The organism is Povalibacter uvarum, from assembly GCF_014202975.1.
Classification (GTDB): Bacteria; Pseudomonadota; Gammaproteobacteria; order Steroidobacterales; family Steroidobacteraceae; genus Steroidobacter; species Steroidobacter uvarum.
On sequence record NZ_JACHHZ010000002.1, the window covers coordinates 1,059,018 to 1,173,335 of the forward strand.

The 114,318-nt window shown below is 63.3% G+C and carries 103 protein-coding genes (1 of these 103 cut by a window edge); 56 read left to right on the forward strand and 47 right to left on the reverse strand.

Going from position 1 to position 114,318, the window contains the following annotated elements; genetic code table 11:
• Positions 1–104: 104 nt before the first annotated feature.
• The 9 genes from HNQ60_RS10850 to HNQ60_RS10890 all read left to right on the forward strand — a co-directional run bounded on the left by HNQ60_RS10850 (position 105) and on the right by HNQ60_RS10890 (position 7,967).
• Positions 105–593 (forward strand): GNAT family N-acetyltransferase, encoded by a 489-nt coding sequence (locus HNQ60_RS10850; RefSeq protein ID WP_184331527.1) that lies wholly within the window; start codon positions 105–107, stop codon positions 591–593.
• 122 nt (positions 594–715) lie between these two features.
• Positions 716–1,189 carry a GNAT family N-acetyltransferase gene (locus tag HNQ60_RS10855; protein WP_184331530.1) on the forward strand — a complete coding sequence of 158 codons (474 nt, stop codon included), beginning with the start codon at positions 716–718 and terminating at the stop codon, positions 1,187–1,189.
• Positions 1,190–1,278: 89 nt separating this feature from the next.
• Positions 1,279–1,608, forward strand: coding sequence for a LysR family transcriptional regulator (locus tag HNQ60_RS10860; RefSeq protein ID WP_184331532.1), 330 nt, complete (start codon positions 1,279–1,281; stop codon positions 1,606–1,608).
• A gap of 43 nt (positions 1,609–1,651) precedes the next feature.
• A complete protein-coding gene (locus tag HNQ60_RS10865) occupies positions 1,652–2,854 on the forward strand; it encodes a cytochrome-c peroxidase (RefSeq protein WP_184331534.1) in 1,203 nt (400 codons plus the stop codon).
• Positions 2,851–3,924, forward strand: coding sequence for a metallophosphoesterase family protein (locus HNQ60_RS10870; RefSeq protein WP_184331536.1), 1,074 nt, complete (start codon positions 2,851–2,853; stop codon positions 3,922–3,924). Before HNQ60_RS10865 ends, HNQ60_RS10870 begins: the two co-directional genes overlap by 4 nt.
• 99 nt (positions 3,925–4,023) lie before the next feature.
• On the forward strand, positions 4,024–4,425 hold the full coding sequence (locus tag HNQ60_RS10875; RefSeq protein ID WP_184331538.1) for a cytochrome C: 402 nt from the start codon (positions 4,024–4,026) through the stop codon (positions 4,423–4,425).
• Entirely contained in the window at positions 4,425–4,856 is a 432-nt protein-coding gene (locus tag HNQ60_RS10880) for a rhodanese-like domain-containing protein (protein WP_184331540.1), read from the forward strand. Before HNQ60_RS10875 ends, HNQ60_RS10880 begins: the two co-directional genes overlap by 1 nt.
• A gap of 81 nt (positions 4,857–4,937) precedes the next feature.
• Positions 4,938–5,228: a hypothetical protein gene (locus tag HNQ60_RS10885; protein ID WP_184331542.1), complete on the forward strand. Its 291-nt coding sequence runs from the start codon at positions 4,938–4,940 to the stop codon at positions 5,226–5,228.
• Positions 5,229–5,540: 312 nt separating this feature from the next.
• Positions 5,541–7,967 (forward strand): glycoside hydrolase family 3 N-terminal domain-containing protein, encoded by a 2,427-nt coding sequence (locus HNQ60_RS10890; protein WP_184331865.1) that lies wholly within the window; start codon positions 5,541–5,543, stop codon positions 7,965–7,967.
• Here HNQ60_RS10890 and HNQ60_RS10895 read toward each other — a convergent pair whose 3' ends face one another.
• The 6 genes from HNQ60_RS10895 to HNQ60_RS10920 all read right to left on the reverse strand — a co-directional run bounded on the left by HNQ60_RS10895 (position 7,968) and on the right by HNQ60_RS10920 (position 13,210).
• On the reverse strand, positions 7,968–9,089 hold the full coding sequence (locus tag HNQ60_RS10895) for a trans-sulfuration enzyme family protein (protein WP_184331544.1): 1,122 nt from the start codon (positions 9,087–9,089) through the stop codon (positions 7,968–7,970).
• Positions 9,090–9,168: 79 nt separating this feature from the next.
• A complete protein-coding gene (locus HNQ60_RS10900) occupies positions 9,169–10,704 on the reverse strand; it encodes a GTP-binding protein (RefSeq protein ID WP_184331546.1) in 1,536 nt (511 codons plus the stop codon).
• Between the two features lie 75 nt (positions 10,705–10,779).
• Positions 10,780–11,139 (reverse strand): hypothetical protein, encoded by a 360-nt coding sequence (locus HNQ60_RS10905; protein ID WP_184331549.1) that lies wholly within the window; start codon positions 11,137–11,139, stop codon positions 10,780–10,782.
• 79 nt (positions 11,140–11,218) lie between these two features.
• Positions 11,219–11,623, reverse strand: a complete 405-nt coding sequence (locus HNQ60_RS10910) for a roadblock/LC7 domain-containing protein (protein WP_184331551.1) — start codon at positions 11,621–11,623, stop codon at positions 11,219–11,221.
• Positions 11,610–12,173, reverse strand: coding sequence for a GTP-binding protein (locus HNQ60_RS10915; protein ID WP_184331553.1), 564 nt, complete (start codon positions 12,171–12,173; stop codon positions 11,610–11,612). Before HNQ60_RS10915 ends, HNQ60_RS10910 begins: the two co-directional genes overlap by 14 nt.
• Complete coding sequence (locus HNQ60_RS10920; protein ID WP_184331555.1) at positions 12,170–13,210, reverse strand: hypothetical protein; 1,041 nt, start codon at positions 13,208–13,210, stop codon at positions 12,170–12,172. The genes HNQ60_RS10915 and HNQ60_RS10920 overlap by 4 nt, the downstream gene beginning before the upstream one ends.
• 743 nt (positions 13,211–13,953) lie before the next feature.
• Here HNQ60_RS10920 and HNQ60_RS10925 point away from each other — a divergent pair.
• Positions 13,954–14,880, forward strand: a complete 927-nt coding sequence (locus HNQ60_RS10925; RefSeq protein ID WP_184331557.1) for an alpha/beta fold hydrolase — start codon at positions 13,954–13,956, stop codon at positions 14,878–14,880.
• A gap of 36 nt (positions 14,881–14,916) precedes the next feature.
• Here the strand turns inward: HNQ60_RS10925 and HNQ60_RS10930 are convergent, their stop codons facing one another.
• From HNQ60_RS10930 to HNQ60_RS10945, 4 genes are all read right to left on the reverse strand, one after another.
• Entirely contained in the window at positions 14,917–18,012 is a 3,096-nt protein-coding gene (locus HNQ60_RS10930) for an efflux RND transporter permease subunit (protein ID WP_184331559.1), read from the reverse strand.
• Positions 18,013–18,029: 17 nt separating this feature from the next.
• Positions 18,030–19,115 (reverse strand): efflux RND transporter periplasmic adaptor subunit, encoded by a 1,086-nt coding sequence (locus tag HNQ60_RS10935; protein WP_184331561.1) that lies wholly within the window; start codon positions 19,113–19,115, stop codon positions 18,030–18,032.
• Positions 19,116–19,146: 31 nt separating this feature from the next.
• Positions 19,147–20,544: a TolC family protein gene (locus tag HNQ60_RS10940; RefSeq protein WP_184331563.1), complete on the reverse strand. Its 1,398-nt coding sequence runs from the start codon at positions 20,542–20,544 to the stop codon at positions 19,147–19,149.
• Between the two features lie 63 nt (positions 20,545–20,607).
• Positions 20,608–21,258, reverse strand: coding sequence for a TetR/AcrR family transcriptional regulator (locus tag HNQ60_RS10945; RefSeq protein ID WP_184331565.1), 651 nt, complete (start codon positions 21,256–21,258; stop codon positions 20,608–20,610).
• A gap of 47 nt (positions 21,259–21,305) precedes the next feature.
• On the opposite strand from HNQ60_RS10945, the gene HNQ60_RS10950 reads away from it, so the two are divergent.
• The gene (locus tag HNQ60_RS10950) at positions 21,306–23,219 is read left to right on the forward strand and encodes a patatin-like phospholipase family protein (RefSeq protein ID WP_184331567.1); all 1,914 of its coding nucleotides are present in this window, start codon (positions 21,306–21,308) and stop codon (positions 23,217–23,219) included.
• On the opposite strand, the gene HNQ60_RS10955 is transcribed toward HNQ60_RS10950, so the two are convergent.
• The 4 genes from HNQ60_RS10955 to HNQ60_RS10970 all read right to left on the reverse strand — a co-directional run bounded on the left by HNQ60_RS10955 (position 23,111) and on the right by HNQ60_RS10970 (position 27,179).
• A complete protein-coding gene (locus HNQ60_RS10955; protein WP_184331568.1) occupies positions 23,111–24,682 on the reverse strand; it encodes an alpha/beta hydrolase in 1,572 nt (523 codons plus the stop codon). The genes HNQ60_RS10950 and HNQ60_RS10955 overlap by 109 nt on opposite strands.
• A gap of 39 nt (positions 24,683–24,721) precedes the next feature.
• Complete coding sequence (locus HNQ60_RS10960; protein ID WP_184331570.1) at positions 24,722–25,810, reverse strand: hypothetical protein; 1,089 nt, start codon at positions 25,808–25,810, stop codon at positions 24,722–24,724.
• A gap of 152 nt (positions 25,811–25,962) precedes the next feature.
• Positions 25,963–26,967: a DUF5924 family protein gene (locus HNQ60_RS10965; protein ID WP_184331572.1), complete on the reverse strand. Its 1,005-nt coding sequence runs from the start codon at positions 26,965–26,967 to the stop codon at positions 25,963–25,965.
• Positions 26,964–27,179 (reverse strand): hypothetical protein, encoded by a 216-nt coding sequence (locus HNQ60_RS10970; protein ID WP_184331574.1) that lies wholly within the window; start codon positions 27,177–27,179, stop codon positions 26,964–26,966. The genes HNQ60_RS10965 and HNQ60_RS10970 overlap by 4 nt, the downstream gene beginning before the upstream one ends.
• 200 nt (positions 27,180–27,379) lie before the next feature.
• Here HNQ60_RS10970 and HNQ60_RS10975 point away from each other — a divergent pair, with 200 nt between their 5' ends.
• From HNQ60_RS10975 to HNQ60_RS10985, 3 genes are all read left to right on the forward strand, one after another.
• Entirely contained in the window at positions 27,380–27,634 is a 255-nt protein-coding gene (locus tag HNQ60_RS10975; protein WP_184331576.1) for an EF-hand domain-containing protein, read from the forward strand.
• A 333-nt stretch (positions 27,635–27,967) separates the two neighbouring features.
• Complete coding sequence (locus HNQ60_RS10980; protein WP_221304130.1) at positions 27,968–30,823, forward strand: S8 family serine peptidase; 2,856 nt, start codon at positions 27,968–27,970, stop codon at positions 30,821–30,823.
• A 141-nt stretch (positions 30,824–30,964) separates the two neighbouring features.
• Positions 30,965–31,456: a YybH family protein gene (locus HNQ60_RS10985; protein WP_184331580.1), complete on the forward strand. Its 492-nt coding sequence runs from the start codon at positions 30,965–30,967 to the stop codon at positions 31,454–31,456.
• Positions 31,457–31,671: 215 nt separating this feature from the next.
• Here HNQ60_RS10985 and HNQ60_RS10990 read toward each other — a convergent pair whose 3' ends face one another.
• Positions 31,672–32,034, reverse strand: coding sequence for a VOC family protein (locus tag HNQ60_RS10990; protein ID WP_184331582.1), 363 nt, complete (start codon positions 32,032–32,034; stop codon positions 31,672–31,674).
• A 169-nt stretch (positions 32,035–32,203) separates the two neighbouring features.
• Between HNQ60_RS10990 and HNQ60_RS10995 the strand changes: the two genes are divergently transcribed.
• Positions 32,204–33,733: a phospholipase D family protein gene (locus HNQ60_RS10995; RefSeq protein WP_221304131.1), complete on the forward strand. Its 1,530-nt coding sequence runs from the start codon at positions 32,204–32,206 to the stop codon at positions 33,731–33,733.
• A 106-nt stretch (positions 33,734–33,839) separates the two neighbouring features.
• Here the strand turns inward: HNQ60_RS10995 and HNQ60_RS11000 are convergent, their stop codons facing one another.
• Complete coding sequence (locus HNQ60_RS11000; RefSeq protein ID WP_184331586.1) at positions 33,840–34,196, reverse strand: YciI family protein; 357 nt, start codon at positions 34,194–34,196, stop codon at positions 33,840–33,842.
• 722 nt (positions 34,197–34,918) lie between these two features.
• Here HNQ60_RS11000 and HNQ60_RS11005 point away from each other — a divergent pair.
• The gene (locus HNQ60_RS11005; protein ID WP_184331588.1) at positions 34,919–35,482 is read left to right on the forward strand and encodes a hypothetical protein; all 564 of its coding nucleotides are present in this window, start codon (positions 34,919–34,921) and stop codon (positions 35,480–35,482) included.
• Here HNQ60_RS11005 and HNQ60_RS11010 read toward each other — a convergent pair whose 3' ends face one another.
• The 3 genes from HNQ60_RS11010 to HNQ60_RS11020 all read right to left on the reverse strand — a co-directional run bounded on the left by HNQ60_RS11010 (position 35,483) and on the right by HNQ60_RS11020 (position 39,723).
• Positions 35,483–37,285, reverse strand: a complete 1,803-nt coding sequence (locus HNQ60_RS11010) for a DegV family protein (RefSeq protein ID WP_184331590.1) — start codon at positions 37,283–37,285, stop codon at positions 35,483–35,485.
• A gap of 70 nt (positions 37,286–37,355) precedes the next feature.
• Positions 37,356–38,120: a general secretion pathway protein GspB gene (locus HNQ60_RS11015; RefSeq protein ID WP_184331592.1), complete on the reverse strand. Its 765-nt coding sequence runs from the start codon at positions 38,118–38,120 to the stop codon at positions 37,356–37,358.
• A 31-nt stretch (positions 38,121–38,151) separates the two neighbouring features.
• Positions 38,152–39,723: an ExeA family protein gene (locus tag HNQ60_RS11020; protein ID WP_184331594.1), complete on the reverse strand. Its 1,572-nt coding sequence runs from the start codon at positions 39,721–39,723 to the stop codon at positions 38,152–38,154.
• A gap of 322 nt (positions 39,724–40,045) precedes the next feature.
• On the opposite strand from HNQ60_RS11020, the gene HNQ60_RS11025 reads away from it, so the two are divergent.
• The 4 genes from HNQ60_RS11025 to HNQ60_RS11040 all read left to right on the forward strand — a co-directional run bounded on the left by HNQ60_RS11025 (position 40,046) and on the right by HNQ60_RS11040 (position 43,983).
• Complete coding sequence (locus tag HNQ60_RS11025) at positions 40,046–40,972, forward strand: ABC transporter ATP-binding protein (protein ID WP_184331596.1); 927 nt, start codon at positions 40,046–40,048, stop codon at positions 40,970–40,972.
• 10 nt (positions 40,973–40,982) lie between these two features.
• Entirely contained in the window at positions 40,983–41,810 is an 828-nt protein-coding gene (locus tag HNQ60_RS11030) for an ABC transporter permease (RefSeq protein WP_246433500.1), read from the forward strand.
• A gap of 44 nt (positions 41,811–41,854) precedes the next feature.
• Positions 41,855–42,649: a putative signal transducing protein gene (locus HNQ60_RS11035; RefSeq protein ID WP_184331598.1), complete on the forward strand. Its 795-nt coding sequence runs from the start codon at positions 41,855–41,857 to the stop codon at positions 42,647–42,649.
• Between the two features lie 209 nt (positions 42,650–42,858).
• A complete protein-coding gene (locus tag HNQ60_RS11040) occupies positions 42,859–43,983 on the forward strand; it encodes a DUF1624 domain-containing protein (RefSeq protein ID WP_184331600.1) in 1,125 nt (374 codons plus the stop codon).
• Positions 43,984–44,134: 151 nt separating this feature from the next.
• On the opposite strand, the gene HNQ60_RS11045 is transcribed toward HNQ60_RS11040, so the two are convergent.
• The 3 genes from HNQ60_RS11045 to HNQ60_RS11055 form a co-directional block, all read right to left on the reverse strand.
• A complete protein-coding gene (locus HNQ60_RS11045; RefSeq protein ID WP_184331602.1) occupies positions 44,135–45,619 on the reverse strand; it encodes a glutamate synthase subunit beta in 1,485 nt (494 codons plus the stop codon).
• 134 nt (positions 45,620–45,753) lie between these two features.
• On the reverse strand, positions 45,754–50,382 hold the full coding sequence (gltB, locus tag HNQ60_RS11050) for a glutamate synthase large subunit (RefSeq protein ID WP_184331604.1): 4,629 nt from the start codon (positions 50,380–50,382) through the stop codon (positions 45,754–45,756).
• A gap of 512 nt (positions 50,383–50,894) precedes the next feature.
• A complete protein-coding gene (locus HNQ60_RS11055) occupies positions 50,895–51,335 on the reverse strand; it encodes a Cif family virulence factor (protein ID WP_184331606.1) in 441 nt (146 codons plus the stop codon).
• 246 nt (positions 51,336–51,581) lie between these two features.
• Here HNQ60_RS11055 and HNQ60_RS11060 point away from each other — a divergent pair, with 246 nt between their 5' ends.
• Positions 51,582–52,622 (forward strand): CsgG/HfaB family protein, encoded by a 1,041-nt coding sequence (locus HNQ60_RS11060; protein WP_184331608.1) that lies wholly within the window; start codon positions 51,582–51,584, stop codon positions 52,620–52,622.
• 221 nt (positions 52,623–52,843) lie between these two features.
• A complete protein-coding gene (locus HNQ60_RS11065) occupies positions 52,844–53,545 on the forward strand; it encodes a pirin family protein (protein WP_184331609.1) in 702 nt (233 codons plus the stop codon).
• A 90-nt stretch (positions 53,546–53,635) separates the two neighbouring features.
• Here the strand turns inward: HNQ60_RS11065 and HNQ60_RS11070 are convergent, their stop codons facing one another.
• Positions 53,636–55,657, reverse strand: a complete 2,022-nt coding sequence (locus HNQ60_RS11070; RefSeq protein WP_184331611.1) for a M3 family metallopeptidase — start codon at positions 55,655–55,657, stop codon at positions 53,636–53,638.
• 85 nt (positions 55,658–55,742) lie between these two features.
• On the opposite strand from HNQ60_RS11070, the gene HNQ60_RS11075 reads away from it, so the two are divergent.
• Positions 55,743–56,288: a gamma carbonic anhydrase family protein gene (locus HNQ60_RS11075; protein WP_184331612.1), complete on the forward strand. Its 546-nt coding sequence runs from the start codon at positions 55,743–55,745 to the stop codon at positions 56,286–56,288.
• Positions 56,289–56,298: 10 nt separating this feature from the next.
• Here the strand turns inward: HNQ60_RS11075 and aroE are convergent, their stop codons facing one another.
• Positions 56,299–57,141, reverse strand: coding sequence for a shikimate dehydrogenase (gene aroE / locus HNQ60_RS11080; RefSeq protein WP_184331614.1), 843 nt, complete (start codon positions 57,139–57,141; stop codon positions 56,299–56,301).
• Positions 57,141–58,148: a porphobilinogen synthase gene (gene hemB, locus HNQ60_RS11085; protein ID WP_184331616.1), complete on the reverse strand. Its 1,008-nt coding sequence runs from the start codon at positions 58,146–58,148 to the stop codon at positions 57,141–57,143. The genes aroE and hemB overlap by 1 nt, the downstream gene beginning before the upstream one ends.
• A gap of 94 nt (positions 58,149–58,242) precedes the next feature.
• On the opposite strand from hemB, the gene HNQ60_RS11090 reads away from it, so the two are divergent.
• Positions 58,243–58,836, forward strand: coding sequence for a DNA-3-methyladenine glycosylase I (locus HNQ60_RS11090; RefSeq protein ID WP_184331618.1), 594 nt, complete (start codon positions 58,243–58,245; stop codon positions 58,834–58,836).
• A 19-nt stretch (positions 58,837–58,855) separates the two neighbouring features.
• Here HNQ60_RS11090 and HNQ60_RS11095 read toward each other — a convergent pair whose 3' ends face one another.
• Positions 58,856–59,701 (reverse strand): 23S rRNA (adenine(2030)-N(6))-methyltransferase RlmJ, encoded by an 846-nt coding sequence (locus tag HNQ60_RS11095; RefSeq protein ID WP_184331620.1) that lies wholly within the window; start codon positions 59,699–59,701, stop codon positions 58,856–58,858.
• Positions 59,702–59,914: 213 nt separating this feature from the next.
• Here HNQ60_RS11095 and HNQ60_RS11100 point away from each other — a divergent pair, with 213 nt between their 5' ends.
• On the forward strand, positions 59,915–60,256 hold the full coding sequence (locus HNQ60_RS11100; protein ID WP_184331622.1) for a hypothetical protein: 342 nt from the start codon (positions 59,915–59,917) through the stop codon (positions 60,254–60,256).
• A gap of 155 nt (positions 60,257–60,411) precedes the next feature.
• Here HNQ60_RS11100 and HNQ60_RS27875 read toward each other — a convergent pair whose 3' ends face one another.
• The 6 genes from HNQ60_RS27875 to HNQ60_RS11130 form a co-directional block, all read right to left on the reverse strand.
• Positions 60,412–63,018 carry a S8 family serine peptidase gene (locus HNQ60_RS27875; protein WP_184331624.1) on the reverse strand — a complete coding sequence of 869 codons (2,607 nt, stop codon included), beginning with the start codon at positions 63,016–63,018 and terminating at the stop codon, positions 60,412–60,414.
• A gap of 419 nt (positions 63,019–63,437) precedes the next feature.
• Entirely contained in the window at positions 63,438–64,373 is a 936-nt protein-coding gene (gene hemF / locus HNQ60_RS11110; protein ID WP_184331626.1) for an oxygen-dependent coproporphyrinogen oxidase, read from the reverse strand.
• A 51-nt stretch (positions 64,374–64,424) separates the two neighbouring features.
• The gene (locus HNQ60_RS11115) at positions 64,425–66,971 is read right to left on the reverse strand and encodes a DNA topoisomerase I (protein ID WP_184331628.1); all 2,547 of its coding nucleotides are present in this window, start codon (positions 66,969–66,971) and stop codon (positions 64,425–64,427) included.
• Between the two features lie 59 nt (positions 66,972–67,030).
• The gene (locus HNQ60_RS11120) at positions 67,031–67,510 is read right to left on the reverse strand and encodes a DUF494 family protein (RefSeq protein WP_184331630.1); all 480 of its coding nucleotides are present in this window, start codon (positions 67,508–67,510) and stop codon (positions 67,031–67,033) included.
• 1 nt (position 67,511) lies between these two features.
• Complete coding sequence (gene dprA / locus HNQ60_RS11125; RefSeq protein ID WP_184331632.1) at positions 67,512–68,645, reverse strand: DNA-processing protein DprA; 1,134 nt, start codon at positions 68,643–68,645, stop codon at positions 67,512–67,514.
• 112 nt (positions 68,646–68,757) lie between these two features.
• On the reverse strand, positions 68,758–69,888 hold the full coding sequence (locus tag HNQ60_RS11130) for a LysM peptidoglycan-binding domain-containing protein (RefSeq protein ID WP_184331634.1): 1,131 nt from the start codon (positions 69,886–69,888) through the stop codon (positions 68,758–68,760).
• Positions 69,889–70,272: 384 nt separating this feature from the next.
• On the opposite strand from HNQ60_RS11130, the gene def reads away from it, so the two are divergent.
• The 6 genes from def (at position 70,273) to HNQ60_RS11160 (ending at position 77,380) form a co-directional block, all read left to right on the forward strand.
• Complete coding sequence (gene def, locus HNQ60_RS11135) at positions 70,273–70,803, forward strand: peptide deformylase (RefSeq protein ID WP_184331636.1); 531 nt, start codon at positions 70,273–70,275, stop codon at positions 70,801–70,803.
• Positions 70,804–70,905: 102 nt separating this feature from the next.
• The gene (gene fmt, locus HNQ60_RS11140) at positions 70,906–71,844 is read left to right on the forward strand and encodes a methionyl-tRNA formyltransferase (RefSeq protein ID WP_184331637.1); all 939 of its coding nucleotides are present in this window, start codon (positions 70,906–70,908) and stop codon (positions 71,842–71,844) included.
• Positions 71,841–73,169: a 16S rRNA (cytosine(967)-C(5))-methyltransferase RsmB gene (rsmB, locus tag HNQ60_RS11145; RefSeq protein ID WP_184331639.1), complete on the forward strand. Its 1,329-nt coding sequence runs from the start codon at positions 71,841–71,843 to the stop codon at positions 73,167–73,169. The genes fmt and rsmB overlap by 4 nt, the downstream gene beginning before the upstream one ends.
• Before the next feature lie 100 nt (positions 73,170–73,269).
• Positions 73,270–73,803, forward strand: a complete 534-nt coding sequence (locus HNQ60_RS11150; RefSeq protein WP_184331641.1) for a DUF4390 domain-containing protein — start codon at positions 73,270–73,272, stop codon at positions 73,801–73,803.
• Positions 73,785–76,022: a sensor histidine kinase gene (locus tag HNQ60_RS11155; protein WP_184331643.1), complete on the forward strand. Its 2,238-nt coding sequence runs from the start codon at positions 73,785–73,787 to the stop codon at positions 76,020–76,022. Before HNQ60_RS11150 ends, HNQ60_RS11155 begins: the two co-directional genes overlap by 19 nt.
• Entirely contained in the window at positions 76,019–77,380 is a 1,362-nt protein-coding gene (locus HNQ60_RS11160; protein ID WP_184331645.1) for a sigma-54-dependent transcriptional regulator, read from the forward strand. Before HNQ60_RS11155 ends, HNQ60_RS11160 begins: the two co-directional genes overlap by 4 nt.
• A gap of 92 nt (positions 77,381–77,472) precedes the next feature.
• Here HNQ60_RS11160 and HNQ60_RS11165 read toward each other — a convergent pair whose 3' ends face one another.
• The 11 genes from HNQ60_RS11165 to HNQ60_RS11215 form a co-directional block, all read right to left on the reverse strand.
• Positions 77,473–78,036 (reverse strand): SPOR domain-containing protein, encoded by a 564-nt coding sequence (locus HNQ60_RS11165; RefSeq protein ID WP_184331647.1) that lies wholly within the window; start codon positions 78,034–78,036, stop codon positions 77,473–77,475.
• 123 nt (positions 78,037–78,159) lie between these two features.
• Positions 78,160–79,845 carry an arginine--tRNA ligase gene (argS, locus tag HNQ60_RS11170; RefSeq protein ID WP_184331649.1) on the reverse strand — a complete coding sequence of 562 codons (1,686 nt, stop codon included), beginning with the start codon at positions 79,843–79,845 and terminating at the stop codon, positions 78,160–78,162.
• A gap of 147 nt (positions 79,846–79,992) precedes the next feature.
• The gene (locus HNQ60_RS11175) at positions 79,993–82,212 is read right to left on the reverse strand and encodes a primosomal protein N' (protein WP_184331651.1); all 2,220 of its coding nucleotides are present in this window, start codon (positions 82,210–82,212) and stop codon (positions 79,993–79,995) included.
• Between the two features lie 392 nt (positions 82,213–82,604).
• Entirely contained in the window at positions 82,605–83,036 is a 432-nt protein-coding gene (locus HNQ60_RS11180) for a hydroxymyristoyl-ACP dehydratase (RefSeq protein ID WP_184331653.1), read from the reverse strand.
• Positions 83,033–83,821, reverse strand: a complete 789-nt coding sequence (locus HNQ60_RS11185; protein WP_184331655.1) for a beta-ketoacyl synthase chain length factor — start codon at positions 83,819–83,821, stop codon at positions 83,033–83,035. The genes HNQ60_RS11180 and HNQ60_RS11185 overlap by 4 nt, the downstream gene beginning before the upstream one ends.
• Positions 83,818–84,996 (reverse strand): beta-ketoacyl-[acyl-carrier-protein] synthase family protein, encoded by a 1,179-nt coding sequence (locus tag HNQ60_RS11190; protein WP_184331657.1) that lies wholly within the window; start codon positions 84,994–84,996, stop codon positions 83,818–83,820. The genes HNQ60_RS11185 and HNQ60_RS11190 overlap by 4 nt, the downstream gene beginning before the upstream one ends.
• Positions 84,977–85,897, reverse strand: coding sequence for an LpxL/LpxP family acyltransferase (locus HNQ60_RS11195; RefSeq protein ID WP_184331659.1), 921 nt, complete (start codon positions 85,895–85,897; stop codon positions 84,977–84,979). The genes HNQ60_RS11190 and HNQ60_RS11195 overlap by 20 nt, the downstream gene beginning before the upstream one ends.
• On the reverse strand, positions 85,894–86,229 hold the full coding sequence (locus HNQ60_RS11200) for a 3-hydroxyacyl-ACP dehydratase FabZ family protein (protein ID WP_184331660.1): 336 nt from the start codon (positions 86,227–86,229) through the stop codon (positions 85,894–85,896). Before HNQ60_RS11200 ends, HNQ60_RS11195 begins: the two co-directional genes overlap by 4 nt.
• Positions 86,226–87,533 (reverse strand): AMP-binding protein, encoded by a 1,308-nt coding sequence (locus tag HNQ60_RS11205; RefSeq protein WP_184331662.1) that lies wholly within the window; start codon positions 87,531–87,533, stop codon positions 86,226–86,228. Before HNQ60_RS11205 ends, HNQ60_RS11200 begins: the two co-directional genes overlap by 4 nt.
• A gap of 15 nt (positions 87,534–87,548) precedes the next feature.
• On the reverse strand, positions 87,549–88,142 hold the full coding sequence (locus HNQ60_RS11210; RefSeq protein WP_184331664.1) for a COG4648 family protein: 594 nt from the start codon (positions 88,140–88,142) through the stop codon (positions 87,549–87,551).
• 25 nt (positions 88,143–88,167) lie between these two features.
• On the reverse strand, positions 88,168–88,446 hold the full coding sequence (locus HNQ60_RS11215; protein ID WP_184331666.1) for a phosphopantetheine-binding protein: 279 nt from the start codon (positions 88,444–88,446) through the stop codon (positions 88,168–88,170).
• 193 nt (positions 88,447–88,639) lie between these two features.
• On the opposite strand from HNQ60_RS11215, the gene HNQ60_RS11220 reads away from it, so the two are divergent.
• From HNQ60_RS11220 to HNQ60_RS11325, 22 genes are all read left to right on the forward strand, one after another.
• The gene (locus tag HNQ60_RS11220; RefSeq protein WP_184331668.1) at positions 88,640–89,515 is read left to right on the forward strand and encodes a lysophospholipid acyltransferase family protein; all 876 of its coding nucleotides are present in this window, start codon (positions 88,640–88,642) and stop codon (positions 89,513–89,515) included.
• Positions 89,516–89,579: 64 nt separating this feature from the next.
• Complete coding sequence (locus tag HNQ60_RS11225; RefSeq protein WP_184331670.1) at positions 89,580–89,849, forward strand: acyl carrier protein; 270 nt, start codon at positions 89,580–89,582, stop codon at positions 89,847–89,849.
• A 13-nt stretch (positions 89,850–89,862) separates the two neighbouring features.
• Positions 89,863–90,213 (forward strand): ApeI family dehydratase, encoded by a 351-nt coding sequence (locus HNQ60_RS11230; RefSeq protein ID WP_184331672.1) that lies wholly within the window; start codon positions 89,863–89,865, stop codon positions 90,211–90,213.
• Positions 90,210–90,965, forward strand: a complete 756-nt coding sequence (locus HNQ60_RS11235) for a glycosyltransferase family 2 protein (protein WP_184331674.1) — start codon at positions 90,210–90,212, stop codon at positions 90,963–90,965. The genes HNQ60_RS11230 and HNQ60_RS11235 overlap by 4 nt, the downstream gene beginning before the upstream one ends.
• Entirely contained in the window at positions 90,962–91,378 is a 417-nt protein-coding gene (locus HNQ60_RS11240; protein WP_184331676.1) for an acyl-CoA thioesterase, read from the forward strand. Before HNQ60_RS11235 ends, HNQ60_RS11240 begins: the two co-directional genes overlap by 4 nt.
• Before the next feature lie 12 nt (positions 91,379–91,390).
• Entirely contained in the window at positions 91,391–92,053 is a 663-nt protein-coding gene (locus tag HNQ60_RS11245) for an outer membrane lipoprotein carrier protein LolA (RefSeq protein WP_184331678.1), read from the forward strand.
• Positions 92,050–94,446, forward strand: coding sequence for an MMPL family transporter (locus HNQ60_RS11250; RefSeq protein WP_184331680.1), 2,397 nt, complete (start codon positions 92,050–92,052; stop codon positions 94,444–94,446). Before HNQ60_RS11245 ends, HNQ60_RS11250 begins: the two co-directional genes overlap by 4 nt.
• Positions 94,439–95,671, forward strand: coding sequence for an NAD(P)/FAD-dependent oxidoreductase (locus HNQ60_RS11255; protein ID WP_184331682.1), 1,233 nt, complete (start codon positions 94,439–94,441; stop codon positions 95,669–95,671). Before HNQ60_RS11250 ends, HNQ60_RS11255 begins: the two co-directional genes overlap by 8 nt.
• A complete protein-coding gene (locus tag HNQ60_RS11260) occupies positions 95,668–96,213 on the forward strand; it encodes a DUF3261 domain-containing protein (protein WP_184331684.1) in 546 nt (181 codons plus the stop codon). Before HNQ60_RS11255 ends, HNQ60_RS11260 begins: the two co-directional genes overlap by 4 nt.
• 5 nt (positions 96,214–96,218) lie before the next feature.
• Positions 96,219–96,692, forward strand: coding sequence for an ApeP family dehydratase (locus HNQ60_RS11265; RefSeq protein ID WP_184331686.1), 474 nt, complete (start codon positions 96,219–96,221; stop codon positions 96,690–96,692).
• Positions 96,693–96,840: 148 nt separating this feature from the next.
• A complete protein-coding gene (locus tag HNQ60_RS11270; protein WP_184331688.1) occupies positions 96,841–97,575 on the forward strand; it encodes a 3-ketoacyl-ACP reductase FabG2 in 735 nt (244 codons plus the stop codon).
• On the forward strand, positions 97,575–98,816 hold the full coding sequence (locus HNQ60_RS11275; protein ID WP_184331690.1) for a beta-ketoacyl-ACP synthase: 1,242 nt from the start codon (positions 97,575–97,577) through the stop codon (positions 98,814–98,816). The genes HNQ60_RS11270 and HNQ60_RS11275 overlap by 1 nt, the downstream gene beginning before the upstream one ends.
• On the forward strand, positions 98,816–99,346 hold the full coding sequence (locus HNQ60_RS11280; RefSeq protein ID WP_184331692.1) for a chorismate--pyruvate lyase family protein: 531 nt from the start codon (positions 98,816–98,818) through the stop codon (positions 99,344–99,346). Before HNQ60_RS11275 ends, HNQ60_RS11280 begins: the two co-directional genes overlap by 1 nt.
• 148 nt (positions 99,347–99,494) lie before the next feature.
• Positions 99,495–99,932 carry an excinuclease gene (locus HNQ60_RS11285; protein WP_184331694.1) on the forward strand — a complete coding sequence of 146 codons (438 nt, stop codon included), beginning with the start codon at positions 99,495–99,497 and terminating at the stop codon, positions 99,930–99,932.
• 124 nt (positions 99,933–100,056) lie between these two features.
• Positions 100,057–101,181: an NAD(P) transhydrogenase subunit alpha gene (locus tag HNQ60_RS11290; RefSeq protein WP_184331696.1), complete on the forward strand. Its 1,125-nt coding sequence runs from the start codon at positions 100,057–100,059 to the stop codon at positions 101,179–101,181.
• Between the two features lie 32 nt (positions 101,182–101,213).
• Positions 101,214–101,534, forward strand: coding sequence for an NAD(P) transhydrogenase subunit alpha (locus tag HNQ60_RS11295; RefSeq protein ID WP_184331698.1), 321 nt, complete (start codon positions 101,214–101,216; stop codon positions 101,532–101,534).
• 8 nt (positions 101,535–101,542) lie between these two features.
• The gene (locus HNQ60_RS11300; RefSeq protein WP_184331700.1) at positions 101,543–102,973 is read left to right on the forward strand and encodes an NAD(P)(+) transhydrogenase (Re/Si-specific) subunit beta; all 1,431 of its coding nucleotides are present in this window, start codon (positions 101,543–101,545) and stop codon (positions 102,971–102,973) included.
• A gap of 334 nt (positions 102,974–103,307) precedes the next feature.
• Positions 103,308–103,868, forward strand: coding sequence for an HNH endonuclease (locus HNQ60_RS11305; protein ID WP_184331868.1), 561 nt, complete (start codon positions 103,308–103,310; stop codon positions 103,866–103,868).
• A gap of 201 nt (positions 103,869–104,069) precedes the next feature.
• Positions 104,070–104,978 (forward strand): 5'-3' exonuclease, encoded by a 909-nt coding sequence (locus HNQ60_RS11310; protein ID WP_184331702.1) that lies wholly within the window; start codon positions 104,070–104,072, stop codon positions 104,976–104,978.
• Positions 104,979–105,054: 76 nt separating this feature from the next.
• Complete coding sequence (locus HNQ60_RS11315; RefSeq protein WP_184331704.1) at positions 105,055–105,471, forward strand: hypothetical protein; 417 nt, start codon at positions 105,055–105,057, stop codon at positions 105,469–105,471.
• Positions 105,472–105,614: 143 nt separating this feature from the next.
• A complete protein-coding gene (locus HNQ60_RS11320; RefSeq protein WP_184331886.1) occupies positions 105,615–106,136 on the forward strand; it encodes a tetratricopeptide repeat protein in 522 nt (173 codons plus the stop codon).
• Entirely contained in the window at positions 106,133–106,672 is a 540-nt protein-coding gene (locus HNQ60_RS11325; protein WP_184331706.1) for an NUDIX domain-containing protein, read from the forward strand. Before HNQ60_RS11320 ends, HNQ60_RS11325 begins: the two co-directional genes overlap by 4 nt.
• A gap of 64 nt (positions 106,673–106,736) precedes the next feature.
• Here HNQ60_RS11325 and HNQ60_RS11330 read toward each other — a convergent pair whose 3' ends face one another.
• The gene (locus tag HNQ60_RS11330; RefSeq protein ID WP_221304132.1) at positions 106,737–108,461 is read right to left on the reverse strand and encodes a M14 family metallopeptidase; all 1,725 of its coding nucleotides are present in this window, start codon (positions 108,459–108,461) and stop codon (positions 106,737–106,739) included.
• Between the two features lie 385 nt (positions 108,462–108,846).
• Between HNQ60_RS11330 and HNQ60_RS11335 the strand changes: the two genes are divergently transcribed.
• The 3 genes from HNQ60_RS11335 (at position 108,847) to HNQ60_RS11345 (ending at position 110,805) form a co-directional block, all read left to right on the forward strand.
• On the forward strand, positions 108,847–109,575 hold the full coding sequence (locus tag HNQ60_RS11335; RefSeq protein ID WP_221304133.1) for a 2OG-Fe dioxygenase family protein: 729 nt from the start codon (positions 108,847–108,849) through the stop codon (positions 109,573–109,575).
• A gap of 71 nt (positions 109,576–109,646) precedes the next feature.
• Positions 109,647–110,480 carry an orotidine-5'-phosphate decarboxylase gene (gene pyrF, locus HNQ60_RS11340; protein WP_184331709.1) on the forward strand — a complete coding sequence of 278 codons (834 nt, stop codon included), beginning with the start codon at positions 109,647–109,649 and terminating at the stop codon, positions 110,478–110,480.
• 28 nt (positions 110,481–110,508) lie between these two features.
• A complete protein-coding gene (locus tag HNQ60_RS11345) occupies positions 110,509–110,805 on the forward strand; it encodes a YciI-like protein (RefSeq protein ID WP_184331711.1) in 297 nt (98 codons plus the stop codon).
• A 127-nt stretch (positions 110,806–110,932) separates the two neighbouring features.
• Here HNQ60_RS11345 and HNQ60_RS11350 read toward each other — a convergent pair whose 3' ends face one another.
• From HNQ60_RS11350 to HNQ60_RS11360, 3 genes are all read right to left on the reverse strand, one after another.
• The gene (locus HNQ60_RS11350; protein WP_184331713.1) at positions 110,933–111,760 is read right to left on the reverse strand and encodes a DUF4097 family beta strand repeat-containing protein; all 828 of its coding nucleotides are present in this window, start codon (positions 111,758–111,760) and stop codon (positions 110,933–110,935) included.
• A gap of 210 nt (positions 111,761–111,970) precedes the next feature.
• The gene (locus HNQ60_RS11355) at positions 111,971–114,151 is read right to left on the reverse strand and encodes an acetyl-CoA hydrolase/transferase C-terminal domain-containing protein (protein ID WP_184331715.1); all 2,181 of its coding nucleotides are present in this window, start codon (positions 114,149–114,151) and stop codon (positions 111,971–111,973) included.
• Positions 114,152–114,244: 93 nt separating this feature from the next.
• Positions 114,245–114,318: the final stretch of a YceI family protein gene (locus HNQ60_RS11360; protein WP_184331717.1), read on the reverse strand. The gene runs 487 nt beyond the window's last position; the window shows 74 of its 561 coding nt (coding positions 488–561); its start codon lies beyond the right edge, outside the window — the gene reads right to left on this strand; it ends in the stop codon at positions 114,245–114,247.

The following is a 114,318-nucleotide window of genomic DNA, read 5'->3' on the forward strand; positions in this document are numbered from 1 at the left end:
CGGGTGACGGGTGACGGGTGACGGGTGACGGGTGACGGGTGACGGGTGACGGGTGACGGGTGACGGGTGACGGGTGACGGGTGACGGGTGACGGGGAAGAATGCATGACGACGCCAGAGTTCCAGATCCGCCGCGCGACCGTGGCCGATGTGCCGACGATCCTGTCGCTCATCCGCGAGCTCGCGGACTTTGAGCGCCTCTCGCATGAGTGCGTGGCGACGGAAGCGCTGCTGGAGGAATCGCTGTTCGGCCCGCGACCGGGAGCCGAAGTGGTCATAGGCCAGCTCGGTAGCGAAGTCGTCGGCTTCGCGTTGTTCTTCCCGAACTTCTCCACGTTCCTCGGCCGGCCCGGCCTGTATCTCGAAGACCTGTTCGTCCGGCCGAAGTATCGCGGCCAGGGCTATGGCGAACATCTGCTGCGCCACCTAGCCAGCATCTGCGTCGAACGCGACTACGGCCGCCTCGAATGGTCCGTGCTGGACTGGAATCAGCGTGCAATCGATTTCTACAAGTCGCTCGGCGCGCAGCCGATGGACGAGTGGACCGTGTTCCGGGTCACCGGCGATGCGCTGACCAAGCTAGGGTCTCAGTGAGAGACAGATTCAGAGGTTTCACACGGAGTTCACGCAGAGCACGGAGATTGGAAAGTAGTCGCTCCGAGCAGTTCTGACCTCCGTGCCCTCCGCGAAATCCGTGTGAAATTCCAGCTCTTCCTATGCAAATCCGCGCCGCCACGCCCGCTGATCTCGGTGTCCTGATCGAGCTGATGCGCGGCTACTACCGGGACGACGGGCTCGGGTTCGACGCTGAAGAATCGGGCGCGGTGATGGCCCGGCTGCTGAATGAGCCGCAATGGGGCCGGGTCTGGCTCGGCGAAGTGGACGGCGGGGCCGTTGGATACGTCGCGCTCTGCATCGGCTTCAGTCTCGAGCTCGGCGGCAACGACGCATTCGTCGATGAAGTCTTTGTCCTGCCCGATCACCGCGGCCGCGGGTATGGCCGCCAGCTCGTGGAATTCCTCATCGCGCGCGCCGGGGAACTCAACATCCGCGCTCTGCATCTCGAAGTCGACCAGGCCAACACTGCGGCGCAGCAGCTATACGAGTCGCTGGGGTTCAGGAAGAGGGATCGCTATTTCCTGATGACACACCTCCCTGATTCACATCCCCTATCGCCCCCCATCGGTTAGTTCTATTGGTCGGGGCCGGTGCCGCGTAGTAGCTTCGCGGCAAATTCACAACAACGCGACCGAGCCCTAGCTGTCGCCACGGGGGTTGCATGTCGATACGCGCGCTTCGCTATCTAATCGCATTGGCAGACTGTCTGAATTTCACGCGCGCTGCCGAGCGTTGCTCCGTCACTCAATCCACACTGAGTATTCAGTTGCGCAAGCTCGAGGAATATCTCGGCGTCGCATTGTTCGAGCGTGATCGCGCGCATGTCGCGCTGACCGCTGATGGTGAGCACATCCTGCGCTTTGCGCGCGTCGCGGTTCGTGCTGCCGATCGCATGGTGACCGTGAGTCGCGCGGCTCAGCGCCGCCAGCTCGCTGCCACCGAGGGTCGTCTTATTGAAGAGATCAATTGCGAAGTCGGGCCTCGAGGTTAGACTGATTCTAAGAGCCTTCAAAAGCCTTCGTGGGGACGCAAGCATGGGACCGCCGATTCATACCGTGCTGATGGGCACGTGCGCGAGCCTGTTTTGTGCGCTGAGTTTTGCTCAGCCGCTTGGACTGCCGCCTGTTCCCGTGCCAGCCAACAATCCGCAGACGCCGGAGAAAATCGCGCTCGGGGACAAGCTCTTCAACGACAAGCGCTTCAGCAGTACGGGCGATGTCAGTTGCGCCACTTGCCACGATCCGAAGAAGGCCTTCACCGACAGTCCACTCGTCACTTCCGAAGGCATCAACAAGCTGACGGGCACGCGCAACGCCCCAACGGTCATCAACTCGGCGTACTTCACGCTGTTCTTCTGGGACGGGCGCTCGCCCGACATGGAAGACCAGGCGCAACACCCGATCATCAACCCCGTGGAGATGGGCCTCGCGAACCACGACCCCGTGCTGAAGGTCGTGCGCAGCGATCCTGAGTACGTTGCCGCCTTCAAGAAAGTCTTCGGCAAGGAAGGCACGCAGGTCACGATGACGCAAGTGCAGCAGGCGATCGCGAGCTTCGAGCGCACGATCGTGAGCGGCGACTCACCCTTCGATCAGTGGTACTTCGGGAAGAGACAGGACGCGATCAGCGACCAGGCGAAGCGCGGTTTCGACGTGTTCATGAACAAGGGGCGCTGCGTTTCCTGTCACACGATCGAACAGGATCACGCGCTGTTCACCGACAACCGCTTCCACAACATCGGTGTGGGCGTGAATCGCATCCAGGCTGACATCGGGACGCTCGCACCAGCCTTCCTGAAGGCAAAAGCCGCGGGCACCGATGTCGACAAGGCTGTGCTGACGAATCCGAAGGCGTCGGAACTCGGCCGATTCGCGGTGACCGACACGCTCGATGAGATCGGGTCGTTCAAGACGTCCACGCTGCGCAACGTTTCCGTCACCGCGCCGTTCATGCATGACGGCAGCCTTGCGACGCTGCGCGATGTGGTCGAGCACTACAACAACGGCGGCATCACGAAGAAGACCGATGCGGTGAACGACTTCCTGAGCGGCGGCATCCGGCCGCTCGAGCTCAACGACGATGAGATCTCCGATCTCGTGGCGTTCCTCGAGACGCTCACGAGTCCGCAGTTCGCCGCCCAGAAGGCCGCATCGCTGAATCCCGCATCCTGCAACGTGAGCACCACGAAGCTCGCGGCAACCGCAATGCCGATGACGACAGAGGGCACGGCACCATGAGCCAGACATTCGATCGGCGCACGTTCCTTCGCAATGCCGCGCTCGGCGTGAGCGCCAGCACTTTGCCGTTCACGCTCGTCGAGCTGGCCTTCGCGAAGCCGGAAGACACGTTCACGTTCGCATACATCTCCGACTCGCACATCCAGCACATCAAGGGCACGCAATTCGTGCGCAACTGGGATCGCGGCCTGATTCGCGCGGTCGCGGAGACGAACCTGCTCACGCCGAAGCCGGACTTCGTCATGTTCGGTGGCGATCTCGCGCAGCTCGGCAACAAGCCCGAGCTCGATCATGGCGCCGAGATGCTCTCGAAGCTGAAGGGCAAGGTCTACCACGTGATGGGCGAGCACGACTACTACCTCGACCTCGGTGAGTACTGGTCGAAGCTCTTCGGTCCGCAGTACTACAGCTTCAATCACAAGGGCGTGCACTTCATCGTCCTGAACAGCATCCTCACGTACGACGACTGGACCTTCAATCGCTGGCCGTCGCCCGAGCAGCGCATGCTGGAGATGGCTGGCCTCGACAATCCGAACGGATCTCCGTTCATGGTCGGCGACAAGCAGCGCGAATGGCTGCGCAAGGATCTCGCGAAAGTGAAGAAGTCGACGCCGATCGTCGTGTTCTCGCATTCGCCGTTGCAGAAGATCTACAAGGGCTGGAATTTCTGGACCGAGGACGCCGAGCAGGTGCAGGCGCTGCTCGCACCGTTCGACAAAGTCACGGTGTTCTACGGACACGTGCACCAGATCCAGTACAACCAGATCGGCAACATCAGCTTCACCTCGGCGATGGCGACCGCCTGGCCGTGGCCATACCCGCAGAGTTACGCACAGGCTGAGCAACTATTGCCGAAGCTGACTGTGCAGATGAATCGCGCCGATCCGTTCTTCGAGCGTGATGCGACGGGTTGGCAACTGATCGATATCCACTCCGGCCGCTCGCGGGTGAACTTCAACCTGTACAACAACAAGGGCCGGACGGTGGCGTTCGATGAGAAGACGGGGACGCCGGTGGATAGCGCGTATCAGGCGCCGGAGAGTCGGACGCCGCCGCAGGCGCATTTCTGAGGGAGCTGTCGGGCGGCTGGCTGCCGGCAACTGGCCAGAGCAGAAGCGGAAAAAGGCGACGAGCTGTGAGCGATGAGCTGTGAGCCAGAGGAAGAAGACATGAAGATGATCCGGATTTTGGCGGTGGCGTTGATGGGGATGGCGTTCAGCTCGGTGGCGTTGGCCGACGAGTTCACCGAGTCGGATCTCAAGCGCTGGCAGGAGCAGTTCGATGGCGTGGTGAAGCAGGGACGTAGTCTCTGGACCGACGGCAAACTCGGCACGAATGGTGTCGCATGCGCGCAGTGCCACCCGAACGCGGCGAATACGCATCCGGAAACGTATCCCAAGTTTCAGAAGCAGCTCGGCAAGGTTGCGAATCTGTGGGAGATGGTGAACTGGTGCCTGCGCAACCCGTTGCAGGGGCAGCCGCTCGAGGCAGATGATGCGAAGATGACGGCGATGCTCGCGTACATTGCGTGGGAGCGTCGCGGTGTGAAGCTCGAGCCCGGTAAACATTGATGAAGAGAGCAGCGGATAGCGGATCGCGGATGGCGAATGGTGTCTGCAGCGCCGTACTCCCGCTGCTCGCGTTTGCCTCGCTTGGCCTCGCTCAATTCGCATCCGCCGATACGCCGCTCATCGATCAGGCAGCGCTGAACAAGCGCATCGCCGAGAAGGACAGCTCGCTCGTCATTCTCGATGTGCGCACGCCGGAAGAATTCGCGGCGGGTCATGTTCCTGGCGCGATCAACATTCCGTACACCTATCTCCCGGCCAGCATCTCCGCGCTCGGAGATGCTTCCGGCAAGGACATCGTTCTCTACTGCCAGACCGGAGTGCGTGCCGAACGGGCGGCGACGCGCCTGAAGGAGAACGGCTTCTCGAAGCTGCTGCATCTCGAAGGCGACATGAAGCAGTGGAAGGAGAAGGAACAGCCGATCGAGAAATAGCCCGTGCCCGGAAAGGCGGATTGATGTCGGGCTAGCCTGTGCAGTAGCCTCGCCGCAGAACAACAAGAATAAGGGTTGGCGGTGAGCGAAACTCCTTGCGGATCGGTCCGTGATCCACGCAGCCTCGTTCGCTGGCTTGTCAGCATCGTCGCCGTCCTGGGCGTCGCTGCGCTGGCCGCGTCGGCATGGGTCTACCTCGCCAGCGAAGCGCATCTGCGCTCCTTCGAGCGTCCGTCCGCATTTGCCTTCCGATTCCTTCCGACGCCGAGTCCATCGCGCGTGGTGCGCATCTCGCCAGGACTCGCGGTTGCGGCGGCTGTCACGGCGAAGATCTGTCGGGCGAAGTGCGATGGGGTGGCGGCGTTGCCGTGAATCTGACCGAATACGCGCGTTCCGAAACTCCGGCTACGCCACGGCATCGGCCGCGACGGTCGCGCGCTCTACTCGATGCCTTCGTTCAACTTCATGCGACTGCGCGATGCGGATGTTGCGGACCTGTACGCCAATAGCGCGTCCGGATCATCGCCTTTCTCGATGCCGATATCGCTGCAGGCGATCGGAGCATGCGTGCCAACCTGAATCGTGTGAGGTAGCCTCACCTCGTTCTTCGTCCTCAGGTGATGGCCAGTGTCCGCATTCAAGAACATTCTCTGCTCAGCGCTCTCGCTGGTCACCGGCCTCGCAATGTCGTCCGAGGGCCTCGCCGCGGACACCTCGAAATTCGTCCGGCAAAAGCGGTCGCCCGACATTTACCGCTCCGGCTGGATCGACCTGAACAAGAACGGGACTCGCGATCCCTACGAAGATCCCACGCTCGATCGTGAAGCACGCATCACCGATCTCCTGGGCCGAATGACGCTAGAGGAGAAGACGGCGCAGATGGTGACGCTCTACGGCTTTCCGCGTGTCGCGAGCGATGAGTTGCCGACGCCGGCCTGGAAGGCCGCGCTCTGGAAGGATGGCATCGGCAACATCGACGAGCACATGAACGGCAATACGGGCTGGACCAACAATCTCGCCGACCCGGTGCACGACCTGCCGTACTCACTGCACACGCGCGCCATCAACGAAGTGCAGCGCTGGTTCATCGAAGAGACGCGCCTGGGCATCCCCGTCGACTTCACGAACGAGGGCATTCGCGGTCTCCTGCATTCGAAGGCCACCAGCTTTCCCGCCCAACTCGCTGTCGCGAGTACCTGGAACAAGCAACTGGTGCGTGAGATCGGTCGCGTAACGGGACGCGAAGGCCGTGCACTCGGCTACACCAACATCTACTCGCCCGTGCTCGACTTGGCGCGCGATCCCCGCTGGGGCCGCGTGATCGAGAGCTATGGCGAAGATCCGTTCCTCGTCGGTGAACTAGGCGTTGAACAAGTGAAGGGCCTGCAGGAACAGCGGGTCGTTTCGACGCTGAAGCACTTCGCTGTGTACTCGGTGCCCAAAGGCGGGCGCGATGGCGAAGCGCGCACCGATCCGCAAGTGACATGGCGCGATGTGCAGACGATCTTCCTGCCGCCATTCCGTCGTGCCATCCAGGATGCAGGCGCGCTGGGCGTGATGTCCTCGTACAACGACTACGACGGCATTCCGGTGCAGGCGAGCCACCTGTTCCTGACGCAGATCCTGCGGCAGCAATGGGGCTTCCAGGGCTACGTCGTCTCCGATAGCGCGGCGGTCGAGTTCATTCACACGAAGCACCGCACGGCGGCCACTCCCGAAGAGGCGATCCGTCAGGCGGTGGAGGCCGGCCTGAACATCCGCACGAACTTCACACCTCCGGAAGCGTATGCGGAGCCGCTGCGAAACCTCGTTCGCGAGGGGCGCCTTCGGGTCGAAACTGTCGATGCGCGAGTCCGCGACATTCTGCGCGTGAAGTTCTGGCTCGGGCTGTTCGACACGCCGTACCAGGAGAAGCCTGCGTCCACAGATCAGGTCGTGCGCACGCCGGCCAACTTGTCGCTCGCCGCACAAGCCGGACGCCAGTCCATCATTCTTCTCAAGAACGACCGCGATCTGCTGCCGCTGAGCAGGCACGTGAAGCGCATCCTCGTCACCGGCCCACTCGCTGACGATGCGCACGGTTGGTGGTCGCGCTATGGCGCGCAACGGCTCGGCTTCATCACGCCGCTCGCGGGGTTGCGGGCCAAACTCGGCAGCGACGTCGAAGTCCGTTACGCGAAGGGCGTCGACGTGAAGGACGAGCGCTTCCCGGAGAGCGACGTGTTCAAGGAGCCGCCCTCCGATGCGGTTCGCGCAGGGATCGATGCGGCAGTCGCTGCAGCGAAAGACGTCGACGTCATCATTGCAACGCTCGGTGAAACCGACGAGCTGTGCCGCGAATCAGCGAGCCGGGTGAGTCTCGATCTACCGGGCTATCAGGAAGATCTGCTGCGCGCCCTGCACGCCACCGGCAAACCCGTCGTTCTCGTCCTCAGCAACGGTCGTCCACTCAGCGTCAACTGGGCCGCGCGCCACGTGCCCGCCATCGTCGAGATGTGGTTTCCAGGTGAAGACGGCGGTGCCGCGCTCGCGGATATTCTCTTTGGCGACGTGAATCCTTCGGGCCGCCTGCCGATCACCTTTCCGAAGAGCGTGGGTCAGATCCAGATGAATTTCCCGGCTCACCCCGGCTCACAGGCTCATGACGCGGGCCAGGTGCCAGGCGTGCTGTTCCCATTCGGTCATGGTCTGAGCTACACGAAATTCGGCTACAGGAATCTCAGGATCTCTCCGCGGAAGCTGCGTTCAGGCGGCCGTGTCGAGGTGAGCGTCGATGTCACCAATACCGGTCAGCGCGCCGGCGACGACGTCGTTCAGCTCTATCTTCGCGACGACTACAGCAGCGTAGTGACGTTCGAGAAATTGCTGCGTGGATTCGAGCGTGTCTCGCTGGCACCGGGAGAGACCAAGACCGTTCGCTTCATACTGACGCCAGAACATCTGGCGCTCTACGACCGCGGTCAGCAATGGACGGTCGAACCGGGCCGCTTCACCGTCCAGATCGGCGCATCGTCCGAAGACGTACGTGTCGAAGGCAGCTTCGACATCGTGGATGACGCAGTCGAGCTCGAGAAAGCGCCTGACGCGACAGATCGCACCGACCCTCGCTGATCAGGCCAACGCCTGATCCAGATCGCCGATGAGATCGTCGGCGTGCTCGAGTCCGATCGACAGTCGCAGCAGGCTCTCGGGCGTCACGCTGTGCGGTCCTTCGATCGATGCCCGGTGCTCGACGAGCGATTCGACGCCGCCGAGACTCGTCGCACGGGTGAAGTACTTCATGCGCGCCGCGATCGCAAAGGCTTCCGCGCGACCGCCGCGAACACAGAACGACAGCATCGCACCGAACCCGCCTTTCATCTGCTTGCGTGCGAGCGTATGGCCGGGATGCGAATCGAGCCCGGGATAGAAGGCACGTTCCACGTTCGGATGCCGGCTTAGGAACTCAGCGATGCGTGCTGCCGACTCCGATTGTGTGCGAACGCGACAGCTCAGTGTCGTGAGGCTGCGGCGGATGAGCCAGGCATCGAACGCGGACGGAACGCTGCCGGCTGTGCCCTGATAGTCACGTAGCTGCGCGGCTCGCTGACCGCCTTCGCGCGTGATGACCGCACCGCCCATGACGTCGCTGTGGCCGCCAAAAAACTTCGTGCTCGAGTGCATGACGAGATCGGCGCCGAACTCGAACGGACGCTGCCACACCGGTGTCGCGAACGTGTTGTCGCAACAGACAATGGCGCCGCGTTCATGCGCCAGAGCGGTGATCGCCCCAATGTCGCTGATGTTCAGCATCGGATTCGAAGGCGTTTCCGCCCAGACGAGCCGGGTCTGCGCTGTCAGCGCGGCGCGCACGGCATCGATCGAGGTCATGTTCGCGAACGTGTACCGGACGCCCATTGGACCGAGGATGTCGCGCAGTTGTTTGGCTGTCCCGTGATAGGACTCGACAGGCGCAACGACGTGATCGCCCGGGCGCAGGAGGCTGAAGACCGCGAGCGACGCAGCCGAGCCCGATGAATACGCCGTTGCATCCACGCCGCCCTCGAGTGCCGCGATGCATTGCTCCAATGCCTTGCGGGTCGGATTGTCCGCACGGGTGTACGAGTAGCCGCGCGAGAACTCGCCGTCGGCGTCGCGTTCGTATGTCGTGCTCAGGTGAATCGCCGGAGCGACGTCGCCGGCATCAGGCTCGACTTCGCGCCCGATCCGGATCGAGAGAGTTTCCAGTTTCATGTCGAAGCACCCCAGCGCGGACCAGCGAAGACGCTTCACTATAGCAGCGCGGGCCGCCTGATCTTCTGAAGGGGGATCTTCAGTCGGGGCGGGTCAGCGTGACGATCCGCTGCATGACCGGCCATTCCGGACGGTCGCGACCAATGACCGCATTGCGCGCCAGCAGCGCCAGCGCCGGGAGCAGATCGGAGCGGCGTCGTTGCAGATCCCGACGGATCGGATCGAGCTGAGCAATCAACGCATCCGCTGCATCGCCCGCTTTCCACTGGCGCGGACCGCCCATGCGATCGGGTTCGGGAACGATTCCGACATAGCTGCCGGTGCTGTCCGTCGTCGCGATGCAATCGAGCGACAGCGGCAGCTCGCAAGGTGCCGAAGAAAGGCTCTCGGCCATTGCAAGGAACGACCTGGTGGCGGTCACCAGCGTGGACGCCAGTGTCTCGCCATCCTTCTCCATCGCTTCATTGATCTGCTCACGCAGCGTCCTGCGAAGTTTCACGATCTGCCAGAGACGGAAGCGGTCATTGTCGCGTGCGAGCGTGATGCAGCGATCCGTCGACAAGGTGCCGTTGCAGGCCGTGTGTGTCCGGGCCCAATTCACGAGCGCGGTGCGGCCGGCTTCGAGCGAATCGAACGTACCGCTTTCATGGGAATGGAATCGCCATTGACGGGGCGTGACGCCGGCCCAGTCGCCGTTGTCCGCACGCTGAATCCGAGGCGGTTCGGCCGAGACTTCGTGCAGCATCATCCGACCATCAACAGGAGGCCACACCAGACCGCTGGCAACTGTGGCGTCGGGTGGCGCGGGCACGGGGTTGGGACTCGACCCCGACGCCAGCGCGATCACTGGCGCTTCCGCCTGCATCGCCTCACGCAATGCGATCGAGGCGATCGATTCCTCGGCGAGAGCATGAATGGCGGTTTGCCCGAGACTCTCGGCGATGGCCCGATCGAGCTCGGCATCGTTATCGCTGCGCATCTGCGCGAGCAATTCCAGACCACTGTCGGCGCTGGGCCGCATGGTCGGCAGCTCGTCCGTCCGGATGAGCTCGCGGATGCGATCGAGCGCGAGTCGAACAGCGAACACGAACGTTTCCCGGATGCCCGTGCCCTCGGTCGCCACGGACTCGAGGATGGCGACACGCAAGCCGAGACCATCGAGCATCTCCCGCAGGCGGTCGAGAGGCACGGCATCTTGCAGGTCGCGCTTGTTCGCCTGCATGACGATGCCGACCGGCGGACCGGTACGCTGTCGCAGCAGAGCCTGCAGTTGATCGAGGTACGTCGTATCCGCCGCGACGCCGTCGGGCGTACTGTCGCCGACGAAAACTACGACGTCGGCGCTCTCGAGCAGCAGGCGCCGGCGGGGAGCCAGCGTTGCCTGCCCGGGCACCGTGACGATCTGGCAACGAATGCGGCGGCCTTCGAACAGGCCGCCGGTGTAGTCGAGCCAGTCGAAATACAGCGTGCGGCCCTGGACGTCGGCCGGTGTGTAGACACCCGCACCCAGTCCACGGCCGAGCGTGCCCACACTCGTCGTCTTGCCGGCCATCGGGGCGCCGTCGTAGACGATGCGAATGACGATGCTGTCGTCCCGGGGATCGATGACCGCCATCGAGCCGCTACCTCAGGGATGGAAAAGCCGCGGGTGCAAGCCGGATCGACGATCCGGCTCGCTGCCTGCAAGGCATCAGAACGCGAGCGAAGCTTCGGCTTCCTGGCACGCACGGCGCGACAGGGCCAGGTTCGCCTTCGTCTTGTCGAGCACGAAGTACAGGAAGATGCCCGCCTTGGCCTGCAGCGGGCGAATGATGTGGTACTGCTTGCCGAGCGTGATCAGGATGTCTTCGATCGCATCGGCGAGGCCGAGGCTCTTCATCACCTTGAGCTTCGACCGGACCACCTCGGTGTTACCCGCGGCGGCGAGTTCGAGATCGAGGCCGGTGCCGGCGCTGCCGAGCATCATGCCGCTGTTGGAGTCGACCAGTGCCGCGCACATCGCGCCGTCGACTTTCAGAAGATCTTTCAGGGAATCGCTAACCGTAGCCATTTGTGAACTCCTCTTTGGAAATGGATGCACTTCGAAAATCACGGCCGCGGCGCCCACAGTGCAAGGGCGGCGGCGCGAACTATTGACCGAGCGTCTTCTCGAGCTGCTTGCACAGGTTGCGGCTCGCCCAGATGAGCTTGCCGAGCAGCTCGCGATTCGATGCGATCACCGCGAGCGATGTGCGCGGCAGAGTGTCGTCGAGATCCAGGACGATGGCGCTGCCCGTGTCCGTTTCGACGATGAGGCTGCGATTGCGGCCGAGACCGGCCTCGCGGGTCAGTGCCTGCGCAAGCGCTTGCATCGAGCTGCTCATGGCGGCGACGCGAGCCGTGACCGGGCCCTTCGCGGGATAGGCGGCGATCTCGAAGCCGTCGCCCGATGTGAGCACAGTCAGAGCAACGTCCGAGTTGCCGAGCGCGAATGCTTCGAGGTGTCGTTGAGCTGCTTCGACGGCCGCCGGTTTGAAGGGACTAGGCGTGGCCATGTTCGGGCTCCGGCATTCTCGCTTCGAGAATGGCCATGACGGTTGCGATGAGCAGTTGAGTGTCTTCGTGCTTGCGGACGTCCACGCTGAAGATCGGCACGACGATGCCGTGAGTCGCTAGCCGTTCCCTGAACGGGGCGAGAGCATCGTCAGCCGCATCATGCAACCGGCCGATGCCGACCACGAAAGGCTGCCCGGGCGAAATGCCGCGGAAGGTGCGGGTGTAGTGTTCGAGATCGTTCAGCGCGTTCGGGCTGTTCGCATCGATGAGCAGAATCACGCCCATCGCGCCGCGGCCGAGAATCTCCCACATGAACGCGAAACGTTCCTGGCCCGGTGTGCCGTACAGCCGCACGACCGTGCCGTCGCTCAATGCGAGCTGGCCGAAATCGAGCGCGACGGTCGTCGACGCCTTCGCGAACGCCTGCTGGTCGTTGTTGGCGACTTCCGTGGAAACTGGCGGCGTATCGCTGATCGCGGTAATCGCCGTTGTCTTGCCCGCGCCCATCGGGCCGGTGAAGACGATCTTGAGTTCGCCGGCCGCGTTCATCTCCCGCTCCGGCGCTGCAAGTGACGGCGCAGATTGCGAAATAGTTGTCGGAAGCCGCTTTGCGGCTTGGCCGCCTGAAACTGCGTGCGTTGCGCCGTCGGCGCTGCAGCTTCGACGACTTCGATGAAGCCGCACGCAGACAAGGCGTTCAGCGTCCTGATAGCGTGCTCTCGCGCAACTCGCGCACGCTTCAGCAACATGCGCGGCGAAGAGGGCAGGGCATCGAGCGCCGCGATGACGCGCAGCTGGCTCGTCGTCGTGAGATCGTCGCCGATGCGCAGCTGACCGAGGTCAGGCCAATAGCGAAGCCGATACGTCGTCGATTCATTGAGCCACGGTGCGTACGAATTGCTGGCGTGATACGCGCAGTGCCACAGCAGTTCGTCGCCGGGACCGTTCAGCAACCCGGCACGCGGAGTCGCGATCCTCTCCATCACGAGCGGAGAACCTGAGAGCTGTCCCAGTCGCAACGCGGCTTGAGTTGCGGCGCTGCATTGGTAGCGGGCGCCGTCGCCACGAACCCAGAGCACGGGCCCGTGTGAATCCTCGACACTTAGCCAGATACCGGGATTCCGCGCCGCACGCACGGTGCGCACTGCGTCCACGAAAGACCAGGTGTTCTGATTCGTCGCGATGGCCGCGGGAGAGGCAGTCGGCGCTTTCTCGACACGAACGCCGTCAAGGTGTTCGTCGAGTTGCTCGAGCAGGCTCATGACCTGCGTCGCCGGAAAGGGATACACGAGTGTGTGTTCGTCCGCCGCTTGCGCGGCTCGCTGCGTGCTCAGTACGACGATGAGCTTTCCCTGGCTGCGCAGTGCATTGACACGATCCGATGCTTCGGCCTGGTGTACTACGACGACGTCAGCGTCCGCCGGCGGCGACAGTGTCCAGTCCGATCGCGTCGTGCCCCGGAAGACCCACAGCATCGAATCGAACAGTTGCAACGCGTGCTCGACCAGATCTTCATTGTCGCGCGCAGGTTTGAGCAGCGCGATGTTGCGCGATGTTCGGGCTTGCGAAGCAGCGGGAGCGGTCATGAGCGCGTGCGCTAACGGCGCGACGCGGCAATAGCCGCAGCAATGGCACGCGCAGACCGCGCGGCCCAATGAAAGGTGGACATAGGCTCCTCGACAGAACTAGCAACGTGAGCGCTCGTTCCATCGAGAATTCACATTCGACGATGCGCACGATACTCAGTCGAAGCGCCCACTGAATGTGAACCGATTCGCGCTGTCGGTGAAATATTCATTGAGCAGTGAGGGAATGCGTCACGAATCGCAAACCCGTTGTCGATGCAATACATATGTAATGCGATCGCTACGAGTGGCAGTTCGTACAGTTCGCGATCCAAATCAATGCGTGCTCCACGAACGTGCAGCGCGACGAATGTGACAGGGACTGTGACTCGCATCTTGTTGTCCGCGCACCGGGCGGTGCGCGGGCTGCACCGATGGACGGGGCTGAGCGACGAGCTGCGAGCGACGAGCCAGAGGTGCCCTCCGACTCCGACTCACCGCCCACAGCTGACAACCCCGGGTCGAGATCCATGGCAATCATTGCCAGCATCTGCTTGGCCGCTCGTCCAGTCCACTCCGCCGGGCAGGCCACACGCCACGGTGCGGCAGGCGTGGCAATATGGGGGCGACAGAGAACAACGCGCGAGCCAGCAATGAGCTGCGAGCGACGAGCGATGAGCGCGAAAGCACCTTTCGACTCTGGCTCACCGCTCGCCGCTCGCAGCTCGCAGCTCGCAGCCGCTCGCGAAGAAGGGGGTTAGTACATGGGCATCTTTGGGATCGTCGTGCTCATCCTTGTCGGTGGCATCCTGCTCGCTGTCGCGTTCATCTATCTGGCGCCGCAGCGGGTAGCCCGATTCATGATCGAGGGCGGGCGCAAACGGGCCGGCCTGGCCCGCAAGCAGATCGACCTGCCCAACGGACTGCGCTATGTGTACCTGGAAGGGGGAACAGGAGAGCCTTTGTTGCTCCTTCATGGCTTCGGCGCCAACAAAGACAACTTCGCACTCGTCGCCGGCGAACTGGCGAAGCGCTATCGGCTCATCATTCCCGACCACATCGGTTTCGGCGAATCGTCCCACCCGCAGGACGCCGACTACGCGCCGCCAGCGCAAGTGGAGCGACTTCATGCGCTGATGCAAGCGCTGGGCATCGCTCGCATGCATATCGGTGGCAGCTCCATGGGTGGCCAGATTGCGATGAGCTATGCAGCGGCTCATCCGGACCAGGTCGCGAGTCTCTGGCTGCTGGATCCCGCTGGCGTATGGTCCGCGACGCCGAGCGAGCTGCTCATCGTCAAGCGCGAGACGGGCCGCAACCTCCTGATGGCAAGCAATCCCGAGGAGTTCGCGGCGGTCATCAAGTTCGTGACAGCGAAGCCGCCATTCATCCCGGGCCCCGTGATGAAGGTGCTGGCGCAGGAGCGGATCGCGAACTACGCCCTCGAAGGGCGCATCGGCGATCAATTGCTCGCGGATTCCGTCGAGGCACGCGTCGCCGGCATGCAGACGCCGGCACTCATCGTATGGGGCGACCAGGATCGCGCCATTCATGTGGACTCAGCTCAAGTCCTGCACCGGCTGCTGCCGAAGTCGCAGGTGATGATCATGGCAGGAGTCGGGCACCTGCCTCATTTCGAGCAACCTCAGCCTTGCGTTGCGGCGTATCTGCGCTTCCGCGACGGGGTCTGAGGGAGAGAGAGATCGGTTCCGGCTCCGCACCCGATCTCAAGTCACCGCGGACGGCACCGCAGCGCTCTCAGCCGGGACGCGCTTTGCTTCTGCCTCGATCGCTGGCGGGATCAACTTGTACATCACCGGCGTGACGACCCGCGCGACCAGCGTTGACGAGATCAGTCCGCCGATGATTACCCACGCGAGCGGCGAGTACATGCCTGCGTTCTGCAGCGCCAGCGGCAGGAGGCCGCCGATCGCTGTCGCGCTCGTGAGCAGGATCGGCAGGAAGCGGATCTCGCCTGCGTGTTCGATGGCTTCATCCAGCGGCATGCCCTGTTGTCGCAGCTGATTGGTGAAGTCGACCAGCAGGATCGAGTTCTTGGTCTCGATGCCGATCAGCGCGATGAAGCCGATCATCGCGGTGAACGAGATGTCGTAGCCCGTAAGCGCCAGCATCACGATGCCACCGGCGATGCCGAACGGGACGACGCTCAGCACGATGAGCGTGCTCTTGAAACTGCCGAACTCGAGCACGAGGATTGCGACGATGCCGAGCAGAGCGACGATGCTCGCCGCCTGCAGCCCGCCGAAGCTCTCGGCGCGACTCTCGAGTTCGCCGCCCGGCGCATAGTAATAGCCTCTCGGCCATTCCATCTGATCGAGGCGCCGCAGCACTTCCTGCGTGACACGGTCCGTGTTGTAGCCGGGTTGCACTTCCGAATTGATCGTCACGGCGCGATTGCGGTTGAACCGGTCGATCTTGGTCGGCGCGGTCGAGAACTCGACTTTCGCGAGCTGGCTGATCGGCAGCGTGTCCCCGGCGGGCGTCGAGACGCGCACCTGATCGAGCGTGCTGAAGTCAGCACGACCGGACATCGGCGTGCGCAGGACGATGTCGTACTGCTCGCCGTCGCTGTTCTTGAACTTGCCGGCCGGAATGCCCGATACGCTCAGTCGCACCGCGCGATCGAACTCGATCGTCGGCACTCCGAGCAGCGCGGCCTTCTGCGAATCGACATTCAGCTTGAGATTCGTGCGCACGAGGCGCGCGGGATTGTCCACATCCCGAGTCCCCGGCGTTTCGCTGATCACTTTCTCGACCCGGCGGGCAAGCTCGTGCAATGCATCGAGCTCCGGGCCGACGACCCGAATCGCGATCGGCGCCGTGATGGGCGGTCCGTTCTGGAATTCCTTCACGTGGATCTTCGCGTTCGGGTACTGCTTCAGCTCCTCGCGCAGCTTGTCGAACAGCAGCGGCGTGCGCCGGGTGTCGTAGCTGTGCAGCTTCACGAACACATCGCCGTAGTTGGCTTCGCTCTCCGGCGGGAACAGGTTGTAGTACATGCGGGGATTGCCATGACCGACGTTGCCGAAGTACCACTCGACCTCTTCCGGCATCGCCCTCAGCTTCTCTTCGACGAATCGGACGGCGCGATTTGTTTCCGCGAGACTGCTGCCATCGGGCGTTTCCACGGTGATGAGGAAGTTGGGCGTATCGGCTTTCGGGAACAGGCTGAAACCGATCAGGGCACCGATGCCGACGATGATGATGAGGCACGCAGCGATCGATCCCCACACAGTCAGGCGGGGGCGGGCGAGCGCACGATGCAGCAGCGGCTGATAGAAGCGGTGAATGTTGGTCGTCACCCACGTCAGCGCCCGATTGCCATGCGCATCCTCCTTGTCGTTGAGGATGCGGCTCGCGAGGAACGGAATGATCGTGAGCGCGACGAGCAGCGAGGCGCCGATGGTTACGAGGATCGCCGTCGGCAGCACGCGGATGAACTTGCCAGAGTCGCCGGAGAGCATCATCAGCGGAAGGAATGCGAAGGCCAATGTCGCGGTACAGCCGATGATGGCCTGGAAGATCTGCCTCGTTGCAAGCAGGGCGGCTTGCGAACGGGAATGACCCTCGCGCAGGAACCTTGCAATGTTCTCCACGACGACGATCGAGTCGTCGACGAGCAGGCCGAGCGCCACCACGAAGCCGGCAATCGAGATCTGATTCAGCGAGAAGCCCATGAAGTGCAGGGCTGACAGGCCGATCGCCAGCGACAGCGGGATCGAGATCATCACGATGCTGGCGGCTCGCCAGCCGAGCGGCAGGAGCGTGACGATGACCAGTGCGATTGCGATGCCGAAGTCGGTCGTCAGGCGATTGAGCCGATTGGCGACGTTCACGGATTGATCGAAGCCGCGCTCGAGCTTGATGCGCTTCGGCAGCTGCTGTTCGAAGCGGGAAGCGACTTCCGCGATGCGCTGCTGCACCTCGAAGATGTTGAAGCCGTCCTTCTGGTTCGCCGTCACGAAGACGGCGCGCTTGCCATTGAACCGGCCGAGGTACTCGTTCTGCTGGGCATCCCAGCTCACTTCGGCGATGTCGCGAACGCGGACGATACGGCCCTGGTTCGAGGCTACGACGGTGTCGCGAACCTGATCCAGCGAGGTATAGCTGCCCGAGGTCTGTACGCTGAAGCTGCGGCTGCCGATGTCGATCGCGCCGCCGGGGATGTTCGTGTTCTCGCTCTGCAAGGACTGCAGCACGCGCGAGGGAGAGATGTTCAGTTCGGCCATGCGCGGAATGTCGAGTGCGACTCGCAGCTCACGCTGCGGGTAGGCCCAAGTTTCGGAAGTACGCACGCCGCTCACAGCCTTGAGCGCATCCTTGAGATCACGAGCGTGGTCTTCGAGTTCTCGATACGGCGCATCTTCCGAGACCAGTGCGTACTGAACGATGTTGACCAGGCCGGGATTGAGCTTGCGGATCTCCATGCGCGTCAGTTCCTGCGGCAACGACGGCAGCAGGGCGTTGATCTCGCGGACGACTTCGTCGTACTTCGTGTCGGGATCGATATTGGAATGGAACTCGGCGCGGATGATGGCGACGCTGTCCTTGCTCGTCGACTCGATCTTCTTGACGTCATCGAGCTCGCTCAGCCGGTCTTCGATCGGCTTCACGACGAGTTGTTCGACGTCCTTCGGCTCAGCGCCCGGATAGACCGCCGAGACCGCGAAGATCGACAGCGGAAAGTAGGGATCCTCCTGCCGCGGGATGCTCATGAACGAGGTCACGCCGAGCGCGACCAGCATGGCGAACGCGATCAGCGTGAACTGATAGCGCTTGATCGGAAATTCGAGAAAGCTCATGGGCGTTCCCTGTGGGGTCAGGGGCTGACTTTGGCGGAGTCGTCCGCAGCCACCCGCGTCTCCGTGGAGGGCTGAACCTGGACCTGCTCGCCGTCTTCGAGGTAGAGCGCACCGTCCGTGATGACCTGTTCACCCGCGGCGACTCCGCTCCCGAGCGCGACCGTGTCGTTCTCGATGAATGCCACCTGCACGTCGCGACGTTTGACCTGGTTGCTCTCGAGCACGAACACGCTTGCGCGATTGCCATCGCCTTCGACGATGGACGCAATCGGCACGTACACGCGTGAGCCCGCGCTGGCGCTCGCCGGCGTGATTGCGACCTTCGCGACCAGACCGCTCTTGAGCGGCTGTTTGCCCGCGTCGAGTGCGATCTCGACATTGAACATGCCGCTGCCTGGATCAGCGGCGCTTGCGACTTCCGTCACCGTGCCCGCGAGCTTGGCATCGGGGAGCGCATCGAGTGTCACCTGAACTTTGTCGCCAAGCTTCACCTGCACGATCTCGCGATCGGCGAGCCCGGCGCGCACGACGAATCCCTGGTCGAGCGCGCCGAGGACGATGACAGGCGCGCCGGCCGCGACGAGCTCGCGTTCTTCAGCAAGCCGACGCAGCACCGTGCCGTCATTCGGCGCGATGATCGAAGCGTAATTCGAGTTGAATTGCGCGGACTTGAGGCCAGCGTCCGCAACAGCCATCTGGGTTCGCAGGTCCTGCAGCTGTTCGAGGCTGATGACCTTATCGGCATAGAGTCGTTCGCCGCGCTCGACGTCGCGACGTGCTTTCTCCTGCGCCTGCTGCGCCTGTTCGACCTGGGCGTTCACCTCTGCCAGTTCGATCTCGGCGAGGCGCTGTCCCTTGTGCACGCGTTCGCCTTCCCGCGCGTCGACGCGGCGGATGACGCCCCCGACCTTGAACGAAAGCCGGATCTCATCCTTGTTGACCAGCAATCCGTTCGTGCGAATCGCGGGTGCCGCGGGCCCATCCACCGCGGTTGCAACGCGAACCGGCGTTGCCGCAGGGGTCGCCGTTTCTGTCTGGCCCGAACCGCAGCCGGAGAGTGTCAACGCAGCAAGCGCCATCCATCCCAATGTCGTCGTACGCATGATCCTTCTCGTCGTCATCGATCGAAAGTCGTTACTGGATCTCGATGGGCAACGCGCCGCTCGAGGTGGCGTATTCGAGGTCGGCGCGCCGCGCCAGGACGTTGAACCGCGTGAGGTTGTAGTTGAGCTCGGCGCTCGTCAGCGTGCTGCGCGCGTCGATGAACTCGACCTGGTTGATCACGCCCTCGTCGCGCTTGCGACTGGCGATGCGGAAGGCGGCGCTGGCAGCTTCCGCACGCGCCTGAGCGGTCGCGAGCGAGTCGCGAGCGACTTGCAGCCGGTCGAAGGACTGCTGCACTTCGAGGCGGATCTGCTGTGCAATTACTTCCTGGCGCAGCACGAGCTGGCGTTCCGTTGCCTCTGCCTGGCGGACACGAGCAGTGTCACCGCCGCCATCGAACAGCTTCCATGTGAATACGAGCGAGGCCGTGCCGTAGTTGTAGCCCTCGCCGAAGCGATAATCCTCACCCTGGATGCCGCCGTCCACGGCGAAGGCGAGTGTGGGCCACTTCTGTTTACGCGCGAACGTGACCTGCTCGGCGCCGGCCTGCTTCAACTGTTCGGCCTGTGCGATTTCCGGCCGGCGATTCAGCGCCTCGCTCCAGAGCAGCTCGAGCGCATTTTCCTGTCCCGCCTGCGAATTGGGTGGCGCGCTGGGCTCGATGGCCGAGAGCAGGTTGCGATTGAGCAGGAAGTTGAAATAGCTCTGTGCCTGCGTCGTGAGGTTCTCGACCTCGCGCTTCTGCTGCTCGACTTCGAGCATTTCGGCGCGGGCGCGCAGCACCTGGTCTTCGGTGATTTTGCCGTTGTCGAAGAGCGACTGGTTCACGCGGACGTTCTCGCGCAGCAGCTCCTCGCTGGCAGCAACGATCTGCGTGGAGCTGCGGGCCTTCAGCCAGTCGAGATACGCATTCGTGATGTCGCGTCGCAGCGTCCGGGCGATCGCCATGCGCCGATAGTTGGATGCATCGAGCAGCGCGCTCTGCGCGCGCACGGCGGCGGAAATCGTCGGCGCATAGAGCGGCTGGCGAAGAACCAGTCGCGTGTCCTGTTCCTTCTCGCGCAGGAACGGAATCGATTCATTGGCAATCTGCGGGAACGACGCGGGCTGGCCTTGAGCAGCCAGCAGATCGTTCAGGGTCGAGTAAACCGGATTGAGTGCGTCACCGATGGGGATGTCGATCTCACGCCCGCCTTCGGCTCGCGTGTATCGGGCCTGGAATGACAGCTCCGGGAAGAATCGGGCACGTGCTTCCGCCAGCGCCTGCGTGGCCTTCTCGACTTCGAGCGTTTCGGACTGCAACCCCAGGTTGCTGCGCAGTCCCTCGATGACGTAGTCCTCGACGACAACGTCGAATTCGCGCGTCCCTTGGGCCGCGGCCAGACCGGGAAGGAGGAATCCGCAGGCCAGGAGCGGGAGTGATCGCATCGTCCGTTGCCTTCTCGGCTGTAAAAACGCTAGACACATGTCAAAAATCGGTCAAAAAAAGAGCTATCCCTTCGGGCCCGCGAGCATCTTCCGGATCATGCCGATGGCGTGCTGAGTCAGCTGGGGAACGCTGATGCCGACTTCCGCCAGCGGCCCGCCCTTGGTGAGCGCGATCTGGATCAGGCCGTGGGTGAAGCCCCAGAGAACACGCGATGTGACTGCCAGATCGCCGAGATCCGCGTTGACGGTCCCGTCGCGCTGCCCGATGGCAAGCGACTCCTCGACGATCTCATGCACGCGGTCGCTCGCCTCGAGCGACACGGACTCCTGGGGCCGGTCGTCGCCACCCTCGGGCACGTGCAGTTCGAGCCGGGCACAGGCATCGAAATAATGGGGAAATTCCTGGCCGTAAGCCATGTAGGCGCGGCCGAGTGCTTCGACTTTTTCCAGCCCAAGGCGGCTGCGCGCGGCGGCTTCTTCGAAGCGGATGCGCAGTGTCTCCATGGCACGCGTCGCAATCGCAAAGTGCAGGTCGCGCTTGTCCTTGAAGTACACGTAGACCAGCGCCCGGCTGAGGCGTGCCCGGCGCGCGACGCTGTCCATGGTGACAGCATCCCAGCCCAGTTCGCGATAAAGGTCCTCCGCGGCATCCACGATCTCGCCGCGGCGGCGATCCTTCTCTTCCTGGCGGCGTTCGGCAATGTATGACGACATGGCCGGACCGTACTCCGGTCGTTGACATAGTGTCAATGACTAAATTCATGTCTTGGCCCATTCATCCCGGCTGGCTGGATCAACGGGTAGGGGACACACTCACCGCTTCTCCGGCCATCTGCCCGCGGCGCATGGGACTCGACGTCGAACACAGTCACGCAGAAAACGAATGGGCGGACCTGGACGCCGTCGTCCGCGGCCTGCCGATCTTCGAGGGCCTGGACGCCCAGCTCCTGCGGGAGATCCGGGATGAGATCCGCTGGTTTGCGCTGCCGGGCGGCACCACGCTTTTCGAAGCCGGGGACGATCCCGACGAGTTGTATCTGGTCGTCAGCGGCAATCTCGGGGCTTACAGCCTCTCGGCCGAGGGGCATCGCCGTCTCGTGGGAACCATCGCCGCTGGGGAAACGGTCGGCGAGATGGCCCTGATCTCCGGAAAGCCCCGCAATGCGACTGTCGTTGCCCTGCGCGATACCGAGCTGGGCGGTCTTTCGCGCGAGGCGTTCGACAAGCTGATGCTGTCGCACCCGCAGGGATTGCGCCGCGTCGCCGAGCTCATGGCCCATCGACTCGATGCCTCGCAGCGACAGGTTCGCGGTCGGCGCTCCGTGCCGCGCACATTCGCCGTCGTGCCGCACGACAAGCATGCGCACGCGACGACGTTCGCCGCGCAGCTCGCAACCCATCTCGAGCACCTTGGCCGAACCGAGCTCGTATGGAGTCAGCGAGGCGCGGATCACACGAGCCAGTGGTTCCACACCGTCGAGCGCACGAACGATTTCGTTGTCTACGTCTGCGATCCGGGGCCGACGAGCTGGAGCAAGCTGTGTTTGCGACAGGCCGACGTCGTGCTGCTGCTGGCGCAGGCGGACGCGCCTGCCTCCGAATGGCATGCGAGCACGTCGCAGGCCGCGACGATATCCCAGCGCGTCGAGCTCGTGCTCCTTCACAAGGACCGCGTGATGCCAGGATGCGCGACCCGCTGGCTCGATCTGCGACCGAACGTTCCTCATCATCACATTCGCGGTACTTCCGACATTGCAAGGTTGGCGCGGCTGCTGACAGGTCGCGGGCTGGGTGTCGTTCTCTCTGGAGGAGGCGCTCGCGGATTCGCTCACATCGGCGTGCTCCGCGCGATTCGCGAAGCGGGCATCACGATCGACGCCGTCGGTGGAACGAGCATCGGCGCCATCATCGCCGCGGGCTGCGGCCTGGAATGGACGATCGATGAGATCACGTCGCGCGTGCACAGCAGTTTCGTGAAGACCAACCCGCTGAACGACTACACGTTGCCGCTCGTGTCGCTCGTGTCGGGTCGCAAGGTGTCGCGATTGCTGCGGCGGGAGTTCACCGATCTGCGCATAGAGGACATGCCGCTGCCGTTCTTCTGCGTCTCATCGAACCTGAGCACAGGGCAACTTGCGGTGCATCGTCGCGGCGAGTTATGGCGCTGGCTGCGCGCTTCCGTTGCCATCCCGGGTGTCTTGCCGCCGGTCGTGCAGCACGGGGAGATCTTCGTCGACGGCGCGACCATCAACAACCTGCCCGTCGACGTGATGCGAGAAGCCGGGCTCGGTCAGATCATTGGCGTCGATGTCGGATCGGATCGTGCGTTCACGACCGACGTCGTGGATTCGGACGTGCCGCCCTTCTGGAAGATGCTGCAATGGTTCCGCGGTCGCAAGCATCGCGTGAACATCCTGCAGATCTTGTGGCGAGCGGGAATGATCAACAGCGCCGGCAATCGGGCCGCAAGGCACGAACTGTCGGATCTGCTGCTGCAACCTCCCCTCGAGCAGATCGACATGCTCAACTGGCGGGCGTTCGATCGGGCGATCGAAGTGGGCTACACCTATGGACGAGTGCGGATCGCGGAGTTCCTCGCAGCGCGTGCGCGCGACGCTCCTTCCCCCACTTCGGCGGGGGAAGGAACGCCCGCTTCGATCCGCTCGACGACGTAAGGGAAAAATGGATTGCTGCTGATCCTGACGGTCGCGATGTCCACGCCGTTGAACAGGACGCCGCGTTCGCCACGCATGCCGAGCGCACCGAGCGGAATGCCGAAATCCTCCGCGGGATCGGGCGTCAGTCCATAAAGGCCGTCGGTCGCAGGGAAGGGCAGGGCGATATGCGAGAGCGAGAACACCTCTGCCGGATACGAGAGGTTCAGCGGCTGAATGATCTCGCCGTGCGCGCCCGCCTCCGTGACCCTCGCAACGATGGCGCGGCTGCTGGAACTCTCGTTCGTTACGACCACGAGCCGGAAGTTGTACGGCGCGGCCGCCAGCAACTTCGCCGGTTCGAGCAACGCCCCCGGGCGCATGAGATCGCTGACCTCCACATCCCGATTGATATCGAACAGCACTAGCTCGCTGCCATTCGCGGGCAGGCGCATATAGAAAGCATTCACCACTGCGTCAGTGCGCACGGTGGCGTCCACCATCGACTGGAATGTGAGCACTGGAGGGAGCTGGCTCAGCCGCTTCTCCTTCGAGAGCCGGACGATCTGTGTCTGCAGGCTGTCGGTGAGCAGGTACGACTGCCGGGCTGCGTTGACCGGGAATGAGTTGTACTTGAAAGGATTGAATTCAGGCAGGTTGTCGAGCCATGCCGATTTCGCGAACGCCGGCAGGACCGACGGCCATCCCGCGATCCCGGCGAAGCGCGCGTTCCGCGTCACGCCAATCATCGGCGAGAGCAGCACGATACGATCCGGTCCAGCCAGCGAAGGATCTTCGATCGCATCGAGGGCGTATTTCAGTGCGAGCGCACCGCCGTTCGAGTAGCCGATGAGATGGATTGGGAGAGCACCGCCCGCTCGTCGTCGCGCTTCGCGCACGGCGAGATGAGTCGCCGCAACCCAGTCTTCCCACTTCGTTCGCGTCAACGCCCCAGGGACAGTGCCATGGGCTGGCGTTCGCAGACCGAGCGCGACGAACCCGCGATCGCGGTACAACCCGGCCAGATGCCGCATGCTGTACGGCGAATCGGTGAGTCCATGCAGAAGCACGGCGACGCCCTTGACCTCTCCCGGCGGCTCGAGCACGAACGAGCGATTCCAGTCGACGTTGAATCGACCGGCGTGGACGACACTGTCGGGGTTGTAGCGGTTGAAGCGGGAGCGATGCTCCGGCTCGAGCGCTTCGTTCAGGTCGGCTGCCATCGCAGCGAACAGCCAGTCTTCCGCCTGAATGTACTCCGCCCAGTCGCCTTCCTTCAGAGCCTGAAGACTGAGTTCCTGAGGGACCAGCAGGTGCCAGGGTTGAAGATCGGGCGCGCTGCGCGACATCCATGCGCGCATGCCGAGTGCGCCGATGAGCAGCGCGACGAGCGCGATCAATACGCGGGATGCAAGAGTTCGCAGCCATCGCAGCCGGAGCCATCTGCGAGCGGGTGTTGGCGTGTCGGCACGGGCATCCGTCATGCCCGAAGCATATAGCAGCAGATGATCGCTCTGGAGGCCCTAGGTGCTCAGCGCAAGCGTCGGCGCCACCGGGCGCATACACAAACCTTGCAGTATCCGCTCATCCGCAGTGGGCTGAAAGCGAATGCAGGACAGCTCCGCGATATCGGCCGCAATCATGTTGCTTCGATCCTCGGGCAGCATCCCCCTGAGGCTGTCGATGATGCCTTGAGTCATCAGGGATACGCGCAGCTTCAAGGCGCTGGTCGTATTCATCAGCGAAGCCGCGTCGCGATGCAGGTCGAATCGATCGAGCAGATGCAGCGAGTACTCGCGCAGTCTTGCCGCCTCATTGCGGCTCACGATGAAGCCCTGCGACGGCTGCAGGCCGTGGATGCCGTGAAGGCGCTCGAGGCGCGCGAGATACATGTCGGCCAGGAACAAATGGAACCAGCAACGCTGGTAGTCGGCGACACATTGCAGGCCAGCTGCGTTGCGCAGAATCACATAGCGACCGCGCGGCACGCGATGATGAGTGAACGTAACCGAAGCCGTATCCGAGAACCGCAGTGTGCCGTTGAATTTCCATTCACCGACGCGAACGGAGTCGGCCTTCAGATCCGCCGCGCAGAGCGCTGTCTCATCGATGTCGGCAAAGTGCGCCTTGAACAGAACGACATCGGCCACGCTGCTCAGGGACATGTATTCACAGATGCCGTCGATCCTGAGGCCGTTCGCATCGCGCGACGCGATCAGAGGCTTTTCAATGCCCCGCGCGCGTTCGCTGCCTGCGTTCGCGAGAATCAGGGAGCGGCTGCGGATCGTATTCAACAGAAGTGCGCGCTGAACGCGGGCGATGCTGAGCAGCGGCACAGGAATACACTGCAGTGCACAGAGCGGATACAGGTGCATCGCGATAGCGGTGGCAAGCGGCAGGCAGCGTTCGGCGAGCATTCGAACCGTCGCCGAGGCTGATTCATACACCCTGGCCGCCGAAGCACCCCGATCCGGATGAAGGGGAATCTGCGATCGCAGCCTTTCGAAGGCGAGGCGGTAGGCGTCGCGCGCAGACTCCTCGGCGGCCGCTTCCACCTGATCCACGAATTGCATCACCCGCAGGTCGTCATGACACTTGGCTTCGGTTTGCATAGAGGATCGCAGTGTTGTTGTTCACAGCCACTTTGACCCTGTGCCCGCGCGAAAAGATATCGCCTGTGACGAACGACGGTATGCCGCCGCTCAACGGCGTCCGGCCGGGACCAACGACGGGTGCTGCGTCGCGCCGCGCTGGCTTCGCGCAGTCAGTCCACAGAAAACTGCAGACGCCTGAGCAACTGGCCCTGCGGAGTTCGGACATCGACGAACCAGCGTCCCTGTGCGTCCTGCGGGAAGACCTGCTTGCGCGAGAACGTCCTCCAGCCGGTGTCGTTGCCACCCTGGATTTCCGAAGTGATCCGCTCCGTTTCGCCCTTGTGCCGCCATTCGAAGACGATGGACTGGGCGACGCCGCTCGGTGCGCGGATCGCGACGAACGCCACCACACCTCCGGCGAGTTCGGAAGAAGACAACGATCGAATTGCCGCGCCTGGTGTGAGATCGTCGATCGTCTGCGTGATGACAGCCTGTGTCACTGCAAGTCCCGCGGGTGGAATGTGTGCGCGCAACACCCAAACCAATGCAGGCGCGAGGAGCGAACACGCAATCCACGCGGCTTTCAGCCCCGGAGATCGCAACGAGCGCAGCGACATCGGCGCGGTCAGCAGCAGCCAGATACCTACTGCACCGAGAGCCAGCGGCAGCGCCTGCTCGAGCGGGAGATGCACGACCATCGGCACCACGACGACCGCCGCAATGAGGCTGCAGTAGGCGTGAAACAGCAGGCGCGTCGCCGCACGGGCCGCGACCCATTTTTCATAGAGAGGATCGAGCGCGGTAAGGAGGGCAGCCAGCGACGCGATTGCGATGAACGCGATCTGACCAACATCCCGCTGGATCGCGCCGAACATGAACGGCAGCGCGAAAAACAGCATCTCCTGCTGCAGCGACTGCGTGAGGAAATTCGAGAGAAGCTTGCCCGCGCCGGGCTGGCGACGTTCGAGAAACCGGCGCACGAGGGGCTCGATGGACAACCACAGCCACCCCGCGAGCGCGATGAATGCAATCACGCGCGCCAGATCGGCGCCCCGCTTCACCATCACGAAGCCGATGACACCCGATACGAAGCTGACGAGCGGTACGAGCCACGGAACGCGATCCAGGAACCGCAGCAGCCGTGCGAAGGCTGACGTCGGACGATCGTCAGTCACTTTCGTGCGCCGAGCCGCGCGAGTATCTCGGTGAGCTCTTCCGGACTCATGTCGATGTGCTCGACGACTCGCCCATACAGCATGGCTGTCGGCACGTTCCGCCCGTCACGCTCCTTCTGCGTCTCGTGCAGCACATGCAGAACGATGCGCTCGACGCGAGTAAGGCCATCACGGACATCGGGGAGCTGGGCGGGGAGAGAACGACGGGGCATGAGGGCGAATCCGGTTGAATTCCGGGCATCTTGGCCCGGATCGCGAGCATGTTAGCCAGCCAGCTACTAGCCAGCTAGCCACCAGCCAGAGAATCAAGAGGGCCGGAACTTGCCGTTCGCGTGTTCGGAACGCACTCTTGCACCCTCTGGCTAGCCGCTATTGGCTAGCCGGCCAGCTGGTTTTCATCAATGAGCTTCCCATGCCCCACAAAGACCGCACCACCCTCGACTACCTTCACCCCGGCACCGAGGACCGCGTACGGGCGAGGGAAAATTTCCGGTTGACCGATGCGGACGGCAACCAGCAGATCACGTTCGTGGAGTTCGCGGCCTTCATGACGGATCTCGATCCCGAGATGACGGCTGATGAACACCGGATCGGCTTCGACGAGATCGATACCGATCACGATGGGGTGATCAGCTTCGAAGAGTTCAGGGCGTGGTTGCAGTCGTGATGGATGGACTCCGCAGACAGAGGAGAATTTCCGCGGGGAGCACGGGGACCCACAGGTAAGGAGAAGAAAAAAACGCTTCTACCCAGTGAAACCCCGTGCTCCCCGTGGAAATTCCGACTCCTTCTCCGCATCCGGGTCGTGAGCTGCGACTGACTTTCCCGACACGGCGAAATTCCAATCAATTAATGCTCCGTGTTTCGCCAGTGGCACGTATTGAATCGCTGCAGTTGCCATCGTAGCGTCGATTGCAACGTGAACATTCACGTGCAGGGCGGTTCAGTTTTGCGTCGGATCGAGTGAGCGTCGCGAAAGCAACAGCGCGCTCGCGCTCGCATGACGCGCAAGAACGATCTCACCATCTGGGGATTCATCAAGGAGTGCAGTTTCATGAAACGTCATGAGGGATTGGCTTTGCCGCGAATTCGTGCCGCCGGCACGAGTACGCCATTGATGACGTGCGCGCTGGCAGCGCTGCTGAGCGTGTCGGCGCCGGTCGTCGCAAAAGACGCAGTGAGAAATCTGGGAGGCGGTCTGAATGAAGTCGCGGCCGCGAGTGGCGGAAGCACGACAGCGCGAAGCCAGGCAGTGGCATCGGGTGCGCGGAGCGAGCTCAATCTGATCGACTCGGTGAGATTCGATCGCTCGGGGCGCGCGCTGGTCCGTATCTCGCTCGACGGCAGAGTCGCCGGCGAAGCCGTGCTGCGTGAGCTGCGTGCCACCCCGGGAATCGAGGTGGTTGCTTCGGATCTCAAATACCGAGCTGGTGTGATCGAGGCCTATGTACCGCCAGCGTTCCTGACGAATGTCGCACGCCGCAAGGGTGTGCTCGCCGTCGTGCCGACGAGCCCGATGATCACGAACGTCGGAGCGACCGACAGCCAGGGCATCGTTCAGCATCGGGTCGACAAGATCACCGGTGCTGATGGCTCGGGAATCACCGTGGGCGTGATGTCCGACAGCTACGACACTAGCGGCGATCCGATCGACGCAGCGTCCGACGTGGCCAGCGGCGATCTGCCTGGTGCCGGCAATCCGTTCGGCAACACGCAGCCGGTCGTCGTGCTCGAGGATTCGCCGGAAGAGACCGACGAAGGTCGCGCGATGCTGCAGATCGTGCATGACATGGCGCCGAAAGCACGCCTCGGTTTCGCGACCGCGGACGGGGGCGAAGTGAACTTCGCGAACAACATCCGCGCGCTCGCCGGGTTCCCGGATGCGCCGAACGCAGTAACGGGCTTCAAGGCCGACATCATCGTCGACGACATCATCTATCCCGGCGAGCCGTTCTTCCAGGACGGCATCGTGGCCCAGGCCGTCGACCAGGTCGCGGCTGCGGGTGTTTCGTACTTCTCGTCAGCCGGCAATCGTCCAGCGACGCAGTCGTACGATTCGAAGCCGAGAATCGTTCCGGGCGCAGCGGCGTCGTGGACCGGTACCAACCTCGATTTCACGGATGTCGATCCGGCGTTGTATGCCGGCGGCTTCCATGACTTCGATCCGAGCAGCAACACGGACATCGCGCAGACCGTGCAGTTCGTTGCGGGCAACACGTTCGTGTTCCAGTGGAACGAGCCTTTCGATCCGCAGCCGCCGACGCCCGTCGGTCCGCCGCTCGCGGCTGGAGCAGGGACTGTTCCGGAGAACGGTGAAGCAACATTCACGTTCACGGGGACGGCAGGACAGCTCGTCGAGATCTTCGTCGATGCCGACGACACGACGACCGGCACGCCGAATCCCGATCTGACGCTCGCGCTCCTCGATCCGAACGGCGATCTCGTGCAGTTCGTCGACACCGGCACGAATCCGGAGTCGCTGATCCTCGAGTTGCCGCTCGCGGGAACGTACACCGTGGTCGTCGACAGCTTCCTGCCGACGCAATCAGGTGATTTCCAGTATCGCGTGCAGCCGGTCGAAGTCGTCGAGCAAGTGCTGTCGGACTACAACGTCCTGTTCTTCCTGCCCGATGGCACGTTCATCGGCGCGCTGGCCGAGCAGAACCTTTTCACGAATCGGCCGATGGAGATCTCGGGCATCCCGGGCACGACGCTGCAAGTTGTCATCTCGCGCGCCAACGTTCCGGATGAACGCAACCGCAACGCGGCGGATCGCATTCGCTACGTGGGCTTTGGCGGCGTGAATCCGCAGGAATACTTCAGCTATCTCGGACCCGTGACCTACGGTCACAATTCCGCCGAGGGTGCGATGAGTGTCGCCGCGTATGCGTTCTATGCGCCGTACATCCCCGAGTACTTCACGTCGCCGGGACCGTCGACGATCTACTTCGATACCAACAACCGGCGCTATCGCCATCCGCAGATTCGCCAGAAGCCGGATCTCGCGGCGATGGACGGCGCGAACAACACGTTCTTCGGCGATGACTCTTCGGCGGACGCGGACACGTTCCCGAATTTCTTCGGGACGAGTGCGGCCGCGCCCCATGCTGCCGCAGTGGCAGCGTTGGTGCTGGATGCGGCAGGCGGCCCGGGCAAGCTCAAGCCGAAGAAGATGCGGCAGGTCCTGCAGGACAGCGCGTTCCGTCACGATCTCGATCCGTTCTTCGCGTCGGGATTCGCGTTGTCACCGGGCAATCTGCTGGCCATCAATGCGCAGGCGGATCTCAATCCGATCGCGCAGTTCGATCCGAATGTCTTCACGCTGACCCAGCTCGGGTTCAACCGGCTGAAGAACATTTCGATCAACGGATCGGGCGCGGATCCTACGCAGACACCGAAGGGTATCGTGTTCGATGAACGGCCAACGGTTGGGCAGCCGTTCGTGGTCGGTCGCACGCATGGACTGTCGCCGCTCGATGTGACCGGAACGTTCTCGTTGCCCGCGGATCCTCCTGGCGTGGCGGGTCAGTGGAAGCAGCTCGATCTGAGCTTCGCGGCAGGCAGCTTCGGCAGCGGCGACCTGTTGTCGTTCGGTGTCGATCGCGACGAGGCCGATCAAGCGGGTCCCGTGGCCGGTGCCGGTAACGGCAATTCCGCGGACCTGCTCGGCGGCGGCGTGCTGATTCCGTCAGGCCAGCTCGTGCCGGGCGGCGCGAGCTTCTTCGGCACCTACGAGAACGGCAGGGCGTTCAGGGGTGAGTTCTTCAACCTGATCGGCAAGGGCTACAGCCGCCTCGACGGGCACGGCTTCATCAATGCGGAAGCGGCGGTGAAGGCGGTTTCGAAGAAGAAGTAAGGGATGCTTCGAGAGAAGGCCCGCACCGCATGCCGGTGCGGGCTTTTTTCTTGTCCTTTTTTTGAGGCGGGCGAGCCCGTTGCGGCCGGCAGAGCGTTTACTGTATCGAGCACTCCGTCTGGGCTTGCCGAGGAATCGACCATGTCGCTCTGGACCCGTTCGGTCGTATCTGCCGTCCTCCTGTTCGCCGTAGCCTCCTGGTCGCGCGCGGACGAAGCGGGGGATCGCGCCGCAATCGAAGCTGCCGCGCAGGACTGGATGAAAGCCTTCAACGCCCGCGATACCAGCAGATTGACCGCACTGATGACGGCGGACGTCGTGTGTCTCGATCCGAACGTCGCACCGCTGAGCGGGCCGAAGGCGGTCCTGCAGAACCTGCGGCTGGCACCGCAGGACCGCGCGCTGTCGACGACGAAGGAAATCGAGCTCGCCGGAGAGGTGGCATGGCGAATCGCGGCGATCGAGCACAAGCAACCGACCGGCGCGACCACCCACGATCAGTCGATGGAAGTCTGGAAGCGCGTGCAGGGCCAGTGGAAACTGCACCGCCAGATGTCGACCGGCCTGCTGACACCCTCAAAGCTCTTCCGCCGCCCCGTACCTTCCGAGCCTCGCCTGGACGAGAAGAAGTAGATAGCGGATAGCGGATAGCGGATAGCGGATAGCGGATAGCGGATAGCGGATAGCGGATAGCGGATAGCGGATAGCGGATAGCGGATGGCGGATAGGGGCGGATAGGGGCGGATAGGGGCGGATAGGGACAGGAAGTCGAACCGGCGACGCGCATTCGACCTTCTCTGCCTATCCGCCATCCGCTATCCGCTATCCGCTATCCGCTATCCAACTTCTTAAGATGGCGGCTCCCAAAGCTCGATCGCATTCCCCTCGGGATCGTGGATGCGCGCAAACCGCCCTGTTTCCGGCGTGTCCCACTCGGCCTTCGTAATGATCTCGATTCCAGCGCTGCGCAGTTTCGCGAGCAGCGCATCGAGTCCCTGTACCCGAAGGTTCAGCATCCATTGCTTGTCACTGGCGAAATAGTCCGTGTCCGCCTTGAACGGCGCGAATACCGTCGGGCCCGCGGACTGTTGCCAGATCCAGTCGGTGCCGGTCATCGTGGCGCCGACCCCGAGATGGTCGAAGTACCACTTCGTCAGCGCGCCGGGGTCACGCGCGCGAAAGAACAATCCACCGATACCAGTGACGGGCATGACGGACTCCGGGGCGGCAAGGGATGGATCGAGTCTACTCCGGCATTGCCCAGTTCACGTATTGAATCCTGCGCCAACTGCCCCCGAAAATGATCCGGCGCCGTGTGGTTCAGCGAGTCCGCTGCCTCGATAACTTTAAAAAGCGGGTGATTGTCGCGTGCGTTCACCAGTGAAGTTTCTCCCCTGCCTGCTCGTGCTGGCTGCCCTGAGCGCATGTACGCAATTGCAGCCGCGACCCACGTTGCCGGACGAGTTCGCCGTCGCGCCGGGTCAGGAGACTCCACTCGACAAGGCGACGCATGACGTCGAAGGGCAACGGCCCGGGCAGTCGGCCTTCCGGCTGGTGGTCGAGGGCACGGAAGCGTATGTCACCCGGATGCAGGCGGCGCGTCTCGCCATGCGCAGCCTCGATGTGCAGACCTATATCTGGCACTCCGATCTCACGGGCCTGTCCTTCGCGCATGCGCTGCTCGAGGCTGCCGATCGCGGCGTGAAGGTCCGGCTGTTGCTCGACGACATGGATGCGCGTGCAAAGAACGACGGTCTTGCAGCGCTGTCCTTCCATCCGAACATCGACGTGCGCATGTTCAATCCGTTCGCATCGCGCCGCGGCAAGATGGGATTCATCAGCGAAGGCGCGTCGAGTTTCGGTCGCATCAATCGACGCATGCACAACAAGACCTGGATCGCCGACAACCGGATCGCGATCGCAGGCGGGCGCAACATCGGCGATGAATACTTCGGCGCGAGCGACGAGGTCAACTTTGTCGATCTCGATTTCGCGATGATCGGACCGGTCGTGCGTGACGCCTCCGCATCGTTCGACAAGTACTGGAATTCACCATCGGCGTATCCGATGGAGGCTCTCGACGCTGCCAGCGTGACAAAGGAAGGACTCGAGAAACTGCGCACGGCGCTCGTCGAGCATATGAAAGGCGCGGCCGACAGCCGCTACGCCGTTGCGTTGCGCAGCAACGACGCGATCCAGCGCATGCTGAAGGGCGACTGGCCGCTGCAATGGGCGACGACGTACCAGTTCGTCTCCGACGACCCGCTCAAAGTCACGATGGAAAAGAAAGATGCGAAGCGGACGTACGTGGGTTCGGTGCTGGTCCCGATGATCCAGGCGACGCAGAAGCAGGCCAGCATCATTTCGCCCTATTTCGTGCCGGGCGAGGAAGTGACCACCGCGTTCACGGGCATGGCGAAATCCGGGCGTGAAGTCCGCATCCTCACCAATTCACTGATTGCGAACGACGTCGCCGCGGTTCACGGCGGCTACTCGAGATATCGCAAGGACCTGGTCGAAGGCGGTGTGCAGCTCTGGGAACTGAAGCCGCTCGCCGGCCAGAAGGCCGAATCGAGCCTGTTCGGCTCATCGGGTGCCAGCCTGCATACGAAGGCGTTCGCCGTCGACACCAAGACGCTCTTCGTCGGCAGCTATAACCTCGATCCGCGATCGACGTGGCTCAACTGCGAGCAGGGCGTGCTCGTCGAGAATCCGATTCTCGCCGCGGAGCTCGAACAGATCTTCGCGCAGCAGACTGCGGGCGATCACGCGTGGCGCGTGACGCTCAACGACAAGAAGCTGCACTGGAGCGACGGCAAGGAAGCCTTCGACTCCGATCCGAAAGCGGGCTGGGGCCGGCGCTTCCAGGCGTGGATGACGAAGGTGCTGCATCTGGATGCGCAGCTCTGAGAGAGAGGCTGCTGGCGACTGGCGGCTGGCCAGAATCCGGACCAGCGTCGCGCCACCCTCAGCCTTGCTCTTTGTCCGGCCAGTGGCCAGCAGCCCTCTGACTGCCTCACATCCCCGGAATCTCCAGCACCTCCATGATCTCCACCGAATCACCGGGGAACACCGCAAAGTGCGGATGCTTCTCGAACATCCTCGCGGCTGCCTCGTGCGATTCCGCCTGAACGACGGTATAGCCCGTCATGCTGTTGCGGATGTCGGAGATCCCTGAGGCGGCGGCTCGCTTCGTCTTTCCGAGCGGACCGCCCATTTGGACGATCGCCGATTTGTGGCGAGTCCCCCAGTCTCCCCAGGCCTGCATGCCTTTCTGCTCCCTCGCTTTGCGGGCCGCGTCGTCCAGCTCGTTCCAGCCCGACTTCGCCATGGTTTCCGCGGTACCGATATAGATCGCCAGGAATGTCTTCATGAGTCCTCCGATTGAGTCCAGGCACAGCAATGCGGCGACGCCGCATCGTCACGTGGCTCTTCTATACGAACGAGAAGACGACAGATCGACAGTTCCGCTTCTCGTTTTCCTTCTGGCATTGTCGCTCGTGCTGTTGCTGGCATGCGCGTTCGCCGTCGACGCCGCAGCGCCTTCCGGCTCCAGCGTCCGCGAATCCTTCGGCCCCATGACGGTCACGCTGCCCGGCGCATGGCCGCGTTCCGTTCGGCCGGATGGGATGACTGCTTACTCGATACCGGGCACAGGCGGTGCGCAGCGAGGTGAAGTGCAGTTCGCTGCGCAGCCATCAGCCGTAACCGACGAGGCGGCGATGCATCGCAGACTGTGGGACGGGGCGCTTACCCAGTTGCAGTCGCCGTCAGGCCAGGAGTCGGGCCGGCTGGGGCGGTTTCAGTGGTCACAGGTGGAAGCCTTCGATCCAACGGAGAACCGGCGCTCGTGGTTCCGGCTCTACACGACCATGGAAAGTGGTTCTTTCATCGTGGTCCTGCTGACCACGAACGATGCAGCCACGTTCCGTGAGCAGGTCACGGCGATCGATACGATGCTCGGTCACGCCGAGTTCGCGGGCAGCCAGAGAAAGTCGCCCGGCCTCGAACCGGTGCCGGTCGTCGAATCGGCGATTCACATGCAGATCAGCTCCGGCGGTTTCACATCGAACCTCCGGCGGTTTCACATCGAACGTGCTGACGGATCACATCCTGTTCTTCGGCAACGGCATCGTCGTTCGACATGGGTTCATCAACGGACCGCGGGAGTGCTATGCGCGCCTGCCGGTCTCGAATCTGTCGACGCTGCCGAGCAACTACGGTCGCTGGCAGGAGAACAAAGCGACGGGTGGAATCGATGTCGTGTGGCAGGAGGGTGGACCCTGGCGCCTGAAGCGCGAAGGCCGCCTGCTGAGTCTCGACGGTCGCAAGCTGGTGTCGTATCGACCCATCGACGCAGTGAAGTTGAACGGAGTCTACGTGTATCGCCCCGTCGGTGATCAGCCGTCGGCCTTCGCATTCATGGCCGACGGGCGTTTCGAAGCGGTCAATCTCAGCGAGAACATGATGACCTGCTCGTCGGGCAAAGCCATTCCCAAGGCCACGGGTCGTTATGAGGTGAGCAAGTGGACGTTGCTGCTGACGTTCGACGACGGTGCGACTGCGATGCTCCCCTTGCGGATCGGCGACGATCAGCCGGACCTGAACGATGTCCGCGCGTTTACCGTCATCAGCTACGAGTTCATTCGGGAGCGCTGATCAGGCGAGTTCCTGGATGCCGATCAGCAGGGTCCCGGGTCCACCGTGAACGCTCAGGGCACTGCCGACAGGCATCAGAAAAGCGGATTCGATGTGCGGGTGCGCGCGCCGCATGCGCTCCAGCAGATCGCGACCTGCTCCTTCCGCATTCGCATGGCCGACACCGATGCGATAACGCTGGCCCGTGGACATGCGACGCAGGACGAAGCGAATGAACTTGTCGTGCAGATCGCTTCGGCCGAACAAGACTCCGCGCGGCTTTACGTGACCCTGGGGATCGTTGCCCAGGATCGGCGAGAGACGCAGGAGGTCGGCGAGCGACTTCACCGCGGGTTTCACCCGACCGCCTCGCACCGCATACGTGAGCGATCCTACGAGTGCGAATGTGAGAGTCTTCGGAATCATGGCGTTCGTGAGTCTCACGATTTCCTCGACGCCCAGGCCGCGGGCGGCGCACTCAGCGGCATAGATCGTCAGCAGCCCCTGGCCGATCGATGCGTTCAATGAGTCGACGATCGCAACCTTGCCATGCGTCTGTACGCGCGATGCCGCGGTTGCGGCCGCATTGCATGTGCCGCTGACTTTCGACGTCACGTTGACCGACACGACGCCGTCGAAGTGCGAGGCGAGGAATTCGAACTGACGGCGAAAATCTCCCGCGGGCGGTTGCGACGTCTTCGGGTGCAGCGGATTGCGGACGAGCTCGTCGAGAAAGGCCTCGGGCGTCATGCCGACCTTGTCGAGGTAGCTGTGATCGCCGAAATGCACGCGCAGCGGAACGACGTGAATGTCGTGTCGCTCGAGCATGTCCTCCGGAATGTCGGCAACCGAATCCGTAACGACGGCGACGCGGCGATTGGTCTGATGAGTCGCATGCTGCTGCCGCTGCATGTCATCCGCTTTCTCGCCTGATATCTCGCCGTACTCCCGCGCGATGCGGAACACATCGGACGGCTCGTTCACGTGAATGTGGATCTTTGCCTTGTGCGGCGTGCCTGCGAGTACCAGCGAGGAGCCGAGCGCTGAGAGCTCTTCGCGCAGCTTGCGACGATCGATGTCCGTGCCGACGATCGTGCACTCGGTGCAGAAGCGGTGAGTGAGATCGTGAATCTCGCCGGCCGCGGATTCGTGAACGTCGACGCTGGGTGTCGCGGGCTCCGGCGGTTCCATGTCGACGCCGCGTTCCAGATGGTCCGTCATGCCTTCGAGCAGATCGACGAAGCCTTGCGCTCCAGCATCGACCACGCCGGCCTTGCGCAGCTCTTCGAGCTGATCGGAGGTGTTCTGCAGTGATTGCCGGACTGAAGTAAGCGCTTGCGTGAACAACGAAAGGAAGTCACGCATACCGGTGCTCGCGAGCCGGCTGGTCTCGCGCGCGAATGCGGAGATGACGGTGAGCACTGTGCCTTCGCGCGGCTCGGTCAGGCTATCGCGGGCGTAACTCGCACCTGCGGTGATTGCCGAAGCGAACTGTGCGGCGGACAACGTGGGCAGCGGCGCTGCGCTGTCACCAACCCCCAGGAAGAACTGCGCGAGAATGGCGCCGGAATTTCCCCGCGCACCATCGAGTGCCGCATCGGCTGCGCGAGTGAGCGTGTTGCCTGCATGAGCATCGCGCTTCTGCGTCAGGTGGCTGAGCACGCACCGCATCGTCAGCGCCATGTTCGTTCCGGTATCGCCATCCGGCACCGGAAAAACGTTGATCTTGTTGAGATGCTCCTGATCCGCCATCAATCGATGGATGCCGGCGCGCAGCAGGCGCGAAACGCGGAGGCCGTCGAGTTCGAGGATGGGAGTGGGCATTTGTTGTTCTTGGTGCTCGCCGGACACGCTTCTTTACGTCTCCTCAGCTGGATCCACGCTGCTCGATGTTCTACTGCCTCGGCAGCAGAAACCTCAACCCCTGACTATTCAGCACCGCCCCCTCCGGCGTAATCCGCTCCACCGTCGGTCCCTCGGTGATCACCTGGCCCTCGAGGTACTTGCGCATGTTGATGAACACGAAGCGCTCGGTGGGCGTGTTCGAATAAACGTGAATGTCGAGACGCATGTCGGGCAGCGACGTACCGGTGGCAACCAGAGAGGATGCTGTCGGCAGGACTTCGTTCGCGCCGCCACGAGTGTCGTAGGCAGGGCGGGAAGACAGCGGCGCAACTGCAGGCGGTGCTATCTGGCGCACGGCAGGTGGGCCTGCGGGTACGTTGGCAGCCGTCGCGAGATCGGGATGAGAAGGATCGATGTACTCGCTGCCGGCCGGGGCATTGTCGTAATACGGATCGCCTTCCACACCTGCTTCTTCCGCCAGGGAACGCACCGCAGGACTCGTCGTCACCAATGGCCGCGAAACAGGGGGTGCAGCGGCAGTCGGCGCCGTCGCGGGTGTGCTGTTGGTGGGGGCGGGCGGTGCCACCGAGGCAGGCACAGTTGCAGCCGGCACCGCCGCGGGTGGCGCATCGTCGTCATCCATCAGCACGATCGCGAGCACTGCGAGATTCACGACCAGCAAAGCCGCAACGGCGACGGCCCACCAAGGTCGTTCCGCCGGTGCGTTCCGTACGGGTGCATCAGCGAGCGAGGGGCCGATCGTTCGCTGGCGCTCGTTCTCGGATTTCTTCAGGGCGTCGAGAATGAAGCTCATGAGAGTGCGATGATCCGTGGCAGGTCAGTCGCTAGCCGCCCGAAGCCTGGGCCAGCAGCAGCGGACTGCCTGCAGTGTTGTTCAGGGTATCGAGCACGATCTGCGTTTGCACGCCCGCGATGCCGTCGACATTGAGGCGATGCTGGCGCTGAAAGTCCTCGACCATCTTCACGAGTTCTTCGTCGTAGAAATCGTTCGCAGGCGCTTCGTTGCGGCCCTGCAGCGTATTGAGGCTGCGGCGCAGCCAGCGTACTCCATCGCCCTGCATGCCGGCCGACAACGCTCGCGGCGACGCGACTTGCGGCCGCCACAGGACGAGATAGTCGCCGTACCAGAAGCGCGAGATGGAGGCGATCGACACTTCGATCTGTTCCGAGCCGAGGCTGATCCGCGCGTTGCCGTCGTTCAGACCGACCACCGTGACCTGGTGGGCGTTGCCGACGTCGTCGATGAGCGTGAGGATCGCCGGGCGATTCAGTGTTCGCAGCTGACCCCACGAACCTTGCTGATAGACGCACTCGAGGCCCTGGCGCAGCGCCTGGTCGCACGGCCGTCCGGCAGCAGGATCGAACTTCCCGCCCCAAGCAGCGAACACCTGGGCGAAGGCGCCTTCCGTGTTCGTTTCATTCGCGTGGTCCCGCAACACTCCGGCGACGTCCTGCGCTGAGGGCTCCGGTGGCGGCTGTACAGACGCGGGCGCGACCTGCTCGGGGACGACGACGGGCGCAGGCTGCGCAACCGCTGCTGCGAGCGGCGGCGGCTTCTGACGATTCATCAGCAGGCCGATGCCGAAGGCCATCACGGCGACGGCTGCGATGCCAGAACCGATCGCGAGCGGTTTCATCCACGGTGGGCTGAAGGTCCGCCCGTAAACTTCCCCGGCGGCGGCACGAACCATCGCCGGGCCGACCCGATGCGATTCCTGGGTGAATGCGCCGAGTAGTGCGCGATCGCAGATCACGTTGATGATGCGCGGGATGCCGCTGCTCAACCGATGCACTTCGCGCAGCGCCGCATCCGTGAAAATTTCGCCGTTCGCGCCAGCAACTTTCAGTCGATGGTTCACATACGACGCGGTCTCCGACTTCGAAAGCGGAGCGAGGTGATACCGGCCGGTGATGCGCTGGGCGAGCTGGCGCAGTTCCATGCGATCCAGCACGACGCGCAGTTCGGGCTGCCCGATCAGGATGATCTGCAGGAGCTTCTGGGAAGCGGTCTCGAGATTCGTGAGCAGGCGCACCTGCTCGAGTGTTTCCGTCGTCAGGTTCTGCGCCTCATCGACGATGACGACGACTCGTCGTCCCTTCGCGTGCGCGTCCAGCAACCGGCGGTTCAGGACGTCGATGAGGTCCTTGAGGCTGGTCGTGTCGTCTTCGCGCAGGAAGATCCCGAGCTCCTCGCAGATCGTCAGCACAAACTGCAGCGGCGATAACTGCGGGTTGAGGATGACGGCGACATCGGCGTGGCCCGGCATGCGCTCGAGCAATGAGCGAACGACCGTCGTCTTGCCGGTACCGACCTCGCCAGTGAGCTGGATGAAGCCGCCGGCCTCGGTGATGCCGTACAGCAGATGCGCCAACGCCTCCGCGTGCCGCGCGCTCATAAAGAGGTAACGCGGGTCGGGGGTGATGGCGAACGGCTTTTCGCTCAGGCCAAAAAAGCTCGTGTACATAAAGACTTAAGCGGGTTCGGACGAGCCGGGGGACGCATAATGCCACTGCCCGAAGAAGCGGTAAAAGCTTTGATGGCGGCGACCACCGGGAGTGCCGCCCGCGTGGCGGCCGATGCTGTCGCGCGATCACGTCATTCGTGACCGGGAGCGCCTTGCTCCGGTACCGGCCGACCGATACCCTTCCCGCCGATTTTTTCGCTGCTGATCAGGCGTTTTTTCCGTCGCAACTCAAGGCAGTAGACGATCCCACCTCATGAAGGCACTTTCATTCCGCGGGCTGACGAAGACCTACAAGAACGGCGTCCAGGCGCTCAAGGGCATCGACCTCGACGTGGAGGAGGGCGACTTTTTCGCGCTGCTGGGACCCAATGGGGCGGGCAAGACGACGGCCATCGGGATCGTGACGTCGCTGGTGAACAAGACCGGCGGCAAGGTCGAGGTTTTCGGACACGACATCGATACGCAGCTGGCGGTGGCGAAGTCCTGCATCGGCCTCGTGCCGCAGGAAATCAACTTCAACCAGTTCGAGACCGTCACGACCATCCTGATCAACCAGGCGGGGTTCTATGGCATTCCGCGCAAGGTCGCGCATGAGCGCCTCGAAAAGTATCTGAATGCGCTGCAGCTCTGGGAGAAGCGCAATGCGGTGTCGCGCAGCCTGTCGGGTGGCATGAAGCGCCGGCTCATGATCGCGCGAGCCCTGATGCACGAGCCGCGGCTGCTCATTCTCGACGAGCCCACGGCGGGCGTGGACATCGAAGTGCGCCGGACGATGTGGACGTTCATGCGCGACATCAACGCGGCAGGCACCACGATCATTCTCACGACCCACTATCTGGAAGAAGCGGAGAACCTGTGCCGGCACGTCGCGATCATCGACAAGGGCCGCATCATCGAGAACGACCGCATGAGCCGCGTGCTGCGCAAGCTGCAGACCGAAGTGTTCGTATTCAACCTGCGCAACCCGATCGCAGCGGCGCCGGCGCTGCCGGACTACCAGGTCGTCATGCCGGACGATCACACGCTCGAGATCGAGGTGTCGAAGGACCAGAACCTCAACGACATCTTCTCGCGCCTGAGCGCGGCAGGGATCGAGGTGCTGTCGATGCGCAATAAATCGAACCGCCTCGAGGAGCTCTTCATGCGCCTCGTCGAACAGAAGCCCGCCGCGACCGCCTGAGCACGCATCCATGACACAGACAAGCACTCAAGACACTCCGGTTGCGGCCGATCCGGTCACGCCGAATCTCGCGCATACCAACATGGTCGGTTTCCGGACCATCATCATCCGCGAGTTCAGCCGCATCATCCGGATCTGGGGCCAGACGATCGTTCCTCCGGCAATCACGGCGACGCTGTACTTCGTCATCTTCGGCAGCCTGATCGGCAGCCGGATCGGAGACATGGGCGGCTACACGTACATCCAGTACATCGCGCCCGGTCTCATCATGATGTCGGTGATCACGAATTCCTACGGCAACGTGGTGTCATCGTTTTTCGGCGCGAAGTTCGGCAAGCACATCGAAGAGCTGCTGGTCTCGCCGCTGCCGAACTGGCTGATCGTCGCCGGGTATGTGTGCGGCGGCATCCTTCGCGGACTGGTTGTCGGCGGCGTCGTGACGATCATCACGCTGATCTTCACGCACCTGCACGTGTACAACGTGGGCGTCGTGATCTCGGCGGTGCTCCTGAGCTCGATCGTGTTTTCGCTGATGGGCATGATCAACGCCATCTTCGCCAAGAACTTCGACCAGATTTCCTTCATCCCGACGTTCGTGCTGACGCCGCTCACTTATCTTGGCGGCGTGTTCTATACAATTTCGCTGCTGCCGCACTGGGCGCAGACCATCTCGCACGCGAATCCGATCCTGTACATGGTCAATGCGTTCCGCTTCGGATTCCTGGGCGTTTCCGACGTGAACGTGGGATTTGCCTACAGCATCATGATTGGGGCGGCGGTTGTTCTCTACGTCGCATGTGTGTGGTTGCTGCAGAAGGGAGTGGGGACGAGGGAGTAGGAGGCGGCGAGCGGCGAGCTGTGAGCGGGTAGCCAGAGAAGAGCATGAAGCGGATCTATCAGGCGGCCAACAATATTGAAGCGCACATGCTCGTGCACTTGCTCGAGCAGGAAGGGATTCAGGCGCATGTGGAAGGCGAGCATCTGCAGAGTGGGGCGGGGGAGTTGCCGCTCGGTGGGTTGGCTGCGGTTGCTGTGGCCGATGAGGATGTCGACGCAGCGCGGGCCATCATTCGCGACTGGGAAGCGCGGACGGCGGAGAAGCCTGAGAAGGCGGAGACGGCGAGGGCGAACAGATCCATTGCTGCGCCGATTGTGGCGTTCATTGTTGGCGCCGCGCTGAGTGGGGGATTTGTCTGGTCGCGTTACAACGGGCCGGCGATGGCGGAAAAAGGTGACTACAACGGCGATGGCAAGACAGACGAGCAGTACATCTACAGCGGCAGCCGGCTCGTGCGCATCGAGACAGACCGGAATTTCGATGGCGACGTGGACTGCCTCTACGAGTACGGGACCGACGGTCTGCTGAAAAGCGCATCGCTCGACGACGACTTCGACGGGCGCATGGAAACGACCATCGCGTACGGCAACGAGCAGCCATTGGAGCAGCGAACGGACTACGACGGAGATGGAAGCGCCGATGTTGTCGCCACGTACGTGTTCGGTGCGCTCCAGACGTACGACTACATGAACGCGGATGGGTCGCGTGTCAGAAGAATCACCTACAACGGCTCGAAGGCCGATCGCGCCGAGCTGGATCTCGATGCAGACGGGCACGTGGAACGGCGCTACCGGTTCGATAAGTACGACGAGCCCGTCGGGGAATCCGTCGAGAAGTAACCACTGCCTCCTCCGTCATTCCCGCGAAAGCGGGAATCCATGCTTTTCCTGCCGCGAAGATGGATCCCCGCTTTCGCGGGGATGACGAATCAGTCTTGGCCAAGTCTCGTTCTGGCCAGTAGCCAGCGGCCCGCCGCCCCCTTTCGTCAGTTCCTCTCCCGCCCTTTAGTCAATTGGCTTGCGGCCCCGGGCCGGCGCATCCTGCCCTCATGACCCGCAATCCCAGCAGCGAGGCTCTGGCCGATCCCTCCGCGCTCGCAAGTCCGGGCTCGTCGCGACAGAAATTCGTCGATGTGTTCCGTGGGCTTCTCATCGCCCACATGGCGCTCGATCACGCGTCACTCATGTTCAACGCCGGGCGAGGCGCGGAGGAACTTGCGAAAGCAGCCCCAGCGACTGGCGACATCTGGCAGTTCCTGACGCGATTCACCGGCGTTCCGGTCGCGCCAGGTTTCTTCTTCATGGCCGGCTTCATGGTGGCGCTCACGAGCGCGCGACGAGGCGAGCGCGGCGTACCGGATGCGGAGATCACGAAGCGACTGCTCATTCGCGGGCTTGTGCTGATCGCGGCCGATGCCGTGATCATGGGATTGCCGCGGGCCTTGATGGGCTTCTACTCGTTCGTGGTGCTGAGTTGTATAGGCGTCGGCATCATCGCAGTCGCGCTGCTCAGGCACTTGTCGACGAAGGGGTTGCTCGCGACGGCACTCGCGGTGCTGGCACTGCATCCATTGATCGACGTATCGGGCCTGCCCGTTGCGCTGCAAGCGATTCTCCATGAGCCGGTCCGCGATGGCGCCATCCGTTCGTTGTATCCGGTGATCCCCTGGATCGCGATCGTGATGCTTGGCTTCGTTGCCGGTCGCGATGCGCTGTCGCGCAGCAATCCACAGAAACTCTGGTGGCTGCTGTCTGCGGCCAGCCTGCTGCTGTTCTTTGCGATCCGCTTGTCGGGCGGCTACGGCAACGCGTATTCATACAGCAGCATCGCCAGTCTGGAGTTCTGGCACTTCGCGAAGTATCCGCCCGACCTGTCGTTCCTAACGTGGTCATTCGCGTGCGTGTTTGCGTCGCTCGCGATCCTGTCGCGAGTCGTGAAGGATACGACGCCGGCGATTCTCAAACCCTTCGAAGCATTCGGGCGAGTGCCGTTCTTCTTCTACATCGTGCACTTCTACGTGCTGGGAATCGCCGCAGCGATCCTGCGAGCGCGATTCGGTCTGGCCGAAACGTACCTGATCTGGCTGCTGCTGCTCGGCGTAATGATGTGGCCGTGCGCGTGGTACTACCGCAAGAAGCGGGAGAGGCCTAATTGGGTGACGCGGTACTTGTAAGCGAGCGGGCCGGCGTCTTGCTGTGGGTCCGGCTTTAGCCGGACGTCATGCGAAGCATGCCTTCGGCATCACGTCCGGCCAAAGCCGGACCCACAGGCAGAGGACGAATCCCCCGGCTAGCCACCGTTAGCTGGCCGGCTAGCCTGCTTCTTCACGGCAACTCCGTCGTCCCCATCAAGTACCGATCGCACTCTCTCGCCGCTCCGCGCCCTTCATTGATCGCCCACACAACGAGGCTCTGGCCGCGACGGCAATCGCCGGCGGCGAAGACGCCTTTGATGTTGGTGGTGAACTTGCCGTGGTCGGCTTTGATGTTGCTGCGGGGATCGGCTTCGAGCGCCAGGTCCTTGAGCAGCATTTGCTCCGGGCCGAGGAAGCCCATGGCGAGCAGAACGAGTTGGGCGGGATAAGACTTTTCCGAGCCCGGCACTTCGACAGGGACGAACTGGCCCTTGTCGTTCTTCTGCCAGGTGATCTGCACCGTGACGACTTCGCTCACGTTGCCCTGAGCGTCGGCGCCGAAGCGCTTCACGGTCGTGAGATACGTGCGAGGATCGGCGCCGAATTTCGCGGCGGCTTCTTCCTGGCCGTAGTCCATCTTGTAGACCTTGGGCCACTCCGGCCACGGATTGTCCGCGGCGCGATCCATCGGCGGCTTCGCCATGATTTCGAGCTGCGTGACGCTCTTGCAGCCGTGGCGCACCGAGGTGCCCACGCAGTCGGTGCCCGTGTCGCCACCACCGATCACGATCACGTCCTTGCCCTTGGCATGGATCGGGCTGTGATCCGCACCGCCGTTCAGAACGGCCTGCGTGCTCACGGTCAGATACTCCATCGCGAAATGAATGCCTTTGAGCGAGCGGCCGTCGACCGGCAGATCGCGCGCCTGCGTGGCACCGGTGCAGAGAACGATGGCATCGAAATCCTTGCGCAGCAGCTGAGCTTCGACGTTGTCGCCGACGTTCGCGTTGCAGATGAACTTCACGCCTTCCTGTTCCAGCAGCTTGATGCGGCGCTCGACCACTTCGCGCTTGTCGAGCTTCATGTTCGGAATGCCGTACATGAGCAGGCCGCCCGGACGATCAGCTCGTTCGAGCACGGTCACGGTGTGGCCAGCGCGATTCAACTGCGCGGCCGCGGCAAGACCCGCGGGTCCCGATCCGATCACAGCAACTTTCTTGCCCGTGCGATTCTTGGGTGGCTCCGGAAGAATCCAGCCTTCCTCCCAGCCCTTGTCCACGATCGCGTTCTCGATCGTCTTGATCGTGACCGGCGGATTGTTGATGCCGAGCACACACGAGCCTTCGCACGGCGCCGGGCAGACGCGGCCCGTGAACTCCGGGAAGTTGTTCGTCATGTGCAGGCGATCGAGCGCTTCGCGCCACAGGCCGCGATAGACCAGGTCGTTCCATTCCGGGATCACGTTGTTGACCGGGCAGCCCGAGGCCATGCCGCTGATCAGTTTGCCCGTGTGACAGAAAGGAACGCCGCAATCCATGCAGCGCGCCGCCTGGTTGCGCAGGCGTTTCTCTTCCATGTGGTGATGGAATTCTTTCCAGTCGCGGACGCGTTCCTGCGGCGCGCGATCGACGGGCAGTTCTCTCAGGTACTCGATGAATCCGGTCGGCTTTCCCATGGTGAAATCTTAGAAGCGGTTAGCGGTTAGCGGTTGGCGGTTGGTTCGGACCAAGACGGAGCAGCCAGGGATCAGAGTTGCGCGGTTCTTGTTCTGAACTAACCGCCAACCGCCAACCGCTAACCGCTTCTATCCTAGTTCCCTCCTACGCGCGCTGTGTCCCTTGCGTTCTCTTCGAACGCCTCCATGATCGCGTCGTCGCCGGTGAGGCCTTGCTCGTGGGCGCGGGCGATACAGGCGAGCATGCGCTTGTAGTCGCGGGGCATCACGCGCACGAACTGTTTCACCGACTTGTCCCACGAATCCAGCACCTGTTTCGCGCGGGCGCTGTTTGTGTAGTGCAGGTGGCGTTCGATCATGGTCTTCACGGCCGCGATCTCTTCGGGCTCATCGAGTCCGCCGATCTCGACCATGTCGGCATTGATGTTCAGGCGCGCATCGCCGCGTTCATCGAAGATGTACGCGACGCCGCCCGACATGCCGGCGCCGAAGTTGCGGCCGACGCCCCCGAGGACGATCACGCGGCCGCCCGTCATGTATTCGCAACCGTGGTCGCCCACGGCTTCGACGACTGCGTGTACGCCGCTGTTGCGGACGCAGAAGCGTTCACCTGCCATCCCTGCCAGGTACACCTCGCCGCTCGTGGCGCCGTAGAGCGCAACGTTGCCGACGATGATGTTCTCCCACGTGTTGAACGTGGCCTGCTTCGACGGATAGACGATCAGCTTGCCGCCCGAGAGGCCCTTGCCGACGTAGTCGTTGGCGTCGCCTTCGAGACGGAAGCTCATGCCGCGTGGCAGGAACGCACCGAAGCTCTGTCCCGCCGAACCCGTGAGGCCAATCTGGATCGTGTCTTCGGGCAGCCCGGCTGCGCCGTACTTGCGGGTAACTTCGCTGCCGGTGATCGTGCCGAACACGCGGTTGATGTTGCGGATCGTGAGATTCGCCGTGACCTTTTCGCCGCGCTCGATCGCGGGCTTGCAGATATCGAGCAGCTGCGTCATGTCGAGCGACTTCTCGAGACCGTGGTCCTGCGTGATCTGGCAGAAGCGGCCGATGTCGTTACCTGCGTCCGGCTGGTAAAGCAGGTTGCTGAAGTCGAGACCCTTCGCCTTCCAGTGAGCGATGGCCTTGCGTGCTTCGAGCTTGTCGACGCGGCCGATCATTTCCTCGATCGTGCGGAAGCCGAGCTGCGCCATCAGCTCGCGCATTTCCATCGCGATGAAACGCATGAAGTTCACAGCGTGCTCTGGCTTGCCGGAGTACTTCTCACGCAGACGCGGATCCTGAGTCGCGACACCTGCTGGGCAGGTATTGAGATGGCAGACGCGCATCATGATACAGCCCGTTGCAACGAGCGGTGCCGTTGCAAAGCCGAACTCTTCGGCGCCCAGCAGTGCGGCAACGATCACGTCACGGCCCGTCTTGAGCTGGCCGTCGGTTTCGACAGCGATGCGGCTGCGCAGGTTGTTCATCACGAGCGTCTGGTGAGTCTCGGCGAGGCCGAGTTCCCACGGCAGACCTGCGTGCATGATCGATGTCTGGGGCGACGCGCCGGTGCCGCCGTCGTAGCCGCTGACCAGGACGACGTCTGCGTGCGCCTTCGCGACGCCGGCCGCGACAGTGCCGACGCCGACTTCGGCGACGAGCTTCACGCTGATGCGAGCGTGACGATTCGCGTTCTTGAGATCGTGGATCAGCTCGGCGAGATCTTCGATCGAGTAGATGTCGTGATGCGGCGGCGGCGAGATGAGGCCGACGCCCGCCGTCGTGTGACGGGTCTTTGCGATCGGCGGATAGACTTTGCCGCCGGGCAACTGACCGCCTTCGCCGGGCTTCGCGCCCTGCGCCATCTTGATCTGGATCTCACGTGCGCTGACGAGGTATTCGCTGGTGACGCCGAAGCGGCCGGAGGCGACCTGCTTGATCGCGGAGTTCTTCGAGTCGCCGTTGTCGAGTGCCTTGTAGCGCTCGGGATCTTCGCCGCCTTCGCCCGTGTTGCTCTTGCCGCCGATGCGGTTCATCGCGATCGCGAGCGTCTCGTGCGCTTCTTTGCTGATCGAGCCGTAGGACATCGCGCCCGTCTTGAAGCGCTTCATGATGCTCTCGATCGGCTCGACTTCCTCGAGCGGCACAGCGTCGCCGACCTTGAACTCGAGCAGCCCGCGCAGCGTGCACAGGTTCGTCGACTGCTCGTTGACGAGCTTGCTGTACTCCTTGAACGTGCCGAAGTTGTCGGTGCGCACGCTCTTCTGCAGGCGATGGATCGATTCCGGATTGAAGAGATGGAACTCGCCGTCTGAACGCCACTGATACAGACCGCCGACCGGCAGAGTGTGACCGTCGACGCGGCGTTCCGGGAACGCAGCCTTATGACGCACGAGCACTTCCTGGGCGATGACATCCATGCCGATGCCGCCGATGCGCGAGGCGGTCCAGGTGAAGTATTCGTCGATCACGTCCTGGCGCAGGCCGACGCCTTCGAATACCTGGGCGCCGCGATAGCTCTGGATCGCGGAGATGCCCATCTTCGCCATCACCTTGATCACGCCCTTCGTCGCGGCCTTCACGAGGTTCTGACACGCCTTCTTGTGATCGATGTTCAGCAGGCGATCGTCGCGGATCATGCCGTCGATCGTTTCGAAGGCGACGTAAGGATTGATCGCGCTCGCCCCGTAACCGATCAGCAGCGAGAAGTGATGCACTTCGCGCGCTTCGCCGGTTTCGACGACGAGGCTGACGCGGGTGCGCAGGCCTTCACGGATCAGGTAGTGATGCAGGCCGGCGGTCGCAAGCAGCGCCGGAATCGGAGCGAACTCGCGATTGACGCCGCGGTCGCTGAGGATGAGGACGTTCACTTCTTCCTCTTCGATCATGCGACGCGCCATCAGGCGGATTTCCTCCATCGACTTGACCAGGCCTTTCTCGCCGCGGGTCACGCGGAAGAGGGCCGGAAGCACGCCGACCTTCAGGCCCGGCAGATCCATGCGGCGGATCTTGGCGAACTCTTCGTTCGTCATGATCGGCCACTTGAGCTCGAGCCGGCGGCAATCCGCGGGCTGCGGGTTGAGCAGGTTGCCTTCAGAGCCGAGACGCGTTTCCGCTGAAGTGATGATCTCTTCGCGGATGCAGTCGATCGGCGGGTTCGTGACCTGCGCGAACAGCTGCTTGAAGTAGTCGTAGAGCAGGCGCGGCTTGTTCGACAGCACCGCGAGCGGCGTGTCGTTGCCCATCGAGCCCACGGCCTCGACGCCGTTCTGTGCCATCGGCGCGAGCAGCAGACGCTCGTCTTCGAACGTGTAGCCGAACGCGATCTGACGCTGCAGCAGCGTGTCGTGATCGGGTTGGGGGACTTCAGGCGCCTGCGGCAGATCGTTCAGATGCACCTGGTGATCGGCGATCCACTCGCGATAGGGACGCTCGGTGGCGACAGCCTTCTTGATCTCTTCATCGGGGACGATGCGGCCCTGCTCGGTGTCCACGAGGAACATGCGGCCTGGCTGCAGGCGACCCTTCTGCACCACATCCGCCGGCTCGACTTCGAGCACGCCGGCCTCGGACGCCATGATGACGAGGCCTTCCTTCGTCACGTAGTAGCGCGAGGGGCGCAGGCCGTTGCGATCGAGGAGGGCGCCGATCTGCGTGCCGTCGGTGAAGCAGATGGAAGCGGGGCCGTCCCACGGTTCCATCAGCGAGGAGTGATATTGATAGAACGCGCGCTTCGCATCGTCCATGGTCTGATGGTTCGACCACGGCTCGGGAATCATCATCATCATCGCGTGCGGCAGCGAGCGGCCCGCGAGCACGAGCAATTCCAGCGTGTTGTCGAACATCGCCGAGTCCGAGCCGTTCGGATTGATGATCGGCAGGATCTTGCTGATGTCGTCGCCGAACACATCGGTCTGGAACAGCGCTTCGCGCGCGTGCATCCAGTTCGCGTTGCCGCGGACCGTGTTGATCTCGCCGTTGTGCGCGATGTAGCGATACGGATGGGCGCGATCCCAGCTCGGGAACGTGTTCGTGCTGAAGCGCGAGTGCACGAGTGCGATCGCGGTCTCCATCGACGGATCGCTCAGGTCCGGGAAGTACTGCGCCAGCTGCGCCGTGAGCAGCATGCCTTTGTAGACGAGCGTCTTGTGCGACAGGCTCGCCACGTACCAGGACGCCGCGCCTTCGAGCGTCGATGCGCGGATTTCGCTGTAGGCACGCTTGCGGATGACGTAGAGCTTGCGTTCGAAAGTCAGCTCGTCGGCGATCTCGGCATTGCGGCCGACGAACACCTGGCGCATGAACGGTTCGCAGGACTTCGCCGTTTCGCCGAGCATGGAATTGATCGTCGGCACCGTGCGCCAGCCGAGCACGGTCTGGCCTTCCGACTGCACGATCTGCTCGAACTTTTCTTCGATGCGACGGCGCAGCGTCGCATTGCGCGGCAGGAAGACGATGCCGCAGCCATAGAGGCCCGGCTCCGGCAGGTCGATGCGCGCCTTCTTCGCTGCTTCCTTCAGGAACTTGTGCGGCATCTGCATGAGCACACCCGCACCGTCGCCGGTGTTCACTTCGGCACCGCATGCACCGCGATGATCCAGATTGGTGAGGATCTGCAGTCCGTCTTTGAGCAATTTATGCGATTTGCGGCCCTTGATATCGACGACAAAGCCGACGCCGCAAGCGTCATGTTCGTAAGCCGGGTCGTAGAGGCCCTGCTTTTCGGGCCGGACGGTCCGGTTGGGGCCGGCCGCTTCGTGCTGCGTGCTGCTCATATGGGTTACCGCTTCAAACCGTAATTCATGGCCGAAATTCATCGCCAGTTCCCGCACGTTCGCTGCAGGATCGTTCTCCAGGCTCGCGGGCGCGGCGGTTCTGGGCCGCGGCTCGGCACGTTGCCTGCTGGCATTCGTCAGCGTCAGCGCCACGATCCCCGCGGCTCTTCGGCGCGCGCCGTTCGCGCAAGCCGCGGCTCCTTCTGGATGCATAACGCGGGCCGGACGGTGGCAAAGATCCCTGCGTGGGCGAATTTCGCGGAGGCTGTTCCCGATCCTTCCGGGACCTCCAAGTCGCTGATTCAATTAGGCAGATTCAGGCGGCAAGGCATCACGCACGCGTCCGGACGGGACGGTGGCGGCCTGCGCTCGTTGAATACAACCCGAAGGAATGTCGGCCATATTACAGAGGCATCTACTTGGTGCAAGCAGAAGGCCAGTCAGCTAGCCGGCTAGCTATTAGCCAGCCAGCCCGCGGATCCGGGCTACTTGGTAGCCGCCTGGGCGGTCGTTCAGCGGCTGCCCCTCTTGGCGTACATGACTTTCCAGTCGTCGTCCTCTCGCCGCAGGGTGATTTCGAAATCCTGAACGTCGGCGGCCAGATTCCAGGCGTTCGCGGCGTCGGCCTCCCGCCCGACCATGCCGATGGTCATGCGCACCAGGGCTTCGTCCGGCCCCGGCAGTTCGAGCTCGTCGATCCGGGTGAGCAGGTGGATCGACTGGTTGGCGATGAAGTAGCCCATCAGGTACTGACGCAACTGATCGCGATCCTGGCCGTACTGATCGCGGAAGTCGTCGGCGACGAACTCCATGAGATCGCTGACGTCGCGCGCCTCCGCGGCTTTCTCCATCGCATCGATCGCACGCCGGACCTGCGTCTCCGGTGAGTCCGAGCTGCCGCAGGCGCTGATGAGAAACACGCAAGTGAGCAGGACGCTGAAGCGACGCAGCATGGAGGTGAGCACTTCTGTAAAGAACGCCGACGACCACTATTGCTTGCGAACGACTGGGACGCAAACCACGTTTTTCGGGTCGTCACTTTGGTCCAATGGCGGGGTCAAGCGGTCGACTAAGCTGCCTTGAGAGCGACGTGGCGCTGCGGTCTTGACCCTCCAAAGGGGCGCATGCTCAGATCGCCGCGCATCGCCCGCAGGAAGCGTTTCTGGCCGAATTCCGACTCTATCGGGGAGAACCAACACATGAAGTCCTTTGCCGCGCTGCCCGCGAGCGTTCCTGCTGCCCTCGCCGCATTGCTTTCCCTGACCGTCGCACAGGCTGCCGATGGTCCGCTGGCGGTGAAGAAGGGCTCGGGCGGCTCTGAAGTGCAAGGCTCCGCTGGTCCCGGTGGATCGCAGGGCGACAATGGCCAGGAGAAGTGCGACAAGCCCATGGGTGCCATGGCGGTCGTCGAACCCCAGGATTACGTGTCGCAGTCGCTGTCGCGCTACGGCCTGCAGTCGCCGACCGGCATCATCCGCATGATGATCCAGCAGTCGAACTGCTTCATCGTCGTCGAGCGCGGCATCGGCATGCAGAACATGATGCAGGAGCGTGCACTCGCGGAATCCGGTGAGCTGCGCCAGGGCTCGAACATGGGCGGCGGCCAGATGGTCAGCGCGGACTTCGTTCTCACGCCCGCGATCGTCTTCCAGGAGAACAACGCCGGCGGCATCGGCGGCGCACTCGGTGGATTGGTCGGTGGTTCAAGCGGTCGCGCACTCGGCGCCATTGCCGGCGGCGTGAAGTTCAAGGAAGCGCAGACGAGCATGCTCGTTGCGGACGCGCGCACGGGCGTGCAGGTCGCTGCTGCTGAAGGCAGCGCAAAGAAAGCCGATCTGCGTCTCGGCGGATTCCTGTGGGGCGGCAGCGCGGCGGGCGGCGCCGGCGGTTACGCCAACACCAACGAAGGCAAGATTCTCGCGGCCAGCCTCGTCGACAACTACAACAACATCGTGCGCTCCGTGCGCGGCCAGCCGAGCCTGCATCGCGATGTAGGCACGCTCGCCGAAGAAGCAGGCAAGAAGAGCAAGGGCGGCGCCGTGTTCAACGAAGGCGACACCGTCGTCCCGAAGCTCGGCAACCTGAAGCTCTATCCGACCGCTGGCGAAACCGGCAAACCGATCGCAACGCTCAGCAAGGGCGAAGAAATGATCGTGATGGGCGAGGAAGAGAACGGATTCATCAAGGTTGAGACGGCCAACGGCGGTGGGTGGGTGAAGAAGGTGCTCATCAGCAAATAGCGACGAGCTGTGAGCGGCGAGCGGCGAGCCAGAAGGGAAGCTTCTCTCTATCGCCGTTCGCGCTCCCCCCGAGAATCTGATCTCTTTCTGGCTCGCAGCTCATAGCTCACCGCTCGCAGCCCGTAGCTCCCCGCTCGCCGCCATATCAATCTTATTCCCCCACCCCCCTAATTCCCGCCCCCGCTTGCCCCTATCCTCCTTCTCCAACAAAGGAGGCTTTCATGATTACGGTACGCAAGGCGGAAGAGCGCGGCACGAGCCGGATCAGCTGGCTCGACAGCCGCCATACGTTCAGTTTCTCGGACTACTACGATCCCAAGAACATGGGATTCCGGTCGCTGCGTGTCATCAACGACGACAGGGTCGCGCCTGCCGGTGGTTTCGGTACGCACGGCCATCGCGACATGGAGATCATCACGTACGTGCTCGATGGGGCGCTCGCGCACAGCGACAGCATCGGCACGGGCTCGGTGATCCGTCCGGGTGATGTGCAGAAGATGAGCGCGGGCAGCGGGATTCGTCACAGCGAGTTCAATCATTCGCAGACGGAACCGGTGCACTTCCTGCAGATCTGGATCATTCCGGATCGCGGCGGCGTGCAGCCTGGTTATCAGCAGCTCAACTTCCCGCGTGAATCGAAGCTCGGCAAGCTCCTGCTCGTCGCGTCGAACGAGAAACGCGAGGACATCATTCACATCCAGCAGGACGCGAAGATGTACGTGACAGTGCTGGAGTCAGCGGACCAGAAGGTCGAGCACACGCTGGAGCCGGGACGGCACGCGTGGGTTCATGTGGCGCGCGGTTCGGTGACAGTGAATGGCAAGACGCTGAAGGACGGCGATGGAGCCGCGATTACGGATGAGGCGAAGATCGAGATCAGCGGGGCGCCGGGAGGCGAGGCTATTCTGTTCGATCTGGGATGAAGTAGGAACCCGTCATTCCGCACAAGCGGGATCCATGCTCGCTGGATGGATCCCCGCCTGCGCGGGGATGACGGCGTGCCGGTCTCGCGGCTATGCCGCGAGACCCAGCTGTTTCAGCAGCGGCTCAATCTCCGGTTTCCTTCCACGAAAGTCCACGAACGCTTCCATTGCGTCGCGGCTGCCGCCCTGTTCGAGAATCGATGAGAGGAAGCGGCGGGAGACCTTCTCGTTGAAGATGCCCTGTTCTTCGAAGGCGCTGAACGCGTCGGCGGCGAGCACTTCGGCCCACTTGTAGCTGTAGTAGCCCGCCGCGTAGCCGCCCGAGAAAATGTGCTGGAAGCTGTGAGCGAAGCGGTTGAACGCGGGCGGCTTGATCACCGCGACGCTGTCGCGCACTTCGCTGAGGACCTGCATGATGCGATCGGTGCCGTCGCCGGCGATCTCGCTGTGGATGCGCAGATCGAACAGCGCGAATTCCAGTTGACGCACGCTCGCCATGCCGGCCTGGTAAGTGCGTGAGCCGAGCAGTCGCTGCAATTCGATCTGCGGCAGCGGTTCGCCTGTTTCCACGTGCGACGAAATCAGCGGCAGCACCTCGGGTCGCCACGCAAAGTTCTCCATGAACTGGCTCGGCAGTTCGACCGCGTCCCAGGCGACGCCGTTGATGCCGGCGATGCTCGGATAGTCGACGCGCGTCAGCATGTGATGCAGGCCATGACCGAATTCATGGAACATGGTCACGACTTCGGAGTGCGTCAGCAGCGACGGCTGATTGCCGACCGGTGGCGTGAAATTGCAGACGAGATAAGCGACCGGCAGCGTCGTGCTGCCCGAGTCCAGGTGCTTGCGACCGACGCATTCATCCATCCAGGCGCCGCCGCGTTTCTTGGGACGCGCGTACAAGTCGACGAAGAAGCTGCCACGCCGGGAGCCGTCGCTGTTGATGATGTCGTAGAAACGTGCGTCAGGGTGATAGATGTTCACGCCCTGGCGTTCGGCGATGCGAACGCCGTACAAGCGCTCGGCAACGCCGAACATGCCCGCGAGAACCTGCGGAAGCGGGAAGTACGGACGCAGCGCTTCTTCCGACAGCGAGAACTTCTGCTGCTTCTGGCGCTCGGCGTAGAAGCCGACATCCCATGCGTTGAGCGCGCGACCCGCGAACTTCGTCAGATCACTGTATTCGCGCTGGGCGACAGGTTTGCTCTTCGCTGCGAGCTGTTCGAGGAACTCGCGGACTTCGTTCGTCGAAGAAGCCATCTTCGTCGCGAGCGAATACTCGGTGTAGTTCGCGAAACCGACGAGCTGCGCGAGCTCGCGGCGAGTCGCCAGAATCTGTGCCATCAGCTCGCTGTTGTCCCAGCGCTCGGGAGAGAGGCCCTGATCCGAACCTCGGGTCACCCAGCCGTGATAGAACTCGCGCCGCAGCGCCTCGTTCTCCGCGTGCATCATGATCGCGGTGTAGTTGGGAGCGTCGAGCGAGAACAACCAACCGGGTTTGCTCGCGGCCTCTGCAGCCGCACGAGCACGGTGCGCGATCGGCGCGGGCAGCCCCTTGATCTCGCTTTCCTCGATGACGTGACGTGACCAGGCATTCGTCGCGTCGAGGACGTTCTCGTCGAACTTCGCCTGCAGCGTCGTCAGCTTCTCCATGAGCGCTTTGAACTGCTGCTTCTGCTCATCGGGGAGCGCGACGCCAGCGAGCCTGAAATCGCGGAGTGCGTTCTCGAGCAACTTGCGCTGCGCCGCGGTCAGGCTCGGACCTTCGCTCTTCAGGATGTGCTCGTAGGCTCTGTACAGGTCCGCGTTCTGCGCCAGGTCCGTATGCCAGGCAGTGAGCAGCGGCAGGCAGGCGTTGTACGCGGCACGCAATTCGTCGCTGTTGACCACACCGTTCATGTGCCCGATGGGCGACCACGTGCGCGAGAGCCGATGCTGCATTTCTTCGAGCGGCACGACCAGCGAGCTCCAGGTGTTCGCCTTCGCGTCCAGGAGGGATCGGAGCTTCGCCCGGTTCCCATCCAGCACCTCGCGGATCGCGGGCTCGATGTGCTCGGACCGGATGTCGCTGAACGGAGGCAGTTCGTGGGACTGGAGCAGGGGATTGGTCATGGAAGTTGACGGTTCACAGTTGACGGTTGAGAGTTCCGATGTGGGGACGAAGCTTCTTCCCGTCAACCGGCAACCGTCAACCGCCATGCCTATTTCCTCCTACCGCAACATCAGCCCGACGCTCGGGGCCCGTGTTTATGTCGACCCGAGCGCCGTCGTGATCGGAAAAGTCACGATCGGTGAGGATTCTTCCGTCTGGCCGACCGCCGTCGTTCGCGGCGACGTCAATTCGATAACCATCGGCGCGCGCACCAGCATCCAGGACGGATCGGTTCTGCACGTCACGCACGATGGTCCCTATCGGCCTGGCGGTCGCGCGTTGATCGTCGGTTCGGATGTGACGGTCGGTCATCGCGTTACGCTGCACGCTTGCACCGTCGGTAACACGTGTCTGGTCGGCATGGGTGCGATCCTGCTCGACGACGTGGTGATGGAAGACTTCGTGATGATCGGTGCGGGCACGCTGGTCCCGCCTGGGAAGCGACTGGAAAGCGGTGGGCTGTATGTCGGCAGCCCTGCGAAGCGCGTTCGCGATCTCAAGCAGAGCGAGATCGAGTTCCTGACGTATTCAGCGGCGCACTATGTGAAAGTGAAGGACGAATATCTCGCGGCGAGCCGCCAGCAGAGGTGATGACGTCAGGCTACTTTTGACTCTTCACTGCTTCCAGCACCGCTTTCGTCTCGGGTCGCACACCGCGCCACAACTGAAATGCCTCCGCGGCCTGTTCGACCAGCATCCCCCAGCCGGTTTCGGCGCGGCCTGCGCCGGCATTGCGGGCCCAGCGCGTGAATGCCGTATCGCCTTTGCCGTACGCCATGTCGTAACACAGCGTGGTCGGGCCGATCACGGCGGGAGGAATCGGCGGGATGGTGTCCTGCAGGCTCGCCGATGTGGCGTTGAGGATCAGATCGAAAGTGCCGTCGGTGCTGATCTCATCGAAGCTGCAGCCGCGCAGATTGCCGAGCAGACGGAACTCGTTCACGAGTTGCGTCGCACGATCGCTGTTGCGATTCGCGATCTCGATGGATTCCGGTCCTGCGCCAAGCAGCGGGCCCAGAACACCGCGTGCCGCACCGCCGGCGCCCAGCAGCAGGATGCGTGTGTTATCGAGTTCGAGCGACAGATTCTTCGTCAGGTCGGCGAGAAGGCCTGCGCCGTCGGTGTTGTCACCGAGCAGGCCATCGGGTTGTGCCGCGAGCGTATTCACCGCTCCTGCGATTTCCGCGCGCGGCGTTCTGAATCGTGTAAGGAGCGCAACGGCCTGCTTGTGCGGGACAGTGACGTTCAATCCCTTGCCGCCGGATTCGAAGAACGCATTGACATCGCGGTCGAGATTTTCCGGCGGGACTTCGATGCGCGTGTAGGTGAGCGCCTGCCCGGTCTGTTTCGCGAACAGGCCATGAATGAACGGCGACCAGCTGTGCTTGATCGGAAAGCCGATGACGGCGTAACGGTCGGCAGCGGGTGAGGAACCGCTCAACATCACCCCTTCGACCACTGCGCTGCCTGCTTTGCGAAGTAAGTGAGGATGCCGTCCGCACCCGCGCGGCGAATCGAGAGCAGCGATTCCATGATCGCGCCACGCTCGTCGAGCCAGCCGTTACGAATGGCAGCGGTCAGCATCGCGTACTCGCCGCTGACCTGATACACGAAGGTCGGAGCGCCGAATGTGTCTTTGACCCGGCGCACGATGTCGAGATACGGCAGGCCCGGTTTCACCATGATCATGTCCGCGCCTTCCTGCAGGTCGAGCGCGACTTCGCGCAGCGCTTCGTCTGAGTTCGCAGGATCCATCTGGTAGCTGTACTTGTTGCCCTTGCCGAGACTGCCGGCGGAGCCGACGGCATCGCGAAACGGACCGTAAAAGCTCGAGGCGTACTTTGCGGAGTACGCGAGGATGCGCGTGTTCACGTGGCCTTCGAGTTCGAAGGATTCGCGAATGGCACCGATGCGGCCATCCATCATGTCACTCGGTGCGACCACATCCGCGCCGGCAGCCGCATGCGATAGCGCCTGCTTCACGAGCGCGGCAACTGTGATGTCATTCAGGACATAGCCGCTGTCGTCGATGATGCCGTCCTGGCCGTGCGTCGTGAACGGATCGAGCGCCACGTCGGTGATGACACCGAGTTCAGGCACTGCCTTCTTCACTGCGCGCACCGCACGCTGTGCGAGGCCTTCCGGATTCCACGCTTCCTCGGCGTCGAGGCTCTTCGCTTCCGTCGGCGTCACTGGAAACAAGGCGAGGGCGGGAATGCCTAGCTTTGCGAGACTCTCCGCTTCACGCACCAGTTCGTCGATCGTTACGCGCTCGACGCCAGGCATGCTCGGCACGGCCTGGCGCTGGCTACGACCTTCGATGACGAACATCGGATAGATCAGGTTGTCCGCGCTCAATGTCGTCTCGCGCATCAGGCGGCGCGAAAAGTCATCGAACCGCATGCGGCGCAGACGAGTGCGCGGGAATTCGCCGGTTTCTCGGTCAGACATGGCGGAGGGCTCGGGGCGTGGGGCTTGAGGCTCGGGGCCTGAGACGGACAAGATAAGGACTGAAGCCTACAACCTCCTGACCGGTGCCTCAAACATGCCTGCCAAGAACAAGACTCGTTGCCAGTGGGTTGCCAACGGCAACGAGCTCTATATCCAGTATCACGATACGGAATGGGGCGTGCCGGCCCGGGACGACCGGACCCAGTTCGAGTTCCTGATCCTCGAGGGCGCCCAGGCGGGATTGTCGTGGTCGACGATCCTGAACAAGCGCGAAGGCTATCGCGCGGCGTTCGTGGGTTTCGATCCAGAGAAGATCGCGCGCTTCGGCAAACGCGACGTCACGCGGCTGATGAACGATGCGGGCATCGTGCGCAACCGACTGAAGATCGAAGCCGCCATCGGCAACGCGAAAGCGTTCCTCGAATTCAGCGAGAAGGTCGGCTCATTCTCGAAGCACATGTGGAGCTTCGTCGGCGGCAAGCCCATCCAGAACAACATCGCCCTTCACGGCAAGGTGCCCGCGACCAGCGCCGAGTCCGATGCTCTGAGCAAGGATCTGAAGAAGCGCGGCTTCCGCTTCGTCGGCAGCACGATCATCTACGCGCACATGCAGGCGACGGGGATGGTGAATGATCATCTGACGAGCTGCTACAGACATAGGGAATGCAAGAAGCTTGCTGCCAGCTAGCAGCCAGCCGCGCAGCCTCCTACTCCCCCACCAACCACTCAACCCTCACACTTCCCGCCTTGTCCGGCGAGAGCAGCCCCAGCAGCTCATCCAGCGTTTGCTTCATCCCGACATCCAGCTGCCACGGCGGATTCGCTATCAGCATTCCCGATCCGTTGAGTCCGGTCGGCGAGTCGACGGGTCGGAGATTGAGATCGAGGAGCAGCAGTTTGCGCAGGCCCGACTGCTGCAGTGATGCGTGGAAGCGGCGGTATTCGCCGCCGGCCTTGATCGGATACCAGATAGCGAACACGCCGTTGGGCCAGCGCTCGAGGCCGAATTTCAGTGCTTTCTCGACGGCGGCGAATTCGTCTTCCGCTTCGTACGGAGGATCGATCAGGACGAGTCCGCGATTCTCCTTCGGCGGCAGGTAGGTCTTGAGTGCGGCGTAGCCGTCGCCCGCGATAACAGAAATTCCGCGGCGCCTTGGCAAGGATCTCTCGAGGGCGCGTGCTTCCGGGGGCTGCTGTTCGACGAAGACGATTCGGTCGGTATCGCGCAACGCGCCCAGCGCGAGAAGGGGGGAACCGGCGTATTCCCGAAACTGGCGCGCGGTCTTGCCCGATGCGGTTGCGGCGATCTTGAAGTAGGTTGCGAGATCCGGGTCGGCGAATTTCGCTTCATGCAGCCTGCCGACCCCTGAACGCCACTCATCGCCGCGCGCAGCATCGTCCGAGTGCAGGTCGTAGAGTCCCCGGCCCGCATGCGTGTCCAGGAAAAACAGCGGCGTCGGCTTCTTCGTGAGGCGTGCGATTACGCCAAGCAGCACGACGTGCTTGTGGACATCGGCGAAGTTGCCGGCATGGAAGGCGTGACGGTAGTTCAAGGCTCGAGCTCGTGGAGATTCGATGCGGCGGTCTAACCCAATCGACCCGCAACGACGTTAGTATGACGCGATGCGTGCCATCGCTGGTGAGGGGTTGTCATGTCGAAGCACTTTTCCTCAAGGATCTGGCCGATCGTACTGCTCGGCGCCACTACGGCTTGTGCGCATGTCGGGGATTCGACCGCCACGGAGCAGTCCCCGAGGAAGCCGGTCATGAGGGAGCACGAAAGCGTGACGGGCGTGGCTGGTGATGCGAAGAAGGGCCAGGCCGGCAAATCCACCGATCTCGTCGGCGCCATCGCGAATGATCTGTCGCAGCGGCTCGGCGTCGGCGTGGCCCAGATCGAAGTGGTCTCAATGGATGCGATGACCTGGAACGACGGCTCTCTGGGTTGCCCGCAACCCGGTCAGTCCTACCTTCAGGCGCTGACCCCCGGCGTGCGCGTGGTGCTCAAGAACAGCGGTCAGCTGTACGAGTACCACGCATCGAACAACGGCACGTTCGTTTATTGCCCCAATCCGACGCGCACACCCGACGGACTGGATCGACAGTAAGAAGAAACCGGAGTTTCGCACGGAGTTCACGGAGATCACGGAGATCGGGCCCGAGTCCTCCGTCCTTTCGAAACTCCGTGTGAAACTTCTCGATCCCGAAAAAAGAAGGGCCCCTCGAGAGGGGCCCTTCGATGTCACGCAGACTGGAGCCTGGGTTACGGCCGGTCGAGGATGACCGACGGCGATTCCCAGGTTTCCGTGTGAGCGGGATTGCTCGCGTCGCCCAGTGCTCTCAGCACCGAAATCGTCACGACATACTCGCCGTCCGGAACCGTGAAGGTCTGGCCCTGACCCGCGAACGTCGTGCCATCCCAGGCGAAGGCGAAGAAGCCCGTCGGCGTCGCACTGCGGCCGAAGTACTTCTCGTCGACGATCTTGTGCCAGTTACGGCCGCGCTTCTTCACGCCGTCCTTGTCGGTCTTGATCTCGGTCACCGTCATCTGGAACCGTGAGGACTGATGATCGAAGTGAGCGAGGAAGAACGGAGTGTCGTCGCCCTGCATCGTGTACGTGGCAGCCGCTGTCTGCCTCGTGTACGTGCCGCCTGCCAGCTTCGCGAGCCACGGGAAGCCGTTTGCCGTCGGTGTCAGGACCTGGATGCCCTGGTAGTCGCCGACGAAGCCCGCGAATGGCACGCGATAGACACGACCGCCGTCCACCGGCGTGAGCACGATGTAACCGCCGTACTGACCGTTGACCGGCTGCGTTGCCGGCGTGATCGTTGCCTTGAGGCAGATCTCGCCGCGTGCCGGAATGGTGACCGTCGACTGATCGAACGTCACGCTCGCGTCCGACGCGAAGAACGACGGCGTGATCGTGCCGCCCGTCGACAATGCGTTCACATACGAAACGTTGTACGTGACCGGGAAGCGCGCGGTGTTCTTCACTGCCAGTTCGTGCAGCGTCGGACCCGCTTCGCCTTCACCGAGCGACAACTTCGCCGGCGTGATGCTCGTCGTGGCGAGGATGGAGTCGTCGATGTCGACCATGCCCGCGCCCTGACGATGCACGTTGTCCAGGAAGCCGAGAGCAGGATTGCCGCCCCAGACCTTCGGATCAGCGCTGTTCTGGAAGATGTCGCGGACCTTGCCCGCTGCAACGTTCGGCTTGTACTGCTTGAGCAGCGCAGCCGCGCCGGCGACGTGCGGCGATGCCATCGACGTGCCGCTGATGTTGGCGTTGCCGCCCTTCTCGAGCGGATAGGTCGAGTTGATGCTGCCGCCAGGTGCGCCGATATCGGGCTTCAGCGAAAGGTCGGGCGACATGCCGTACGAGCTGAAGGACGAGATCAGGTTGCCCGTCGGATTCGGGATCGAGACCTGGCCCGTCGTCCACGTCATCGTCACAGCGCCGGCCGCGAGACGCGAATCGATGATCGCGCCTTCCGCTGCCGTGATCGCCACGACCGGGATGACGATCGGTACTGCGCCAACGACCGTCGGGTTGATGAAGCCCGGCGCATTGTTGTACAGCACGACGCCGGCAGCGCCTGCTGCCTGTGCATTCGCTGCTTTCTCAGCGAAGCCGCAAGTGCCGCGACGGATGAGCACGACTGTGCCCGTGAGGCTGCCCGGAGCGGGAGCGCCCGTTGCCGTGCAGGCATCAGCGGTGGAAGCCACCGTGCCGGTGCGGGACATCGGGAACGAACCGCTCGTCGGTGTCGTTGCAGCGCCGGTGGCGCCCGTCCAGCCGATCTGCTTGTTGTCCGGCGAAATCGTGAAGGCCGGCAGTAGCACGTCGGTGTTGTCGAACGATGCAGTGCCGATCACATTCTTGCCGACGCCCGGTGCGCTGGCCGAGTAGAGGCCGTTCGCACCGCTGTTGCCGATCGACGTGACGACGATCATGCCCTTGTTCACGAGCCGCGACGCTGCAGCAGCCGTCGGGTACTGCGGCCACTGATACGGGGCGCCGATGCTCATGTTGAGGATGTCCATGCCGTCGGCCAGCGCGCGCTCCATCGCCTCGAGCATGATCTCGGACGTCGTGGAGCCGTCGCAGCCGAACACACGGTAGGCGCCGAAGCTCACCTTAGGTGCTACGCCGCGGATCGTGCCGTTCGCGCCGACGATGCCGGCGACATGCGTGCCGTGGCCGTTGCAGTCATCCGGGAATGCATCGGGAACAGCGACCGGGTTGTAGGTGGGCGAAGTGTCGTCGGCGTTGAACGCATCGCCAACGAAGTCCCAGCCGGTGAACACGCGGCAGCCCGGACCGAAGCAGCCACCCAGGGCCGGATGGTCATAGTCGATGCCCGTGTCCATGATCGCGACCTTCACGCCTTCGCCCGTGAGGCCCAGCGTGTTCTGCGCGATGTCGGCGCCGGTCTGCTTGATCGCGGTGACGAGTTCGATGCCGGGCTGCGTGGAAGCCTTCGGCGGCGTGAACGTCATGACCGGATAGATTGCCTTGACGCCCGCGAGACGCCGCAGCTTGGCCACGTCGTCGGGGTTGATCTCGACGGAGACGCCGTTCCACAGCGTGCTGTAGGAGTAGCGTTCGACGTAGTTCAGTCTTTCAGTAGCCGCTGCTGCGCGGAACGTTTCATGTTCTGCGTTCAGCGAGCGGGCGCTGGTGCCCTCCGTGGCGGGTGCACTGTTGAACTCGACGAACCAGAGGCGGGAGGTTTCGTCGATCGGCCCGGTGTCCTCGACGTCGCTGTCGTCGCCGTAACTTTGCGCCTGCAGCGCCAGCGGCGCGAATGCCGCGGACAGTATGAACGCCGCGAGCGGCCATCGCGGTTTCGATGCACGTTGATCCATTGGAAAATCCCCGAAGTTGTTATAGCGCCTGATGCGCTTTCGCCTGGGGGATGTCTGCCGCCGATCGAGCGCGCACACAGCCCGCATCGAAACCCGCACCTCCATGCGACACAGGCGGCATTGCCCGAATCGCAACGGGACGCGAGCCGCAGCGTTGCCGCACGCAACGGTTGAGTGAAACTTGCGGGAACTGATCGCGGCTCGCGCAATCGTCGCGACTGACGCTACTCCTGCGATTCTGTGAATTCAATCACATTAAAGGGCGTTGCAAATGCAACGGAGGCGACCGCGAGAGTCGTGCGAGCTTGTATACAGACGAAGCCGCGAGCGAGGAAGCTACGAGCAGTGAGCCGGACGAAGAAAGCAGGCGGATGCGGCCATACGTCGGTGCGCGTGAACCTGCGAACGATCGAGCAGCACTAACCTGCGCGCGATTCGGTTTCGCCGAGCCAGTTGCGAGGGCGGAGGAAGTCGGTGTAAAGCAAAGCTTCTGGGGTGCCTGGCTCGGGTTGCCAGTTGTATTCCCAGCGGGCGAGCGGCGGCAGTGACATGAGGATCGATTCGGTTCGTCCGCCGGACTGCAGGCCGAACGAAGTACCGCGGTCGTATACCAGATTGAATTCGACATAACGTCCGCGACGATACAACTGGAAGTTGCGCTCGCGATCGGACCACGGTGTTGCGCGTCGCCGCGCAACGATCGGCAGGTACGCATCGAGGAAGCTGTCGCCGACGCTGCGCTGGTAAGCGAAGCAGCGCTCGAAATCCCATTCGTTGAGGTCGTCGAAGAAGAGTCCGCCGACACCCCGGGTTTCGTTGCGATGCTTGAGGAAGAAGTATCGATCGCACCAGTCCTTGTGGTGTGAGTAGACGTCTTCACCGAACGGCGCGCACGCCTGCTGCGCGGTTCGATGCCAATGCACGACGTCTTCCATGAAAGGGTAGTACGGCGTGAGATCGAAACCGCCGCCGAACCACCACGCGGATTTCTCCGGGCCCTTCGCCGAGAAGAAGCGCACGTTGGCGTGTGTCGTGGGAATGTAGGGATTCAACGGATGAATCACGAGCGAGACACCCATCGCTTCCCACTGCGCGCCCGCGAGTTCCGGCCGTTGCGCTGTCGCTGCCGGCGGCAGCTTCGCACCCATCACATGAGAGAAGTTCACGCCGGCCTGTTCGAATACCTGGCCGCCTCGCAGGACGCGGCTCTCGCCGCCGCCGCCTTCGGTGCGTTGCCACGCATCGCGCTGAAACTTCGCGACGCCATCGACCTGTTCGAGTCCCGCGCAGATGCGATCCTGCAGATCGCGCAGGTAGGCGAGGACAGCATCGGCTTTGGCGTGGATCGCAGTCATACGACGAATCCGATCAAGTCCCGGCGCGGGCAGTGACACGCGCGAAGCGTATCACTTGCTCGTCTTCTTGCTCTTCGCCTTCGCCGGGGCCTTTGCTGGAGCTTTCGCCTTGGCGGTTTTCGCTGCGGGTTTGGCCGCGCTCTTCGCCGGGGGCTTTGCGGATTCGGCCTTCTTGGCGGTTGTTTTCGCCGCCGTCTTCGCAGCCGCCTTGAGGGGCTTTTCCTTCGGCTCCGCCGCCGTCTTTGCGGGTTCCGCCGTCTTCGCCACCTTCCTGGCGCCGAATCGACCGCGACGTTCCGGAGCGGCTGCGAGCAGCTCGCGGCATTCATCGAGCGTCAGCGTCTTCGGTTCGCGTTCCTTGGGAATCTTTGCGTTCTTCACGCGATCGGTGATGTACGGGCCATAGCGGCCGTTCAGCACCTGGATGCCCGCATCGGGGAAATCGAGAATGATGCGGTTCGCATCGAGCTCTTCTTTTGCACGGATCAGTTCCAGCGCGCGCGGCAGCTCGACTGTGTAGGGATCGTCATCCTTGATCGACGCAAACTTCTTCTCGCCGTACTGCACGTAAGGACCGAAGCGGCCGATCGCCACCCGGATCGGCTTGCCATCCGGCATGTGACCGACCGTGCGCGGCAGCTTGAAGAGCTCGAGGGCTTCCTGCAGGACGATCGTGTCCATGCGCTGATGCGGACGCAGGCTCGCAAACTTCGGCTTCTCTTCGTCGTCCTTCGTGCCGAGCTGCACGAAGGGACCGTACTTGCCGTAGCGTACGGAAATCGGCTTGCCGGTCACCGGATCCTTGCCGAGCTCGCGGGCTTCCGACACATCTTCGCGAGTGACCGATTTGTCGACGAAGTCGACCTGGTGCTTGAAGTCTTTCCAGAAACGGTCGAGCACCGGTACCCACTGTTCCTTGCCGTCGGCGATCTCGTCGAGATCGTCTTCCATCTTGGCGGTGAAGCCGTAGTCGACGTAGTGCTCGAAGTTGCGGGTCAGGAACTTGTTGACGATCTTGCCGAGGTCGGTCGGGAAGAAGCGCTTGTTCAGCAGCTCCGAGTACTTCTTGTTGACCAGTGTCTGAATGATGCTCGCGTACGTCGACGGGCGACCGATGCCGTACTCTTCGAGCGCCTTCACGAGGCTTGCTTCCGAATAACGGGGCGGCGGTTCGGTGAAGTGCTGCTCGGGCCGGATTTCGACGAGCTTCAGCTCGTCGCCGACTTCCATCGGCGGCAGGATGCGATCGTTGTCGTCGTCGGCCACATCGTCCATGCCTTCCTTGTAGACGGCGATGTAGCCCGGCTTCACGAGCGTCGAACCATTGGCACGCAGCACCGCGGCGGCGCCGTCGCGCTTCGCGCTCTTGCCGGGAACGAGGTCGATGGCGACCGTGTCGTAAACCGCCGGCTCCATCTGGCTCGCAACGGCGCGCTTCCAGATGAGGCTGTAGAGCTTCAGCTGATCCGGATCGATCTTGCCTTCGAGCTTATCGGGCATGACCGCCGCCGAGGTCGGGCGGATCGCTTCGTGCGCTTCCTGCGCGTTCTTCGACTTCGTCTTGTAAGTGCGTGGCTCGGCGGGCAAGGAGTCCTTGCCGTAAGTGCGTTCGATGACCTGCCGGATCTCCGTCAGGGCCTCGGCCGCGAGGTTGACCGAGTCGGTACGCATATAAGTGATGAGACCGACGGCGCCTTCGCCGAAGTCGACACCTTCATAGAGCTGCTGCGCGAGGCGCATCGTGCGTTGCGCGCCGAAGCCGAGCTTGCGCGCGGCTTCCTGTTGCAGCGTCGATGTCGTGAAGGGCGGCGCCGGATTGCGCTTGCGCTGCTTGCGATCGATCGACGCGACACTCAGGTTGCCAGATGCGGCCTTCTCGATGCTGGCGCGGACTTCGTTGGCCTGCGCTTCATTGGTGACCGTGAACTGTTCGACCTTGTCGCCCCGGTACTCGATCAGTCGCGCCGGGAACGCCTGCGCGGCCTTCTGGGCGTCGGCGTCGATGGTCCAGTATTCGCGAGCCACGAAGCGGGCGATTTCATCTTCGCGCTCGCAGATCATCCGCAGTGCCGGGCTCTGGACGCGGCCGGCGGATGCGCCCGGCAGTCCCGCTTTTTTCCACAGCAGCGGCGACAGGTTGAAGCCCACGAGATAGTCGAGTGCGCGACGCGCCTGCTGCGCGTTGACCAGATCCCTCGAGATCTCCCGCGGCTGCTGGATCGCCTCGCGAATGGCGTTGCGGGTGATTTCGTAGAAGACGACGCGATGCACGTCCTTGCCGTCGAGCGCCTTCTGATCCTTCAGCAGCTCGGTGAGATGCCAGGAGATCGCTTCGCCTTCGCGATCAGGGTCGGTTGCGAGGTAGAGCGCGCCGGCTTTCTTCAGCGCCTTCGCGATGGCCTGAACGTGCTTCTCGTTCTTCTCGAGAATCTGATAGCGCATCGCGAACTTGTGCTTCGGATCGACCGCGCCTTCCTTGGGCACGAGATCGCGCACGTGGCCATAGGAGGCCAATACCTCGAAGTTGTTCCCGAGATATTTCTTGATGGTTTTCGCCTTCGCGGGCGATTCGACGATGACGAGATTCTTCTGGTCCATAAAAAAAGAAACCGCGGCAGGCCGCGGCGCACGTCAATTCCAGTTCTCGTTCCTACGTGTCAGTGCACGGCATCCAACCGGTTATCGAACACCAGGTCTTCCATGCGCAAGTAGGCACTTTCCTGCCCCGGCTGGCTGAACAGCACCATCAATACCACCCATTTCACCTGCTCGATATCGATCTGACGTGCATCCAGCGCGAGCAGACGGTCGATGACCAGCTCGCGCTGCGAGGCATTCAGGATCCCGATGTTCTCGAGGTACAGGATGTACCCGCGGCAATCGGTATCGAGTCGGGCCTGTTCGCGTGGATCGAAGACCCGGATCGCGCGCGCCGTCGGCACCGATACCACGCGCTGCGGATCCGCCGACAGTTGCTCGAGCCATTCCAGCGCCCGATCGACTTCGCGTTCGGAGAATCCAGCTCGTTCCAGTTCGTCCTTGAGGGTGTCGCGGTCGGGTTCGGGAGCAGACTCGATATCGGCGTCGAAATAATTCTCGAAAAGATAAATGAGAATATCGAGAACGCTTTCCTTCATTTCACTGCCTTGGATATGCGCGGACGTAGAGGCCGCCGGGGTGGGATTGGATGTGCCCCTCTAGCTCGAGGATCAGCAACATCGAAGCCACCTCGTCGGCCCCGAGCCCGGTACGCACGACCAGAAGGTCCACGCCGGCCGGCTCGAAGCCGAGGGCATCTAACAGGATTTCATACTCTTTGTCCAATGGGGGCCAAGAAGCGCCTGATATTTCAGGGTTTCTCCGCGGCGTCGCGTTCCGCGACAGAAATACCGACGGATCGAGGACACGGGCGAGCGAGCGCAGTTCCTCGAAGATGTCGTCGGTCGTTTCGACCAGTTTGGCGCCCTGACGGATCAGCCGATGGCATCCATGGGACAGCGGACTATGGATCGATCCCGGAATCGCGAAGACCTCGCGGCCCTGGTCGCTGGCGAGCCGCGCCGTGATGAGTGAGCCGCTGCGGATCGCTGCCTCCACGACCAGCGTTCCGAGCGACAGTCCGCTGATGATCCGGTTGCGACGAGGGAAATGTCCCTTGAGCGGCGGCGTGCCGAGCGGCAGTTCGCTGATCAATGCGCCGCGCTCGGCGATCTGTGCCGCGAGCGCTGCGTTCTCGCGCGGGTAGTCCACGTCGACGCCCGTGCCGCATACCGCGACAGTCGTGCCGCTGCTGAGCGCGCCTTGATGGCTCGCGGCATCGATGCCCAGCGCGAGGCCGCTCGTGATGGTGAGACCGCAGCGCGCGAGATGCCCTGCGAACGCGTAGGCATTCTCTCGGCCCGCGTGGGTCGGATTGCGTGCGCCGACCATGGCGAGTTGCGGCATTGCGAGCAGCGACGGGTCGCCATGCACGTGAAGTGCGATCGGCGCATCCGCAAGTTCCTTGAGCAGGGGCGGGTAGCGCGGGTCGTCCCAGTGAACGAAGTGACGGTTCGGCTGCTCGAGCCAGCGCAACTCAGCTGCGATGGCCGCTTCGGGAGGCGATTCGAGCCACTGATCCAGCCGCCTGTCACATCCGGCGTCGAGCCGCGAGGCCGGAGAAGCTTTCAGTAGTGCCTGGGCGGAGCCGAATCGCTGGAGCAGCGGGCTTGCAGTGCGCGAACACAGTCCAGGGGCATGCGCCAGCGTGATCCATGCCGTGAGATCGTCCATGCACGGCACTGTAGCCCCGCACGAAAGTGCGCGGCGAAGCAGTAAAGAGGAGCGGAGCGGAGAAATGCAGCGTCAGCCGGATCGCTGACGCTGCGGCAGTTCAGTGGCGGACTTAAGGATTGCGAGCCGAATCGCCCTGGCGGATTTCCTTCTGCGATTCCATCACCAGCGCATAGCTCATGCGCGGAGTGGTGCTGAAGATCATGACCAGGCCAATGCGTTCGTCCGGCAGCTGCACTTTCGAACCGCTTTTCAGCGTCGCGTTGCCGGCTGCGCCGAGCCCACCCTTCTTGTACTTGTCGCGGACGACCTCGCCGCGCTCGAGGACAGCCAGGATGTGTCCGGGTTCGAGGCCCGCGCTCGAGCCGCGATTCAATGCGATGAGCTGGTACTGGCCCATCACAGTCGCTTCCCGGACGGCAATGACCGTCGCCTGCACATCGCTCGTCGGAGCATGCGGCACGAAGTCGTCCTTCACATCGGTGACTTCAGGGAAGAGCTTGTCGCCCTGAAGCGCTTCGCGGGAGGTTTCCGTCAGGATGAGCTTGGCCGGATCGCCGGTGGCAGCGACCGGGCCCGCGCCCACATAGATACCGGTGTAGCCGAGCACGTCGTTGTTTTCAGGGTCACGCAACTTGCCGTCGACGTGGATGATGCTGTAGCGCGCTTCGGCCGCTGCGTCGCCGATGCCCTTCGCGTAGATCTCGTTGCCCGTCGCGCCGATCATGTGGTCGCCGCGCAGGGCGACGACGTAGGGCGCCTTCTCGACCTGGTCCTTGTCGAGCAGGACCGGACGGGAGGCAAAACCGGCGATGACGTCGTAGGGCACAGCCGTGATCGCCCGGCTCAGCGGTTCGCGACGGACCTGCGGCTGCAGGCGCTGGCTGCCGTCCCCGCCGCGCTCCGCGACAGTGAGGCGCGGCTGGCCGTCGATATAAATGAGCTTCAGGACGTCGCCTGGATAAATAAGGTGCGGATTGGCGACCTGGGGGTTCAGGTACCAGATTTCCGGCCAGTACCAGGGGTCGCGGAGGTAAATCTTCGAGATATCCCAGAGCGTGTCGCCGGGTTTGACGACGTACTCGTTGGGCGCATCGGCGCTCAGGGGGATGTTGCTGCCGGTAGCGATCGTCCGGTTGTCCTGGGCGGAGGAGGTCAGCGGGACCGTGCCTGCCGCGAAGGTCAGACACGCCATGACGCCGAGCACCATTGCCGGACGGATTTGCGAAGTCGCAGTCTTCATGCGCCGAACACGCTCCATTGCCTTTGGACCATCGATACCCCGTGCCGAATCCTGCTACCCGGGCCTTATAATTCCTTCGGCAGGACGGCTCGGACGCCAGATCGGTCGGGGGCTGCTGCGGCGCGTCAGGGACCGCCGCAAGGCACCTGAGTTCTAGTCAGTCCTCAATGCCGGTCCGGAGTACCTGATCCGCCACCTTGTTCGTGGGGGATCGGGGGTCGCCCGGACCGATATTAAGTTCAACGTTGCCCGAACTTTAGCAGCATCATTGCAACGAGTGCACAAATGGGATTCCGGCCCGAGACGTGGTTCTCATTCCGGTTGAAATCGAGTCCCCGGACGCAATCCTCCGGTGGCAGCATGAGCGAACGCAGGTGAACAGACATGGCATTACTTCCCATTCTTGAATTCCCGGATCCGCGCCTGAGGACCAAGGCCCAGCCGGTGAAGGAAGTCGACGCCGCCCTGCGCAAGCTGATCGACGACATGTTCGAGACGATGTACGCGGCGCCCGGCATCGGCCTCGCCGCGACACAGGTGAACGTTCACAAGCGACTGCTCGTGATCGACATCAGCGAGTCGCGCAAGGAACCGCTGGCGCTCGTCAACCCCGAGATCCTTTCGCGCACCGGTGTCGAGGAAACCGAGGAGGGCTGTCTCTCCGTCCCCGGGATCTACGACAAGGTTTCGCGCGCCGAGAAGATCCGCGTCCGTGCGCTCGACCGCAACGGCAAGCAGATCGAGTTCGATGCCGAAGGGCTGCTCGCGGTCTGCATCCAGCACGAGATGGATCATCTCGACGGCAAGCTCTTCGTGGATTACCTCTCCGAGCTGAAGCGCACGCGCATCCGCAAGAAGCTCGAGAAGGAACACCGGCAGGAGCCCGCAGGCCGCGCGAAAGTTCCGGCACTCTGACGACCAGCAACGGTATGCGACTGACGGCGAGCGGTCGATGAATCGCCCGCCGCGGTCCGGTGTCCTTCTTCGAATCCACTCGTCGGCGGCCGTTCTCCCGTAATGCCTGCTTCCCTCTCCATCGTTTTCGCCGGTACGCCGGAGTTTTCCGTGCCGGCGCTCGAAGCCCTCGTCGCGTCGCGCCATCGCGTCGTGGCCGTCTATACGCAGCCGGATCGTCCCGCTGGCCGCGGCCAGCAACTCGCCATGAGCGCGGTCAAACAATGCGCGCTCAAGCATTCGCTGCGAGTCGAGCAGCCACAGACGCTGCGCGATCCGGCCGCAGTCGAGCGCCTCGCGCAAATGCGGCCCGATGTGATGGTCGTCGTCGCCTACGGACTCATTCTTCCTGCCGACGTGCTGGCGATTCCCCGCATGGGTTGCCTGAATATTCACGCGTCGCTGCTGCCACGCTGGCGTGGCGCTGCGCCGATTCATCGCGCGCTGCTCGCGGGTGATTCGCAGACAGGCGTGACCATCATGCAGATGGATGTCGGTCTCGATACCGGCCCGATGTTGCTGGAGCGCACGATGCCGATCGGGAATGACGACACGGCATCGAGCCTTCACGATCGGCTCGCGCAAATGGGTGCCGAAGCGCTGCTCGAAACGATCGACGGCCTCCTCGACGGATCGATTGCCCCGCGGACGCAGCCGGCGGAAGGCGCGACGTACGCCGCGAAGATCCGCAAGGAAGAAGCGTTGATCGACTGGACCCGGTCCGCATCGGAGCTTGATCGCCAGGTGCGCGCCTTCAATCCGTGGCCCGTCGCAGAGACTCGATGGAATGGGCAGCAATTGCGGGTGTGGCAAGCGAATCTCGCCGACACGCACAGTTCGGCGGCACCGGGGACGCTCCTGGGCGGCGATGCCAACGGCATTCGCGTGGCGACAGGTTCCGGCGTGCTCAATCTGACTCGCGTGCAGCTCGCAGGACGCAAGGCTGTCACCGCTGCTGAGTTCCTGAATGCGCAGCGTCTCGACGGGGCTTCGCTAGCGTGAGTCGCTCGGCGCAGGTTCGGGCACAAGCGGCGCGCATCGTTGCCCAAGTCGTTACGAACGGCCGTTCCCTCGATGCCCTGCTTGCTGACGCGCGCGGTGGTTCGCCGCAGGAACGGGGGCTGCTGCGTTCGCTCTGTTACGACAGCATTCGCTGGTACATCCGTCTCGATGCATTGCTGACTCGCCTGTTGACGCGGCCGGGACAGGTGCTGGAACCGGAGGTGCGTGCACTTGCGATCGTCGGCTTGTGCCAGTTGCTGTATTCCGATGTGCCTCCGCACGCGGCGGTCGATGAGACGGTGAACGCTGCACGCGTCCTGAAGCAGCCGCGAGCCTCCGGCTTGATCAACGCGGTGCTGCGTCGATGCCAGCGCGATGGCGCAAAGCTGGCCAGTGCCGTCGATCGCGATCCGGCGGTTCGCGCTGCGCATCCCCAGTGGATGACTGCGGCGCTGAACGCCGACTGGCCGCAACGTGCCGCCTCGATGCTCGACGCCAACAATCAGCGTCCGCCGTTCTGGTTGCGCGTGAATCGGCGTCGCTGCAGCGGCTCTGACTACCGGGAGAAGCTGCAGGCTGCGGGACTCGAAGTGATCGACAGCTGGTTCGACGAACACACGCTGCTGCTGTCGCGGGCCGTCGATGTGCACGAACTGCCCGGTTTCGATTCGGGCCTGGTTTCCGTTCAGGATGCAGCCGCGCAGCTCGCGGCTCATCTGCTGGGGCCGGCGGAGGGCGATCGCGTACTGGACGCGTGCGCCGCGCCCGGTGGCAAGACTTGCCATTTGCTCGAACTTCAGCCGCGGATCGCGGAACTCATCGCCGTCGATGTGTCCAAAGAGCGGCTGGTCCGCGTACACGAGAATCTGCAGCGCCTCGGCCTGTCGGCGACGGTCGTCGAAGGCGATGCATCGACGCCGGAGCGATGGTGGGACCGGCGCGCGTTCGACAGGATTCTGCTGGACGTGCCGTGCTCGGCGACTGGCGTCATCCGGCGACATCCGGACATCAAGCTGCTGCGGCGACCCGAGGACATTCCCGCGCTCGCCCAGCGTCAGCGGGAACTGCTGCACCAGGCCTGGGGCCTGCTCAAGCCAGGCGGTCGGCTGCTTTATGCCAGCTGTTCCGTCTTCCGCATGGAAACCACGGCGGTGGTCGCAGAGTTTCTGACCGCGATGCAGTCGGCACGCGATGTCACAGCGGACAGAATGAAGGAGGTCGGATTGTCGCAGGACGATGCCTTGACGCCCGGCCACGCAATTGCCACGGGGACAGCCGGGATGGATGGCTTCTATTATGCTTGCCTGGAAAAGCTAGAAGGATGACGGTCAGTTGGGAGCGAGCCGCCCACAGTTTTCCTGCGATTCGGGGTCGCACGCAGACGATGCCTCACATGGGCTGCCGGGTCGCGCGGCGATGTGGGTCATGGCCGTGCTTTTGCTGCTTTCGTTCGGCGCCTGGGCTCAGGCACAGCGCTTCGAGATCCGTTCCGCTTACATAGAGCCGTCCGAGGGCGTCTACCAGCTCAATGCGACGCTCGTCTTCGATCTCGCGGAAGGTGCCCGGGCGGCCATCCGCGAAGGCTCGCCGCTCACGCTCGATCTCGAGATCGTCCTGCATCGTTCGCGCAAGTACTGGCTCGACGAAAACATCGCGACGCTCGGCCAGCAGTACGAACTGAACTTTCACGCGCTGAGCGAACGCTACCTGGTCCGCAATCTCAACAGCGGCGAGCAGAACTCCTATCCCACGCTCGATGCCGCGCTCGATTCGCTGCGCGTGATCAGCAACCTGCCGATCCTCGACGAGTCACTGGTCATGCCGGGCTCGCGTCATGAGATCAGTCTGCGCGCGCACCTCGATGTGCGCACGATGCCGGATGCGTTGCGGTTCATCGTGTTCTGGGCCAACGATTGGCGCCAGACCAGCGAGTGGTACACATGGTCCCCGCAGATCTGAAGCGCATCATCGTCTCGACGCTGGTTCTCATCGGCTCGGGACTTTGGGTGGCTGCGCTCCTCATGATGGCGCAGACGGTTCAGCAGTCGGCGAACTTCAGCGACCTGCATCCCTTCATCCTCGGCGTGAACGTCGCGGGCCTGCTCGTCCTGCTGATCCTGATCGGCGGCCGGCTCACGCAGCTCATGCGCGACTGGCGCAAGCGCGTCGTCGGCTCGAGGCTGGAAGCACGCATGGTGTGGATGTTCGCCACACTGGCGATGATTCCGCTGCTGCTCGTGTTCTATTTCTCGATCGTGTTCCTGAACCGCGGCATCGACAGCTGGTTCCACGTCGAGATTCGCGCGGGCCTCGAGGACGCATTGACCCTCTCGCGCGCCGCACTCGATCTGCGAATGCGCGAGGACCTCGAACGGACGCGGCGCATCGCCGATGAACTGTCGCATCACGCCGCTGATCCCGTCGGTGTGCTCGATGAGCTGCGCCGCTCGAACGAAGCGCTGGACGTCACTCTGCTCGGCAGCAACAACCGCATCGTCGCCGCGAGCTCCGATCGCATCGGTGAGATCGTGCCCGCCGCACCGAGTGACGAACTCGTGATGCAGGTCCGGCAGGGACGTCAGTACGTCACGCTCGATCCGCTGGCCGGCGGTGGCTATGTCGTGCGTACTGCGGCGCAGGTGCCAAGGACGCGACCCGGCGAAGAAGTCCGCATGGTTTTAGCAACGTATGCCATCGAGCGGCGCCTGGGTGAACTGGCGGATACCGTCGAGTCGGCCTACCAGCGCTATGGCGAGAAGGCGCGCCTGCGCGAACCGCTGAAGGACAGCTTCACGCTGACACTGACGTTGGTGCTGCTCCTCTCATTGTTCGCGGCGCTGTACGGCGCCTTCTGGTCCGCTCGTCGCCTCGTGCGTCCGATCCAGGACCTCGTGGCCGGCACGCGTGCAGTCGCGAAAGGCGACCTCGACATGCGATTGCCTCTCACCTCGCACGATGAGATGGGCATCCTCGTGCATTCCTTCAACGACATGACCAAGCGCCTGGCGCGCAGCCGAGAGGAAGCGCGACGCAGTCAGCAGGCCGTCGAAGCCGAGCGCACGAATCTCGCCGTCATTCTGGCCCGCCTGTCGACGGGCGTTCTGTCGCTGGAGCCCGATCGCACGATCCGCACCGTCAATCAAGCGGCCGCGGCCATTCTCAACGCCGATATCGAGGGTTGTGTCGGCAAACCGCTCGCAGATGCGGCCGCCAGCAGCGCCTTGTTCGGGCAGTTCGAGGATGCGTGCAGCGAACATCTGGACGCCGGGCAGACGGAATGGCGGGAGCAGCTCGTTCTGCAGGCTGAGAACAGCCGTCGGGTCCTGATGTGTGCGTGTACGACGCTGTCCGGCGAAGATCGCAGTCCGGGCGGCTATGTCATCGTGTTCGACGACATCACCGCACTGCTCCAGGCGCAGAGGGACGCCGCCTGGGGCGAGGTGGCACGTCGTCTGGCGCACGAAATCAAGAACCCGTTGACGCCCATTCAGCTGTCCGCGGAACGGATCCGCAAGAAGCTGCTCGGATCGATGACCGAGAGCCAGGCGCAGGTGCTGGATCGTGCGACGCACACGATCGTCCAGCAGGTCGAAGCCATGAAGGAAATGGTCAACGCCTTCAGCGAATATGCGCGTGCACCGGATATGGATGTGTCACGCTTCGACCTGAACCAGCTGATCGTCGAGGTCGCCGAGCTGTACCGGGCACAGGGAGCTCAGCGACAGCCGCAACTCCAGCTGTCGCCGGGTGTATTGGAGATCGAAGCGGACCGCGGACGGTTGCGGCAGATTGTTCATAACCTGCTGGCGAATGCGATCGAGGCGCTCGAAGGGGCGGCCGATGCCGCCATCCGAGTCGAGACCCGCAGAATCGATCGGGAAGAAGGCGGGCATGCCGTGAGTGCCGCCGAAATCATTGTCGAGGATAATGGGCCGGGGTTCAGGCCGGACGTCATCGGCCAGGTCTTCGATCCTTACGTCACAACAAAACCCAAGGGCACCGGGTTGGGGCTTGCAATCGTGAAGAAAATCGTCGAAGAACACGGGGGAAAGATCGAAGCGGACAACGTGCGTACCGGCGGAGCCCGCGTACGGATCGAGCTGCCGCTGACCGCAAGTTCCCGGACCGGCGGTCCGATTCGTGAGAGACGGGCGGGGCCGAGGAGGGAACGGGCATGAGTGCGGCACGCATTCTGGTCGTCGATGACGAGTCCGAGATTCGCGGACTGCTGAAAGAAATTCTGGCGGACGAAGGCTACGAGGTCGACGTTGCCGCCGACGCTGCCGAGGCGCGCGTGCGTCGTGCACAGCACGATCCCGACCTCGTGCTGCTCGATATCTGGATGCCGGATACGGACGGCATCACGCTGCTGCGCGAATGGTCTCAGGCCAACGGCACGAGCTGTCCGGTCGTGATGATGTCCGGCCACGGCACGGTCGAAACGGCCGTGGAAGCAACTCGCCTCGGCGCATTCGATTTCGTCGAGAAGCCCCTGTCGCTGGCGAAGCTGTTGCGCACTGTCGAGCGCGCGCTCGATTCCGGCCGCAATCGTCGCCAGGCGGGGCGCACGCTCGTGCCGACGCTGATTGCGCCGGTCGGCAAGAGCCGCGCGATGCACGCGTTGCGCGAACAAGTGCAGCAGGTCGCACCGCACGAGACGCCTGTTCTGATCATTGGCGAACCCGGCACGGGTCGCGAGGCGTTCGCCCGCTACATTCATTCGATCAGTCCGCGCTCCGCCGGCCCGTTCGTGCAGTTGGTCGCGACAGGCATGACGGATGACGGCGCCGCAGCCGCACTGCATGGAACGGAAGATCGCGGTGGTGTGCACGCGGGATTGCTGGAGCAGGCCGCGGGCGGCGTGCTCTTCATCAACGGTCTCGAAGATCTGCCGCAGAAGGCGCAGGGTCTTCTGGTCGCCGCGCTGGAGACGCATACGATCACTCGCGTCGGTGGCGCCGTGCCCGTGAAGCTGAACCTGCGTGTGATCAGCTCAGCGACGCCGCGCATGCTGAGCGACAACGGCGGCACCGTCCGGCCCGAACTGTTTTCCCGACTGAACATCATCACGCTGACCGTGCCGCCGCTGCGCGACTACGCGCAGGACGTGCCGGATCTGCTGCGCTATTACGTCGACCGCCTGGTCGATGAAGAGCATCTGCCGTTCCGTCGGTTCGGTGTCGCGGCCCAGAACCGCCTGCGCAACTATCCGTGGCCCGGCAACATCCGCGAATTGAAGAACCTGGTCCAGCGCCTGCTCATCCTCGGCGGCGAAGAAGAAATCCGTCTCGACGAGATCGAGCGCGAACTGGCATCACAAGCACCGACCACCGAACCCCTCGTTAAGCAGGATCTGCTCGCCCTGCCGCTGCGCGAAGCCCGCGAACACTTCGAACGCGCCTATCTCCAGCAGCAGCTGATTCTCTGCAACGGCAAGGTGGGGCAGCTCGCAAAGCGCGTGGGGATGGAGCGAACGCATCTCTATCGCAAGCTGAGATCACTGGGAGTGGATTTCAGGCAGCTGGCGGAAGATTGAAGCGACCTCCGTCACCGTGTTTGTCATTCCCGCGCAGGCGGGAATCCGTCGGGAATGGACTCCCGCTTTCGCGGGAGTGACGGAACCACCAATCATTCGCCTACGCGAATGACCAGCGCCTCGATCTGCGCCTGCCTGAGCTTGCTCCTCGTCTCTTCCAGCTTCTGCAGGTTCGTGATCGGGCCGATGCGCACGCGGTGCCACGTGTCGTTGTCGACCGTGACTTTCTGGATTTTCGATTCGACGCCCTGCAGGGCGATCAGGGCGCGGACACGATCGGCGTCGGCGAGTTTGCGGAAGGAGCCGGCCTGGAGCACGTATGCGCCGGGCTTCTGAACGCTTTCATTCGTCGAAGGCGCGGCGCCGGTGCCGTCCTTCTCCGGGATGACGACTTCGAACTTCGGCAGCATCTCGTAGAAGTCGAACTGCGTTTCCGATTCCTGCGACGCAGGGGCGGGCTTCTGCGACGCAGGCTCTTCATCGCTGCTCATCGGCGCTGCTTCGCGCGCAACTCGCGCTTCCGGGCGCCGGTCATACAAGTACACACCCATCGCCACTGCCAGTCCGAGTGCGAGTCCCAGCACGAATCCGGCAACGCCGGACAATCCGGAGCCGCTGTTCGAGCGACGAGAGGCATTCTTGTAGTCGCGGGCCATAAGGAGAAGCGGTTAGCGGTTAGCGGTTGGCGGTTGGCGAGAAAAGACGCGCGCACGCGCGAAGGGCGGGCACTGCCCGCTTCTGACTAACCGCTAACCGCCAACCGCTAACCGCTTCTTCCTTCACATCTTCTCCGGCGCCGACACACCCAGTAGTTTCAATCCGTTCTGAATGACCTGCCGTGTCGCCGCGACCAGGTTCAGCCGCGCGTTGCGCAGGTTCACGTCGTCGACGATGAACTGGTGGGCGTTGTAGTACGTGTGGAGGTCGCCGGCCAGATCGCGCAGATAGTGCGCGACCTGGTGCGGCTCGAGCGCGTTGGCTGCGTTCTCGAGCAGTTCGGGGAAATACGTCAGCCGGCGGATCAAGGCTCTTTCCTGCGGTTCGGAAAGCAGCGCGATGTTGCGTTCGCCGATGTCGCGTTCGTGGGTGAAGCCCTTCTCTTGCAGTTGGCGGAAGACGCTGCACACACGGGCGTGGGCGTACTGCACGTAGTAGACCGGGTTCTCTTCGCTCTGCGCGAGCGCGAGATCGATGTCGAACACGAATTCCGAATCGGCCTTGCGCGATACGAGGAAGAAGCGCACGGCGTCGCGACCGACCCACTCGATGAGATCGCGCACGGTGACGTACGAGCCGGCGCGCTTGGAGATTTTCACTTCCTCGCCGCCGCGCATCACTTTGACCATCTTGTGCAGCACGTAGTCCGGATAGCCTTCCGGAATGCCGAGGCCGAGCGCCTGCAGGCCCGCGCGGACGCGCGAGATTGTGCCGTGATGGTCGGTGCCCTGGACGTTGATGGCCTTGCGGAATCCACGCTGCCACTTCGTGACGTGATACGCCACGTCGGGCACGAAGTAAGTGAACGTGCCGTCCGACTTGCGCATGACGCGGTCTTTGTCATCGCCGAACTCGGTCGTGCGCAGCCAGAGCGCGCCTTCGTTCTCGTAGGTCTTGCCGCTTCCGATCAGGCCCTTCACGGTTTCCTCGACCTTGCCGTCCGTGTAGAGGCTCGATTCGAGGTAGTACACGTCGAAGTGCACGCCGAACTTCTGCAGGTCGATGTCCTGCTCGCGACGCAGATAGGCGACCGCGAACTTGCGGATCGACTCGAAATCGTCGGGCTTGCCGCTCGCCTTCACCGCCTCGCCGTCGAGCGCATGCACGGAACTCTTCGCGAGAAATTCCTCTGCGATATCACCGATGTAGTCGCCCGCGTATCCCTCCTCGGGCCAGCCTGCGTCGCCGGGCTTGATGCCGCGAGCGCGCGCCTGCACCGACAGGGCAAGCTTGTGAATCTGGACGCCGGCGTCGTTGTAGTAGAACTCACGGCTGACTTCGTAGCCCTGCGTCTGGAGCAGCGACACGAGCGCGTCGCCGAGCGCCGCCTGACGTCCGTGACCGACGTGCAGTGGACCGGTCGGATTCGCGGAAACGAACTCGACGACGGTGCCGATGCCCGCACCGCGTTTGCCGTAGCCGTACACCGGACCGAAATCGAAGACCCGCGACAGCTCGAGCTGGTATGCCGCCGCCGACAGATGAAAGTTGATGAACCCCGGCCCGGCGATCTCCGTCTTCGCGATCAGGTCGCTCGCAGGCAGCGCATCGAGAATGGCCTGTGCGAGCTGGCGGGGGTTCTTGCGTGCCGGCTTGGCAAGCTGCAGCGCGATGTTGGTGGCGAAATCGCCATGCGCGGCGTCGCGCGTGCGCTCGACGTTGATCTCCGGTCGGATATCCGCGGGGACGACGTCGGGCGGCAGGGTCGCAAGCGCGGCCTGCAGCAGTTGTTCGATCTGGTATTTCACGGGAAGAGAATTGGTCAGCGGTCAGGCGGGCAGTCTAGCGGAGCAGCCGGCTAGCCAGCTAGCAACTAGCCGCTAGCCAGATCAGAGCCTCTCCTGCCGATCCTCATCGGGCTGGCCGGCTGCCTGCTAGCTGGCTAGCCGGCTGGCTCAGAATAATTCCGCCGGATCCACATCAATGGACCACCGCACCTTCCGGCCTTCCGGCAGCGATTCCAGTTCGAGGATCCAGCTGCTCAGCAGGCGCTGCAGCGGGGCGTGGGTCGGGGCATGGAGAAGCAATTGAGCACGGTGCCGGCCGGCGCGGCGTTCCATTGGCGCCGGAGCGGGGCCAAGCAGTTGTACGCCTTTCACCGCGTGCCGGTGTGCCGCTGCCAGCGCGGCTTGCAGAAATTTCAAAGGCTCGGCCCGATGCGAGGCTTCGGCACGCAGCAACGCGAGTCGCGAGTACGGCGGCCAATGAGCCTGCTGTCTTTCCGTCAGCGCTCCCGCGGCAAACGCGTCATAGCCTCCCCGCAGCAGCAGGCTCAGCAGCGGATGATCCGGGTACTCGGTCTGGATCAGCACTTCACCGGGTTGCTCGGCGCGCCCGGCCCGGCCGGCGACCTGGACGATCGTCTGCGCGAGGCGTTCGCTCGCGCGGAAGTCCGTGCTGAAAAGTCCCTGGTCGGCGTTCAGTACGACCACCAGCGTGACGTTAGGGAAATGGTGACCCTTCGTGAGCATCTGCGTGCCGACGAGGATGCGGATCTCGTTGCGATCGACCTGCGCGAGCGTCGCTTCGAGCTCGCCCTTGCGGCGCATGCTGTCGCGATCGATGCGTGCGAGCGGCACCTTGGGAAATATCGCTTCGAGCGTTTCCTCGATGCGCTCGGTTCCCTGGCCGACGGGCTTCACATCCGAAGAGCAGGTCGGGCAGCGCGTGATCATGTCCTGCTCCGCGCCGCAGTGATGGCAGAGCAGCGCCGATCGACGATGCACGGTCAGATTTGCGTCGCAACGCTGGCAGCGGGCCGCCCAGCCGCATGACGGACAGAACAGCACCGGCGCATAGCCGCGTCGATTCAGGAACAGCAGCACCTGGCGACCCGCGTCCAGGTGCCGGCGCATCGCAAGCAGCGTGGGCGTGGAAATTCCCTGCGATTCGCCGTGTTTGCGCAGGTCGACGAGCGTGAGCGTCGGCGGCTTCGCGTCGGCGGCGCGATGGGGCAGCGACAGCAGCGATCCCGCCTGACGCTGCGCACGTTCGAGGCTTTCGAGCGACGGTGTCGCCGAACCGAGGACGACGGGGATGCCATGACGCTGCCCGCGAACGATGGCGAGATCGCGCGCCGAGTAACGGAAGCCTTCCTGCTGTTTGAACGAGCTGTCGTGCTCTTCGTCGACGACGATGAGCCCCGGACGCGCGAGAGGTACGAAAACCGCCGAGCGTGTGCCGATGACGATTCGCGCTGTCCCGCTGCGTGCGTCGCGCCAGGCCGCGAGTCGTTCGCCGTCGCTCAATCCCGAATGCATGATCGCGAACGGCACATCGAAGCGTTCGCGAAACCGGGTGATCGATTGCGGTGTGAGTGCAATCTCCGGCACGAGCACGAGCGCCTGCTCGCCGCGCTCGAGAACCGTCGCGATGGCGTTGAGATAAACCTCTGTCTTGCCGCTGCCGGTAATTCCATGCAGCAGCCAGGTGACGAAGCTGCCGAGAGAACCGCGGATGCGATCGACGGCGGTCTGCTGAGCTTCGTTGAGTGCGGGGCTGCGCGAAGTTCCGAGGCCTTCGTTCGAAGCTGGCGGCGTTGTCTCGGCCGTGAAGTGCTCGACGTAGCCACGATCTTCGAGTTTTCGCAGCGACTCCCGGCTGATGCCAGCCGCAACCAGGTCCTCGGCGCTGCGGTCGGCGACGTCGGTCAGGGCCTCGATTGCCGCTCGCATCTGACGCGCCCGCGCCGGGACCTTTTCCAATCCCTGTTCCTTGCCGATGACTGTCAATCGCCAGCGTGTCTCTTCGACTGCGATCGGCGCTCCCTGGCGCAGCGCCGCCGGCAGCGCGGCCGCGATGACTTCGCCCACCGGATGCCGGTAGTAGTCGGCCGACCACCGAAGCAGTTCGAGGAAGCCGGCATCGAAAGTCGGTTCGGCCTCCACTCGCTCGAAGGCGAAGCGGAGTTTGCCCTCGGGGACCGAGCTGCGATCCCGGCATTCAGTGACGACACCGACGACCCGGCGTTTGCCGAAGGGCACCCAGACCCGGTGGCCCGGTTGGACTTCACCCGCCCAGGCAGCAGGCGCCCGATAGTCGAAGACCCGGCGCAGCGGCGTATCGATCGCAACGACCAGGATCACGCGCGTTGCACCGGCCGCGGGGTTTTGCACAAAAGCTGTGGATAAGTCTGTGCATTGATTGGGATCAAACGCTCCAAGTGGGCGTTTCGCGAGCAGCTTTCGATCCTGATCAATATTTCAGCGCCTTTCATTTTGCAAAGCCAAACAGCAACTTAGCGCTTGCGCAACGCCGCACGACGTGGCAGGGCAGACGGCGCCTTAACGCAACCGTCATGGTGTGGGCAACCAATGCTGTGCGGTCGGTGACAAGTCGATGATTCTACGGGAGGGGCTGCGAGCTGTGAGCTATGAGCTGTGAGCCAGAGGGGCCCGGGGATCGGCTCGGGTCCGGACTGTGGGTCCGGCTTTAGCCGGACGTCATCGCGCCAGCGAGCCTCGCTTCCTGTTCCGGCTCATCGCTCACCGCTCATCGCTCGTCCTGCTCATCCCAATGCAATCGCCACCCGTCCCTGGCACAGCAGCCGGTCGCCGGCCCGGACCTCGAATTCGTAGAGCGACCCGCTCGCCTGAGACAGCTGCCTCCTGGCGGTGATCATCAGCGGCGTATCGAGTGTGTCGATGCGATCGATGAAGAGACGCAGGTCGCGCAGCGCCGCGAGCATGCCGGGACGAGCTGTGCCGGTGCCGACCAGGGCACCGTGGACGGCGGTTGCCTGCGCTGCATATTCCGCGAGATGCAGTGCGGCGAGTCGGCCGCCGTGTCTCAGCGGATGCGCAGCATCGCGATGGTTGTCGGCAACGCACACGATTCGATCGGACGCATGCGACAGGACGCGATCGAGCAGGCACATGCTGCCGGCGTGCGGCACTAGCTGCTCCAGCCGCTCGCGACCGATTTCGCTCTCGGTGCTCACACCAGACTCAGTTCGACGGCGAGATTGTCGCGTGCACTGGGCAGCACGATGCGGCCTGATCGTTGCGCGGCAAGGTGCTCGAGCAGCGGCAATGCCCGCGTCGCAGGGTTGCGCAGGCGCAGCGCTTCGAGAGCGGGATCGGTGAGAGCGGATTCGGACTGCGTCGTCGCGGCGCACCGGATTTCCGCCAGTGAGTTCGGCTGTCGTTCATGCGTGAGCACGAGTGCGACAGCCGCTGGGCAACCGATCGGTCGCTTCGCCAGCATCGGCTCCGGCGGCGGCAGGTCGAAGGCCACGAGCAGCGTGTCGTGACCGTCGATCTGCGTGAGCAGGCACGCTTCCAGAAGTCCGGCGGCGAAAGAACTGTCGTATGCACTGAGCGTCGATGATGGCGCCCGCGAGCCGACAGCAATACTCCAGTAGCCCGCCGCAGCGTTGTGCACGGAGTTGTGGAAATCGGTGGGTGATACCAGCCGGGGTGTGATCGTCAGCGCCGTGCTGATCCGATGAATGATGTTCAGGTCGGCGTCGGATGAAGCGAAGACCGTTGCCAGATCGGCGGGCGGACGCTGCGTCATCTTCATCGCATCTTCAGCCGCCTGGAAGGCGAGCCGCACGGCGGGCGTTGCCCGACGACGCTCGTTCGGTGGCAGAAGCGCCGGTTGATGAGGCGGCAGAGGCACGTCGTTGTACTGCACGTGTCCCGCAAGGACTTGGCGAGCCTCCGTCCACGACGCAAAGCCTGGGGCCGCGATGCCGACTGCTTCGATGAAGACGGACTTCATGGCGTCTTCCCGAACAACAGGCTGCAATTGCTGCCGCCGAAGCCGAAGGAATTGCTCAGCACGCGATCGACGCTGCCATTGCGGCTTTCCAGCAGGATTCCCGCTTCGATCGCCGGATCCTTGCTGCGCGTGTTGAGACTCCGCGGCAGGAAGCCGTGTTCGATGGCCAGAAGGCTGATCGCCGACTCGACGATGCCGGCCGCGCCGAGCGTGTGACCCGTCCAGCCCTTGGTGGAGCTGCACGGTGTTCCTGCTCCGAAGACGGTGCAGACGCCGCGCGCTTCGGCGTTGTCGTTCGCGACCGTTCCTGTGCCGTGCAGGTTGATGTAGTCCACCTGATGAGGTTCGACGCCACCGCGTGCGAGCGCGGCCTGCATCGAGGCGATTGCTCCGCGGCCATCCGGTTCCGGCGACGACATGTGATAGGCGTCGCTCGATTCGCCATAGCCGATCAATCGAACCGGGGTTCCGGCGTCCGGCTCGAGCAGGGCGAATCCGCCTGCTTCGCCGATGGAGATTCCGTTGCGCGCCGCGTCGGCCGGCCGGCAGATGTCGGCGGAAACGAGCTGCAGCGAATTGAATCCATGGAGCGTCGTAAGACAGAGGCTGTCGACACCGCCGACGACGGCTGCATCGCAGGCACCTGCCGCGATGGCGCGGCTGGCCGCGGCGAAAACCTTGGCGCTCGATGAACAGGCCGTCGAAATCGCGAATGCTGGACCCGCGAGGCCGAGCCAGGCCGCAACGAAGTCGGCCACCGAGAAAATGTTCTGGGTGTGCCTATGATCGAACCAGTCGGGCAGAGCGTTCGTCGATGCGTCGCGCTCGCGATAGGCGATCTCGGTGTGATGAACGCCGGAGGTGCTCGTGCCGATGAACACGCCGACTCGTGCCGCGCCGTAACGATCGCGACAGCGGCGCACGGAGTCCTCGAAGCCGTCCTGTCGGAGTGCCAGCGCTGCGAGACGATTGTTGCGGCAGTCCCATCGCGCGGATTCGCCAGTGAGGGCGTTGCCGAGACCTTCGACTTCGCCGAGCCAGCAATCCAGCGTGTTGGTGTCGAACGCGAGCTTGCGCAGCCCGGTAGCGCCGGATCGCAAGGCATGGAGGTGCGCTGCCCGGCCCGCGCCGAGCGCGGACGTTACCGTGTAAGCGCTAATGGGGAGCGGCCGCATCGTCGGAACCCGTCAGCCAGTAGTCGTAGAAGTTGAACCAATTGTAGGGCGCGAGCTTCGCGTAGTGTTCGAGCCGCTCCGCGTAACGTTGTGCGAGTGCCCCGATGGCACCGTCACGATCCTCTCGCGGCAAGCGCACGGATTCCGCGAAGAGCTCGAAATGCGCGGTGTAGCGATTGCCGCCGTGATAGCAGCCGAAGCCCAGCACGATCGGTACCTGCAGTGCGTGAGCGAGCTGCCACGGACCGACCGGCATGCGCGCGCGTCCACCGAGGAAGTCGACGGTGACCGATCGATCTGTCGCGAGCGCGCGATCGGCCATGATTCCGATCATGCGGCCCGACTGCAGCGCATCCTTCAGTTTCAGCACGAGCTGCGGGCCGCGTTCGGAGGCATCGATGACGCTGGCGGCGAGCTGCGGATTCAACTGCTCCAGCAGTTGGGTCAGCATGCGACCGTGATTGCGATCGAGCAGGATCGAGAGCGGCAGGCCGCGGCGATTCACGGCAATGAGCCGCAACGATTCGGCGCTGCCGAAATGCGCGACGAACAGCAGGCAGCCGACGCTGCGGGCCACCACGGCACGTACTTCCTCCGGCCGATCGACATCCACGTCGAGACCTTCGACGCGGTCGGACAGCAGGAAGATGCGATCGAGCGTACAGCTGGCGAACGCGAAGAAATGACGCCACTGGTCGCGCCAGCGCGGCGTCCGGCCGAGCGCACGTTGCAGATAATCCTTCGATGCCGCGCGGGCTGTCGGGCTCGTCAATATGAAGTACGCGACGATCGGGTACAGCACCGGGCGCACTGTCGAACGACGCAGGTGAGTGGCGAGCCATACGATCAGCCGCACCATGGCGGGCGTGCTGCGTTCTTTGTGACTGCGCCAGTCGCTCACGATGCGGCCTCGTTGTCCTGGAGCGTGAACACGCCTTCGATCACGGCCGTCGCAGCGCGCAGACCGCGAAAATGCGCGCGGTGTTCCGCGGCGGCGACTGGAGAGATCCGGATCTCAAGGTCGACGACATCATCCGGCAGGACCGGCTGCAGGAACTTCACGCTCGCAATCGACAACAGCCGGCAGTTGCGATGTGCCTGAATCGCCTGCAGGACGTGATCGAGCAGCACGACGCCCGGCACGATCGGATTCCCTGGGAAATGACCCGCGAATGCCGGGTGAGCCGCGGGAATGCGCAGCTGAGCCTGCAGGGTGTGTGCCGGCGTGTTCATGCGTGTCGATGCTGATCGAGCAACTGGAGCAGCGTTGCATGAGGCAGCTTGCCTACGGCGTTGCGGGGCAGGTGATCGACGACGATCAGCGGCCGGGGGACGAACACCTGTTCGATCCTTTCGCGCAGCGTCGAGAGAACCTGAGCTGCATCGATGCCCGGGGCGACGACGAGTGCGGCGGGTCGTGCGTCAGGCTGCGGTGCGAATACGACTGCATCGACAACGCCGGGCACAGCAAGAATCTGGCGCGTGATGTCCTGCAGCGACGCCCGTTTGCCGGCCACCTTGATCATGTCGCCTACGCGTCCGCGCAATGCAAATTCGGTGTCGCTGTACGACTCGATGACGTCCTGCAGTGGTATCGGTTCCGGCAGCTGCGGCGCGCGGTAGGTTGCGACACCTTCCAGCGTCACGACGCTGCTGCCGTCGAATGCCTGCCATCGCTCAGTCTGTGTCGTGCGTCGATGCGCCATGACGCCCGCTTCCGTGCAGCCGTAGATTTCCATGACGGGTGCGCCCCACGCCTGTTCGACGCGGGCGGCGAGGTCGATCGCAAGCGGCGCCGTCGCCGACACGATTCGCTGCAGCGGCGGCAAGCCGATGCCGGCTTCGACCAGGATCTTGAGATGCGCGGGCGTCGTCACAAGCGTTCGTGGCGCGGGCACGCTTTCAAGTGCCGCGCGCACGTCGGCGGGGAAGAACGGTTTGCCATCGTAGAGTCGACATTGCGCCGACAGGGCGGAGACCAGGGAGTTCTCCAGTCCATACATGTGTTGCGGAGGCACGGTGGCGACGACATTCATCCGTCGACCGCCGAGGACTTCCTGCGCGGCCAACTGCGAGTTGCGTACGAGGCTGCGCCATGTTTTCGGATGAGGCTGCGGCGCGGCAGTCGTGCCTGAAGTGAAGGCTATGGCGACGATTCTGGTGGCTTCGATGCGCCAGTGCGACGGAGTTTCACTCGCGGGCAGCACTTGCGAGCGCTCGAGGAATTGCGCCACCGCGTCGTCATCGACTACGTGATGATCGGGATACTCGCGAGCGAGATCTTCCAGCACGCCCGCGGCCTGCGCGGACGGCAGCAATGTCACCTGGTTGCGCAGGCACGCCGCGATCCATCCGAGCAGAAAGTGATAACGGTTCTCGGCGAGATTGATCGCGTACGAAGCGCTGGGCAGCGAACGACTGAAGTCGTCGGCGGTCGCGATGAACTGCGCCACACTGATCGATCGCCCGCGATAGTGCGCGATGCAGTCATCGAGCGTGTCGGCGGAGACGAGCGGTAGCAGGTCGGGCGAAGCCATCGGCAGCGGATCGGTTCAGGGCCGGATGCGGGTCTGTGCGAGCCGGCGCAGATACTGCAACAAGCCGGTGTGTTCGTGGTGACGGAAACGGATCCGCCGGTAAGCGAACTCGATGACGAATACGGCGCCCAGCACGAGGTAGTGCACGATATTCGTCATCAGGGACCACAACGGCGGTGAGGCCCAGACCGCGAGCGTCACGGCGGAGATGAACAGCGCCAGGCAGACGGCGCACCACAATTGCGTTACGTGTCGTGTGTAGACCAGCAGGTCCGGCGGCAGCGGCTCGCCCCGGATCGCCGTGGCGACGTTCGTGACCAGCGGCGTTTCACCCGCGCGCAGGGAACGCGAGAAGAGGATGAACAAGGCGGCGGGAATCAGAGCCGGTGGCACATAGAGCGCATACAGCCCATGGTTCATCGTGACCAGCGCATACAGGGCCGCCGAACCCAGGATGAAGACGATCCAGGCCCAGGGTCGCCGGTGCAGGAGCGCGCCGCTCAGGGAAACCATGAGCAGCCAGGCGAGTGCGAGCCATTGCAGCCACCGTTCGTCGAGGATGACGGCCAGGTGCGCCAGCAGCGGGTAACCCAGAGCGAGCCAGGGCATGGTCAGGCTCGTCCGGGAGCTTCGTTCAGCCGCCCTTGCGGCGTTGCAGAACGTGCCCGGTCAGGGAGCGCAGCGAAGCGAAGGCTGCCTTGACCTCACTGTCGTCCGAGCGCAGTTCGAGCCCGTACTGCTGCTGGACCATCAGCGCGATTTCGAGTGCATCGATCGAATCCAGGCCCAGACCCTGCGCGCCGCCGAACAGCGGCGCCTCGGGGACGATTGCCTCGGGTTGCACATGATCGAGGTTCAGCGCCTGAACGAGGCGCTGCGCCATGAGCAATTCTTCCGCGGTCTGACCGGACATGCTTGCCAGTTCTCCAGTGAATTTCTTACCGGGCCGACTGCGCTGCATCCGCCGGGAGAGCCGGCGGGGCTAATCATCGTTGCGTGAGGCGGTCCCGCGTGAGGCGCGACAGTTTATACTCTGACATCACGTCCCGCGATTGCATCGTCGCGGCTCACATAACGAAAAGTCCACGTACTGAGGTGCCGGTTCGATGTCGAGAATGGGGCGCAAGCTCAGCACCGCGTGGCGTGTTTTCGCGACGGGGTTTGTGTTCGTGCTGTTCGGCGTCGGCGCACTGTTCATCAGCCTGACGATGTTTCCGCTGCTGCGCCTGTCGACGTTCGACTCGGACGTGGCCCGTAAGCGGATTCAGCGCGGAATGCAGCTCACGTTCCGGCTGTACATGGAAGTCATGCGCGTGCTGGGAATCCTGACGTACCGCGTCGAGGGCGGCGCGCGGCTGCGGGAACCCGGGCGGTTGATAGTGGCGAATCACCCGACGCTTCTGGATGTCGTTTTGCTGGTCTCGCAGATGCCGGAGGTCGACTGCATCGTAAAGCGTGGGCTGTGGCGCAATCCGTTCCTGCGCTGGCCGGTATCATGGGCGTCCTACATCCCGAACTCGGAGGGCGAGGAGCTCATCGAGGGATGTGCGAAGACACTGCGGCGCGGCCACTCGCTGCTGGTGTTTCCGGAAGGCACCCGGACGGTGCCGGGCAAGCCGATCCGGATGCAGCGTGGTGCGGCGCACATCGCGCTGGCCGCGGACTGCGAGATCCTGCCGGTGACGATCACTTGTGATCCCCCGACCTTGTTCAAGGGGAATCCCTGGTATCGCGTGCCGGCACGGCGTTTCCACCTGGATGTGGTCGTCGGCCAGCCGGTTCCCGCGGGGCAGTTCCGCCGCGAGGATGAACCGCCGGCACGATCGGCTCGCCGGCTGACGCAGTGGTTGCTCGGTTACTACGGCGCGGCGGAAGCTGCGCTGGCGGGAAGCGAGATTCAGGAACGCATGGTCGCAGTGCCGGATGCGGCCGCAGCGGATGCGCTGCCACGGCGGGCAATCCTGTCCGGATCGGGACAGTAACGAACCGGAACGTTTTTTCAGGCGGCGGCTCGAAACCCGTCCGCTGCCTGCTCGAGATGCTTACATGTCAGTGACTACAAAATCGCGCGAAGAAATCCTGGAGTACCTGCGACAGGTACTGGTCGAGCTGTTCGAGCTCAAGCCCGAGCAGATCGTGCCCGAAGCCCATCTTTACAACGATCTCGACATCGACAGCATCGATGCCGTGGATCTCATCCTCAAGCTGAAGGAGCTGACCGGCCGTAAGATCCAGCCGCAGACCTTCAAGCACGTGCGCACTGTCGGCGATGTGATCGATGCGATCCAGGCGCTGATGGCCAGTCCCGCCGCCTGATGCGGGCCGCAAGGTGCTCCGGATTCCCGAGATCGGCCGCGTCCAGCGCACGGACACCGGCGTCCGCCTGGATTTCGCGGTGCCTGCGTCACTCGAATATTTCGAGGGGCATTTCCCCGGCTGCGCGCTGCTGCCGGGCGTCGTGCAGATCGGATGGGCGATCGAGTTCGCGCGCCAGCACATCCCGTTCGACGCGTCGTTCCGTTCGCTGGCTGGCGTGAAGTTCACGCGCGTGATCCAGCCGGGCGCCAGCATCACGCTGCTGCTCTCGTTCGATCGCGACCGCAACGAACTGACCTTCGAGTACCAGGTGGACGGGCAGCCGTGTTCGGGCGGCCGTGCGCTGTTCGAAGTGATCCGATGAAGCTCTGCATCCTCATCCCGTTCTACAACCACCCCGGCGCCATCGCGCAGGTGGTCGATTCGCTCAAGCCGTTCGGCCTGCCGATCCGCATCGTCGACGACGGCTCCGATGAGCCATCGCAGCGGGCGCTCGCCGATATCGCTGCCAGGGAACCATCCGTCAGCATCCAGCGGCTCGCGATCAACCAGGGCAAGGGCGGCGCGGTCATGGTCGGCTGTGATGCAGCGCTCGCCGAGGGCTTCACGCATGCGTTGCAGATCGATGCGGATGGCCAGCATCAACCGGGCGACGTGCCGCGGTTGATCGAAGCGGCGCGGCGCCAGCCCGCGGCGATGATCAGCGGGCAGGCTGTCTACGACGAGTCGGTTCCCCGATCGCGCCTGTACGGTCGCTACATCACGCACTTCTGGGTGTGGGTGAATACGCTCTCCTTCGAGATCAAGGATTCGATGTGCGGCCTGCGTGTCTATCCGCTTGCGAGCACCTGCCAGGTCTGGCGTCGCAATCGCCTCGGGCGGCGAATGGATTTCGACACCGAGATCATGGTGCGCCTGAGCTGGACGGGCGTCGCGATCGTGAGCCTGCCCACGCGAGTCACGTATCCCGTCGATGGCGTCTCGCATTTCCAGATGCTCCGCGACAACCTGTTCATCAGTGCGATGCACACGCGTCTGTTCTTCGGCATGCTGCTGCGATTGCCGATACTGCTGGGGCGACGCGTCGTTCAGCGGCTGCATAAGGTTGCTGCATGAGGACGGTCGAAGCGCAGGTCGAGATCACAATCCCGTTCCATGACATCGATTCGATCGGTGTCGCGTGGCACGGTCACTACGCCAAGTATTTCGAGATCGCGCGTTGCGAGATGCTCGACAGTTTCGGGTACGGTTACGACGCCATGCGCGCATCGGGCTTCATGTGGCCGGTGATCGACATGCGCATCCGCTACGTCAAACCCGTGCGCTTCGGTCAGCGCGTCCTGGTCAAAGCGACGTTGCGCGAGTGGGAGAACAGGCTGCTGATCGACTACCTGGTGAGCGATCGGGAAAGCGGCCAGCGCTTGACGAAGGGAACGACGGTTCAGGTGGCGGTCGACATGAGCAACGGCGAGATGTGTTTCGTGTCGCCGCCGGTACTGTTCGAGCGTCTCGGCCTGCAGCGAGCATGAAGCGGTGAACGGATGAAAACTGCCTGCACGAGCCTGCTCCTGATGTTGCTGTGGTCGCTGACCGCGTACGCCGCCGACCCGTTTGCCCATCCGGCCACCGGCGAGGCGCTGCTTGCCTCTACGCTCGCCAAACCCGCGGCACAGCTGTCGAAGGCGCAGGTTCTGAAAGGACGCTTCACACACTCGAAGCATCTGCGCGAAATTCCGCAGCCGCTGGTCGCCGACGGCGACTTCATCTTCGTTCGCGATCTCGGCGTGTACTGGCACACCCAGCAGCCGTTCGACTCGGTCGTCGTGCTGACGTCGAAAGGGATCGTGCAGCGCGATGAGGGTTCGCAGACGATGCGACTCTCTTCCGACGAGCAGCCCGCGGTGCGTGTGATCGCCGATGTGTTTCTCGCGCTCTTCACGCTGGACGTCGCTCGCCTGAATGCGAACTTCGATCTCTACGGCCTGAGCCAGGGCGATCGCTGGATCATCGGCTTGCGGCCGCGCGCGGCGGCGATGAACGCCGTATTCAAGGAAGCGACCGTGACCGGCGCCAGGGACGTCGAAGAGGTCGTACTCACCGACGTGCACGGTGATCGCACGGTCATCGACCTGTCGGGCATCGAATACTCGGGTGCCCAACCCGGTGCGGATGTCCGCGCATTGTTCGAGCTGGCACGGCCGTGATCATCCGACAGGACGCAACACCGGGCTCGATGCGCACGCGCTTCTTCGCGTGGGGCGCGCTCATGATCGCGCTGCTCGCCGTGTTCGCATTTCATGTCGTTCCCCACCTGCGCGTCGAGACCGACATTCTCGCGTTGCTGCCACGGACGCAGCAGGATCGCGCGCTCGATGAGGCGCTCGATGCATTCTCCGCACGGCTCGCACGCAAGCAGATCTTCCTCATCGGCAGCGAAAAGCTCGCCGATGCTCGTCTCGCCGCCACGAGCTTCGCTGCCGAGCTGCGGGCTTCGGGTGCCTTCGAGAGTGTGCAGCTCGAAGCGGATGAAGCCCTGCGTCAGCGGATCGATACCTACCTCGCGCATCGTGCTTACCTGCTGGCGCCTGAAGATGAGAAGGCGCTCGCGGAAGGAAACACCGACCGGTTGGCGACCCGTGCGCTGCGTGCAGCCTACACGCCGACGGGACTGATGCAGCCGATCGGCATCGCGGAAGATCCGATCGGGTTGATGAACAACTTCCTCCGCACGCAAGCGCGCGCGGCGGGCAGGGCGCGGCTGGAAGGATCCATGCTGGTCGTCGAAGGCGAGGAACGATCGTGGGTGCTCGTGCTCACGGAGAACAAAGGCAGTCCGTTCGCTTCGTCCGTGCAGGAGCAGGTCATGCCTGCGATCGCACAGGCGCGCAGCGCGGCAAGTCGCGCAGCGCCTGCAGCGGTCGAGATCCTGATGTCGGGTGCGATTCAGCACGCGGCCGCGGCGACTGAGAGGGCGGAAGACGAGATCACCACCTTCGGTACGATCGAGGCCATCGCGGTCGTGTTGCTCCTGCTGCTGATCTTCGGGGCGATGCGTCCGTTGCTGCTCGGCCTGATGACGTTGTCGCTGGCTGTCGTCGCGGCATTCACGGCGGTGCATTACATCTTCGGCGAAGTACATCTGCTGGCGGTCGTGTTCGGTTCGAGCCTGATCGGCAGCGTCATCGACTACTCGATTCATTTCTTCGCGGACCGGTTCCGTGATCCGACGCGCTGGACGCCGGTCGATGCGGCCCGTCACGTCGGGCCGGCGATCCTTCTTGGCCTGACGACTACGCTCATCGGCTACGCAGTGCTGGCGGTCGTGCCCTTCCCTGGACTCGAGCAGATCGCGGTCTTCTGCATGATCGGTCTCATCGTGGGATGCGGCTGTGTGCTGTGCCTCTACCCCGTACTCGCGCATACGCGGCGCCAGCGGCTGCCGAAGCTCGGTGCGAAGATCGGTGGCGCCATCGACGGCGTCCTGCTGCGGTGGCATTGGGGCCCGCTGAAGCTCGCGTTCGTTGCTGCGATCGTTGTGCTGACGGCGATCGGTCTCACACGCCTGCAGGTTCGCGACGATGTGAAGGCCCTGCAACAGTCGCCGCCCGATCTCATCGCCAGCGAACAACGCGTACGGGAGCTTCTCGGCAGCGGTATCGAGACTCGATTCTTCCTCGTCTCCGGCGACTCGGCGCAGACGGCGCTCGACAATGCGCAGCAACTCGCCACACAACTCGACCGCCTCGTAGCGACGGGCGCGATCGCCTCGTACCAGTCGGTCACTCAGGCGCTGCCCTCGGAAACGCAGCAACGCCGGAATCACGAACTACTCGCGCAGCAGGTGTTTGCGCCCGGCGCGCTGCTGGACAGGGTGATGGGGTCGCTCGGCTTTCCCGCGGAATCCATCGAGAAGCGTCGCCAGGACTTCAGTGCGGCGAATGCTCCGCTCGCCGTCGATGAGTGGCTGTCGAGTGCGGCGTCGAAGGGTCTGCGGGATCTCTGGCTCGGGCAAGTCGGCACACGCTACGCGACTGTGGTCGCACTCGGCGGTATCGTCGATGTGCCTGCGTTGGGCGCGATCTCGCAGCCGGATGTCCGTCTCATCGATCGCGTCGCCGAGACGACAGCGACGCTGGGGCGTTATCGTCATGCAATGACGTTGCTGCTCGCAGCGGTCTACGCCGTCGCCGGCATCGTCCTGATGATCCGTTTCGGCTGGCGCGATGCCCCGCGAATGTTGCTGCCTTCCGTCGCCGCGACGCTGGTGACGCTGGGACTCTTCGGCTGGCTCGGTGTGGGGATGAATCTCTTCACACTGCTCGCGCTCTGGCTCGTGCTCGGGCTCGGGATCGACTACGGCATCTTCCTGCGCCATGGTCGCGACAATCGTCCGACGGCGATCCTGAGCGTCACGTTGTCCGCCTGCACGACGCTGATCGCCTTCGGCCTGCTTGCGCTGAGCGCAACCCCCTTCATTCGCAGCATCGGCCTGACGCTGCTGTGTGCAATTTCGTTCTCCTGGCTTTTCGTCCTGTTCAGTTGCCTCACTACGTTAGGGCCGCGCACAGCGCGGCGGGAAGAAGCGATTCATGGTTGATGTTCTGATCATCGGTGCGGGTCCGGCGGGGTCGATGTCGGCCGCGCTGCTCGCCGCCAAGGGCTATGACGTGCTCGTGCTCGAGCGGCAGCAGTTTCCGCGGTTCTCGATCGGCGAGAGCCTGCTCGCCAACAGCGCCGAGTTGCTGCACGAGGCGGGGATGCTCGAGGCCGTCATGGCATGCGGTTTCCAGTTCAAGAACGGTGCGGCCTTCGTTCACAACGATCGCTACTCGGAGTTCAACTTCGCGGACAAATCATCGCCGGGCCATCCGTTCACGTTCCAGGTCCCGCGTGCGCAGTTCGATCACGTGCTTGCGAAGGAAGCCGCCAAGCGCGGTGCGAAGATCCAGTACGAAGTCGAGATCACGGCGGTCGATGTCTCCGGTGATCGCCCGATCGTGACGGCGAAGGCCGGCGACGAGGTGAGGACGTATCGTCCGCGGTTCGTGCTCGACGCGAGCGGCTTTGGTCGCACGCTGCCGCGGCTGCTCGATCTGCACCGTCCATCGGATTTCCCCGAGCGCGCGGCGCTGTTCGTCCACGTGAAGGACAACATCGTGGCCGGCGCCTTCGATCGCCAGAAGATCCGCATCGGCGTGCATCCTGACAAGTCCGATGTCTGGTCCTGGCTGATCCCGTTTTCCGACGGCAATTCGTCGCTCGGTGTCGTCGCTTCGCGCGAGCATCACGCAAAGTTCCAGGGCTCGAACGAGGAGCGGCTGTGGCAGCTCATCGCCGAAGAGCCGAGTCTCAAGGAGCTGCTGCATGCGGCGCACACCGTGCGTCCTGTCGGCGAGATTGTCGGCTATGCAGCGAAGGTCACGCGCTTGCACGGACCGGGATTCGCACTGCTCGGCAACGCGGCGGAGTTCCTCGATCCGGTGTTCTCCTCCGGCGTGACCATCGCGATGAAGTCGGCGAGCCTCGCGGCGAACCTGCTCGATCGTCAGTTCCGCGGCGAAAGCACCGACTGGCAGCGCGAGTTCGCGGAGCCGCTGATGTACGGCGTCGAAACGTTCCGCAGCTTCGTCACGGGCTGGTACGACGGCAGTCTCCAGGATGTGATCTTCTTCGAGCACAAGGACGCGAACATCCATCGCATGATCTGTTCGGTGCTCGCGGGCTACGTGTGGGACACGAACAATCCTTATACGGGACCCCAGTCCGGCCGGCGTTTGCGCGCACTCGCCGCTACGTGCCGTGCGGGAGCTTTGAGCGCATGAAATGGGTAGCGGTATTGTCGCTGCTGCTGGCCGGGTGCGCGGGCGCGCCCCAGAGCCAGCGCACGGCAACCCCGGAACGTCCGCTCGTTGCGCCATCGGCGCTCGGTGCGGAGCGCTCCGTGAACCAGGTCGTTCGCGGCGCGATCGGCAGTCGCGAGATGACATTGAACTGCGTCGTCACCGTCAAGGACGGACAGATGACCGTCGTCGGCCTGAGCGCGATGGGCGTGCGTCTGTTCACGATCCACTACGACGGCCGCGATGTGCAGTCGGAGCAGAGCCTGCCGACGCCGGAGCAGCTGACGCCGCGGCGCTTGCTGGCCGATCTGCAGTTCGTATTCTGGCCGGCGGCTGCGTTGCAGCAGCCCCTGAAACAGCAGGGCTGGGATGTGAGTGACTCGTCCGGAACACGACGGCTGCGCCGCGACGGGAACCTCGTCGCCGAAGCACATTACGGGGGCGACGATCCCTGGTCCGGTCGCAGCTGGCTGGTGAACCTGGAGTATGGTTACTCGCTGCAGATCGACAGCAAGGCTCTGTGACGCGAATGACACCGCAGTTCAGGATCGAAGATGTGCTGCCTCATGAAGGCCGCATGCTGCTGCTCGATGAGCTCGTCGAGTACGGCCCCGATCACGTGATCTGTGCGCTGACCGTGGATGCCGACACGCAATTCTGCGAGGTCGGACGCGGCGTCCCTGCATGGGTCGGGCTCGAGTACATGGCGCAGACGATGTGCGCGTACTCCGGCATCGATGAAGCGCGGGCAGGGCAGAAGCCGAGTATCGGTCTGCTGCTGGGATCGCGTCGCTACGTTGCCGAAGTCGAATGGTTTCCGCCCGGCACCCGCCTCAGCATCCGCGCCGACCTGCTGCTGCGCGATGAAAGCGACCTGGTCGCATTCGCTTGCACCATCCACGACGGAGCAAGGGTGCTGGCTCGCGGCGATGTGAAGGCGATCCGACCGAAGGATGTTCTGGCCGTCATCCGCGGCGAACGCGTCGCAGGAGAGGCGAGATGAGGATCATGAAGATCAAGATGAGGATTTCCACGGGGAACACGGGGTGCACGGGGACAAGAAATCCTTCCCGTGTCGATCACTCAGGTCTCGGTGAATCCAATTTCGCTTACCCCGTGCTCCCCGTGTACCCCGTGGAGATTCTTCTCTGATGTCCGAAACCCGCAGCATCCTCGTTACCGGCTCCAGCAGGGGCATCGGGCGCGCCATTGCCGAGCGGCTCGCGGCCAGCGGCTACCAGGTGATTGTGCATTGCCGCGGGAACATCGCGGCTGCGCAGGAGGTGTGCGCCGCGATCACCGCAGCGAATGGCCTCGCTCCGCGCGTGCTCTGTTTCGACACCAGCGACCGGGCGGCGTGCCACGACGCCATCACCGCGGATATCGAGACTCACGGCGCGTATTACGGCGTTGTTTGTAATGCGGGAATCGCGAGGGATGGGGCTTTCCCCGCCCTGAGCCACGAGGACTGGGATGCAGTCCTGAGAACGAATCTGGATGGTTTTTATAATGTGCTGCAGCCTGCGGTCATGCCGATGATCCGGCGGCGGGCGCCGGGGCGGATCGTGACCCTGTCGTCCGTCTCGGGTGTGATGGGCAACCGCGGGCAGGTCAATTACAGCGCGTCCAAGGCGGGTATCATCGGCGCGACCAAAGCGCTCGCCGTCGAGTTGGCGAGCCGCAGGATCACCGTCAATTGCGTCGCGCCCGGGCTCATCCGGACCGACATGATGAACGATGCCCCCGTGGACGAGGTGGTCAAGGCGATCCCGGCAGGACGGGTCGGAGAACCCGGCGAAGTTGCAGCAGTGGTAAATTTCTTGATGTCCGATGACGCCGCCTACATCACGCGGCAGGTCATCGGCGTGAATGGCGGGATGGTCTGATGAGTGGTTCAGCGAAGCGGGTCGTCGTCACCGGATTCGGCGGTATCACCGCCCTCGGGCACGACTGGCCGACAATCGCGCGCGCATTGCGCGCCAATATGAGTGGTATCGCGCGGATGCATGAGTGGGATCGCTACACCGATCTCAACACGCGTCTCGGCGGTCCGGTGCCGCCATTCCAGCTGCCGCCGCAGTACACGCGCAAGGTCACTCGGACGATGGGACGCGTCGCGTTGCTGGCGACGCGTGCGACAGAGATGGCGCTCGAAGACGCGGGTCTCACGGACGATCCCGTGGTGACGAGCGGCGCAATGGGCGTTGCCTACGGCTCATGCACCGGCAGTCCGGACGCGATTCGCGAATTCGGCTCGATGATCGAAACGGGCGACGTCAGCGGCATCAACGCGACGACTTACCTGCGCCTCATGCCGCATACCGCGGCAGCCAACATCGGTGTGTATTTCGGCATCAAGGGCCGCGTGATTCCTGCGTGCAGTGCATGCACGTCGGGCAGTCAGAGCATCGGCTATGCGTACGAAGCGATCCGCTTCAATCGCTCCAAGCTGATGGTCGCCGGCGGCGCCGAAGAGCTCTGCGCGAGCGAGGCGGCGGTCTTCGACACGCTCTACGCGACGAGCACGCGCAACGACACGCCGAGCCAGACGCCGAGCCCGTTCGATCGCGATCGCGACGGTCTCGTCATCGGCGAAGGCGCCTGCACGCTGATTCTCGAAGAGCTCGAACATGCGAAGGCCCGCGGCGCGACGATCTACGCGGAAATCGTCGGCTTCGGCAGCAACTCCGACGGCGATCACCCGACGCATCCCAACACGAACACGATGGAAGTCGCGATGAAGCTCGCGCTCGACGACGCGCAGCTGCCGCCTTCGGCAATCGGCTATGTGAACGCTCATGCGACCGCGACCGAGCAGGGCGACATTGCCGAGACGCACGCGATGCAGCGGCTGTTCGGCTCGCGCACGCCCGTCAGCTCGGTCAAAGGCCATCTCGGTCACACCCTCGGCGCATGCGGCGCCATCGAAAGCTGGTTCACGATCCAGATGATGCGCGAAGGCTGGTTCATGCCCACGCTGAATCTGAACAACGTCGATGAGCGCTGCGGCGAGCTCGACTACGTCATGAACGGCGGCCGGGACCTGCAGTGCGAGTACGTCATGAAGAACAATTTCGCGTTCGGCGGAGTGAACACTTCGCTGGTTTTCCGCCGCTGGGCTGCCTGATGCAGCCGACGCCGGAACGCCTCATCGCCGACGACGCATCGCTCAGCCTGCTGCAGAAGATCCTGCTGACCACGGACGGCACGGTCACTCAGCTCCTCGAGATCTACACGGGCGAGCGGATCCGCGTGGAGAAAATCGAACACACGCTCGTGAAGGGCGGGCCCGCGCCGCTGGGCGTCGCGGCCGATGAACCGGTGCTCAGCCGGGAGATTCTGCTGCGCGGTGCCGACCGCCCGTATATGTATGCGCACTCCTGGCTCGTTCCCTCTCGTCTGCCGCAGGGCATGCAGAACGCGATGCTGCAGACGGACACGCCGATCGGCCAGTTGTGGCGTGCCGCGAAGCTCGAAACCTATCGCGAGATAGTCGACTACCGTCGCGAACCGGAAGATCCTGCCGCGCGCCTTTTTCCCGAGCGCAGCGAGCTCCTGTCGCGCAGCTACGTGATCCGTACCGGCGGTGCGCCGATGGGTCTCATCACGGAAAAATTTCCGGCGACGCTGTTCGGCCGCGGCTTCTCACATCCGTAGACGAACGGGAAACTGGCTGTAAACAAGCCATAACGGGCCGGAATGGCGCGACGGGGCGGTGGTCGTTGAGGGAACGGATGCTACACTTCGCCTCGCCCGCGCCAACCGCGGCGACAAGAAGCAAGCCCAAGATCGAGGAGCCTCGAGGATGAAGATTCGAACGATCGCCGCAGCGGCGGCGGCTACCGTGCTGGTGTTCAGCGTTGCTCAAGCGCGCGATACGCGTCTGAAGCTTCCGATCAAGGATGCGATGGCGGCGGCCGAGGCGCAGGCGAAGCTCGGCACCGACGTGAAGTTCTTCTTCGGCCCGCAGGCTTCGCCGCAGGCCACGACGACACTCGGCACCTACACCGCGAACAAGAAGACCAACTTCGCGAACAAGTCGGACAAGGAAGGCTGCGAATGGGCGTTCCTGTCGGCGATGATTTCGCTGAAGGAGCGTGCGCTCGCCGAAGGCGGCAACGCCGTCATCAACATCCAGAGCTACTACAAGAAGAACGAGTTCTCCAGCGAGACCGAGTATGAATGCGGCGCTGGTGCGATCGTCGGCGGCGTGACGTTGCGCGGCACGGTGGTGAAGCTCTAAGCAAGTCGTCGTCACTCCCGCGCAGGCGGGAGTCCATCCGGATCTTCGAGGTGGATTCCGTTCGCGCGGGAATGACAGTGCAGGTGCGGCGTCGCATCCGCTGCAGATCAGTCCCGGGGTATCCATGTCCGTGAAGATTGCCGTGCTGAAAGAAACCCGCGCCAACGAGCGCCGGGTCGCCATGGTGCCGGCCGTGGCGGACAAGCTGATCAAGCTGGGTGCTCGGATCCAGATTCAATCCGGTGCCGGTGACGCGGTGAAGCTCCCGGATTCCGCGTTCAAGAATGTTTCCTTCGCGGCGGATGCACGATCGCTCGTTGCCGATGCGGACATCGTCGTCGCCGTTCAGCCGCCGGACATCGAAGTCGCGCGGTCGATGAAGGAAGGCGCCATCCTCGTCTCCTTCGTTTACGCGCACAAGGAAGTCGAGCTGACGAAACTGCTCCGCGATCGCAAGATCACCTGCTTCGCGATGGAGCTCGTCCCCCGCATCACGCGCGCGCAGGCGATGGATGCACTGTCGAGCCAGGCCGCATTGGCGGGTTACTACGCGGTGCTGATCGGCGCCACCAACATCGCACGCATGCTGCCGATGATGACCACGGCCGTCGGATCGATTCGCCCGCAACGCACGCTCGTCATGGGTCTCGGCGTTGCCGGTCTGCAAGCGCTTGCGACTGCGCGACGACTCGGTGCCATGACCGAAGGCTACGACGTGCGACCCGAGACGAAGGAACAGGCGGAATCGCTTGGTGCGAAATTCGTCGACACCGGCGTCGATGCGCGCGGTGCCGGTGGCTATGCGCGTGAACTGACGGAAGAGGAGAAGGCGAAGATCGCCGCTGTCGTCACCAAGCACATCCAGTCCGCCGACGTGATCGTCACGACGGCCGCCATTCCAGGTCGTCCCTCGCCGAAGCTGATCAGCAAGGCGCAGGTCGATGGAATGAAGGCCGGCAGCGTGATCGTCGATCTCGCGGCGGAGGGCGGCGGCAACTGCGAATACACGAAGCCCGGCGAAACCGTGCAGGTCGGCCAGGTCACGATCATTGGCCCGCTCAACGTGCCGAGCATGCTCGGCGAACACGCGAGCGAGCTGTATGCGAAGAACCAGTTCAACCTGATCGAGCTGTTCCTCAAGGACCAGTCGGTCAAGCTCGACTGGAGCGATGAAGTCATTGCCAAGACCGCGCTGACGCACGCTGGCGAGATCAAGAACGAGGCGGCGAAAAAGGCCGTCGACGGCTGAAGCATCGACTGCCCTACTGACGGGACGGAATCATGGATCTAACGACGACACTGACAGGATTCGTGGCCCTGTACATCTTCATGCTGGCCGCGTTCACCGGCTACGAAATCATCGGGCGCGTGCCGGCCATCCTGCACACGCCGCTGATGTCCGGATCGAACTTCGTGCACGGCATCGTGGTGGTCGGTGCGATGTACGCGCTGCTCAATGCAACCTCGACGGTGGAGCAGGTCATCGGCTTCATCGGTGTCCTGCTCGGCGCGGGCAATGCGGCCGGCGGTTACGTCGTGACGGAACGCATGCTGGAAATGTTCAAACCGAGCGACAAGAAGTCCGATAACGCGAAGAAATGAGCTCGCCCATGAATCTCCAGCCCCAACTCATCATCGACGCCAGCTACTTCGCCGCGGCGTTCCTGTTCATCTACGGCCTGAAGCGCATGTCGTCGCCGGTCACGGCGCGCTCCGGCATCGTCGTCGCGGGCGTCGGCATGCTCGTAGCGACACTCGCGAGTTTCCTGTACGTGTTCGGTGTCAATGAGGCTGCTCAGCCGCATCTCACGACCAACATCATCCTGGCGGCGACGGCGCTGGGTGTGGGCACGCTGTGGGCATGGTGGAGCGGCAAGCGCGTTGCAATGACGGCGATGCCGCAAATGGTCGCGCTCTACAACGGCATGGGCGGTGGCGCCGCAGCCGCAATCGCGGCCGTCGAGTTGCTGCGCACGAGCGCGACGCATACGACTATTCCGCTGATCGTGACCATCGTCGGCGCGCTGATCGGGTCCGTCTCGCTGTCCGGCTCGCTGATCGCCTGGGCGAAGCTCGACGGCAAGATCAACGGCACGTGGCGTGTCAAAGGCCAGCAGGTCATCAACGGCGCGCTGTTCCTGCTGACGCTGGGTCTCGGCCTTTTCATCGTCTTCGCCGAGCACGGCCACGCCTCGCCGCAGGTCGTTGCGGTGTTCTTCGGTCTCGCATTGATCTTCGGCGTGCTGATGACGATGCCGATCGGCGGCGCCGACATGCCGGTGGTCATCTCCCTGTACAACGCATTCACCGGTCTCGCCGTCGGGTTCGAAGGCTACGTGCTGCAGAACCCCGCGCTGATGATCGCGGGCATGGTCGTGGGCTCGGCGGGTACGCTGCTGACGCTCCTGATGGCGAAGGCCATGAATCGCAGCGTGTCGAATGTCATCTTCAGCAACTTCGGCGCGACGGGCGACGAGAGCCAAGGCGAGATCAAAGGCACGATGAAGGCCGCTGAAGCGGGCGACGCCGCGGTGAACATGCGCTACGCCTCGAAGGTCATCTTCGCGCCCGGCTACGGACTCGCAGTTGCGCAGGCGCAGCACAAGCTGTTCGAGTTCGTGAAGCTCCTGACCGATGCGGGTGTGGAAGTGAAGTTCGCCATTCACCCCGTCGCCGGCCGCATGCCGGGCCACATGAACGTGCTGCTCGCGGAAGCCGGCGTGCCGTACGACATGATCTACGACCTCGAAGACATCAACGAGGAGTTCAAGGAAGCGGATGTGGCCGTCGTCATCGGCGCGAACGACACGGTCAATCCCGCCGCCCGCACGAACAAGTCCTCGCCCATCTACGGCATGCCGATCCTGAACGTCGACCAGGCCCGGCAGGTGTACGTCATCAAGCGCGGCCAGGGCAAAGGCTACTCAGGCGTCGAAAACGAGCTCTTCTTCGCCGATAACACCAGCATGGTTTACGGGGACGCCCAGAAAGTGATGGTGGCGATGATTCAGGCGGTGAAGCAGTTGGAAGGCGGACACTGAGCGGCGAGCGATGAGCGGTGAGCGATGAGCCAGAGGGCTTCGGCGCCGCCTCGATTGCTCTTTATCCGAATCCTCCCTTTCCGGCTCACAGCTCGTAGCTCGTCGCTCGTAGCCCCGCCTCGGCCGGGATTCCGTCTCTTCTTCCCCACACCTCCGGGATTCCCTTTTCCGCTGAAATACTTGCCCCGTTGAATATCTACACACCCCTCGCGTATCTTAGGTCGCGAGTCGCTACTCAAGGCCGTGCCAAAGTAGGGCCGGTCGTACTGATTCTTAAGTCGTGCAGCAACCGTACAACTTGAATCAAGAGATCCTGCGGACCGACGTATCGGGCATGCCCCTGGAATGGATCGATTACAGGGACGCCGTGCGGCTTTACCATACGGAGCAGGTGGCCTACACCTGTGGGACACAGCTCTACACGCTGTATGGCGGCACCAATGCGAAGTCGGGGCTGCAGACCGCGGTCGAAGTGAATTCGATCATTGCGACCATCGGCCACACGCACAATCCCGGCAACCTGCGCCAGGACTACACGCCGCCGCTGAACAACCAGACCCTGTTCAAGCGCGATGCGCATCTGTGCCTGTACTGCGGCCAGCGATTCCCTTCCAACCAGCTTTCCCGCGATCACGTCCGGCCCCTGAGCCAGGGCGGGCGCGACAAGTGGACGAACGTCGTCACGGCGTGCCGGCGCTGCAACAATCTCAAGGCATCGAAGACGCCCGAGCAGGCCGGTCTGCAGCTCATCGCGGTGCCGTTCACGCCGACCTACGCCGAGTACATCTATCTCAAGAGCCGTCGCGTGCTGGCCGACCAGATGGAATACCTGCTCGCGCATTTCCCCCGCTCGAGCCCGCTGCATGCGCGTTTGAAGGCACACGGAATCCAGTAAGAAGAAGCGGTTGGCGGTTGGCGGTTAGCGGATGGCGAGAGGAACCTCGCTGTCACGGCTCGAGCTTCGCCGTAGTTTCCGGTCGTGCTCCAGCCGGAAATGGCCGAGAATGCAGCGACCCTGATGTCGATTTCGGGATCGGTTCCGAATTAAGCACTAGTCGCCAACCGCCAACCGCCAACCGCCAACCGCTTCTTCTTCATGCTCTACCTGATCGATGCCCCCATCTTCGTCTTTCGCGCCTGGCATACGGTGCCGAACGACGTCGTCGACTACGACGGCAATCCGGTCAATGCGCTGCATGGGTTTGCACGGTTTCTCGGCGATCTGATCGAGCGGGAAAAGCCCGGGCACATCGCCGTGGCTTTCGACGAGCGTACTGAGAACTCGTATCGCACCCTGCTGTATCCGGCTTACAAGGCCAATCGCGACCCCACGCCGGTGGAGTTGAAGCGGCAGTTTCTCCTGTGCCGGCAGCTGTGCCGTGCGATGGGCGTTCCGAGCTTCACGAGCAACGAATACGAAGCCGACGACATCATCGGTACGCTCGCCGAACGGGCGCGGGCCGACGGTCGCAACGTCGTCATTGTCACGCGCGACAAAGATCTTTCGCAGCTCGTCCGTCGCGGCGACGTGTACTGGGATTACCTCGACGATCGTCGCTATCGCTACGATGACATCGCCGAGCGGTTCGGCGTTCAGCCCGAGCGAATGGCCTGTTTTCTCGCGCTGATGGGCGATGCGGTCGACAACATTCCCGGCGTGCCGGGCGTCGGCCGCAAGACGGCATCGATGCTCTTCAAGCACTTCGAATCGCTGCCGCAGCTCTATGACAACCTCGACGCCGTGCTGAAGCTGAAGATGCGCAATGCGGGATTCGTGTGCGGGCAGCTGCGCGACTATCGCGAATCGGCGTTCCTTGCGCGCAAGCTGACAGGTATCGCGTGCGACATGCCGCTCGAAGTGCAGCTCTCCGACCTGTGGCGCCGGCAGCCGAATCTGACGGCCCTGGGCCGACTCTACGATTCCGTGGGCTTCGGCCGGTTGCTGCGTAACCAGGCCGAGAGAATCGTCGCGATGCGGCCGACGCCAGCCGCGATTCCTGCGTAAAACACCCGGAAATTCACGGCCAGGACTGCCGCCGCGGGAGTGACCATCCCGCCAGTTCACTGTGACAGGAGGTCACATGAGGCGAAGGATTGCTCTGGTCGCGGCGCTCTCGATCTCTTCGGCAACCGCCGTTGCGGGTCCTCCACCGACCATCTATCGCTGCAAGACAGATGCGGGAGTGACGTTCGCCGACCGCCCGTGTGGCGCCGATAGCCAGCCGTACGACATCGACCTGAGTACCGTCAGCGTCGTCGATACCGTGGCGCCCAGAACGACGCGGGCATCCCCGCCGACGCCCCGGTCTCGCGATCGAGTGAAGGAACCGGCAGCAGCGTCGAACACCGCGACGTGTCGGCACCTGGATGAATCGCTGCGGAAGATCCTGTCGACCATGCGAACCGGCTACAGCGCGAGTCAGGGCGAGAAACTGCGCGAGCGCAAGCGGGACCTGGAAACACGGCGCCGGCAGCTGAAGTGCCGGGCAACCGGCTGATCGTCGCCTGTGCTGCCGCCGTCCGCGGATCCGTATTTCCCCGGCTCAGTTCCCCGGTCTCATTCCCCGGCGCATAATCCTGCGCAGACCCGTCTATACGGGCAGGCATAAATCAACAACGTAAATTGTCTGGGGGATACGCCATGGCTATCGTTCGCGCGTCCAGGATGGTCCTGCAGGTCTTTTCCCTCGTTCTCGCTGCCGCGCTGCTGCCTTCGGGCGTCCAGGCGCAGGCCAACAGCAAACAAGTCGATGACATGATGACGCAAGCTCAGGCGGCGCTGTCTAAAGGCAAGCCCGAGGAAGCCGTGTCGATCCTGCGCAAGGCAATCGACATGGATCCGAACCGGGCGGATCTGTACATGCTGCGATCCCGGGCTCGCGATTCGTCAGGCAAGTTCGATGCGGCGCTCGAGGATGCGACCAAGTTCATCGAGCTCGAGCCGAACGAGCCGCTGGGCTATTTGAATCGCGCGCGCGTGTACCTGTCGCTCGACAAGAAAGATTCGGCGCTCAACGATGCCAACAAGGCGATCGAGCTCGCGCCGAACGAGTCGGACGGCTACTACCGCCGCGCCGACATCTACAACGAGATGGGTAAAGAGACGGAAGCCAAGGCCGATGAGGCGAAGGCCGACGAGCTGGATCGCAAGGCGAGCCGATGACATTTCGCTTCTGCCCGAACTGCGCGGCGCCGCTCGTCGACAAAGCCGTTGAAGGCGAGCCGCGCCGCATCTGTTCGGCGGGATGCGGCTTCATCTGGTATGACAACCCGACCCCCGTCGTTGCTGCGGTCGTCGAGCACGAGGGGACTGTCGTCCTCGCGCGCAATCGCGCATGGCCGCGCAGTTTCTACGGCCTGATTACGGGATTTCTCGAGCGCGGTGAAACGCCGCAGCAATGCGTCGTGCGCGAAGTGAAGGAAGAGCTGAATCTCGACGCCGGCCCGCCCACGCTGATCGGCGTCTATGCGTTCGAGCGCATGAACCAGGTCATCATCGGATTCCACGTCGCCGCCACCGGCACGATCGCGCTGAACGAAGAGCTGGACGATTACAAGCACGTGCCATTCGATCAGTGCCGCGTGTGGCCCGCGGGCACTGGCTTCGCGTTGCGTGATTGGCTCCGCAGCAAAGGATTCGAGCCGCCAATGCTGGAGATGCGCCGCGAATCGGAGTGGGACAAGGCGAAGAGGGAGTAACGACCCAGCCTGTCATTCCCGCGAAAGCGGGAAGCCATCTCACACGTTCGCGCTGCTTCCGCGCTTACTCAACAGGCTGAGCAACCCGATACACCGGGTACAGGTTGAACCTCGTATCCCACGACGGCGAGCGCTGATAGAAAAAGTCGAGCCGCGCCCCCGGATCAGTTGCAAACTTCGGATCGTCCGCCAGGCGGCGTTCGAACTCCTTCTTCACCGCCGGGTCTTTCTTCAGCATCTCTTCCGCGACTGCCTCCGCAACGTACGCCTCCATGTACTCCTTGCGCTCGAAGGATGTGTTGAAGAAACCCCAGCTCAGATACGAATCCGGATCCTTCGGTTCGAGCAAAGTCATTGCCAGGTGAGCCTTCGGCTGCGCGATCGGCACGAACAGCGATCCTGCTGGAATCGCTTGCTGTTCGACCTTCCAGTCGCCTTCGACGACGGCGCGCGTGTGGCCCTCGAATGTTGCTGCCGACAGCTTTACCGAAGTGGCGCGGAACGCTTCCACATCCGTCTTCGCAACGCCCTGGCGAATGACGCTTGATGCGACGCCGTGCAGCGCCAGCTTCTCGCCAACCCATTGCGCATATGCGGCAGGCACGATGTAGCCGCCCTTCGGGGCGTTCACGCTGACGGTCGGTATCACTTCGTTTCGCAGCGGGATGCGCCAGATTTGCGGCCGCTTGTTGTTGTAGCGGGTCATTAGCGCGCCGGATACCGCCGAAGGCTCACGAGTGTACTCATAGCCGCGGAATTCGACTGTCTGGACCCGATCGGTGTTGCCGTAAACGAGCGCGACCGATGAGCCGCCGATCTTCGATGCGCGCTCATCAGCGACACGTGCCGCTTTCAACCATGCATCTGCGTGCTGTGTCGCCAGCTCCATCATCGAGATGATCGAGTTGCGCGTGATGCGCACCCGCGTCGGGTAGTCCTTCCAGGAGTGTGTTTCGACGAGCACGCCGATGCGATTGCTGAGTGCCCAGTACTGCTGCGAGAACCAGGCCGGACCGACACCGTCGACGAAGCCGGACTGCGGATCGTCATCGCGCACGAACGAGGGATAGAAATCCAGCGGCAGCGAGCCGTGCGCGGTCATCCTCTTCAACAGCTCATCGCGAAGACTGCTGGCATTGCGCACGAGATCGCTGTCACCTGCGAGCGTGGGTGTGACGTTGTAGGAAACGTCATGTTCGAACTCGGCGCCGTCCGTCACGTGCAGGTCGACGTAGAGCACCGGATCCCACTCGTTCAACAGCCGCAGCATCGCATGCATTTCCGGAGCATCGGCCTTCGTGTAGTCGCGATTGAGGTTCAGGTTCTGCGCGTTCGTGCGCCAGCCCATCTCTTCGGGCCCCACCTGGTTCGGACGATTCCAGCGACCGAAGCGTTCGTGACCGTCGACACTGAAGACGGGAACGAAGACGAAGGTTGCGCGGGCGAGAGCGCCTTTGGCTGCTCGGCCCTCGAGCATCTCTCGCAAGGCGAGGAAGCCCGCGTCCTTGCCGTCGATCTCCCCGGAATGAATCCCGCCCTGCATCAGGACGACAGGCCGCTGCTTGCTGCGGGCCGAAGCAGCATCGAGCGTGCCGTCCGCGGAGGCAGCGAGCGCGAGCATCGGGCGACCTTCGGGGCTGCGGCCGAATTCGAAGCAGCGCACCTGCGCGGGCCAGGCCTTCTGGAACGCCGGACACAATCGTTCGACTTCTTCGTAACGACCCGTGCGCTGGTAGCCGGATTGCTCGGCGATCGTGACGAGACCCGAAGCGGACGAAGTGGCGGCCATGCTTGCTCCAGGGAATGCGAGAACCGCGAAGGCGAGACTTGCCAATGCACAGGGCACGGAAGAGGCGAAACGGCGAACCATGAAGGGCGATCCTGGGATGACGAACGAGGGCGCAAGACTATCGCATCATCGCGTCAGGATTTGTCCGGTTCAGAAAGCGCCGGATCGGAAGGGCGGTTTCGCGTCGATCTCCTCGCCGGCCATCTGCTGTCCGGCGAGAGCTTGCTCGTGTTCTCCGCGATCGCGATTCCCCGTTGAGTACGATCGGACAACGCGCCGCGTGGAATCCACCGGGCGATCTGCCGTATCCCGCGACAACTGTGCCGGTCGGCGATGATTCAGGCATGGCAGAATTCGCGGCGGCGAACGGATTACGGAGCGGCAAGTGCTGTTGCGCGGTGGGAACGTCGGTCAATCGCTGAGCGAGTCTGGGTGTGCACTGGTGCGACCGGAAGAAATGCAGGGCGCCCTGGGCGTGGCGCCGGCTGAGCTCGATCGGCTGGCGCCGTCCTGGTCGGAGCTGCCTCGCGATGCATGGCTCAAGGACGGCGGTCGATATCGTCACCGCCGCCACAGTTGTTTCGTTCAGGAGATCGCGACCGATGCGCTGCGCCAGGTGCCGCATCGTGCCCATTGGCAGCCCACGAGCTACAACGCGCTGCACGGAGGCATGGAGCGGTGGTTCGAGCCGATCGACCCGCGGATCGCGACGAACCCCGTGTGGTCTCTTCTGCTTCGGTCGCTGGGCCAGGCGTTCGCGCGAGTCCGGCCCGTTGTCGAGTGGTACATCGAGGCACACCAGTTCCGCATCGATACCGCCGAAGGCATCGGTCGCCCGACACCGGAAGGCGCGCACCGTGATGGTGTCGATTATGTTGCCGTCATTCTCGTCAATCGTGACCGGATCCGCGGCGGTGAAACGCGAGTGTTCGAAGCAGAGGGCATCGCAGGCGTTCGATTCACGATGACGCAGCCGTGGACGACGCTGCTGCTGGACGACGCGAGGGTGGTCCATGAGACCACACCGATTCAGCCGGAAGGCGAGGGCGGGGTGCGCGACACACTCGTGCTCACGTATCGCAGTGGGGGCTTCCAGGAGCCCACTTCCGCGTAGATCCCTGGAAATTACTGCATTGGCGCCGTCGTACATGACACTGCGGCGCCTGGCCCCTACACTTCGCGCCCATGTCTACTTTCGCCGCGCGTCTCCAGCAAGCCATCGCCCAGCACAGCCCGCTCTGCGTCGGGATCGATCCTTCCGCCTCGTTGCTCAAGAGCTGCGGGTTGCCCGACACGGCCGAGGGCGCATTCGAGTTCGGAAAACGTGTGCTCGAAGCCGCGCAGTACGAGCTCTCGATCATCAAGCCGCAAGTTGCGTTCTTCGAACGGTTCGGCAGCAGCGGCATCCGCGTGCTGGAAGAACTGACGAAGCTGTCGCGGTCGCGCGGCGTCATGGTGTTGTCGGACGCGAAGCGCGGTGACATCGACACGACGGCGGAAGCGTACGCTGAAGCGTACTTCTCTCCATCGAGCCCTCTGCGCACCGACGCGCTGACGACGCATGCCTATCTCGGCTTCGAAGCGCTGGAAAAATTCCTGGCGATTGCCTTGCGTAACGACGGCGGTGTGTTCGTCGTCGTTCGTTCCTCGAACCCCGAGGGTCGGGAGCTGCAGCAGGCGCGGCTCCAGAACGGCGAGAGCGTTGCCGCGAATCTTTCGCGGTTGATCACCGAACGCAATGCGCGCGTCGGCTCCGGACTCGGACCCATCGGTGCCGTGGTGGGTGCTACCTGCGAGGATGCAGCCGAGACCGCCGACCAGCTGCCTTCGTCGTTCATCCTGGCTCCCGGTGTCGGCGCTCAGGGCGCAACGATTCAGGATGTGCTGCGTCGCATGCCCGCCGCACGCGGCCGCGTGCTGCCGAACGTATCGCGCGCGATCCTGGCCAACGGCAGCACGGAATCCGATATCCGCACGACGATCCGTGCGATGCAGGAACAGGCGAAGCAGTTGCTCTGACGCTTCGCGTCAGCTTGAGGAGAGAGCGATGCACTACTTGCTTCTCTACGATTTCGCACCCGACTACCTGGAGCGTCGCGTGCAGTTCCGCGCTGAGCATCTGCGCGGCGCGTGGGCTTCCGTTGAGCGCGGCGAACTGATTCTCGGCGGCGCATTGGCCGATCCGGTCGACGGCGGGATGCTGCTGTTCAAATGCGATTCGCCGGAAATTCCCGAAGGATTCGCCAAGGAAGATCCCTACGTGAAGAGTGGAATCGTGACGCGCTGGCGGGTGCGGCGCTGGACGACGGTGGTGGGTCAGGACGCCGACACGCCGGTGAGATGAGAGAGAAGCGGATAGCGGATAGCGGATAGCGGATAGCGGATGGTGACCAGGAACGTCATCCCCGCGCACGCGGGGATCCATCCCGTAGACAAAGATGGATTCCCGCCTGCGCGGGAATGACAGGTTTCTACCGCTCCGCCACCTGCACCGTTCCCACCACCCGCGAATGACGCACGCTGCCGCTGCTGTCGGCGCCGACAGAGAAGTTGCCGCCGACGTCTTCGACGTTGATGTCGCCGGAGCTGTCGACGTCCACGCGCACATCGCGGTTGACGTTGCGAACAAAGATCTCGCCGGACGTGTCGTTGCGGATGTGCACGCTGCCAACCTGCACGATGCGGATGTCGCCGGAGCTGTCGATCGGAATGACGACGTCGCCCTTTACGCCTTCCACGTGGATATCGCCGGAGCTGTCAGAGAGCTTGAGGTTGCCCGCGACCTGTTCGATCTCGATATCGCCCGAGCTGTCCGTGACTTCGAGATCGCCCTGGATGTCTTCGATCTCCATTTCGCCGGAGCTGTCGGCGACGATCGCTGACCTCACTTTGTGCAGTTCCAGGTCGCCGCTCGAATCTTCGAGCTCGATCGGAATCGAATCGGGCAACGCGATCACGAGATCCATCGTGGCGTAGGTCGAGCCGAACCAGCTGCCATCCTTCATCTCCGGCATCAGGGTCTTCAGGTAGACGGTCTCGCCGTCGCGACGGGTCTCGAGCTGGATCTTGCCGAGCAGCTCTTCGTTCGAAGCACACGCCTCGCCCTTCGCCTCCACCTTGCTGCGCCCGGATTCGCCCCGGACCTTGAGATCGCCGGCACCGGTGCCGATCACGACGCGCCTGGCACCCGTCGTGTCGATGCTGGCCGAGCGGTCGGCTTTGTGTTTGCACCAGTCGTCCGCTTGCGCGACTGAAGTCAGGCTCAGGCCGGCCACGAGAATGGGCAGCAATCTGTTCATGAGGAGGTCCTTTCTTGGTCGAGGGGTCCAGGTTTTGGTTTGGATGCGGGAAAGGGGGCAAAGGTTGCGAGGAGGCAGCCAGCTAGCGACTAGCCAGATTCAGGAAGTCATAGGAGTCGGCGGCCCCGGCTTCTGCTGTGGGTCCGGCTTCAGCCGGACGTCATGCGAAGCATCCGTCTCCAGGCCTCGCAAGCGGCCTCTGGCTAATGGCTAGCCGGCTAGCCGGCTCCGCTTCAACGCCGCTATCACCACCCTCTGCAGCAGCCGCTCCCGGGTCGAGCGAGGGTTCGCCAGCTCCATCCGCACCAGGTAGGGCCGCCATTCGTCCGAGCCGTCCGCTGAGAGCATTTCACGGGCGACCGCGATTCGGCCGCCCCACGTCTCGGCCTCGGTCGCCAGCCCTTTCAGCGCCCGCGCAAGGACGAGTTCCTCCTCGGTGAAATCCGTGCCAAACGGCAGAGCTGCGAACAGACCGCGCTCGCGCCAGGGCGCGAAACGGGCTGCCAGGTTTTCCGGGGTGTTCGTGCGGGCCACGGGAGCGATCTGGAAGTCGGTTGGAAGTTTGCCCGCCCGCTGGGCCGCTGCGACGAAGGCTTCCTGGAAGCGTGCATCCATGACGCCGATCAGCGCTTCGACGACCTCGGCGTCGGTCTTGCCACGCAGATCGGCGATGCCGTACTCGGTGACGACGATATCGCGCAGGTGGCGCGGGATCGTCACGTGTCCGTAGCTCCACAGGATGTTCGACGACACGCGACCTTGCGCCGTGCGAGTTGCCCGCAGACACAGGATCGACCGGGCTTCCGGCAGCGCGTGCGCCATCGCGACGAAATTGTATTGTCCGCCGACGCCGCTCACGACGCGGCCGTCTTCGAGTCCATCGGAAACCGCGGCGCCGAGGCCGGTCACCATCATCGTCGTGTTCACGAAGCGGGCGTGGCGCCGCTGGGCGACCTTGAGCTCCCATTCATGGCCGTAGAGTTCGTTGACGAAGCTGATGCCTCTCATCGCGAACAGGCGGCGCTGCTCTGCCGCGAGCGCGCGCATGCCCGCGTAGAAGCCCTTCGGCCCGAAGAAGAAACCGGCGTCGACGAGCACACCGTTACGAAGTCGTTCGCCCAGGCAGGATTTCGCAATTGCGGCGCGATGTGCCGGATCATCGAAGCTCGCAGCGAGCAGCGCACCGTCGGGCGCGATGAGCATACCGCGCTCGTATTGCACGTCGTCACGGAACACCCCGACGTCACGCAGCTCGTTGAAGTCGACATACGACATGCGATTCATGCCGGCGGCGCTCAGTGCATCGAGAGTGCGCTGGCTGACCTTCTCGTCGATGTGCCCGTCATCGAGCAGACGTTGCAGTCGCGCACTCGGGTACACGCAGCGTTTCAGGATGCCGCTGCGATACAGATCCAGAAATCCGTCCACGAGCATTTCGGAGCAGCCGTACAGCCCGCGATCGAAAGGCGCGGTACCGCCTTCGGTTTCGATCAGGCGCCGATGACGTTCCAGAATGCCCGTGTTTTCTAGGATCTCTCGATACACGGCCGGCTGCTGGTGGCGCAGCTGCGCTGCATAAACGATGGCATCTCCCAGTTCGCCGATGCCGAGCTGCAGCGTGCCGCCGTCACGAAGCAGCGTGCTGACGTTCAGCGCGATCGCATGCTCGGTCGTCGGAATCGGCATGTTCGGCGGACAGAACAGCGGGAACTCCTGCTTCGCATCGTCGACCAGAAAGTCGAACGTATCCGAGGCCACGAGGGCATCCCCGTACGTGAACGGCAATTCGCGGTGCACCTGGCCGATGAGCACGAAGGGCTTGCCGCTCGCGCGCATCGCTGCGATCTGCGGCAGCAGATCGGCCGTCAGGTCCGGATTCGCGCCGAGACTCAGGATGCCTGCTGGCATTTCTCCCGCTGGCGGCGGCGCGACGAGCTGGGCAACGACATTCATTCCGCGCTTCAACGCATCGCGCGCAACGTGCGTGTAATTCGCGCTCAGATAATGTTGCTGCAGGTGCTCATTTCGCAGCCACGCGCCGGGCTCCAGAAAGAACTCGATCACTTCGATATTGCGGGGCAGGCGCTTGCGTTCGATCAGCTGCACGTATTCGAGCTCGGGATAATTGCCGAACACGCGCTTGGTGAAGGGTTCGAGGAGCCTGCGCTGCAACTCTCCGTGCGAGCGCGGCGCCCGCAGCGACAGCGCGGTGACGATCGTAAGACTCAAGGTCGGGTCGTTCACCGCGCGGCGAACGAATGCATTGACGACGGGATTGGGTTTGCCGATTCCGACAGGTAAGCCGAGCACGATCCGCTTGCCGACGCGGCTCAGCGTGGCTTCAACACAGGCGTCGGGGTCGGCAAAGCGGACAGGCGCGACTTGGTTCATGTCCCCAGGGTTCATGCACCCAGCGTTCCGGGCTTCGGGATTCTTTTCATCTTCTTCGCGAAAGCGGCCGTGGTCCTGTCGAGGACGACAGTACTACTGTTTCAGCAGCAGTGCGAATCGGATCTGGACTTCGTTGGCGACGGTCTCGGTGTCTTTCCACTCACCCT

Excerpts from the sequence above, each read along its gene's own strand:
- HNQ60_RS10850 (WP_184331527.1), top strand. The coding sequence starts at position 105 with ATGACGACGCCAGAGTTCCAGATCCGCCGCGCGACCGTGGCCGATGTG.
- HNQ60_RS10855 (WP_184331530.1), top strand. The coding sequence starts at position 716 with ATGCAAATCCGCGCCGCCACGCCCGCTGATCTCGGTGTCCTGATCGAG.
- HNQ60_RS10860 (WP_184331532.1), top strand. The coding sequence starts at position 1,279 with ATGTCGATACGCGCGCTTCGCTATCTAATCGCATTGGCAGACTGTCTG.
- HNQ60_RS10865 (WP_184331534.1), top strand. The coding sequence starts at position 1,652 with ATGGGACCGCCGATTCATACCGTGCTGATGGGCACGTGCGCGAGCCTG.
- HNQ60_RS10870 (WP_184331536.1), top strand. The coding sequence starts at position 2,851 with ATGAGCCAGACATTCGATCGGCGCACGTTCCTTCGCAATGCCGCGCTC.
- HNQ60_RS10875 (WP_184331538.1), top strand. The coding sequence starts at position 4,024 with ATGAAGATGATCCGGATTTTGGCGGTGGCGTTGATGGGGATGGCGTTC.
- HNQ60_RS10880 (WP_184331540.1), top strand. The coding sequence starts at position 4,425 with ATGAAGAGAGCAGCGGATAGCGGATCGCGGATGGCGAATGGTGTCTGC.
- HNQ60_RS10890 (WP_184331865.1), top strand. The coding sequence starts at position 5,541 with ATGTCGTCCGAGGGCCTCGCCGCGGACACCTCGAAATTCGTCCGGCAA.
- HNQ60_RS10895 (WP_184331544.1), bottom strand. The coding sequence starts at position 9,089 with ATGAAACTGGAAACTCTCTCGATCCGGATCGGGCGCGAAGTCGAGCCT.
- HNQ60_RS10900 (WP_184331546.1), bottom strand. The coding sequence starts at position 10,704 with ATGGCGGTCATCGATCCCCGGGACGACAGCATCGTCATTCGCATCGTC.
- HNQ60_RS10905 (WP_184331549.1), bottom strand. The coding sequence starts at position 11,139 with ATGGCTACGGTTAGCGATTCCCTGAAAGATCTTCTGAAAGTCGACGGC.
- HNQ60_RS10910 (WP_184331551.1), bottom strand. The coding sequence starts at position 11,623 with ATGGCCACGCCTAGTCCCTTCAAACCGGCGGCCGTCGAAGCAGCTCAA.
- HNQ60_RS10915 (WP_184331553.1), bottom strand. The coding sequence starts at position 12,173 with ATGAACGCGGCCGGCGAACTCAAGATCGTCTTCACCGGCCCGATGGGC.
- HNQ60_RS10920 (WP_184331555.1), bottom strand. The coding sequence starts at position 13,210 with ATGACCGCTCCCGCTGCTTCGCAAGCCCGAACATCGCGCAACATCGCG.
- HNQ60_RS10925 (WP_184331557.1), top strand. The coding sequence starts at position 13,954 with ATGGGCATCTTTGGGATCGTCGTGCTCATCCTTGTCGGTGGCATCCTG.
- HNQ60_RS10930 (WP_184331559.1), bottom strand. The coding sequence starts at position 18,012 with ATGAGCTTTCTCGAATTTCCGATCAAGCGCTATCAGTTCACGCTGATC.
- HNQ60_RS10935 (WP_184331561.1), bottom strand. The coding sequence starts at position 19,115 with ATGCGTACGACGACATTGGGATGGATGGCGCTTGCTGCGTTGACACTC.
- HNQ60_RS10940 (WP_184331563.1), bottom strand. The coding sequence starts at position 20,544 with ATGCGATCACTCCCGCTCCTGGCCTGCGGATTCCTCCTTCCCGGTCTG.
- HNQ60_RS10945 (WP_184331565.1), bottom strand. The coding sequence starts at position 21,258 with ATGTCGTCATACATTGCCGAACGCCGCCAGGAAGAGAAGGATCGCCGC.
- HNQ60_RS10950 (WP_184331567.1), top strand. The coding sequence starts at position 21,306 with ATGTCTTGGCCCATTCATCCCGGCTGGCTGGATCAACGGGTAGGGGAC.
- HNQ60_RS10955 (WP_184331568.1), bottom strand. The coding sequence starts at position 24,682 with ATGACGGATGCCCGTGCCGACACGCCAACACCCGCTCGCAGATGGCTC.
- HNQ60_RS10960 (WP_184331570.1), bottom strand. The coding sequence starts at position 25,810 with ATGCAAACCGAAGCCAAGTGTCATGACGACCTGCGGGTGATGCAATTC.
- HNQ60_RS10970 (WP_184331574.1), bottom strand. The coding sequence starts at position 27,179 with ATGCCCCGTCGTTCTCTCCCCGCCCAGCTCCCCGATGTCCGTGATGGC.
- HNQ60_RS10975 (WP_184331576.1), top strand. The coding sequence starts at position 27,380 with ATGCCCCACAAAGACCGCACCACCCTCGACTACCTTCACCCCGGCACC.
- HNQ60_RS10980 (WP_221304130.1), top strand. The coding sequence starts at position 27,968 with ATGACGCGCAAGAACGATCTCACCATCTGGGGATTCATCAAGGAGTGC.
- HNQ60_RS10985 (WP_184331580.1), top strand. The coding sequence starts at position 30,965 with ATGTCGCTCTGGACCCGTTCGGTCGTATCTGCCGTCCTCCTGTTCGCC.
- HNQ60_RS10990 (WP_184331582.1), bottom strand. The coding sequence starts at position 32,034 with ATGCCCGTCACTGGTATCGGTGGATTGTTCTTTCGCGCGCGTGACCCC.
- HNQ60_RS11000 (WP_184331586.1), bottom strand. The coding sequence starts at position 34,196 with ATGAAGACATTCCTGGCGATCTATATCGGTACCGCGGAAACCATGGCG.
- HNQ60_RS11010 (WP_184331590.1), bottom strand. The coding sequence starts at position 37,285 with ATGCCCACTCCCATCCTCGAACTCGACGGCCTCCGCGTTTCGCGCCTG.
- HNQ60_RS11015 (WP_184331592.1), bottom strand. The coding sequence starts at position 38,120 with ATGAGCTTCATTCTCGACGCCCTGAAGAAATCCGAGAACGAGCGCCAG.
- HNQ60_RS11020 (WP_184331594.1), bottom strand. The coding sequence starts at position 39,723 with ATGAGCGCGCGGCACGCGGAGGCGTTGGCGCATCTGCTGTACGGCATC.
- HNQ60_RS11025 (WP_184331596.1), top strand. The coding sequence starts at position 40,046 with ATGAAGGCACTTTCATTCCGCGGGCTGACGAAGACCTACAAGAACGGC.
- HNQ60_RS11030 (WP_246433500.1), top strand. The coding sequence starts at position 40,983 with ATGACACAGACAAGCACTCAAGACACTCCGGTTGCGGCCGATCCGGTC.
- HNQ60_RS11035 (WP_184331598.1), top strand. The coding sequence starts at position 41,855 with ATGAAGCGGATCTATCAGGCGGCCAACAATATTGAAGCGCACATGCTC.
- HNQ60_RS11040 (WP_184331600.1), top strand. The coding sequence starts at position 42,859 with ATGACCCGCAATCCCAGCAGCGAGGCTCTGGCCGATCCCTCCGCGCTC.
- HNQ60_RS11045 (WP_184331602.1), bottom strand. The coding sequence starts at position 45,619 with ATGGGAAAGCCGACCGGATTCATCGAGTACCTGAGAGAACTGCCCGTC.
- gltB (WP_184331604.1), bottom strand. The coding sequence starts at position 50,382 with ATGAGCAGCACGCAGCACGAAGCGGCCGGCCCCAACCGGACCGTCCGG.
- HNQ60_RS11055 (WP_184331606.1), bottom strand. The coding sequence starts at position 51,335 with ATGCTGCGTCGCTTCAGCGTCCTGCTCACTTGCGTGTTTCTCATCAGC.
- HNQ60_RS11060 (WP_184331608.1), top strand. The coding sequence starts at position 51,582 with ATGAAGTCCTTTGCCGCGCTGCCCGCGAGCGTTCCTGCTGCCCTCGCC.
- HNQ60_RS11065 (WP_184331609.1), top strand. The coding sequence starts at position 52,844 with ATGATTACGGTACGCAAGGCGGAAGAGCGCGGCACGAGCCGGATCAGC.
- HNQ60_RS11070 (WP_184331611.1), bottom strand. The coding sequence starts at position 55,657 with ATGACCAATCCCCTGCTCCAGTCCCACGAACTGCCTCCGTTCAGCGAC.
- HNQ60_RS11075 (WP_184331612.1), top strand. The coding sequence starts at position 55,743 with ATGCCTATTTCCTCCTACCGCAACATCAGCCCGACGCTCGGGGCCCGT.
- aroE (WP_184331614.1), bottom strand. The coding sequence starts at position 57,141 with ATGTTGAGCGGTTCCTCACCCGCTGCCGACCGTTACGCCGTCATCGGC.
- hemB (WP_184331616.1), bottom strand. The coding sequence starts at position 58,148 with ATGTCTGACCGAGAAACCGGCGAATTCCCGCGCACTCGTCTGCGCCGC.
- HNQ60_RS11090 (WP_184331618.1), top strand. The coding sequence starts at position 58,243 with ATGCCTGCCAAGAACAAGACTCGTTGCCAGTGGGTTGCCAACGGCAAC.
- HNQ60_RS11100 (WP_184331622.1), top strand. The coding sequence starts at position 59,915 with ATGAGGGAGCACGAAAGCGTGACGGGCGTGGCTGGTGATGCGAAGAAG.
- HNQ60_RS27875 (WP_184331624.1), bottom strand. The coding sequence starts at position 63,018 with ATGGATCAACGTGCATCGAAACCGCGATGGCCGCTCGCGGCGTTCATA.
- hemF (WP_184331626.1), bottom strand. The coding sequence starts at position 64,373 with ATGACTGCGATCCACGCCAAAGCCGATGCTGTCCTCGCCTACCTGCGC.
- HNQ60_RS11115 (WP_184331628.1), bottom strand. The coding sequence starts at position 66,971 with ATGGACCAGAAGAATCTCGTCATCGTCGAATCGCCCGCGAAGGCGAAA.
- HNQ60_RS11120 (WP_184331630.1), bottom strand. The coding sequence starts at position 67,510 with ATGAAGGAAAGCGTTCTCGATATTCTCATTTATCTTTTCGAGAATTAT.
- dprA (WP_184331632.1), bottom strand. The coding sequence starts at position 68,645 with ATGGACGATCTCACGGCATGGATCACGCTGGCGCATGCCCCTGGACTG.
- HNQ60_RS11130 (WP_184331634.1), bottom strand. The coding sequence starts at position 69,888 with ATGAAGACTGCGACTTCGCAAATCCGTCCGGCAATGGTGCTCGGCGTC.
- def (WP_184331636.1), top strand. The coding sequence starts at position 70,273 with ATGGCATTACTTCCCATTCTTGAATTCCCGGATCCGCGCCTGAGGACC.
- fmt (WP_184331637.1), top strand. The coding sequence starts at position 70,906 with ATGCCTGCTTCCCTCTCCATCGTTTTCGCCGGTACGCCGGAGTTTTCC.
- HNQ60_RS11150 (WP_184331641.1), top strand. The coding sequence starts at position 73,270 with ATGGCCGTGCTTTTGCTGCTTTCGTTCGGCGCCTGGGCTCAGGCACAG.
- HNQ60_RS11155 (WP_184331643.1), top strand. The coding sequence starts at position 73,785 with ATGGTCCCCGCAGATCTGAAGCGCATCATCGTCTCGACGCTGGTTCTC.
- HNQ60_RS11160 (WP_184331645.1), top strand. The coding sequence starts at position 76,019 with ATGAGTGCGGCACGCATTCTGGTCGTCGATGACGAGTCCGAGATTCGC.
- HNQ60_RS11165 (WP_184331647.1), bottom strand. The coding sequence starts at position 78,036 with ATGGCCCGCGACTACAAGAATGCCTCTCGTCGCTCGAACAGCGGCTCC.
- HNQ60_RS11185 (WP_184331655.1), bottom strand. The coding sequence starts at position 83,821 with ATGAAGTCCGTCTTCATCGAAGCAGTCGGCATCGCGGCCCCAGGCTTT.
- HNQ60_RS11190 (WP_184331657.1), bottom strand. The coding sequence starts at position 84,996 with ATGCGGCCGCTCCCCATTAGCGCTTACACGGTAACGTCCGCGCTCGGC.
- HNQ60_RS11200 (WP_184331660.1), bottom strand. The coding sequence starts at position 86,229 with ATGAACACGCCGGCACACACCCTGCAGGCTCAGCTGCGCATTCCCGCG.
- HNQ60_RS11205 (WP_184331662.1), bottom strand. The coding sequence starts at position 87,533 with ATGGCTTCGCCCGACCTGCTACCGCTCGTCTCCGCCGACACGCTCGAT.
- HNQ60_RS11210 (WP_184331664.1), bottom strand. The coding sequence starts at position 88,142 with ATGCCCTGGCTCGCTCTGGGTTACCCGCTGCTGGCGCACCTGGCCGTC.
- HNQ60_RS11215 (WP_184331666.1), bottom strand. The coding sequence starts at position 88,446 with ATGTCCGGTCAGACCGCGGAAGAATTGCTCATGGCGCAGCGCCTCGTT.
- HNQ60_RS11220 (WP_184331668.1), top strand. The coding sequence starts at position 88,640 with ATGTCGAGAATGGGGCGCAAGCTCAGCACCGCGTGGCGTGTTTTCGCG.
- HNQ60_RS11225 (WP_184331670.1), top strand. The coding sequence starts at position 89,580 with ATGTCAGTGACTACAAAATCGCGCGAAGAAATCCTGGAGTACCTGCGA.
- HNQ60_RS11235 (WP_184331674.1), top strand. The coding sequence starts at position 90,210 with ATGAAGCTCTGCATCCTCATCCCGTTCTACAACCACCCCGGCGCCATC.
- HNQ60_RS11240 (WP_184331676.1), top strand. The coding sequence starts at position 90,962 with ATGAGGACGGTCGAAGCGCAGGTCGAGATCACAATCCCGTTCCATGAC.
- HNQ60_RS11245 (WP_184331678.1), top strand. The coding sequence starts at position 91,391 with ATGAAAACTGCCTGCACGAGCCTGCTCCTGATGTTGCTGTGGTCGCTG.
- HNQ60_RS11255 (WP_184331682.1), top strand. The coding sequence starts at position 94,439 with ATGGTTGATGTTCTGATCATCGGTGCGGGTCCGGCGGGGTCGATGTCG.
- HNQ60_RS11260 (WP_184331684.1), top strand. The coding sequence starts at position 95,668 with ATGAAATGGGTAGCGGTATTGTCGCTGCTGCTGGCCGGGTGCGCGGGC.
- HNQ60_RS11265 (WP_184331686.1), top strand. The coding sequence starts at position 96,219 with ATGACACCGCAGTTCAGGATCGAAGATGTGCTGCCTCATGAAGGCCGC.
- HNQ60_RS11270 (WP_184331688.1), top strand. The coding sequence starts at position 96,841 with ATGTCCGAAACCCGCAGCATCCTCGTTACCGGCTCCAGCAGGGGCATC.
- HNQ60_RS11275 (WP_184331690.1), top strand. The coding sequence starts at position 97,575 with ATGAGTGGTTCAGCGAAGCGGGTCGTCGTCACCGGATTCGGCGGTATC.
- HNQ60_RS11280 (WP_184331692.1), top strand. The coding sequence starts at position 98,816 with ATGCAGCCGACGCCGGAACGCCTCATCGCCGACGACGCATCGCTCAGC.
- HNQ60_RS11285 (WP_184331694.1), top strand. The coding sequence starts at position 99,495 with ATGAAGATTCGAACGATCGCCGCAGCGGCGGCGGCTACCGTGCTGGTG.
- HNQ60_RS11290 (WP_184331696.1), top strand. The coding sequence starts at position 100,057 with ATGTCCGTGAAGATTGCCGTGCTGAAAGAAACCCGCGCCAACGAGCGC.
- HNQ60_RS11295 (WP_184331698.1), top strand. The coding sequence starts at position 101,214 with ATGGATCTAACGACGACACTGACAGGATTCGTGGCCCTGTACATCTTC.
- HNQ60_RS11300 (WP_184331700.1), top strand. The coding sequence starts at position 101,543 with ATGAATCTCCAGCCCCAACTCATCATCGACGCCAGCTACTTCGCCGCG.
- HNQ60_RS11305 (WP_184331868.1), top strand. The coding sequence starts at position 103,308 with ATGCCCCTGGAATGGATCGATTACAGGGACGCCGTGCGGCTTTACCAT.
- HNQ60_RS11310 (WP_184331702.1), top strand. The coding sequence starts at position 104,070 with ATGCTCTACCTGATCGATGCCCCCATCTTCGTCTTTCGCGCCTGGCAT.
- HNQ60_RS11315 (WP_184331704.1), top strand. The coding sequence starts at position 105,055 with ATGAGGCGAAGGATTGCTCTGGTCGCGGCGCTCTCGATCTCTTCGGCA.
- HNQ60_RS11320 (WP_184331886.1), top strand. The coding sequence starts at position 105,615 with ATGGCTATCGTTCGCGCGTCCAGGATGGTCCTGCAGGTCTTTTCCCTC.
- HNQ60_RS11325 (WP_184331706.1), top strand. The coding sequence starts at position 106,133 with ATGACATTTCGCTTCTGCCCGAACTGCGCGGCGCCGCTCGTCGACAAA.
- HNQ60_RS11330 (WP_221304132.1), bottom strand. The coding sequence starts at position 108,461 with ATGGCCGCCACTTCGTCCGCTTCGGGTCTCGTCACGATCGCCGAGCAA.
- pyrF (WP_184331709.1), top strand. The coding sequence starts at position 109,647 with ATGTCTACTTTCGCCGCGCGTCTCCAGCAAGCCATCGCCCAGCACAGC.
- HNQ60_RS11345 (WP_184331711.1), top strand. The coding sequence starts at position 110,509 with ATGCACTACTTGCTTCTCTACGATTTCGCACCCGACTACCTGGAGCGT.
- HNQ60_RS11350 (WP_184331713.1), bottom strand. The coding sequence starts at position 111,760 with ATGAACAGATTGCTGCCCATTCTCGTGGCCGGCCTGAGCCTGACTTCA.
- HNQ60_RS11355 (WP_184331715.1), bottom strand. The coding sequence starts at position 114,151 with ATGAACCAAGTCGCGCCTGTCCGCTTTGCCGACCCCGACGCCTGTGTT.